Origin of the sequence: Emticicia sp. CRIBPO (assembly GCF_009905725.1) — a bacterium.
Lineage (GTDB): Bacteria > Bacteroidota > Bacteroidia > Cytophagales > Spirosomataceae > Leadbetterella.
The window spans coordinates 634,386-749,728 of record NZ_JAAAKV010000001.1 but is presented as its reverse complement, the minus strand read 5'-3'; the positions used below and the strand labels follow the sequence as shown (position 1 = coordinate 749,728).

111 protein-coding genes and 2 tRNA genes (2 of these 113 cut by a window edge) are annotated in these 115,343 nt (G+C 41.3%); 47 read left to right on the top strand and 66 right to left on the bottom strand.

Annotation, left to right across the window (positions count from 1 at the left end; genetic code table 11):
• Together GVN16_RS03370 and GVN16_RS03365 are read left to right on the top strand one after the other, a co-directional pair.
• A protein-coding gene (locus GVN16_RS03370) for a phage/plasmid primase, P4 family (protein ID WP_166562414.1) crosses the window boundary here: on the top strand, nucleotides 1–974 show its 3' portion. It extends 403 nt beyond the left edge of the window; the window shows 974 of its 1,377 coding nt (coding positions 404–1,377); the start codon falls outside the window, past its left edge; the stop codon is at nucleotides 972–974.
• A gap of 538 nt (nucleotides 975–1,512) precedes the next feature.
• Nucleotides 1,513–2,403: a hypothetical protein gene (locus GVN16_RS03365; protein WP_166562413.1), complete on the top strand. Its 891-nt coding sequence runs from the start codon at nucleotides 1,513–1,515 to the stop codon at nucleotides 2,401–2,403.
• Nucleotides 2,404–2,745: 342 nt separating this feature from the next.
• Here the strand turns inward: GVN16_RS03365 and GVN16_RS03360 are convergent, their stop codons facing one another.
• On the bottom strand, nucleotides 2,746–3,936 hold the full coding sequence (locus GVN16_RS03360; protein ID WP_166562412.1) for a hypothetical protein: 1,191 nt from the start codon (nucleotides 3,934–3,936) through the stop codon (nucleotides 2,746–2,748).
• Between the two features lie 56 nt (nucleotides 3,937–3,992).
• The gene (locus tag GVN16_RS03355; protein ID WP_166562411.1) at nucleotides 3,993–4,769 is read right to left on the bottom strand and encodes a hypothetical protein; all 777 of its coding nucleotides are present in this window, start codon (nucleotides 4,767–4,769) and stop codon (nucleotides 3,993–3,995) included.
• A gap of 136 nt (nucleotides 4,770–4,905) precedes the next feature.
• Between GVN16_RS03355 and GVN16_RS03350 the strand changes: the two genes are divergently transcribed.
• From GVN16_RS03350 to GVN16_RS03325, 6 genes are all read left to right on the top strand, one after another.
• Nucleotides 4,906–5,868 carry a hypothetical protein gene (locus GVN16_RS03350; protein ID WP_166562410.1) on the top strand — a complete coding sequence of 321 codons (963 nt, stop codon included), beginning with the start codon at nucleotides 4,906–4,908 and terminating at the stop codon, nucleotides 5,866–5,868.
• Between the two features lie 180 nt (nucleotides 5,869–6,048).
• Nucleotides 6,049–6,993 (top strand): hypothetical protein, encoded by a 945-nt coding sequence (locus GVN16_RS03345; RefSeq protein ID WP_166562409.1) that lies wholly within the window; start codon nucleotides 6,049–6,051, stop codon nucleotides 6,991–6,993.
• 20 nt (nucleotides 6,994–7,013) lie between these two features.
• A complete protein-coding gene (locus GVN16_RS03340; protein WP_166562408.1) occupies nucleotides 7,014–7,694 on the top strand; it encodes a DUF2971 domain-containing protein in 681 nt (226 codons plus the stop codon).
• A gap of 128 nt (nucleotides 7,695–7,822) precedes the next feature.
• On the top strand, nucleotides 7,823–8,521 hold the full coding sequence (locus tag GVN16_RS03335; RefSeq protein WP_166562407.1) for a hypothetical protein: 699 nt from the start codon (nucleotides 7,823–7,825) through the stop codon (nucleotides 8,519–8,521).
• A gap of 380 nt (nucleotides 8,522–8,901) precedes the next feature.
• Nucleotides 8,902–9,453 (top strand): hypothetical protein, encoded by a 552-nt coding sequence (locus GVN16_RS03330; protein WP_166562406.1) that lies wholly within the window; start codon nucleotides 8,902–8,904, stop codon nucleotides 9,451–9,453.
• 105 nt (nucleotides 9,454–9,558) lie between these two features.
• Nucleotides 9,559–10,110 (top strand): hypothetical protein, encoded by a 552-nt coding sequence (locus GVN16_RS03325; RefSeq protein WP_166562405.1) that lies wholly within the window; start codon nucleotides 9,559–9,561, stop codon nucleotides 10,108–10,110.
• A gap of 5 nt (nucleotides 10,111–10,115) precedes the next feature.
• On the opposite strand, the gene GVN16_RS03320 is transcribed toward GVN16_RS03325, so the two are convergent.
• Nucleotides 10,116–10,475: a helix-turn-helix domain-containing protein gene (locus GVN16_RS03320; RefSeq protein ID WP_166562404.1), complete on the bottom strand. Its 360-nt coding sequence runs from the start codon at nucleotides 10,473–10,475 to the stop codon at nucleotides 10,116–10,118.
• A gap of 148 nt (nucleotides 10,476–10,623) precedes the next feature.
• On the opposite strand from GVN16_RS03320, the gene GVN16_RS03315 reads away from it, so the two are divergent.
• The 3 genes from GVN16_RS03315 to GVN16_RS03305 all read left to right on the top strand — a co-directional run bounded on the left by GVN16_RS03315 (nucleotide 10,624) and on the right by GVN16_RS03305 (nucleotide 13,451).
• Nucleotides 10,624–11,103: a hypothetical protein gene (locus GVN16_RS03315; protein ID WP_166562403.1), complete on the top strand. Its 480-nt coding sequence runs from the start codon at nucleotides 10,624–10,626 to the stop codon at nucleotides 11,101–11,103.
• 927 nt (nucleotides 11,104–12,030) lie between these two features.
• Nucleotides 12,031–12,384: a hypothetical protein gene (locus GVN16_RS03310; RefSeq protein WP_166562402.1), complete on the top strand. Its 354-nt coding sequence runs from the start codon at nucleotides 12,031–12,033 to the stop codon at nucleotides 12,382–12,384.
• A gap of 95 nt (nucleotides 12,385–12,479) precedes the next feature.
• Nucleotides 12,480–13,451: a DUF3871 family protein gene (locus GVN16_RS03305; RefSeq protein ID WP_166562401.1), complete on the top strand. Its 972-nt coding sequence runs from the start codon at nucleotides 12,480–12,482 to the stop codon at nucleotides 13,449–13,451.
• Between the two features lie 310 nt (nucleotides 13,452–13,761).
• On the opposite strand, the gene GVN16_RS03300 is transcribed toward GVN16_RS03305, so the two are convergent.
• The 5 genes from GVN16_RS03300 to GVN16_RS03280 all read right to left on the bottom strand — a co-directional run bounded on the left by GVN16_RS03300 (nucleotide 13,762) and on the right by GVN16_RS03280 (nucleotide 17,153).
• Nucleotides 13,762–14,643 (bottom strand): hypothetical protein, encoded by an 882-nt coding sequence (locus GVN16_RS03300; RefSeq protein WP_166562400.1) that lies wholly within the window; start codon nucleotides 14,641–14,643, stop codon nucleotides 13,762–13,764.
• A gap of 131 nt (nucleotides 14,644–14,774) precedes the next feature.
• Nucleotides 14,775–14,848: transfer RNA gene (locus GVN16_RS03295), tRNA-Arg, on the bottom strand.
• A 60-nt stretch (nucleotides 14,849–14,908) separates the two neighbouring features.
• Nucleotides 14,909–15,214: an NADH-quinone oxidoreductase subunit NuoK gene (nuoK, locus tag GVN16_RS03290; RefSeq protein WP_166562399.1), complete on the bottom strand. Its 306-nt coding sequence runs from the start codon at nucleotides 15,212–15,214 to the stop codon at nucleotides 14,909–14,911.
• Nucleotides 15,207–15,731, bottom strand: coding sequence for an NADH-quinone oxidoreductase subunit J (locus GVN16_RS03285; RefSeq protein ID WP_166562398.1), 525 nt, complete (start codon nucleotides 15,729–15,731; stop codon nucleotides 15,207–15,209). The genes nuoK and GVN16_RS03285 overlap by 8 nt, the downstream gene beginning before the upstream one ends.
• 6 nt (nucleotides 15,732–15,737) lie before the next feature.
• Complete coding sequence (locus GVN16_RS03280; RefSeq protein WP_205748769.1) at nucleotides 15,738–17,153, bottom strand: 4Fe-4S binding protein; 1,416 nt, start codon at nucleotides 17,151–17,153, stop codon at nucleotides 15,738–15,740.
• A 268-nt stretch (nucleotides 17,154–17,421) separates the two neighbouring features.
• On the opposite strand from GVN16_RS03280, the gene GVN16_RS03275 reads away from it, so the two are divergent.
• Nucleotides 17,422–19,023: an NAD(P)/FAD-dependent oxidoreductase gene (locus tag GVN16_RS03275; RefSeq protein WP_166562396.1), complete on the top strand. Its 1,602-nt coding sequence runs from the start codon at nucleotides 17,422–17,424 to the stop codon at nucleotides 19,021–19,023.
• An 84-nt stretch (nucleotides 19,024–19,107) separates the two neighbouring features.
• Nucleotides 19,108–19,728 (top strand): CoA pyrophosphatase, encoded by a 621-nt coding sequence (locus GVN16_RS03270; protein WP_310587410.1) that lies wholly within the window; start codon nucleotides 19,108–19,110, stop codon nucleotides 19,726–19,728.
• Between the two features lie 5 nt (nucleotides 19,729–19,733).
• On the opposite strand, the gene GVN16_RS03265 is transcribed toward GVN16_RS03270, so the two are convergent.
• The 9 genes from GVN16_RS03265 to GVN16_RS03225 form a co-directional block, all read right to left on the bottom strand.
• On the bottom strand, nucleotides 19,734–20,186 hold the full coding sequence (locus GVN16_RS03265) for a DUF1440 domain-containing protein (RefSeq protein WP_166562394.1): 453 nt from the start codon (nucleotides 20,184–20,186) through the stop codon (nucleotides 19,734–19,736).
• A 90-nt stretch (nucleotides 20,187–20,276) separates the two neighbouring features.
• The gene (locus GVN16_RS03260; RefSeq protein WP_166562393.1) at nucleotides 20,277–21,158 is read right to left on the bottom strand and encodes a serine hydrolase; all 882 of its coding nucleotides are present in this window, start codon (nucleotides 21,156–21,158) and stop codon (nucleotides 20,277–20,279) included.
• 19 nt (nucleotides 21,159–21,177) lie between these two features.
• Nucleotides 21,178–22,593 (bottom strand): hypothetical protein, encoded by a 1,416-nt coding sequence (locus GVN16_RS03255; RefSeq protein WP_166562392.1) that lies wholly within the window; start codon nucleotides 22,591–22,593, stop codon nucleotides 21,178–21,180.
• Between the two features lie 176 nt (nucleotides 22,594–22,769).
• Nucleotides 22,770–23,177, bottom strand: a complete 408-nt coding sequence (locus tag GVN16_RS03250; RefSeq protein ID WP_166562391.1) for a DoxX family protein — start codon at nucleotides 23,175–23,177, stop codon at nucleotides 22,770–22,772.
• Nucleotides 23,178–23,183: 6 nt separating this feature from the next.
• Nucleotides 23,184–23,414 (bottom strand): DUF4834 family protein, encoded by a 231-nt coding sequence (locus GVN16_RS03245; protein ID WP_166562390.1) that lies wholly within the window; start codon nucleotides 23,412–23,414, stop codon nucleotides 23,184–23,186.
• A gap of 71 nt (nucleotides 23,415–23,485) precedes the next feature.
• Nucleotides 23,486–24,757, bottom strand: coding sequence for a TlpA disulfide reductase family protein (locus tag GVN16_RS03240; RefSeq protein WP_166562389.1), 1,272 nt, complete (start codon nucleotides 24,755–24,757; stop codon nucleotides 23,486–23,488).
• 194 nt (nucleotides 24,758–24,951) lie between these two features.
• Entirely contained in the window at nucleotides 24,952–27,795 is a 2,844-nt protein-coding gene (gene carB / locus GVN16_RS03235) for a carbamoyl-phosphate synthase large subunit (RefSeq protein WP_166562388.1), read from the bottom strand.
• Nucleotides 27,796–28,021: 226 nt separating this feature from the next.
• Nucleotides 28,022–29,596 carry an NFACT RNA binding domain-containing protein gene (locus tag GVN16_RS03230; RefSeq protein ID WP_166562387.1) on the bottom strand — a complete coding sequence of 525 codons (1,575 nt, stop codon included), beginning with the start codon at nucleotides 29,594–29,596 and terminating at the stop codon, nucleotides 28,022–28,024.
• A complete protein-coding gene (locus GVN16_RS03225) occupies nucleotides 29,586–30,515 on the bottom strand; it encodes a phosphatase (RefSeq protein WP_166562386.1) in 930 nt (309 codons plus the stop codon). The genes GVN16_RS03230 and GVN16_RS03225 overlap by 11 nt, the downstream gene beginning before the upstream one ends.
• Nucleotides 30,516–30,674: 159 nt before the next feature.
• On the opposite strand from GVN16_RS03225, the gene rpsU reads away from it, so the two are divergent.
• From rpsU to GVN16_RS03200, 5 genes are all read left to right on the top strand, one after another.
• A complete protein-coding gene (rpsU, locus tag GVN16_RS03220; RefSeq protein ID WP_166562385.1) occupies nucleotides 30,675–30,869 on the top strand; it encodes a 30S ribosomal protein S21 in 195 nt (64 codons plus the stop codon).
• Between the two features lie 40 nt (nucleotides 30,870–30,909).
• Nucleotides 30,910–31,809 carry a tyrosine-type recombinase/integrase gene (locus tag GVN16_RS03215; protein ID WP_229244010.1) on the top strand — a complete coding sequence of 300 codons (900 nt, stop codon included), beginning with the start codon at nucleotides 30,910–30,912 and terminating at the stop codon, nucleotides 31,807–31,809.
• A 64-nt stretch (nucleotides 31,810–31,873) separates the two neighbouring features.
• The gene (locus GVN16_RS03210; protein WP_166562384.1) at nucleotides 31,874–32,617 is read left to right on the top strand and encodes a hypothetical protein; all 744 of its coding nucleotides are present in this window, start codon (nucleotides 31,874–31,876) and stop codon (nucleotides 32,615–32,617) included.
• A 68-nt stretch (nucleotides 32,618–32,685) separates the two neighbouring features.
• Nucleotides 32,686–33,567 (top strand): PE-PGRS family protein, encoded by an 882-nt coding sequence (locus GVN16_RS03205; RefSeq protein ID WP_166562383.1) that lies wholly within the window; start codon nucleotides 32,686–32,688, stop codon nucleotides 33,565–33,567.
• A 101-nt stretch (nucleotides 33,568–33,668) separates the two neighbouring features.
• Entirely contained in the window at nucleotides 33,669–35,630 is a 1,962-nt protein-coding gene (locus tag GVN16_RS03200) for a M1 family metallopeptidase (RefSeq protein WP_166562382.1), read from the top strand.
• 49 nt (nucleotides 35,631–35,679) lie between these two features.
• Here the strand turns inward: GVN16_RS03200 and GVN16_RS03195 are convergent, their stop codons facing one another.
• Nucleotides 35,680–36,522 (bottom strand): transglutaminase-like domain-containing protein, encoded by an 843-nt coding sequence (locus GVN16_RS03195; RefSeq protein WP_166562381.1) that lies wholly within the window; start codon nucleotides 36,520–36,522, stop codon nucleotides 35,680–35,682.
• Between the two features lie 104 nt (nucleotides 36,523–36,626).
• Between GVN16_RS03195 and galE the strand changes: the two genes are divergently transcribed.
• The 3 genes from galE (at nucleotide 36,627) to rfbA (ending at nucleotide 39,658) form a co-directional block, all read left to right on the top strand.
• Entirely contained in the window at nucleotides 36,627–37,640 is a 1,014-nt protein-coding gene (galE, locus tag GVN16_RS03190) for a UDP-glucose 4-epimerase GalE (protein WP_166562380.1), read from the top strand.
• Nucleotides 37,641–37,659: 19 nt separating this feature from the next.
• Nucleotides 37,660–38,721, top strand: coding sequence for a dTDP-glucose 4,6-dehydratase (rfbB, locus tag GVN16_RS03185; protein WP_166562379.1), 1,062 nt, complete (start codon nucleotides 37,660–37,662; stop codon nucleotides 38,719–38,721).
• 76 nt (nucleotides 38,722–38,797) lie between these two features.
• Nucleotides 38,798–39,658 carry a glucose-1-phosphate thymidylyltransferase RfbA gene (gene rfbA, locus GVN16_RS03180; RefSeq protein ID WP_166562378.1) on the top strand — a complete coding sequence of 287 codons (861 nt, stop codon included), beginning with the start codon at nucleotides 38,798–38,800 and terminating at the stop codon, nucleotides 39,656–39,658.
• Between the two features lie 142 nt (nucleotides 39,659–39,800).
• Here rfbA and GVN16_RS03175 read toward each other — a convergent pair whose 3' ends face one another.
• Nucleotides 39,801–40,343, bottom strand: coding sequence for a nuclear transport factor 2 family protein (locus tag GVN16_RS03175; RefSeq protein ID WP_166562377.1), 543 nt, complete (start codon nucleotides 40,341–40,343; stop codon nucleotides 39,801–39,803).
• 146 nt (nucleotides 40,344–40,489) lie between these two features.
• On the opposite strand from GVN16_RS03175, the gene lysM reads away from it, so the two are divergent.
• A complete protein-coding gene (lysM, locus tag GVN16_RS03170; protein ID WP_166562376.1) occupies nucleotides 40,490–40,948 on the top strand; it encodes a peptidoglycan-binding protein LysM in 459 nt (152 codons plus the stop codon).
• Between the two features lie 61 nt (nucleotides 40,949–41,009).
• Here the strand turns inward: lysM and GVN16_RS03165 are convergent, their stop codons facing one another.
• Nucleotides 41,010–44,303 (bottom strand): PAS domain S-box protein, encoded by a 3,294-nt coding sequence (locus GVN16_RS03165; protein WP_166562375.1) that lies wholly within the window; start codon nucleotides 44,301–44,303, stop codon nucleotides 41,010–41,012.
• Between the two features lie 77 nt (nucleotides 44,304–44,380).
• Here GVN16_RS03165 and rsmA point away from each other — a divergent pair, with 77 nt between their 5' ends.
• Complete coding sequence (gene rsmA, locus GVN16_RS03160) at nucleotides 44,381–45,157, top strand: 16S rRNA (adenine(1518)-N(6)/adenine(1519)-N(6))-dimethyltransferase RsmA (RefSeq protein ID WP_166562374.1); 777 nt, start codon at nucleotides 44,381–44,383, stop codon at nucleotides 45,155–45,157.
• A 35-nt stretch (nucleotides 45,158–45,192) separates the two neighbouring features.
• Here rsmA and GVN16_RS03155 read toward each other — a convergent pair whose 3' ends face one another.
• From GVN16_RS03155 to GVN16_RS03110, 10 genes are all read right to left on the bottom strand, one after another.
• Entirely contained in the window at nucleotides 45,193–46,830 is a 1,638-nt protein-coding gene (locus GVN16_RS03155; protein ID WP_166562373.1) for a CTP synthase, read from the bottom strand.
• A gap of 115 nt (nucleotides 46,831–46,945) precedes the next feature.
• Nucleotides 46,946–47,761 carry a hypothetical protein gene (locus GVN16_RS03150; RefSeq protein ID WP_166562372.1) on the bottom strand — a complete coding sequence of 272 codons (816 nt, stop codon included), beginning with the start codon at nucleotides 47,759–47,761 and terminating at the stop codon, nucleotides 46,946–46,948.
• A 97-nt stretch (nucleotides 47,762–47,858) separates the two neighbouring features.
• Nucleotides 47,859–49,490 carry a chaperonin GroEL gene (gene groL, locus GVN16_RS03145; protein ID WP_166562371.1) on the bottom strand — a complete coding sequence of 544 codons (1,632 nt, stop codon included), beginning with the start codon at nucleotides 49,488–49,490 and terminating at the stop codon, nucleotides 47,859–47,861.
• A 68-nt stretch (nucleotides 49,491–49,558) separates the two neighbouring features.
• Complete coding sequence (groES, locus tag GVN16_RS03140; protein WP_166562370.1) at nucleotides 49,559–49,834, bottom strand: co-chaperone GroES; 276 nt, start codon at nucleotides 49,832–49,834, stop codon at nucleotides 49,559–49,561.
• A gap of 302 nt (nucleotides 49,835–50,136) precedes the next feature.
• Nucleotides 50,137–50,556: a DUF3052 family protein gene (locus GVN16_RS03135; RefSeq protein ID WP_166562369.1), complete on the bottom strand. Its 420-nt coding sequence runs from the start codon at nucleotides 50,554–50,556 to the stop codon at nucleotides 50,137–50,139.
• 621 nt (nucleotides 50,557–51,177) lie between these two features.
• Nucleotides 51,178–52,722 (bottom strand): serine hydrolase, encoded by a 1,545-nt coding sequence (locus GVN16_RS03130; RefSeq protein ID WP_166562368.1) that lies wholly within the window; start codon nucleotides 52,720–52,722, stop codon nucleotides 51,178–51,180.
• Nucleotides 52,723–52,746: 24 nt separating this feature from the next.
• Nucleotides 52,747–53,547 (bottom strand): tetratricopeptide repeat protein, encoded by an 801-nt coding sequence (locus tag GVN16_RS03125; protein ID WP_166562367.1) that lies wholly within the window; start codon nucleotides 53,545–53,547, stop codon nucleotides 52,747–52,749.
• A gap of 82 nt (nucleotides 53,548–53,629) precedes the next feature.
• On the bottom strand, nucleotides 53,630–54,958 hold the full coding sequence (gene chrA / locus GVN16_RS03120; protein WP_166562366.1) for a chromate efflux transporter: 1,329 nt from the start codon (nucleotides 54,956–54,958) through the stop codon (nucleotides 53,630–53,632).
• A 7-nt stretch (nucleotides 54,959–54,965) separates the two neighbouring features.
• Nucleotides 54,966–55,475 carry a hypothetical protein gene (locus tag GVN16_RS03115; protein ID WP_166562365.1) on the bottom strand — a complete coding sequence of 170 codons (510 nt, stop codon included), beginning with the start codon at nucleotides 55,473–55,475 and terminating at the stop codon, nucleotides 54,966–54,968.
• 81 nt (nucleotides 55,476–55,556) lie between these two features.
• Nucleotides 55,557–56,390 (bottom strand): chromate resistance protein ChrB domain-containing protein, encoded by an 834-nt coding sequence (locus GVN16_RS03110; RefSeq protein ID WP_166562364.1) that lies wholly within the window; start codon nucleotides 56,388–56,390, stop codon nucleotides 55,557–55,559.
• Between the two features lie 141 nt (nucleotides 56,391–56,531).
• Here GVN16_RS03110 and GVN16_RS03105 point away from each other — a divergent pair, with 141 nt between their 5' ends.
• The 10 genes from GVN16_RS03105 to GVN16_RS03060 all read left to right on the top strand — a co-directional run bounded on the left by GVN16_RS03105 (nucleotide 56,532) and on the right by GVN16_RS03060 (nucleotide 68,605).
• Complete coding sequence (locus tag GVN16_RS03105; RefSeq protein ID WP_166562363.1) at nucleotides 56,532–56,813, top strand: GNAT family N-acetyltransferase; 282 nt, start codon at nucleotides 56,532–56,534, stop codon at nucleotides 56,811–56,813.
• A gap of 11 nt (nucleotides 56,814–56,824) precedes the next feature.
• The gene (locus tag GVN16_RS03100) at nucleotides 56,825–57,412 is read left to right on the top strand and encodes a Crp/Fnr family transcriptional regulator (RefSeq protein ID WP_166562362.1); all 588 of its coding nucleotides are present in this window, start codon (nucleotides 56,825–56,827) and stop codon (nucleotides 57,410–57,412) included.
• Nucleotides 57,413–57,871: 459 nt separating this feature from the next.
• Nucleotides 57,872–58,066 (top strand): hypothetical protein, encoded by a 195-nt coding sequence (locus GVN16_RS03095; RefSeq protein ID WP_166562361.1) that lies wholly within the window; start codon nucleotides 57,872–57,874, stop codon nucleotides 58,064–58,066.
• Nucleotides 58,067–58,233: 167 nt separating this feature from the next.
• Complete coding sequence (locus GVN16_RS03090; protein WP_166562360.1) at nucleotides 58,234–58,428, top strand: hypothetical protein; 195 nt, start codon at nucleotides 58,234–58,236, stop codon at nucleotides 58,426–58,428.
• 381 nt (nucleotides 58,429–58,809) lie between these two features.
• Nucleotides 58,810–59,754, top strand: coding sequence for a hypothetical protein (locus GVN16_RS03085; RefSeq protein ID WP_166562359.1), 945 nt, complete (start codon nucleotides 58,810–58,812; stop codon nucleotides 59,752–59,754).
• Between the two features lie 337 nt (nucleotides 59,755–60,091).
• Nucleotides 60,092–61,402 carry a hypothetical protein gene (locus GVN16_RS03080; RefSeq protein ID WP_166562358.1) on the top strand — a complete coding sequence of 437 codons (1,311 nt, stop codon included), beginning with the start codon at nucleotides 60,092–60,094 and terminating at the stop codon, nucleotides 61,400–61,402.
• Between the two features lie 24 nt (nucleotides 61,403–61,426).
• Complete coding sequence (locus tag GVN16_RS03075) at nucleotides 61,427–62,863, top strand: hypothetical protein (RefSeq protein ID WP_166562357.1); 1,437 nt, start codon at nucleotides 61,427–61,429, stop codon at nucleotides 62,861–62,863.
• A 31-nt stretch (nucleotides 62,864–62,894) separates the two neighbouring features.
• Nucleotides 62,895–63,941, top strand: a complete 1,047-nt coding sequence (locus tag GVN16_RS03070; protein ID WP_166562356.1) for a T9SS type A sorting domain-containing protein — start codon at nucleotides 62,895–62,897, stop codon at nucleotides 63,939–63,941.
• 289 nt (nucleotides 63,942–64,230) lie between these two features.
• Nucleotides 64,231–67,524 (top strand): hypothetical protein, encoded by a 3,294-nt coding sequence (locus tag GVN16_RS03065; RefSeq protein ID WP_166562355.1) that lies wholly within the window; start codon nucleotides 64,231–64,233, stop codon nucleotides 67,522–67,524.
• 34 nt (nucleotides 67,525–67,558) lie between these two features.
• A complete protein-coding gene (locus tag GVN16_RS03060) occupies nucleotides 67,559–68,605 on the top strand; it encodes a T9SS type A sorting domain-containing protein (RefSeq protein WP_166562354.1) in 1,047 nt (348 codons plus the stop codon).
• 37 nt (nucleotides 68,606–68,642) lie between these two features.
• On the opposite strand, the gene GVN16_RS03055 is transcribed toward GVN16_RS03060, so the two are convergent.
• The 7 genes from GVN16_RS03055 to GVN16_RS03025 all read right to left on the bottom strand — a co-directional run bounded on the left by GVN16_RS03055 (nucleotide 68,643) and on the right by GVN16_RS03025 (nucleotide 73,750).
• Nucleotides 68,643–69,287 carry an alanyl-tRNA editing protein gene (locus tag GVN16_RS03055; protein ID WP_166562353.1) on the bottom strand — a complete coding sequence of 215 codons (645 nt, stop codon included), beginning with the start codon at nucleotides 69,285–69,287 and terminating at the stop codon, nucleotides 68,643–68,645.
• Between the two features lie 4 nt (nucleotides 69,288–69,291).
• Nucleotides 69,292–69,666 (bottom strand): VOC family protein, encoded by a 375-nt coding sequence (locus tag GVN16_RS03050; protein WP_166562352.1) that lies wholly within the window; start codon nucleotides 69,664–69,666, stop codon nucleotides 69,292–69,294.
• 35 nt (nucleotides 69,667–69,701) lie between these two features.
• Nucleotides 69,702–70,592: a cyclase family protein gene (locus GVN16_RS03045; RefSeq protein ID WP_166562351.1), complete on the bottom strand. Its 891-nt coding sequence runs from the start codon at nucleotides 70,590–70,592 to the stop codon at nucleotides 69,702–69,704.
• Nucleotides 70,585–71,352: a type I methionyl aminopeptidase gene (gene map, locus GVN16_RS03040; protein WP_166562350.1), complete on the bottom strand. Its 768-nt coding sequence runs from the start codon at nucleotides 71,350–71,352 to the stop codon at nucleotides 70,585–70,587. Before map ends, GVN16_RS03045 begins: the two co-directional genes overlap by 8 nt.
• 19 nt (nucleotides 71,353–71,371) lie before the next feature.
• Nucleotides 71,372–71,908, bottom strand: a complete 537-nt coding sequence (locus tag GVN16_RS03035; protein ID WP_166562349.1) for a DinB family protein — start codon at nucleotides 71,906–71,908, stop codon at nucleotides 71,372–71,374.
• Nucleotides 71,909–71,945: 37 nt separating this feature from the next.
• Nucleotides 71,946–72,905, bottom strand: coding sequence for a hypothetical protein (locus GVN16_RS03030; RefSeq protein ID WP_166562348.1), 960 nt, complete (start codon nucleotides 72,903–72,905; stop codon nucleotides 71,946–71,948).
• Between the two features lie 77 nt (nucleotides 72,906–72,982).
• Entirely contained in the window at nucleotides 72,983–73,750 is a 768-nt protein-coding gene (locus GVN16_RS03025; protein ID WP_166562347.1) for a helix-turn-helix domain-containing protein, read from the bottom strand.
• A gap of 166 nt (nucleotides 73,751–73,916) precedes the next feature.
• Between GVN16_RS03025 and GVN16_RS03020 the strand changes: the two genes are divergently transcribed.
• The 3 genes from GVN16_RS03020 to GVN16_RS03010 all read left to right on the top strand — a co-directional run bounded on the left by GVN16_RS03020 (nucleotide 73,917) and on the right by GVN16_RS03010 (nucleotide 75,532).
• Entirely contained in the window at nucleotides 73,917–74,687 is a 771-nt protein-coding gene (locus GVN16_RS03020; protein ID WP_166562346.1) for a MerR family transcriptional regulator, read from the top strand.
• Between the two features lie 175 nt (nucleotides 74,688–74,862).
• A complete protein-coding gene (locus GVN16_RS03015; protein WP_166562345.1) occupies nucleotides 74,863–75,342 on the top strand; it encodes a hypothetical protein in 480 nt (159 codons plus the stop codon).
• Nucleotides 75,332–75,532 (top strand): helix-turn-helix transcriptional regulator, encoded by a 201-nt coding sequence (locus tag GVN16_RS03010; protein ID WP_166562344.1) that lies wholly within the window; start codon nucleotides 75,332–75,334, stop codon nucleotides 75,530–75,532. The genes GVN16_RS03015 and GVN16_RS03010 overlap by 11 nt, the downstream gene beginning before the upstream one ends.
• A 4-nt stretch (nucleotides 75,533–75,536) precedes the next feature.
• On the opposite strand, the gene GVN16_RS03005 is transcribed toward GVN16_RS03010, so the two are convergent.
• The 6 genes from GVN16_RS03005 to GVN16_RS02980 form a co-directional block, all read right to left on the bottom strand.
• Nucleotides 75,537–75,860: a phosphoribosylpyrophosphate synthetase gene (locus tag GVN16_RS03005; RefSeq protein WP_166562343.1), complete on the bottom strand. Its 324-nt coding sequence runs from the start codon at nucleotides 75,858–75,860 to the stop codon at nucleotides 75,537–75,539.
• Between the two features lie 127 nt (nucleotides 75,861–75,987).
• Nucleotides 75,988–76,407 carry an OsmC family protein gene (locus GVN16_RS03000; protein WP_205748768.1) on the bottom strand — a complete coding sequence of 140 codons (420 nt, stop codon included), beginning with the start codon at nucleotides 76,405–76,407 and terminating at the stop codon, nucleotides 75,988–75,990.
• Nucleotides 76,408–76,528: 121 nt separating this feature from the next.
• Nucleotides 76,529–76,966, bottom strand: a complete 438-nt coding sequence (locus GVN16_RS02995) for a nuclear transport factor 2 family protein (protein WP_166562342.1) — start codon at nucleotides 76,964–76,966, stop codon at nucleotides 76,529–76,531.
• A gap of 127 nt (nucleotides 76,967–77,093) precedes the next feature.
• Entirely contained in the window at nucleotides 77,094–77,432 is a 339-nt protein-coding gene (locus GVN16_RS02990; RefSeq protein ID WP_166562341.1) for a LytTR family DNA-binding domain-containing protein, read from the bottom strand.
• Between the two features lie 104 nt (nucleotides 77,433–77,536).
• Nucleotides 77,537–77,830: a hypothetical protein gene (locus GVN16_RS02985; RefSeq protein ID WP_166562340.1), complete on the bottom strand. Its 294-nt coding sequence runs from the start codon at nucleotides 77,828–77,830 to the stop codon at nucleotides 77,537–77,539.
• A 245-nt stretch (nucleotides 77,831–78,075) separates the two neighbouring features.
• On the bottom strand, nucleotides 78,076–78,258 hold the full coding sequence (locus GVN16_RS02980; protein ID WP_166562339.1) for a hypothetical protein: 183 nt from the start codon (nucleotides 78,256–78,258) through the stop codon (nucleotides 78,076–78,078).
• Between the two features lie 214 nt (nucleotides 78,259–78,472).
• Between GVN16_RS02980 and GVN16_RS02975 the strand changes: the two genes are divergently transcribed.
• From GVN16_RS02975 to GVN16_RS02965, 3 genes are all read left to right on the top strand, one after another.
• The gene (locus GVN16_RS02975) at nucleotides 78,473–79,699 is read left to right on the top strand and encodes a hypothetical protein (RefSeq protein ID WP_166562338.1); all 1,227 of its coding nucleotides are present in this window, start codon (nucleotides 78,473–78,475) and stop codon (nucleotides 79,697–79,699) included.
• Nucleotides 79,700–79,864: 165 nt separating this feature from the next.
• Nucleotides 79,865–80,458: a sigma-70 family RNA polymerase sigma factor gene (locus GVN16_RS02970; protein WP_166562337.1), complete on the top strand. Its 594-nt coding sequence runs from the start codon at nucleotides 79,865–79,867 to the stop codon at nucleotides 80,456–80,458.
• A gap of 4 nt (nucleotides 80,459–80,462) precedes the next feature.
• Nucleotides 80,463–81,149: a tol-pal system YbgF family protein gene (locus GVN16_RS02965; protein ID WP_166562336.1), complete on the top strand. Its 687-nt coding sequence runs from the start codon at nucleotides 80,463–80,465 to the stop codon at nucleotides 81,147–81,149.
• Here the strand turns inward: GVN16_RS02965 and GVN16_RS02960 are convergent.
• From GVN16_RS02960 to GVN16_RS02940, 5 genes are all read right to left on the bottom strand, one after another.
• Nucleotides 81,126–83,915, bottom strand: a complete 2,790-nt coding sequence (locus GVN16_RS02960) for a CHAT domain-containing tetratricopeptide repeat protein (RefSeq protein ID WP_166562335.1) — start codon at nucleotides 83,913–83,915, stop codon at nucleotides 81,126–81,128. The two genes, GVN16_RS02965 and GVN16_RS02960, sit on opposite strands and share 24 nt — an antisense overlap.
• Nucleotides 83,916–84,354: 439 nt before the next feature.
• Complete coding sequence (locus GVN16_RS02955) at nucleotides 84,355–86,781, bottom strand: TonB-dependent receptor domain-containing protein (protein ID WP_166562334.1); 2,427 nt, start codon at nucleotides 86,779–86,781, stop codon at nucleotides 84,355–84,357.
• On the bottom strand, nucleotides 86,759–88,108 hold the full coding sequence (locus GVN16_RS02950) for an HTTM domain-containing protein (protein WP_166562333.1): 1,350 nt from the start codon (nucleotides 88,106–88,108) through the stop codon (nucleotides 86,759–86,761). Before GVN16_RS02950 ends, GVN16_RS02955 begins: the two co-directional genes overlap by 23 nt.
• Nucleotides 88,109–88,116: 8 nt before the next feature.
• A complete protein-coding gene (locus tag GVN16_RS02945) occupies nucleotides 88,117–89,262 on the bottom strand; it encodes an imelysin family protein (RefSeq protein WP_166562332.1) in 1,146 nt (381 codons plus the stop codon).
• Between the two features lie 76 nt (nucleotides 89,263–89,338).
• Nucleotides 89,339–90,499, bottom strand: coding sequence for a DUF4856 domain-containing protein (locus GVN16_RS02940; protein WP_166562331.1), 1,161 nt, complete (start codon nucleotides 90,497–90,499; stop codon nucleotides 89,339–89,341).
• A 310-nt stretch (nucleotides 90,500–90,809) separates the two neighbouring features.
• On the opposite strand from GVN16_RS02940, the gene GVN16_RS02935 reads away from it, so the two are divergent.
• Both GVN16_RS02935 and GVN16_RS02930 read left to right on the top strand, forming a co-directional pair.
• Entirely contained in the window at nucleotides 90,810–91,529 is a 720-nt protein-coding gene (locus GVN16_RS02935; RefSeq protein ID WP_310587409.1) for a polysaccharide deacetylase family protein, read from the top strand.
• Nucleotides 91,530–91,534: 5 nt separating this feature from the next.
• On the top strand, nucleotides 91,535–93,331 hold the full coding sequence (locus GVN16_RS02930) for a glycoside hydrolase family 9 protein (RefSeq protein WP_166562329.1): 1,797 nt from the start codon (nucleotides 91,535–91,537) through the stop codon (nucleotides 93,329–93,331).
• 4 nt (nucleotides 93,332–93,335) lie between these two features.
• Here the strand turns inward: GVN16_RS02930 and GVN16_RS02925 are convergent, their stop codons facing one another.
• The 10 genes from GVN16_RS02925 to GVN16_RS02885 form a co-directional block, all read right to left on the bottom strand.
• Complete coding sequence (locus GVN16_RS02925; protein ID WP_166562328.1) at nucleotides 93,336–93,929, bottom strand: 2'-5' RNA ligase family protein; 594 nt, start codon at nucleotides 93,927–93,929, stop codon at nucleotides 93,336–93,338.
• Between the two features lie 57 nt (nucleotides 93,930–93,986).
• Entirely contained in the window at nucleotides 93,987–94,319 is a 333-nt protein-coding gene (locus GVN16_RS02920; protein ID WP_166562327.1) for a hypothetical protein, read from the bottom strand.
• 103 nt (nucleotides 94,320–94,422) lie between these two features.
• Nucleotides 94,423–94,881: a GbsR/MarR family transcriptional regulator gene (locus tag GVN16_RS02915; RefSeq protein WP_166562326.1), complete on the bottom strand. Its 459-nt coding sequence runs from the start codon at nucleotides 94,879–94,881 to the stop codon at nucleotides 94,423–94,425.
• A gap of 112 nt (nucleotides 94,882–94,993) precedes the next feature.
• Entirely contained in the window at nucleotides 94,994–95,515 is a 522-nt protein-coding gene (locus GVN16_RS02910) for a DinB family protein (RefSeq protein ID WP_166562325.1), read from the bottom strand.
• A 69-nt stretch (nucleotides 95,516–95,584) separates the two neighbouring features.
• Nucleotides 95,585–96,157 (bottom strand): Crp/Fnr family transcriptional regulator, encoded by a 573-nt coding sequence (locus tag GVN16_RS02905; protein ID WP_166562324.1) that lies wholly within the window; start codon nucleotides 96,155–96,157, stop codon nucleotides 95,585–95,587.
• On the bottom strand, nucleotides 96,158–96,460 hold the full coding sequence (locus tag GVN16_RS02900) for a helix-turn-helix domain-containing protein (RefSeq protein ID WP_166562323.1): 303 nt from the start codon (nucleotides 96,458–96,460) through the stop codon (nucleotides 96,158–96,160).
• Nucleotides 96,444–96,653 (bottom strand): type II toxin-antitoxin system RelE/ParE family toxin, encoded by a 210-nt coding sequence (locus GVN16_RS02895; protein ID WP_255490208.1) that lies wholly within the window; start codon nucleotides 96,651–96,653, stop codon nucleotides 96,444–96,446. The genes GVN16_RS02900 and GVN16_RS02895 overlap by 17 nt, the downstream gene beginning before the upstream one ends.
• The gene (locus tag GVN16_RS26270) at nucleotides 96,598–96,831 is read right to left on the bottom strand and encodes a type II toxin-antitoxin system RelE/ParE family toxin (RefSeq protein WP_310587408.1); all 234 of its coding nucleotides are present in this window, start codon (nucleotides 96,829–96,831) and stop codon (nucleotides 96,598–96,600) included. The genes GVN16_RS02895 and GVN16_RS26270 overlap by 56 nt, the downstream gene beginning before the upstream one ends.
• Nucleotides 96,832–97,149: 318 nt before the next feature.
• Nucleotides 97,150–97,650: a transposase gene (locus GVN16_RS02890; RefSeq protein WP_166562322.1), complete on the bottom strand. Its 501-nt coding sequence runs from the start codon at nucleotides 97,648–97,650 to the stop codon at nucleotides 97,150–97,152.
• Nucleotides 97,631–98,116, bottom strand: a complete 486-nt coding sequence (locus tag GVN16_RS02885; protein ID WP_166562321.1) for a MarR family winged helix-turn-helix transcriptional regulator — start codon at nucleotides 98,114–98,116, stop codon at nucleotides 97,631–97,633. Before GVN16_RS02885 ends, GVN16_RS02890 begins: the two co-directional genes overlap by 20 nt.
• Before the next feature lie 404 nt (nucleotides 98,117–98,520).
• Between GVN16_RS02885 and GVN16_RS02880 the strand changes: the two genes are divergently transcribed.
• Entirely contained in the window at nucleotides 98,521–99,612 is a 1,092-nt protein-coding gene (locus tag GVN16_RS02880) for a cellulase family glycosylhydrolase (RefSeq protein WP_166562320.1), read from the top strand.
• A 235-nt stretch (nucleotides 99,613–99,847) separates the two neighbouring features.
• On the opposite strand, the gene GVN16_RS02875 is transcribed toward GVN16_RS02880, so the two are convergent.
• A tRNA-Thr gene (locus tag GVN16_RS02875) sits at nucleotides 99,848–99,920 on the bottom strand.
• Nucleotides 99,921–100,074: 154 nt separating this feature from the next.
• Entirely contained in the window at nucleotides 100,075–102,156 is a 2,082-nt protein-coding gene (locus GVN16_RS02870; RefSeq protein WP_166562319.1) for a DUF349 domain-containing protein, read from the bottom strand.
• Between the two features lie 78 nt (nucleotides 102,157–102,234).
• Between GVN16_RS02870 and pdxH the strand changes: the two genes are divergently transcribed.
• Complete coding sequence (pdxH, locus tag GVN16_RS02865) at nucleotides 102,235–102,879, top strand: pyridoxamine 5'-phosphate oxidase (protein WP_166562318.1); 645 nt, start codon at nucleotides 102,235–102,237, stop codon at nucleotides 102,877–102,879.
• Nucleotides 102,880–103,112: 233 nt separating this feature from the next.
• Here the strand turns inward: pdxH and GVN16_RS02860 are convergent, their stop codons facing one another.
• The 4 genes from GVN16_RS02860 to rlmN all read right to left on the bottom strand — a co-directional run bounded on the left by GVN16_RS02860 (nucleotide 103,113) and on the right by rlmN (nucleotide 107,529).
• A complete protein-coding gene (locus tag GVN16_RS02860; protein WP_166562317.1) occupies nucleotides 103,113–103,670 on the bottom strand; it encodes a hypothetical protein in 558 nt (185 codons plus the stop codon).
• A gap of 77 nt (nucleotides 103,671–103,747) precedes the next feature.
• Nucleotides 103,748–105,166, bottom strand: a complete 1,419-nt coding sequence (locus GVN16_RS02855) for an inorganic phosphate transporter (RefSeq protein WP_166562316.1) — start codon at nucleotides 105,164–105,166, stop codon at nucleotides 103,748–103,750.
• A 176-nt stretch (nucleotides 105,167–105,342) separates the two neighbouring features.
• Complete coding sequence (locus GVN16_RS02850) at nucleotides 105,343–106,416, bottom strand: hypothetical protein (protein ID WP_166562315.1); 1,074 nt, start codon at nucleotides 106,414–106,416, stop codon at nucleotides 105,343–105,345.
• Nucleotides 106,417–106,485: 69 nt separating this feature from the next.
• Complete coding sequence (gene rlmN / locus GVN16_RS02845) at nucleotides 106,486–107,529, bottom strand: 23S rRNA (adenine(2503)-C(2))-methyltransferase RlmN (protein WP_310587407.1); 1,044 nt, start codon at nucleotides 107,527–107,529, stop codon at nucleotides 106,486–106,488.
• Between the two features lie 156 nt (nucleotides 107,530–107,685).
• On the opposite strand from rlmN, the gene GVN16_RS02840 reads away from it, so the two are divergent.
• A complete protein-coding gene (locus GVN16_RS02840; RefSeq protein WP_166562314.1) occupies nucleotides 107,686–108,981 on the top strand; it encodes an aspartyl protease family protein in 1,296 nt (431 codons plus the stop codon).
• A gap of 112 nt (nucleotides 108,982–109,093) precedes the next feature.
• Here GVN16_RS02840 and GVN16_RS02835 read toward each other — a convergent pair whose 3' ends face one another.
• Nucleotides 109,094–109,645: a hypothetical protein gene (locus tag GVN16_RS02835; RefSeq protein ID WP_166562313.1), complete on the bottom strand. Its 552-nt coding sequence runs from the start codon at nucleotides 109,643–109,645 to the stop codon at nucleotides 109,094–109,096.
• A 499-nt stretch (nucleotides 109,646–110,144) separates the two neighbouring features.
• Here GVN16_RS02835 and GVN16_RS02830 point away from each other — a divergent pair, with 499 nt between their 5' ends.
• The 3 genes from GVN16_RS02830 (at nucleotide 110,145) to uvrB (ending at nucleotide 114,952) form a co-directional block, all read left to right on the top strand.
• Nucleotides 110,145–112,112, top strand: a complete 1,968-nt coding sequence (locus GVN16_RS02830) for a site-specific recombinase (RefSeq protein WP_166562312.1) — start codon at nucleotides 110,145–110,147, stop codon at nucleotides 112,110–112,112.
• On the top strand, nucleotides 112,102–112,740 hold the full coding sequence (locus GVN16_RS02825; protein WP_166562311.1) for a class I SAM-dependent methyltransferase: 639 nt from the start codon (nucleotides 112,102–112,104) through the stop codon (nucleotides 112,738–112,740). The genes GVN16_RS02830 and GVN16_RS02825 overlap by 11 nt, the downstream gene beginning before the upstream one ends.
• A 187-nt stretch (nucleotides 112,741–112,927) precedes the next feature.
• On the top strand, nucleotides 112,928–114,952 hold the full coding sequence (gene uvrB, locus GVN16_RS02820) for an excinuclease ABC subunit UvrB (RefSeq protein WP_166562310.1): 2,025 nt from the start codon (nucleotides 112,928–112,930) through the stop codon (nucleotides 114,950–114,952).
• Between the two features lie 55 nt (nucleotides 114,953–115,007).
• On the opposite strand, the gene GVN16_RS02815 is transcribed toward uvrB, so the two are convergent.
• On the bottom strand, nucleotides 115,008–115,343 hold the 3' end of the coding sequence (locus GVN16_RS02815) for a TolC family protein (protein ID WP_166562309.1). Its footprint extends 1,014 nt past the window's final position; 336 of the gene's 1,350 nt are visible here — the last part of the coding sequence; the start codon falls outside the window, past its right edge; its stop codon occupies nucleotides 115,008–115,010.

The window sequence follows — 115,343 nt, the reverse complement described above, 5'->3', positions numbered from 1 at the left end:
TACATTTTAAGAATGGGGATGTAGAATCTAAGCCTCATAAGAAAGAAGATTATTTAAAGTATTTGCTGCCGTATGGATATAACCCTAATGCTGAGACGCCAATCTTTAATAGTTTTATTAATAAGGTGCTGCCTGACACAACATTGCAGAATGTATTATTTGAATTCTTGGGCTCCGTTTTTATTGCTAATGATGAACTGAAGATGGAAAAGAGTCTGATTTTAGTCGGAAAGGGGTCAAATGGTAAAAGTGTTTTATATGAGATAGTTAAAGCTCTATTCGGGAAAATTAATGTAGGAAGCTTCTCTCTTGAAAACCTGACTGATACTAAAGGTTATTACAGAAGTAATTTGAATAAGATATTGCTGAACTATGCATCAGAGATTAATCAGAATTTTGAACCGGCTACTTTTAAGCAGTTGTCCAGTGGTGAGCCCATAGAGTATCGTCCGATTTATGATAAGCCTGGTATAATGGAAGATTATTGTAAGTTTGTTTTCAATACAAATTTCTTGCCTAATACTAAAGATTCTACTGAGTCATTTTTTAGAAGACTTCTAATTATTCCATTTGATGTTACGATTACTTCAGAAGAAAGAGATCCAAATTTACACACTAAGATCATCAAAGATGAGCTTCCCGGTGTACTTAATTATGTAATCCAAGGATATAAACGATTGTTTAGAAATAAGGACTTCAGTCCTTCTATTAAGATTAATCAGACTTTAGAAGATTATAGAAAAAAAGGAGATAATGTTAAGTATTTCATAGCTGAAAATTGTTATTTAAAATCTCAAACTGAAACCATCCTTAAAAAGAATATATTTAAAGATTATAAGTTTTTTTGTGGACAAAATGATTTGATTGCCCTTCCGGAACCGACCTTTGGAAGAAGGATAGAAGAATTAGGTTTTGCGAAAGTAATACTTTCAGGAAATGTGACGGCATATTACATGAGGTTGGATTTTGATTAATATCTACATTCTCAGACCAAAAATAGTTAGGTAAATTAGGTAATATTTTAAACAGATATAAATTCTATGTTCTTAATTATAGTTTATAAATATGCTTAACTTACCTAATTTCTATTACTTATCTTATTGTTTATTATATCTAATAGTAGATCCATTTCTGGACTAAGAAAGATATAGACTTAGAATTAGTAATTTTTTGAATCAATGAAGAAATGAAAAATTGAATTTAGTGCGGCTTTAATATATATTACCTTATTGTGAATCTTATTATGGGGTATATGCTTAACCATTGTGAATATACTTTTAATTCTTAAATTTGACTTGTATTATAGTATCATACTATTCCCATTTAAAAGAATTTCCTGACTTACAGTTTGATTAAAGTTATTAAAGATTAATCTTCATATTAAGTAATATTAAGTAGAATAGTTTTAAAAATGTTTCCTGACTTACAATTGAGACGAACTCATTGAAAAATAATATTATTAGTACACAGGATAAATCGTTAGAAATTTTGTAATTAAAAAACTAAAAAAATATGTCTAGAATCTGGGGGCTACTTATAGGGTTATTTTTGCTTGTGCCAGCGTGTATTTATTTTTATGATATCAGGTTTGATTTGGCAGAAGACCTTCAGGTGCATTTTGACCGCAATTTAAGAATAAAAGATAAAGGTACTGCATTAGGTACTTATGGAGATTATATAGGAGGAGTATATGGGACTATTCTTTCTCTCTTGACAGTATTATTTTTAATTTTCAACTATTTTTCTGAAAGGCGGAGGCATGAAGAAAATCTATTAGAGTTACAAACTAAGCACGAAATAAATCTTAAGGCTGAAGAGGCACGTCACACAGGTAGTATTAATATAAGTGTTAAACAATATGAGGAATCTGCAACAAGGGAAGCTTTGATGCAGAAACGTGAAAGAATAAAGGCCGAATATCTAAGAGTAATGGACATGTTATTCAGGCAAGTGGAACTAACACATAATCAAATTGATAATTTATTATTTGTTGATAATCAAAAGAATGCATATAAATCGGCTATAGAATATGGAAGAAAGTTCAATTTTAATCATTTACAGGATATATACATTGAAGATTTTGCCTATGAAAACTTAGTGATGAACTTTGATAGCATATATCATGCTTCATATTTTATAAATACGAGTGTGACTTTGATTGAAAATTCCCTTTCTAAAGCGTACATGGATGAAGCTCAAAGAAATGAACTACGTTTCATCCTCAAATCGAATTTAAAGAGTAAAGTGATTGGATTATACGAAGTATTAAAACCTAAGATGATATATTTTAAGAAAAGAATTGAGGGAAGGTGGAAAGACGACCCATTTGATCCTACAACCCACTTTGATGAATTTAAAGTAACCGCAAACTATTTTATAACAGATAATAAAATTAAATGGTGATGGTCAAAGTATAAAAATATATCTAAATAGGTAAGTTTAGATTAGTTAAAGAATTCTTTGGAGCATTTTATAATGGATTGAAAAAAATTTGATAATGAGTAGCCTTAATTATTTTCCTATTCATTTAAATAGGTTTTCTAGCAATCATTGTTTTATATTCTTTTCTAGAATTCTCCAGATTCTTTTTATGTTTGCTGCTTAGCTTTTCTTCCTTATTTAAAAGTTTTTTGACTATAGTGTCTCTTAGAGGTTCTGATCTATTCATTTTAGTATTATTATCTTTATTATTGGAAAAAATGTAAAACCGCTTAATTGTTGATAATAGAATATATTTATGTTAAGCTATTTATTGCTTATTTCGAGTTTTAGATAATCCGGAAGATCATTATACCATCTTATTATACTATAACATGCCTTATGCATAAATTTATTTAGTTGCTCAATTTCTTCATATTTACATTCTAGTCCGTTAGGATTGAAATTTGATTTTGCATGCACAATGGAGTTTCTTGTTGAATATAAGATTTTTCCTAAAGTATCAATAAGTACATCCAGTTTTTCATCTTTTATCCGATAGGTTAAGTTTTCATTTTTTAGTTGTTTAACTCTTATACTATTTGGTAAGTATTTATAAATATCCACAAGATCAAATGCTTTATTTATTAGGGGTTTAATCAGTTCTTTATCATTTAATCTAATGTCATATTCTTTAGCTATGCTAAATATGGATGATATGAAACCTGAATTTGGAGAAAATACTTCACTGGAGTTTAATTTTAGTTTCATCGATTTGTAAGCATCCATTCTTGATTGAATAGGACCGAAGTACTCAAAAATTTTATAGTAAGTTAGAAATCTTAAATCTGAACTAATATTCTGATTTGCACTTATGAAAAGATCCATAGCAGGATGATATTTTTCCAATTGTTTTGATTCTAGTAGATCATACCTTTTAACTGTTTCTTGAGTAGCTTCTTCGTCGTGTTTACTAAATCTGAAATTGCCAAAAGTAAAACTTAGCTCGTATAAATTAGAAAGTTCAAACATGTAAGACTTTATAAGTTCGATTTCTTGCCTATCATCTAGTTTGTATTGAGGATCATGGTAGTGTATTTCTAAAGCAAAATGATTAGAAAGAGGTGGGTGATTTTCATCAAAAAAGCCTTCAATAATGGCGGATAGACCAATTAGAAACGGATAAAAAATGATATTTATAGTTAACTTATTTTCAATTTTCTTTATAAATGCTCCAGTAACTGAAAGCCAATAAAAAGAGTCAAGACCACTTAAATGTACTATTCGTTGAGTGTACGAAGTAGTGGATACTTTATCATATATCTCTCCAGGTTTTAGTGAATCAATTTCCTTGATATAGCTAAGAAATTGGCCGAGGAAATAACTAATTTCTTCTTCTTCTCCGGGAAGCGTAATACATATTGTATCATCTTCTTTATCATAATAATATGATATACCATAACTTCCGAATTTTGTAGAAAAGTGTTGTAAGAATTTGTTGTCTTCATTTTCTTTCATAAATGAGTTTCGATTTTATATATCAAGCAATTTATTATTCATTTTGAATTCTGAGGCTATCTTCTATTGATTAATTCCTCCCATCTTTCACCATTGCATCTAAAACATACACCGTTTTGATAATAGTCGTATTTTGATATATAGCCTAGACCGTGACATTTTTTGCAGTTTGTGTAGTTTGCTATATTGTTTCCATATACGTCGAGTACTGGAGTTATTCCTTCTTTGTGTTTTATCTCATGGCAAAGCCAACATAAAGTAGACAAGCTTTCATCGGGGTATTCCCATGCAAGCGATCCTACTTTGTAATAATTATGATGGACCTGAAGACCGGTAATGAAATGCCAGTATCCTCTATTAATATTTCCACTATAGACTGAATCGTAAGTTTTTTCACTGAAAATCTTCTTAAGGTTTATCGAGAGTAATTTAAAAAAAAGGCTATTTTCCAGACATAAGGATAAGGTTGTGTATGACCCGTCAGTTACCTCAATATCACTGTCTTGAATTGATTTTAAAGCTATTACTCTTGTATGTACATCACTTTCCTGATAGAATCCAATATAGTTATTTCTGATGTCAAAATTAGATGAATTTGTATAGACTCTCTTTATAATGTTATTTTCAAGATCAAAAATATGAATAGAGTTTTGATATTTATACTTATTTTGAAGCGTGTTTTTATACATTATATCATTTCCTAGAATTATACCTTTAGAGAGAGTTGTATAAGTTTCATTTTTGCAATTTATACAACTAGAAAAATCTCTTTTAATGATGCGTTCTCTTTTTGCTAACCATTCTGGTTGATTTAATTGTTCTCTATAATTCATCGTCTAGGCATTAATAGTTAAAAGTATTAAATTTAAACTATTATGAATATACTTTTAATTTATTAATTTAACAGAGGAATAAATTGTTAAGTATTTTTAATATTATCTTGAGATAAAGCTTGATATAAATTTAATAATGTCAGACGTAGTAAACTGTAATTTCAATAATAAAAAAGAAATTAGAACAATGATAAGTGACGGAGTTTTAAATTGTTCAACTGAAAATAGCCTGGATAAGTTAATTGAAATGGGCTTTTCCCTTTCTGCCAATATTGCTTTAAATAAAGAAGGGGATAAAATTCTAATTGAATACGAAGGCAATAAAGAGTGCTCTAATATTCTATATGCTTTTATTGTTGAGGATTCTGATTCCAGTGCTGTAAGATATATTGGTCATTCAAGAAGATCTTTTGAAAATAGAATGTATGGATATCAGATAGGAAAGGGTTTTGCAGTAAACATGAGAGTTAACAGAGAAATGAAAACACAAATAAACCAAGGTAAAAACGTAAAGATATATAGCTTTCATAAGATTGTGGATGATTACTGTAATTTAAAAATTGATTTTGCCTCCGGATTAGAATATTCACTTATAAATTACTATTCTAATTATAATCATGACAATGGGTTAAAAACTCTTATTAATATTGAAGGGAATGTTTATTGTGATAAAGAGAAAAAGTCAGTTATGAGAACTAATAGTGAACAGATTGCTGAAGAAATTAATTATCTTGATAAAAAGGTTATTGAGGAAATCACCAGTGAAGGAGAGCCATTTAGGTATAAGCTGTGGGATACTTACTATAATAAGTCCTTTATTAACATACCAGTAGAGTTTGATGATTTATTTGGAGTGCATGGTGCAGAAGTGAAGATAGATTTCAGGGATGATGGCATTATTATTGAAAAGTTAATTGCAAAGATAGATAGAAAGGCAAATGATAGAAAGGGGGACTTCTCAGGGACTCCTAGGATATATATACCAATGAAGAGTGGGGGAAGATGGTTTATTGAATGGAAACAAAAGAATTTCAAGCCATTGGATCTAATTAAAGCTGAATTGTTAGGATTTAATCATATAATATTTAAAAAAGGGTAACTTTATAATATGATAGTTCAACTATCGGAGTTTCGACAGTCTGATATAGCTCTTTATTTTGTTTTAAAAATAGTATTAGGGTTCTATCAATGATTAAGTCGATTCAATCTATATTATAAATAAGAGAATGTAATCTTGCCTAACGGTTTAGACAATAAAATAAACCATTGTAAAGCAGTTATGAAAGACAAATATCAAGCACTCTACTTTAAAGTTTTTAATAGAAAACGCATTAGAGTTTGCTTATATCCGAATTGTAAAAAGAAAGCTATAAAATCACACAGTGTTTCTAACAAGAGGGGGCTTGATTTGATCTCTTTTAAACGACACGTGATGACCCTAAATTTAAAACATAATATTACTTCTAGAGATGTTTATTTTGAAAAAAAAGGAGTATTTGAGAGTTCCATTTTTTTAGGATTCTGTGATGATCATGATAGAGAAATCTTTGATCAGATTGATAATTTTGCTTTTGATTTATCAAACAACGAACAGTTGTTCTTATTTGCTTATAGGGCTTTTATGAAAAGTTACTATTTTCATTATGATAATTTAGAAACTGATAGCGAGTTGCTTATTTCTAATAAGATATTGGGGTTAGAGAAATTTGATCCACTAGGACCAGATTTGTTAGAATATACAAGGTCATATTATAGCTTCATGTATCGATATGAACTGAAATCTGAGTTTGATAATTTACTTGTAAATAAAGATTTTAGTGCACTTGAATATTCAGCTGTAGAAATAAATCATGACTCTCCTACAATTGCTCTAAGTGATTTTTTTTCTTTGAATTGTGAAGATCCTATTTTTAAAAATTCTTTTTTAGTTTTCAATATATTGCCTGTAAGTAAGAAGAAGTCTATTGCACTTTTCTCTTATAAGAAAGAAGACAGTGTCTATATTAAAGAATTTTTAGCAGATATTCTTGATGAGAATGATTCTATTATTAAGAATATTAGTTTGTCAAAGTTAATACTAGAAAACTGCGATAATTTTTTTTTAAATCCTGTATTTTACTCTAACTGGGGTTATTCTAAACAAAAGTTAGTTTTAGATTATATTGTAAGTTGTTCGAATAATGGTGGAGCTTTGTTTTCTAATGAATTTATACTGTTTAAATAGACAATTTAAATTATGAACAGGTGACTTTTTTTAAATACAAGAGTGCTGATAATATAGACTTTTTTGAAAGAGATGTTAAGAATTTGTATGAAAATACCATTTGGTTTTCAAACTTAGAATCCTTAAATGATCCATTTGAAGGGAAGTTAAGATTAGGGAAGTTTGATGATGATGATAGAGGTATTGGAGCTATTTTGAAGAAGAGCAATAGCAGCTTAGTAGATAGTATGGAAAACTATTTGAAAGGACTCGGTGTATTGAGTTTAACAGAAGACAATAGGAATTTAGTACTTTGGAGTCATTATGCGGATAATCATAGGGGGTATTGTATAGAGTATGGTCTAAATAAGGATGAGATTAAAGGGACTGACTTGGAGTCATTAAAAATAGAGTTGAAAAAAGTTGAATATTCTGACAGCCCTTTCTTACTTCAGGGATTTAGAGATATTGATTTTCTATTAAAAGTTAAGCATACTGATTGGGAATATGAAAGAGAACATAGGTTCATCTCTAATAAGGCTGGATTGCATAGAATACCGGAAAATTCGATTAAATCGATTTATCTAGGAGCCAATTGCAGTAGTTTTGTTGAAGAAAGATTATTGTGTCTATGCAAAGAGATCGGGATTGAATTATATAGGTGCTCTTTTAAAAGCCATTCTTATAACTTGGAGTTCACTAAAGTAAATATTCCATCTTAAACGATAATACAAATAGGAAAAATAAGATTCAATATGAATAATTCAATGATTGTTTGTTGTATTAATTGCTTGATACTTTCTTTTAATGAATACGTTAGTCTAGTGTTAAGTAAATGTATGATCTAATTATGAATCTAAATTCTAACAAAATAGCAATTTCTTCACTAATAGCCGGGATCTTTTTGATATTATTTCTACCATTGATAGTGACTAAGTGCTCAGTGCTTGCTTTTCCTGAAGGAAGTAATGAAATTGGAGATACAATAGGAGGGATAACATCTCCCATTGCAAGTATTATTGGCTCTATACTAATATATTTTTCCTTTAAGGAACAGCTAGAGGCAAATAAAATACAGAGAGAAGCTCTAAATAATCAGTTTGAAGTTGATTTCCTATTTAAACATGTGGATTATTTTTTAAATGAAGCTAGAAGAGCTGTATTAATTAAAGTAAATAATGAAGAGATTTTAGACTATATATGCGGATTAGAGGCTAATAAAGCTAATGTAAATTGGTTAGATGAAGAGAAAGTAGGGGGTATATTGCAATATTCAAGGCTTATCTCCTATTTAAATTCTACATTGATGTCAATAGAGGATTCTGGTTTGACTCAAAATGAGAAGTCTAAATTTTATTTAATAATTCGAAATGAAATATCTAGTCTTTACATCCTTAAGACTGCTTATCGATATAAGATACTATTGGAAAAAAGGCAAGAAATGTTTATTTCATTAAAATATAAAAGATTTATGGAAAAGGATGAAAGGCTAATAAATGAAGTAGATAGGATATTGAGTCTTATTGATGATGGGGAGAGTGTAAACTGAACTCTGCCGGTCTCAATCCAGTAGAACTAGAGTCTGAGGCTTTTTTTTAAATTTAAGCAATTTTTACGTATCCTTACCTGGAGAGTTGAAAATATAAGTATATGTCATTTCAATTAAGTAAATTTACAGGTATGCATAATAGTTATTTCTTGAGGTCTCTAAATAATAGACTATTCTGACCTATGAATCATTTTTTTAAAGAGCTTTTGATATTATTTGCTATCTTATTATTGGTTGTCTGCGTTATATCCTTGGTTGTAACAACGCAATCGTTGATAGATATAGCCAGAGTTAATTTTTATTATATTTTGTCGTATTTTGTATTATGTTTTATCTCCTATGTGCTAAACCTCCGTTTTAATAATTATTTCACAAAAATAATGTTTAATGTATCTGTTTTGCCATTAAAAGGAATTGCAATAATCATTTTTCTGTCCTATAAAATACTACTGTTATATGTGATCCCTTTTATGCATATAGCTATTTCTTTATTTATTCCAATAATACTTTATAGATTTGATGAGGGGATGAAAATAGCCAGGTTAAAGGATGAAACATGGGTTTATCTAATTTTATCATCCGGAGTAATAATCTCAATTGCATGTAGGAAACTAATTGTTGCTCTAATTAATAGATTTCATAATTCTGGAGAAGATATCAAAATTTTCGAAAATGAATTAACCAATTACATGTTATCAGAAGCGAATATTAAATTAATGATATACTTCTTTTATCTTGTTTATTTAATAGTATTTAATACATTGATCTTTCAAGGACGTAGCTATTTTTCGAATCCAAATATTGATAAAGCGATTTTACAATCATTTGTTACATTTATAGCATTTGAAAGGATCATTGTTAACTTAAAGGTTCTTGAATTTAGACCTTCTAAATTGTTGAAGTATTTAAAAGATTCACTGACAAATAATTAGATCAAATTTTTGCTGAAAATTGTAAGTAGCTATGAAGCCGGATGATTCAAGAAATTAATGGACGTTTCCATAGGTTTTTTATTATAAATTTATCACTATTTAGAGATGAAAAACATAGAAAAAGATACTTCTAATAGTTCATCATTTAGTTGGAAAACTTTTGTAATTCCAATAGTAACTTCTCTGTTGGTTGTTAGCTTTCAAAATATATTCGATTATTTTAAACGGGAAAATGATTATAGTTCGGAGATTTATAAAAGCAATATTGCTTTTCTGAATAAACTTAGATTTTTTACGGAGTATTATCACAAAACCTCAAAAACTTTTGTCAGGGTAGAGCATAGTTTAAGCACAGGAGATTCAACATTATTAATTTGTGAAGTTCCTATTTTTGTAGATGATTCTGTTTTATTCGAAAAAGTAAAAAAAGAGATCAGATACTTAGACGAAAATAGTAAATATATAGGAGGGGATATTTTGTACAATTTTGAGTTAATTAAAGCAATAATTGATGAAAATTTAATGCATTCTAATCAATTTAACGGCGATTTTAATAAACTTAATAAGTTAGATTGGTACGATAAAGACTATTACAATAAATGGGATAGTATACTGGTATTGACAAATAAATTGACTATTAAAGCATTAGAAAGATAACAGAATTATCTGTTTCCTATTTTTTCAATTAATCCTCTTAAATAAATAATCTCTTCTTTTTGTTGCTTGATTATTTGATCATAAAGTTCTTTCTCTTTATCAGAAATTCCCTGGTTAACTACATAGCCATTACCAGTCTGATTATGCATTACATTGAAAACTAGCTTTTCATTAAAGTTAATAATATCCTCTACTTTGATACCAAAGACTTCAGCAATCTTTTCTAACTTCTGATAGCTGATTTCTGTCTCATCCCTTTCTATTTTACCATATCCTGATTGAGACATCTCCAGTTTAGTTGCCATGTATTCCTGTGTGAAGTTCTTTAATTCTCTTATTTTCTTTAGTTTATCACCTACTAACATTGATCTTTATTTTAAAATGTTAAAGAAAGGCTCAAAGTAATAAATAAATCCTCACAGTTCTATTATCTGCAAAGGATTTTTAGGTGATGTATATACTTTTGTTTAAACATGTTTCGCTCATTTTTTTGTTAACATTTAATTTTTAAGCATGAAATACCAATTGATTATTAGCATAATTTTATGTTTTTCATTCTGCACAAGTTCTTTTGCTCAGGATAAGAAGATTGTGAATAGAATGGTAGTTCTAGGGTCTAAGTACAATGATGATAATAATTCTGACTACTATAGAGGTGGTAGTCATTTCTTAACATTATATATATATCAAGAAAACGTAGTGGTCTTTGCGAATGAGACTATTGTGTCTTCTGACACTCTTGCAAGCTATGGTCAAATTTTTGATTTCGAAGTGAAGAGAACAAAAGAACCGTTAAAATCGAATTACAGCTTTAAGTGGATGTATCGTAATACTTATGATGATATTAGGGGTACCGCTAGAGTGAGTTTGGATTTCATCTATAGTAAGAAGGGAATGTTATTTAAATGTATCATGGTTCTTGAAAATCTCGATAAGTATGAATATACTGGTTACGTTGAGGGTACTGCTGATATTTCAAGTTATTTTAAATAAGGTGTTTAATTGTACTTTAAATTTCAGCAAATATGTCAAAACGAAAAAAAATAATCATTCTACTGTTCATCGGTTTCATAGGAATGATGGTAATAGCATTATTGAAAAATCTTACAGAAGTCTCGGTTGTAGTGCCTAATTTACTCTTATTCATTCTGCTTAGTTTATTATGGAATATTTGGAAGTAGAGAAAATAAAATAGACTTATTAAGCTGATTATGGAGAATCTGAAAATAATTGAAACTGATCCATTAATATTATCTGCATTAAAGAAAATGGATTATTTAAATTCGGATCTTTTTAAAGCTAAAATAGCGTTAGTTGCTAGTGTAATGATAATTCCCTTTTTCTCACCTGCATGGCTGTTTTTTACTTTTGCTTATTATTCTAAGATCAAGTTCGATATCAATAAGCAGAAAAGAATTATTGAGAATAGGATTGTCGAAAAGAAGAGTTTTTATAATGTTATTAAACAAGACAATCAGAATCTTTAAGGCCTTTTCTGTAATTAACTAAAATCTAGTAAAATTAAAACTACTAGTTTTTAGTTAATTGCTTTAATCAGATTTTAGTAATTTCTTTCAAAGTACTTTTCAACAATGTTGCCGTAATATAGGGGTAAACGTTCTCGGGTAGAAATGTTTACATTCTCTATTTACACCCCACCTTGATTTTTTTTTAAACACGGGGATACGAAATACATCCCCCTCGAGGGTAGGTTAGTAAACCTATGCCCCCCTTGCCTTTAGGTCGCTGGTTACCCCTAGGTCTATAAAATATTAATCTTTAGAAGTGCGAACATATACTAATCATAGTTAATTTCATAAACTTTGTGTCGTTTAATTTTCTCACTTCTAAAGTTTAAATACTTATAGCTTAAGGTAGCTGGAACTCATTAATCAATTAAATATTTAAACTTTGTAAACAATGGTAACAGTAACAGGCTATCAGGAAAGAACTTCGAATGATGGTAAAATTTATTTTGCTCTAGAGCTTCAGTCAGATGAATTGGAATTTGTAGTATCTAAAAAGACCGGAAGGCATTATGCTACAGTCAGAAGGTGCTTTATGTCCTCTACATTCAATGAACATGTTTGTAAGGTGATGATTGGTAAAACCATTCAAGGTTCGGTCTCAAAAGTTGAATGTGAGGCTTATAGTTTTACTATTGAAGAAACTGGAGAGGAGATAACCAGGTATCACAGATATGAATATGCTCCCGTTGAAACACAGGATATGGAGCAAGTAATACAAGGGAGTAAGTCAGAAGTAGCTGTATAATTTTACTCAGTTGATTTTATTGTAAAGAGTGAGGCAACCTGCCTTGCTCTTTTTTGTGACCGCTAATCTAGTTTAAAACTTAAATTTTATTTATAATGAACTCAATTCTAATTAACAGTAGCAGGGTTAACACAGAGATGAAAGATTCGAATGGTCTTTCTTTTATTCAAGCAAATACTATTCCTATGTCCTACAGAGAATTAAGAGAGAATCACCTAATACCCGTTTTTGTCAAAGATAATGAACCTGTAATATCCCATATTGATTTTATTAATTCAACTATGGATATGGTACAGCAGTGTTATCACGGTGAAGTAATATTAAATCCATCTATAAGAGTGTCACATCCTATTAAAGGTAGAATCCCTGAAGCTAAAGATAAGCCGGCCAATGAGCTTCTGGATTTTGAGAAAACAATTTATTATGAAAGAATGGCTTTTATGATAGAGATACCTTCAATAAAGGAAACAATCGATGGTAATAACGTGTCACTAACAGTAGGTGGTGTAAAGAGTTATGCTTCAGATAACCTTCATAACAGGAAAGGTGTTGATGAACATTTTAAAATTTTTATAGGATTTCAGAATAAGGTATGTTGTAATCTATGTATTTGGTCTGATGGATATGTTGAAGATTTAAGAGTAAAAAATCTAGCTCAGTTAATGAATGGTGTTTATACAATGATTGTTAGTTTTAGCATTGATAATCAAATTAATTCGCTAAATAAGCTAAAAAGCTATTATTTAACTGATAATCAGTTTGCGAGTCTAATGGGAAGGACAAGGCTATACCACTATCTTTCATCAGGTCAAAAGAATAAGATCCCAGAATTGAGATTTGGAGATACACAGCTTGGTATGATAGCAAGAGACTATTATCACGATCAATCATTTTGCAGAGAGTCTGATGGTAGTATAAATCTATGGAAGGTGTATAATCTTTTCACGGGAGCTAATAAACAGTCATACATTGACACCTTCTTAAGCAGGGGAGTCAATGCATTCGAGTTCGTTGATAAGCTGGCGTACTCATTAGAGTCTAATGAATCAAATTGGTTTTTATCTTAATCATTTCATTCTATGAGCAGATATGAGCCACAAACTGTTATCGATCCTTTCTCTTTATTACTTATAAGTCACCGGGGTAAATTAAAGAGGGTATATTGCCCATTCAAGGTAAGATGTAGTACTCCATTTGGTGACCTTATAATGGATAAGGTTTATGTAGTTGAAATGGTTAAGAAGGATTTTGAGAGGTTGATCATTTATATCATTAGTGGAAGACCTTACCTTCATAATTATTTCGAAGTAGTTCTCTGAATTTTACTTTTTGTTGCCCACTTCTTTTGAGGTTATAAAATGAATGTGGTAATTTAACTTATTCAAATTTTGAATCTGGGATTATGTCAATAATAAAGGTAATCAAACTACTAGTTAAATTGAGGTATAGAGTTGATAATGATTTATTTATAAGCTCATGGTCTGAAAAATTTTCTATCTGACCATGTCTTACAGATCTATTAGCAATTGTAAACAAAGATTGATACAATTTGAGATAGTTATCAATAAAACCATCAAAATAACTAGGAATCAAATTGCTTTTTTTTAATTCTATAATTAATTCCCCATGGTTTGCCTTCTTTTTATTTAATAGTTTTTTTAGAAAACTTTCTAATGCATTTGAACAGAATAAAACAACCTGGTCGAATTGGTTTAAACTAAGACTTTCAATAGCTTTTAAATACTGACTATATGCACTTTCAAAATTACCGTTTCTTAATCCGTCCGCAGTTGAAATTAAAACAGAATTACCATAGTCAGATAGATTTATTAATTCGAATTTTGAATCGATGAAGATAAGATTTTGTTTTTCATTATTTAAGATACGGGTAATTTCTGTCGCTAATCTTTTTCTTTTGTTCTCATCACTTAAGGTGTCATTGAAAATTTCGACAGCATCAAAAAGATATTCTGGCTTACTTCCATAAATAATGAATTGTTCAAAATTATCTAGTAAAGGGTCTAGTTCACTTACATGATTAGAAGTGTCTTCAACACCATATATTTCTAATAAAAATTGATAGGAAAGGATTGAGTTAGATTCAATGTAATGAAAATTAGTTTCACTTGTTTTTTCCCAGGAGTCAGAAAATCTATTTATCAAATGATTGATTTTACGTCTTAATTCTGGGGTTACATTTAAGTTAATTTTATTTTTTTTCAGCCTTTCTTCCTGCCTTATTGAAAACGGGATTATCATAATGTATTTTAAGTTTAGAATAATGAATAGAGTTCGTACTAATTAAGGAAAGGAACTTGATGTTGTGCAAAATGTTGGGCATTTAAAAGTAAAAAGCACTTAACATTTCTGTTAAGTGCTTGGTTATCAAGTGACCGCGTTAGGATTCAAACCTAAAACCTTCTGATCCGTAGTCAGATGCTCTATTCAGTTGAGCTACGCAGCCATTTTCCCTGAATGGGAGTGCAAAGATAAGTTTTGATTTTGCAAATCCCAAAAACTTTTTTCAATTTTTTAAGGTGTCCAGCTTATCCGGATTGATATCTTTATAGTAAGCTTTGATTTTCAGGACGATAGCTAGACCCACAGATATTTCGGCTACGGCCACCAGCATCACAAAAATACTGAAAAGTTGTCCGCGTTCCGGTATCACGTCAAATTTACTGAAGGCCACAAAGTTAATATTGATCGCGTTGAGCATCAATTCCACGCCCATCAGCATCATGATCAGGTTTTTTTTGCTGACCACTACTGTAAACCCGATGCAAAGCAAACAGGCTGAAACTAAAAGATAAGGCGTCAGGTTATTCATTTCTGTTTGAATTTGAAAGATAAGTGGCCCCGATAAGGGCGGCCAGCAAAAGAACGGCTACAGCTTCGAGTATGAACACGTAATCAGTCATCAAAGCCAGTCCCAGGCTCTTTACATGGCTTATGTGCATGTCTTTGCCCGGTCTGATGTTAAAACTCAGCGAGGTGATAAAAAATAAAAGGATCATAAACAGGAACACACACAGGAGCATCGTGAAAATCTTGTTCTGGGATTCGACGTGCAAAGTACCCTTTTTGTCGTTGGAACTGCTTTTTTTATTGCTGAGTAAAATACCGAAGATGATCAGTACGAGTATCCCGCCGATGTAAATCATGATCTGGGATACGGCCACAAACTCGGCTCCGGCAAACACAAAAAGTCCTGAGACACCTAACAGAGACACCAGCAATCCGAATGCTGCATACAGCAGGTTGTCGGAGGCCAGTACATACAGGGCTCCGGCAATCGTCAGAAGGCAAAATAATCCGAATATGACTTGTGTAAAGGTTTCGATCATCAGGAATTATTTTTTAGGTTTCAGGGTAGGTCTGAAAGCGGCCTTTGGTTTTTCCGCTTCAGGTTGTTCTTCTTCTTTATTTTCTGTGGCGGGGGCTTCTTCAGCTGTTACCGCCGGTTTAAGTTTGGGTACAAATTTCGGGGCATCAGAAGTTTCCGGGGCTATTGTCTTTTCAACAGTCTCCGTTGTCTCAGGCTTGATTTTAGGGACAAATTTAGGAGCCGGGGCTGCTTCTGCCGTGTTTTCAACCGGTTCTGTTGCTTTCGGTTTTATTTTGGGCACGAACTTCGGAGCTGCTGAGATGGGTTGTTCATCGGTAACGGCGGCAGTTTCCGTGACAGGTTCTTTCGGTACTTCTACTTCGGCTACACCTGCCGAGGGTTTCAGTTTGGGCTGAAACTTCGGTGCAAATTTCGGAGCAACTTCAGGAGCTTTACTTTCCGGTGCCGGTGTATCCGTATTTTCTGAACTGGCCGCAGGCTTCAGTTTCGGCTGGAACTTCGGTACAAATTTTGGAGTTGTTTCTGTCGTTTCAGGTTCCGGGGTTATAGTTTCTGCTGCCGGTACGGAAGGTTTTATTTTCGGCTGAAACTTCGGTACAAACTTGGGAGCTGTTTCAGACGTTTCAGATTCCGGGGTTGCAGTTTCTGGAGCCGATTCAGCAGGTTTTATTTTCGGTTGGAACTTGGGTACAAACTTCGGAGCGGCTTCTGGGGTATCTTCCGCTGGGGCCTGCGAAACTTCCGGACTGGCTTTCGGCTTGAATTTCGGGGTGAATGCAGGTTTCGCTTCCTGGGCAGCAGGAACTTCTTCTGTTTCCGTTTTCGGTTCTGCCGGTTTCATGACCGGTTTAAATTTAGGAGCAAATCCGGCAGGTTTTTCGGCTTCTGCAGGGGCCGCAGCCGGTTTATTTTGTTTAGCCGCTTCTTTTTCGGCTACAAACTGATCATATAAATCCCTTTTCTCCTGGGCCTGCTCTTCCGTCAGGTTGGCAAAAGCAAAGTTCATCTGCGTAATGTCGATGACGCTGTAGTCGTATTCTGAGTTCATCGTCAGGCATTCTGTCGGGCAAACGGTGGTACAAAGACCGCAGAAGCAGCATTTGGCCATGTCAATGTCAAATTTGGCTGCATGTAATCTTACCGGCGAACCATCAGAAGCGTATCTGATCAGTTCAGGTGACTTGATGACTTCAATGTCGATACAATCTACCGGACAGATCTTGGCACATTTGTCGCAAACGATACAGTCGTCTATTTCACAATCGAGCTGATAGCGGCCATGGTCGGGTACAAGAAGGGTTTCATGAGGATACTGGAGCGTCACATGCCCGTCAGCCATCTTGAAATAATCAGGATGCTGGACATTGATAGGGCCTTTGGTTTTGCGGGCATCCCAGAGGTGTTTGAGCGTCAGGCTCATTCCCTTGGCTGTGGTTTTAATTCCTCTTCTTATGTTGGCAAAATACGACATACTGCAAATATACTTGGCTTTTGAGTTAAATCAATTAATTTTGCCTCAAGATCACGCTGAAGTTTTTTGGATTTAAAATACCCGGCGTTTTCTTTTATCTCGTCCAAAGGCTCTGTTTTCACAGGTAAATGACACGAATTAAGGTCAAAATAGTGAATTTAAGTACTTTAGCTTTTGGTCTAACACTGAAATTAAAGGATAAAAACCTTTCTGTATCATGAAAAAAACTGCTTCTGTAGCCCTCGATCCGGCGATTGCCCTGGACGATGAAAAACTCAGGGAATTTATTGCCGCCCAATACAAAATCCCGGCTGCATCTCAATGGGAGATCCGTAAACTGAGACAGTCCGTTGACGCCCGCAAAAAGAATGTCATCATCAATCTTGACCTGGAGATTTATATAGATGAAACGCCCGAACCGATCCAGGGGACGATCAGGGATTATCCGGATGTTTCAAAAAGCAAGCACCAGGTGGTGATTGCGGGGGCTGGTCCGGCAGGTTTGTTTGCCGCTTTACGATTGATAGAATTAGGTGTAAAACCCATTATACTGGAAAGAGGGAAAGACGTCCAGTCGAGAAGAAGAGACCTGGCGGCCATCAATAAAGACCACGTGGTGAACCCTGAATCCAATTATTGTTTCGGGGAAGGTGGGGCAGGGACTTATTCCGACGGGAAATTGTATACCCGCTCCAAGAAAAGGGGCGACATCCGCCGTGTACTGGAGATTCTCGTGGCTCACGGGTCGTCGGAACAAATCCTGGTAGACGCACATCCGCACATCGGCACTAACAAGCTTCCGGTAGTGGTGGCCAACCTGCGTAACCAGGTATTGAAATCAGGTGGAGAAGTGCATTTTGATACGAAAATCGTCGATTTTGTGATTCAGAATGGTGAAATGAAAGGTGTTATTACGGCCAATGGAAAAGAGTTCAGCGGCCTGGGGGTTATATTGGCTACGGGCCATTCTGCCCGTGATATATTTGAATTGCTGCATCAGAAGGCTATTTACCTGGAACCCAAGCCTTTTGCCATGGGTGTCAGGATTGAACACTCACAGGGTTTTGTAGATCAGTGTCAATACCACAGACCCGACCGTGGCTTGCTGCCTGCAGCTTCCTACAGCCTGGTGGCACAGACTCATTTCAAGGGAGTGCAAAGGGGGGTATTCAGCTTCTGCATGTGTCCGGGAGGCTTTATTGTGCCGTCCTCCACTGCTCCGGGAGAGCTGGTGGTCAATGGCATGTCACCTTCCAGGAGGGATTCTATTTATGCCAACTCAGGTGTGGTGGTGGCGATGAACGAGGTAGACTGGAAAGGCTACGAAAAATATGGGGCTCTGGCTGCCCTCGAGTTTCAGAAAGAGGTAGAGCAGAAAGCCTGGCGACTGATGTACGATCAGAAAAAAACAATAACAGATCAGGGTACAGACCTTCAGTATATGCCTGCTCAAAGGATAGGCGACTTTATCAAAGGCAAAATTTCTCCTCAGCTCAACGAGACTTCATATCAGCCCGGGCTGATCTCTATGGACATGATGGAAGTGCTTCCGTCCAATATCGGAATGCCCCTGAAAGATGGGATCATTGAGTTCGGTAAGAAAATGCAGGGCTATGCTTCCAACAACGGTCAGCTGATCGGTATTGAAAGCAGGACCTCATCACCGGTCAGGATTCCGAGAGATAAAGAGAACCTTGAGCATGTATCCACCAAGAGGCTTTATCCTTGCGGAGAAGGGGCCGGATATGCGGGAGGGATTGTGTCTGCTGCCATGGACGGAGAAAGGTGTGCCGAGGCCCTGGTGACAAAATATGTGTGATTTTAGCGGAATGCTATCTTAATGTTAAATTTTTTTCGGAAAATTTATTATATTGTGAGGCAAGACCTAAAACCATCAAATCCAGTGGATTTTAACCCGTTCATCTCAAAACTCAAGCAAAATCTGAAAGGACCTTTGCCCGGAAGGGACGCTCATCTCAAACTGATGAATGAAAACAGGTTCAGGTCAAAAATCCAGCCGAATGATTTTACCAGGAAAAGTGCTGTTTTAATCGTTTTTTACCCTTACCAGTCCGGTGTTTTTCTGCCGCTTATACTCAGACCTCCTTATGACGGCACACACGGTGGCCAGATGGCTTTTCCGGGTGGCAGAATGGAAGAAGAGGATGAGTCGCTTCACCGCACAGCCCTGAGGGAAGCACAGGAAGAAATAGGTATCAAGGCCATTGATGTGACGGTACTGGGAACGCTGACCCAGATATTTATCCCGCAAAGCAATTTCTGGGTTTTGCCCGTAGTCGGATACCTGGACTACCGCCCCGATTTTTTTCCTGATCCCCGTGAGGTTCAATCCATTGTTGAAGTGGACATCGATGATTTATTGACAGACAGCCATATCCAGACCCGCGAAATGAACATCCGTGGAATGAAATTTGATACACCCGGCTACGCCGTCAACGACCAATGGATATGGGGAGCTACGGCCATCATTACTTCCGAGCTGGTCGAATTGTTCAGGAAATAATCTGCTTAATCTTCTTTCTTCTCAAAAAAATGGTGGCTGAAATAAGAAACCGGTAAGCCGATACAAACAATCAGGATGGACATGTTGAGCAAGGCTCCGTGCAGGGTAAGTCCTGAGCGGCTGACATTGGTCAGCGGCAGCACCCCCAGGTTCATGATTACCCACACCAGTATACCAATGACGAATCCGCTCAGGATCCAGTTGGTTTTGACAGACGGCAGCAAAGGGTAAATGTAGAACCAGGAAGCCGTGAAGGCCAATGCAATAAGATAATGAAAGATAAGCCCTGCTATGATCATTTCAGGACCGCCCGCAAAAGCCTCAGGGCCAAAAACACCGCTGGCAATAAACTTAAGGGTTCCGGCGTAATTCATCTTGCCCAGGATAATGATAGCGGCCAGGATATCGAGGGTGCCGGCAATCAGCCCCGCTTTAAAAATGGGTTTTAAGAAGTTCATAATGAGTAGGTTGTTTTAACGAAATTACTAAATTCCGATCAGATAATACCAGTCATTACACGAAAAAATGAAAGGGGTAATTGAGGTCGGTTACTTCACAAAATCATAGAGAAGAGCCGAAACATCCGCCAGCATCGCCACACCCTTATCCTTGTCTTTCAGATTTTTAGAAAGCAATACCAGTACATATTTGCGGCCGTCGGGCAGGAAAACAATGCCGGAGTCGTGCTGCACGCCCGTGATGGAGCCGGTTTTATGGGCTACTTTTACGCCTGCCGGAAGTCTGGCCGGGATGATCTCATTAAATTTCTGGTCTGAAAGGACCTTGATCATTTCTTCTGAAGAGCGTTTGCTGACCGCTTTTTTGAGAGCAATCTGTTCAAAGATCAGCATCAGGTCATAAGCCGTGGTGGTGTTATTCATTTTAAGCTGAAAAGCTTTGTCATCTTCCACACCTCTCAGTACCTGAATGTCTTTTGCTCCCATCTTACGCATCGTTTCATTGGCTTTTCTGGCATCCACCAGGTCGATAAGGATGTTGGTGGCCAGGTTACTGCTGACAATGATCATCTGGTAGGTAAGGTCGTAGATGGTCATTTTCTGACCTATTTTCTTATAAAGTCCGTCGGCACTGTCGTCGGAAATGTCCAGGCTGAATGGACTGCCGTCCACAATGCTTTTAAATTCGTTTTTGACAACGATCGAATCGGTCAGTTTGAATTTCCCTTCTCCGGCCTGTTTGTAAACTTCTATCATGACCGGCGTTTTCATCGTACTGGCGGCATGAAAGGTCTCTTTCTCACGGATCAGCAGGGTGGCCCCGGTCTGCAGGTCTTTAAAAGCCAGTCCGAAATCACCTTCCACACTTTTAAACCGGCTTTCTATCTCTTTCCTGAGTTGTTCCATGGTTGTTTTCTGAGCAAAAACCGACATTTGAATAAAGCAAAACAGACAAAGGAATGAAGTTTTCATGAGCCGGGATAATTAAGGGTCATCGGTAAAACTTTTTCAGGTGCAACACCGGAATAATGCAAAAACTGACGAAAATGGAGATCAGGTTTTTAGTGACATCAAAAGCCATAAGTTCTAAAGGAAAAACGGTTCCCGTAAGGGGGACACACTTAAATCCGATATATACCAGGGCAATGATCTGAAAGAAAAACAGCAACTGCGAAGCCCTTAAGCTAAAATAAGAACAAATAAAGATCACCCCACCCAGGCCTGGTAACAACAGGAACTGGAAGAAAGCGGCCTGTGAAACCTCGCTGTCATTTAAAGGCACACTCTTATAAAAGAACCAGTAGGTGTAAGCGATCAATATGAACTGAATACCGGTCCATTTAAGAAAAACAATCAGTTTGGCTTGGTTGATGCCTTTGTTTTCAGCCCTGAAATTCTGCATAACGTTGGGTTTCGGAGCCACGAGCAACAAGAAAAGAGCGATATTGTCCAGGATCGGTAAAAGGGCGAGGGCATATACTGCAAGAGGAAATGTTTTTCCGGGCACAAGTTGCTCACTCAGGAATTTACGGAAATAAACCACACAGAAGATCAGCAGAAAAACACTGCCGGAAAGGTAAATAGCCTGGGCAATTTTATTCTGCAGCAAGGGGAGGTTATTGACTCCTAAAACAATGATCGTAATGGAAGCGATCAGGTAATAGATAATGGTTTTGAAAGCTATAAAACCCGCAAATGCAAATGGCTTTGAATAGGCGTTCTTGATGTTGAAACTGCTCTTGAAAATATTTTTGGGAAGACCTCCGCGGATAAGTCTGTACAATTCAAAAAACAGGATAAACTGAACAAAGAAAAGAAAAGTGCGGGCCACTACAGCCAGTAAATCAAAACTGAAGCCGAAAGGATAGCCTGAAGAAATCTCATTCAGGTTCAGTTTTAGGGTCAGCCAGTCTATTTTCGGAATATTGCTGATGGCCAGTAAACTGAAATTGGAAATGAACTGGTGTCCCAGGTCTATGTTCGCCATCGGAATAATGGCCGTGAATAACAAGGCAAGAGAAATGACAGGCTTTTTGAGGTTTAATGCCCCGAAAAGATAAAACGGAATGGCAAAAGCCAGGCTTTTTATAATGAGATTGTCATTGTCGAGTTTTAGCAATACGCCCGGATAGAATCCCAGCCCGCCGGTAAGTATCACCGAGACAAAGAGGCTGATAAAGGCACTTTTGAAATCTTTCAGGATTTTGCCGACAGCGGTCCAGAATAAACCGTTGATAAGCAATGTTTTGACCAGGTTGAAGAAACCGGCATTCATCGGGGTCATGTCCGGAACATCCAGCTTGATATAAAGAAACGATGAAATGGCATTAACGAATAAGAAAAGTAGTGTTGAAATAATAATCCAATGGGATTTGCTTAAATAGAAATTGGAATTTTCTGAATTCATAGCAACTTAAAATAGATGGTAAGTGAATGGTTGTTCCTCCGTGTGAAAAAAATGACTCCTCCGCAAACTTACTATTTTTATGCCGTTTTATGAAAAATATCCGGTTTTCAATCCGCCCTTTTTTTAAAGAGTGGATTTGCCAGGCATCGGGAAATAGTTAAAGTCCTGATTATAAATTACTGTTTGAAAAGCTTATAGTCGAGGGAGAATTTTCCGGGTCCTGTCAGGAATAAACTGACGTAAGGGATCAGGAAGCTGATGCCGTGTTCTTTATCCGCAAAAGGGTCATTGCCATGGACAATAAAAATCACGACAATCATGGTAAAGATCAGGAATATCAGGGCAGGTTTGGTAAATAAGCCCAACAGAAGCAGGACCGAGCAGAAGAATTCTGCAAAAGCGGTCATGACCAGCGAAAGGCCCTCGCCCATGCCAATGGGATCTGCAAAAGAAAAATCACCGTTAAGGATTTTCTCGAATTTGGGATAACCGTGCGTGATCATCAGAACCGATGTGCCGACGCGTAATACAAGAGCAGCAAGATCCGGAGAAACCGGGAAGATTTTATTATATTTTTTAAGCATGTAAGATCAGTCTTTTACTTCTTCATAATCAACGTATTGTCCACCTTTAGGATGTTGATTCTTGGCGTTGTCAGGAATATAATCTACTTTGATTTCACCTTCTTTGCGGGTGGTTTGTTTTTCATAGCGTTTTTGCTCTTTCACCATCTGTCTTCCAACGATCAACCAGAACAAGAACCTCCTTACCTGCGGCACGAAGATCAGGACAAGAAGAAAAATAAAAATATATTTGAACATCTGAATTGTTTTTTTGAGGATAACAAAAAAGTCAGCCCGTTTGATTCATAAATTTTTCAAAAATAATCACTTTATTTAGCCAGATCAAGTAATTCCGTAATCGTTTCGGGATTACTGGGCCTGTTGGCATCCGGCTTTACTATAACGCCGTTTTTATCGATAATCATATAACGGGGTATTCCGGTGATCCTGTATTGCTGAACCACCTCAGAGGCAAACCCTCCCATGGAATGACCATTCTCAAACTCATCCAATTCAAGGCTTTTGACTGCTTTTTTCCAGGCTTCCGGGTCATCGTCAATAGAAATATAAAGGAAAACGATGTTTTTCTTTTCTTTTTCAGAAAGCGACTCATGCATTTTTTTTGAGAAAGGGAATTCCCTTCTGCATGGCCCGCACCAGCTGGCCCAGAAGTCAACATAGACTACTTTGCCTTTGTACTTGCTGAAGTCGAAGCTCTTGGAGGCCAGGTCTACCAGCGGGGGGTAGGCAGACTTTGATTTAGGGGCCTTGGCTGTAGTGACCGCCTTCGCTTTGTCCGCTTCTTCTTTTTTGAGTATTTCTTCTACAAAACCGTTTTTAAACTGAGCCCTGACGCTCTGATTGTCGATCTGACTGATGACATAACGGGCAGACGAGGAGCTGATCCGGTCTTTGTTGGATTCCAGCAGCATCGCCAGGTAGAAATCAAGCGGGTCACCCTTGAGGTGTTTCTGGGCATATTCGGCTTTGTTGGTCATGGCCTCCACCATGTCGGAGTATTTTCTGAAACCTCTTTCTTCAGAGTTGAAGTAAGTGACAGCCAGAGGCAACAGTTTTCTGAAACTTTTGGAAACCAGCAGGTTATCGTCTTTTATGTCTTCAAATTTAAAGTTCTTCACCATCACTGACGGCAAAGAAACCAGCCGGGTCAGTTTAGGGTCACTGTTGCTTCTGATGATCGGGTAAGCAAACACCAGGTGCCAATAATTGTATTTGACCTCATTTTCAAGAAAGGTATAGAGGGAAGGGCTAATCGTTGCTTTATCTTTTTTCAACAGGGCCAGCTGAGCATTCCTGACATCAAAAAGCTCCATTTCCCATTCATCCACATTCTTTTCCATCAGGGTTTTGTATTGCTTTTCACTGTCAAAAAAAGAGCCGTAGGTTTTTGAAAAACTATTCAGAAAAGCCTGGTTGCCGGGTTCTGCCAGGATTTTTTCCAGCTCTGCTGATTTATTGAAATTGTATCCAAGGTATAATTCCGCCGAATCCGGTAAAAAAAGAGCTTTAAAGTCATCCGTCTGCCCGAAAGACATCAGGCTGCTGAATATTGTCAATATAAGTAGGAACGCTTTTTTCATTAAATGACCCGTTTGTTAAAGATATGTATCAGAGAACGAAAATAATTAAAATTTCTTTATCTCTGACGGATTTTATTTCAGGACAAATATGATGTCGGACGGGTGAAATAAACAAAACCCGAAACCCCGGAGAAATCATCAGATATTGTGAAACATAAAGGCGTAAAAAAAGGCCCTCGAAGGGCCTTTTTTTGTTATCTCGATAAGTACAGATTCCTTTCTGAGTAAATATTGAGGAAGAAATCGTCTGTCAGGTCATCTATGAAGTAAATGCCTTCTCCGGTTGATTTCATCTCAGGTCCGAGTTCTTTGTTGACATTCGGGAATTTATTGAATGAGAACACCGGGATTTTGATCGCATACCCTTTTTTCACAGGTTTGAAATCAAAGTCTTTTACCTTTTTAGCACCCAGCATTACCTTGGTAGCATAATTGACGTAAGGTTCCTGGTAAGCTTTACAGATGAACGGAACCGTTCTTGAAGCTCTCGGATTGGCCTCGATCACATATACTTTTTCATCCTTGATGGCAAACTGTATGTTGATCAAGCCTTTGGTTGCCAGTCCTATAGCAATTTTCTTGGTATATTCTTCTATCTGTCTGATCACATTTTCACTGAGGTCAAAAGCCGGAAGCAAGGCGTAGGAGTCACCTGAGTGAATTCCGGCAGGCTCAATGTGCTCCATGATCCCGATGATGTACGCATCTTCGCCGTCACAGATGGCATCGGCTTCGGCTTCAATTGCATTTTCCAGGAAGTGATCCAGGAGGATGTTGTTATCCGGAATATCATTCAGGATCTTAACCACGTGTTGTTCAAGTTCCGTTTCGTTGATCACGATTTTCATGCTCTGACCACCCAAGACATAGCTCGGACGCACCAGAAGCGGGAAACCAAGTTCTTTCGAAACCTCCACGGCACGGTCGGCAGTTCTTACCGTATCAAAAGGAGGATAAGGAATCCCCATTTCTACCAGTTTCTCAGAGAAACGTCCGCGGTCTTCGGCAAGGTCAAGGGCTTCGTAAGAAGTACCGATGATTTTGATGCCGTATTTTGTGAATTTCTCAGCCATTTTAAGGGCTGTTTGTCCACCCAGCTGAACGATGACACCTTCCGGTTTTTCATGCTGGATGATGTCATAAACATGCTCCCAGAATACCGGTTCGAAGTAAAGTTTATCTGAAATATCCGGGTCGGTTGAGACCGTCTCAGGGTTACAGTTGACCATAATGGTCTCATAACCACATTCTTTGGCAGCCAGTACACCGTGAACACACGAGTAATCAAATTCAATCCCCTGACCGATACGGTTAGGTCCTGAACCCAGCACAAGGATTTTCTTCTTGTCTGAAACCACCGATTCATTGTCAGGTTTTTCCTGGGTGGCATTGAAAGTAGAGTAGTAGTAAGGTGTTTTGGCTTCAAACTCTGCTGAACAGGTATCCACACATTTGTAAACCCTTTTGATACCCATGTCGTGTCTTTTAGTAAACACTTCACTTTCAAGGCACTTAAGCAGGTGAGCCACCTGTCTGTCGGCATATCCCTTTTGTTTGGCTTCGAGCATCAGCTCATAAGGGATAGTTTCCAGTTTATATTTTTCGATTTCATGCTCCAGCTGAATCATTTCTTCAATCTGGTGCAGGAACCACTTGTCTATTTTCGTTAATTTCTGGATCGTATTGAACGAAAGTCCAGCTTTAAAGGCGTCGTAAACATGGAACAACCTGTCCCAAGAAGGATTGGCAAGGCTGTATTTCAGTTTTTCCTGGTCTTTAAGCTCTCTGCCGTCAGCACCCAGACCATTACGTTTGATCTCAAGCGACTGGCATGCTTTCTGAAGGGCTTCCTGGAAGTTCTTTCCGATACCCATCGTTTCACCGACAGATTTCATGGTCAGGCCAAGTCTTCTGTCCGATCCCGGGAATTTATCAAAGTTCCAGCGGGGGATTTTCACGATCACATAATCAATGGCCGGCTCAAAGAAAGCAGAAGTGCTTCCGGTGATCGGGTTGATCAGTTCATCAAGATTATATCCGATCGCCATTTTAGAGGCGATTTTCGCAATCGGGTAACCGGTGGCTTTGGAGGCCAGGGCCGAAGAACGGCTCACACGCGGGTTGATCTCGATGGCAATGATGTCGTCGTTTTCAGGATTGAGTGAGAACTGTACGTTACATCCACCCGCAAACTGACCGATTCCGTTCATCATTTTGATCGACATATCCCTCATTTTCTGATAGATCGTATCAGGAAGGGTCATGGCCGGAGCTACCGTGATGGAGTCGCCGGTATGCACGCCCATCGGGTCAAAGTTTTCGATGGTACAGATGATCGCAATGTTCTGATTGTTATCCCTGAGCAATTCAAGTTCGTATTCTTTCCAACCCATGATGGATTGTTCGATCAGCACTTCATGTACAGGTGAGGCATGCAAACCGTGATTCAGGGCCTTGTCAAAATCCTCAGGGGCGTTGACAAATCCACCTCCCGTACCACCTAAGGTATAAGAAGGCCTGATTACGAGCGGGAAGCCGATTTCCTGTGCAATTTCTTTTCCTTCCAAAAATGATCTGGCCGTACGTCCTTTGCAGACGCCCACACCTAATTCAATCATTTTTTTACGGAACAACTCACGATCTTCGGTCGTTTCTATCGCTTTGATATCGACACCGATGATCTGAACATTGTATTTCTTCCAAATACCGGCTTTGTCGCAGTCTATGGCCAGATTGAGTGCGGTTTGTCCACCCATGGTAGGTAAAACAGCGTCAATCGGGCGACCTAAGGCCTGATGTTTTTCAAGAATTTCAATGATTGACTTTTTTTCAAGTGGCTTAAGGTAGACGTGGTCAGCATTCATCGGATCGGTCATGATAGTGGCCGGATTCGAATTAATTAATGCGACTTCAATACCTTCTTCTCTTAAAGATCGGGCGGCCTGGGATCCGGAATAGTCAAATTCACACGCCTGTCCGATGATGATGGGTCCTGATCCGATAATTAGAACCGATTTTAGACTAGAATTTTTTGGCATTTTTGCGAAGCAGTTTCGATTTATGTATCGAAGCACAAAGTTAATATAAGAAAGTCAGAATTGAAGAATTTATTTTCCTTTTTGGGTGAATAAAAAGCCATTTCTGCAATATCCGGTCATTAAACAGGACTATTCTGTTGTTTTTATTCTGAAGAATAATTTATCCGAAATGGAGAAATTTTATGAATCAGAGCTTAATTCTGTACGATTTTTAATTTTTTGCCGCTTACTGACCTGTATTTCCCGGGTTAAAAGGCTCAGCCATGATCACTGTTTCCTTTTCTACAATCACCTGGCCGTCAGGAAGTCCTTTGGCTTTGCGGACGAATTTTTTCGGGGTAACAATTACGGGTACAAACTGCTCATTTTTACGTTTTGAAAACCAGGCTGCCAGTCCGCCGGCTTTTTCGATGACATGCTCAGGTATTTTTTTTCCGCTCTGATTCTTGATGATCACGTGTGAGCCGGCACAGTCCCTGGCGTGCAGCCAGAGGTCTTCTTTATGGGCATATTGCTGGGTGAGTACATCATTGTTTTTGGCATTTTTTCCCACCAGTATCTCGAAACCATCTTCGACAAATCTCTTAAAAGGAAAAGAGACTTCCGTTTTACTATTTCTGGCCGATTCCTGCTCATTTGATTTCGAAAAAGCCCTGAGCTCACGGATATTTTCTGTTTCAGAGATTTTTGCAATCGCCTCCTCAATTTTCAGCAGCCTTTCTTCTTTCAGCAGGATATTCTCCTCGGCTTTGTCCCATTCTATCTTCTCATTTTTGGCTTTCCTGTAATATTGTTCTGCATTTTTCTGGGCTGAGAGCTCCTTTTTTAACCTGATCTCAATTTCCTGGTCCCGGTAAAAATCATGAAGTGTCACTTTTTCGGCTTCAGGGTCAATATTCTGAAGGTTGGCCATGAGGATATGCCCCACTTCTTCATTTTTAACGGCATTCTGAAGCTTATCTAACCGCTCATAGCTGTCTTTCAGATAAGCCTCGGTTTGCCTTTTCTCTTTTGACAGCTGGTTCAGTAGGGAAGTCTTTTCCGTAGCCAGTGAAATGGTCTTCTGGTAAAAGATATAAAAGTAATTCAGAGCCTCGATGGGTGCATCAAACGTTTTTTCGGGAACACCCGCGGGGAAAAGTGATAAAACAGGTTTGTGGTCCAGGGTAGCTATATAATAGGAAGGGTGTTCCAGTTCACGAAGCACCTGCTGTATGATCTCCCATTTCTGTTCATCGGTTTCCGCGTTTCCGGTTTTGAACCGCTGTTTTACTTCCTGGTGGATGAGCTTGCCGAAAGTATAAAACATCTTTTCGGGCTGTGCATTTACTTCCTTAAATCTTTCCAGGCTGAAATCGGAGTTCCTGTTCAGCCCATCCAGCTTTAGGTCCATATCTGTAGCCAGCTGATTGTTAAACAATGCCACAACGTCCTGCCCCTGGAACAATATGATGTTTGGCCGGTTTCCGAAAAACTTAAAAACCAGGGTGTAATCACTTTCCAGGTTAAACCTTAGAGCCCTTTCATTTTCAAAAACTGCCACTGATAAGACCTTCAACCCTGTAATTTCAGGCCAGAGGTCAACGCTGTTTTTTCGGGCCCGCCCAAAAACATCTGAAACATATAAACAGGAAAACTGGGGTGTAACCGGGCATCTCAGGTAAATTTCCTGATCAGGCCGGGCAAATCCCAGCACCAGTTCGTCCTTGTCCTGGCTGAAGACAGCGGCCACCTCAAAACCGGCAAACCGTTTGTCAAGGGCAGGAGCAAGGTGTTTTAAAAAATGATAATTAACGGGCATGATTTTCAAGGATACTTTGCAAAGCTCCTTCTTTTAAAGCGTAGTTGGATATTTTTATTTGTTCAATGCCGTAATTCTGAATCACAAACCTGATCAGGCATACTGCCACCACGATCATTTCGACACGGAGTTCGATCATTCCCGGTATGGCCATCCTGGTAGCTCTGTCTGAAAACACCAGCGACTCATACGCTTTCCAGAATTCCTGAACAGGGTAGTCAAAACCAATGGTTTCAGCCGGCGGGAAATTGCCGGTCAGCTGATGATAGTACATGTCATTGAGGGTGTCAAAAGAACCTGAAGAACCGATCAGTACTTTCGGATGGTATTGGTGAATGGCGTTGGCAAGTGGAAGTAATTGTTCATTCAGATAATCATTCAACCTGGAAATATCACTCTGCGGGATCGGGTCCTTTTTCATAAACTTTTCAATAAGCCGCTGTCCGCCGATTTCGAAACTCCTTTTCCAGAGTATTTTCTCTTCGTCACAGATGATCAGTTCCACACTGCCTCCTCCGATATCTATAATAAGCGAATTCTCTGAGATATTAACGGCCTGGCTTACCCCTTTATAAATGAGATCCGCCTCTTCGTTGCCGTCTATTACCGTGATGTCAATGTCAAGCTCCTGCTTAACCAGGCTGATGAATTCTTCTTTGTTCTCTGCATTCCGGATGGCACTGGTGCCAAAGGCATAGACCTGATCAGACTCCAGTCCATACTCATCGATTTTTTCTCTGAAGACACGAAGCACAGTCATGGCCCTTTGAATAGCTTCCGGCGTGATAACATTCTGGTTAATACCTCCTTTGCCGATTTTCGCAGGTATCGAAACCTTGAAAAGCTCGGTTCCGCCGGCAGATTCAACGATCAGAAGATGGAAAGTATTCGTGCCAAGGTCGATGATGGCGAGTTTCATATCTCAGTTTTTTATGCAAAAATGAATGATTTTGCCTCCAGAATAAAATTAATTCATAAAAAAGAGCTCATTTTTAATTTTATTTCCTGAAAAGTTATCAACTAATCTGCTGATTTTATTTATCTTTGCAACCCGATTAAATGGAAGGAGGTGTAAATTATGCTACATATTCAAATTAAGGATAACGAATCAATCGATAAGGCTCTTAAGCGTTTTAAGAAGAAGTTCGAGAAAACAGGTGTTTTGCGTCAGCTAAGATCTCGTCAGGCATTCCAGAAGAAATCTGTAACGCGTAGATTTGAGGTTATTCATGCGGCCTACAAGCAGAAAACATACGGTCATATCGACGAATAGTCTTTTGACATGTTAATATTATCGACCAATTTTGGTATTTTTGAATTCATTTCAAATAATTCCGGAATTGGTCGATTTGTTTTTAAACTATATCCAGTACGAAAAAAGGCTGAGCCCGCACACCGTAAAGGCTTATGAGAATGACATGGCCCAGTTTACCAGGTTTATGGAAAATGATTTTCCGGAAACTGAAATTTACCTGGCGGATTTCAAAATGATCAGGGGCTGGATCGTCAACCTGTCAGAAAGCAAAATCGAAAACAGGAGTATTAACCGCAAAATAGCCACACTCAGGGCTTTCTACAATTTCCTGATCAGCAAAAAGAAGCTGGAAACTGACCCCACCCAAAAGATAAAATCTTTAAAAACGCCTAAGAAACTCCCGGTCTATGTGGAAGAAAAGCCCATTGAAATGCTTTTTGACAAAGTCGACTTCGGGATAGATTTTCATGGACTAAGGGATAAGCTGATACTTGAGATATTGTATGGTACCGGAATGCGTCTTTCGGAGCTGATCGGCATAAAAATCAATGATGTGGACGGGCAGAAGATACAGGTGCTGGGAAAAAGAAACAAATACCGGATCATCCCCTTGTCGAACACAGTCATTACTTTGATTGACCAGTACCTGGAGTTCCGGAAAAGGGAATTTTCAATTCCCGGCGAATACCTTTTCCTGACGGATAAAGGTGAGCCGCTTTACCCGGTTTTTGTCCAGAGAAAAGTGAAGTATTATCTTGAACTGGTGACGACCATCCACAAAAAATCGCCACACGTCATGAGGCATTCATTTGCCACTCACCTGCTCAACAGGGGAGCGGACCTGAATGCCATCAAAGAGCTACTCGGACATTCAAGCCTGGTCGCCACCCAGATTTACACCCATAACTCCATCGACCAGCTCAAGGAAATTCATAAAAAGGCCCATCCGAAGGCCTGAAGCACTTTCTCTTTACTTTGTAATAAAATAAGCCTCCTCTCCATCCTTTGAATTTTGTCCAATTTTGGACATTTTTTTGTTTTATGTATTTGTAGATTTGTCTGTTGAAACTATTTGGAAAATAATGGGTAATCACATGCAACTCTTAAAACTTCATTTAAGCTTGAAAAGATCTTTTTTGCTCAGAAGAACCATTTGCTTTATTTTTTTTATATTCTTTTACTTCTCTTCTATTATAAACTTAAGTGCTCAATGGGCATTTAGATTGGATCCTTTAAATTTTGCCTTTCAGAACTATAATCTTGGTCTGGAACATAGGGAGGGGAGAAACATCATCGGGGTTGATGTATCGTATCTCAATAAAGGCTGGGTTTGGCAAACGGAGACCCCTGGGTATGCCAAAGCAGGTGGTTTTCGGGTAAATATGGATTATAAAATAAGCTCGGGAAAAATATCGTGGATATATGCAGGAGTAATGCTGAGGATAGAAAAACTCTATTTTGGTGATTTATCTCACTGGCAGGCATCCTATAATTATACCAGGAATGATCAACGTTTCATTGTGGCAGGAAAGTTGGGCTTCAAAATAGGAAAAGGTCCTTTTAAAGTAGATTTTGGTATTGGTCCCGGCCTTAGATTTCTAAAAAGAAGGGAACGGCTGTTAGGTATTTATTACTACCCATCTGAAATAACAAAGGAAGAATTTACCGTTAATCTGATGAGAAATCTCTGGCATAATTCTGACAGGTTTGTCCCAAAGATCATTCCGGTACTTCATTTGCAAACTACGCTGAGGATAGGGAGATAGATTTGGAAATAAAATCTCATACCTCTTTAATAACACCTTCTGATTTTAAAACACATTAAAACAGACTTATGAAAAAGAAAATTTTCAAGAATGGGGTTCTTCTGTTACTATTTTTATTCAGTTCCTGTGATAAAATAAAAATATTTAAAAAGAATAGTATCCCGCAGTATACCAATAATCCTGAGGCCTTTTTTATTTCTGATACAAGTCTTAAAGAAATTTCCGGGATTTGTGAAAGTTATAATCTAACGGATCATCTTTGGATACATGAAGATGGCCCGAATATAAATGAAATAAAACTAATAGATAAAAAGGGAGTTTTAAGTGGAAAACTTAAACTTCCTTTTTCTTTCCGCGATGTGGAAGACATTGCCATAGGCTCAGGTCCTCTCGAAGGTAAAAATTATATATACCTTGCAGATACCGGAGATAACAATATGGTATATAATGAATATACCATTTACAGATTTCAGGAACCTGAGGCCCCGGAAAGTGAATTGTCGGATAAACAAATTGAATTTATAAAATTTACTTATCCTGATGGGAGTCATGATACTGAGTGCATACTATTGGACCCCGTAACGAATGATATTTACCTGGTAACCAAAAGAGAAGCAAAAGTAGGCTTGTACAAGCTTGCATACCCTCAGGATACCCGTAATGCACAAAAGGCAACATTTGTACAACAAATCCCCCTGACTTATATCACAAGTGGGGGCATTTCATCTGACGGAAACCAGATTGCATTAATGTCTTACACGGCGATATTCGTATGGAACAGAAAACAAGAAGAAACAATAAGTCAGACTCTTTTAAAGGATTATACTTTTTTGCCTTACATCTTTTTACCGCAGGGGGAGGCTTTTTGTTTTACTAAGGATACAGATGGTTATTATACTTCCGGAGAGTCAGCAAAACCAAAGTTTGATTTTTATAAAAGGAAGAAGTGATTATTAAAGAGTAATAAAAATTGAGGTGCACGCCCTAAAAACGTTCTGATTTACGTTGTTAAAATCTATATTTGCATTTTACATCAATAAATCAAAACTAAATGAGAGCAAAGTTTTTAGTGATCCTTACTTTCTTTTCTTACCAGGTTTTTGCCCAGGAAACCGGGAAATTCAATAACCTGGATGCCTTTAACCCGATGTTTAATTACCAGACTTCGACTGCCTACAGAAGTGCTTCCGGAAATCCCGGCCCGATGTACTGGCAAAACTCTGCCGATTACAAAATCAATGCTACCCTGGACGAAGCGAATAACCGTGTTTTTGGAGATGTCCAGATTACTTATACCAACAATTCGCCCGATCAGCTTTCGTTTATCTGGCTTCAACTGGACCAGAATCAGTTCAACGACAATTCAAGAGGGGGCAAAACCACGCCTGTGCAGCAGGGACGATATGGTAACAAAGGCTTCATGGGTGGATATGAAATCAAAAATGTAAAAGCCGAGAAAAAAGGAGCTGCCAAAAAAGGAAAGGCAAATCAGACTTCCGTTTACAGTGCCCACATCATCGACGATACCCGCATGCAGGTGCGTCTGAGCGAGCCGGTCAATAAAGGAGAAAAAGTAGTCATCAGCCTTGAGTTCGGATTTGATATTCCGGCTTATGGTTCCGACAGGATGGGTAAGCTGACCACTCAGAATGGTATTGTGTATGAACTAGCCCAATGGTATCCGAGGGTGTGTGTCTATGACGACGTGGAGGGCTGGAATGTGCTGCCTTACCTGGGAGCCGGTGAGTTTTATCTTGAATATGGTGACTTTGAATATAATGTAACCGTGCCTTTTGATCATATTGTGGCAGGTTCAGGCGAATTGATCAATCCATCGGAAGTTTTGACCAAAAAACAGATCGAAAGATTGGCTGCTGCAGCCAAATCTGAGAAAACAGTCGTGATCAGAACGGCTGAAGAGATCAAAGACCCGGCTTCAAGACCTAAGACATCAGGTATGCTGACCTGGAAATTTAAATGTAACAACAGCCGCGACGTAGCCTTTACTACTTCCAGGTCTTTTATCTGGGATGCTTCTGCCATTAATCTGCCAAGTGGCAAACCTTGCCTGGCACAATCTGTTTATCCTGTTGAAAGTGCCGGAAACGATGCCTGGGGAAGGTCAACAGAATATGTGAAGGGCTGTATTGAGTTTTATTCTTCTTATTTATATGAATATCCCTATCCCGTAGCTACCAATGTGGCGGGTATTGTGGGTGGAATGGAGTACCCGGGTATTGTTTTCTGCAGTTCAAGAAGCAAGGGAGCGGGACTCTGGGGAGTAACCGACCATGAGTTCGGACATATCTGGTTCCCGATGATCGTGGGTAGCGACGAAAGGAAGTTTCCGTGGATGGATGAAGGATTCAATACCTTTATTAATGGTTTGTCTACCAAACATTTCAACAACGGAGAATATTACAGGAAAGGAAATGCACAGCAACTGGCCCCGTTCTTTCACAGAGGCACGCCGATCATGACCCGTCCGGACGTGGTAGCGGCATCTGAACTCGGAACCCTGGCTTACCGTAAACCAGGTTACGGCCTGACGATGCTCAGAGAAGTGGTATTGGGTGAAGATCGCTTTGATTATGCCCTGAGAGAATACATCAAAAGATGGGCATTTAAACACCCGACTCCTTTTGATTTCTTTCATACGATTGAAGACGCCGGTGGAGAAGACCTGGGCTGGTTCTGGAAATCATGGATATACAATGACTGGAAAATCGACCAGGGTGTGAAAGAGGTGAGGTATGTAGGAAATGATGCTGCTAAAGGAGCCTTGATCACTGTCGAAAACCTGGAACAAATGCCGATGCCCGTAAAACTGAAAATCAAAGAAAGTAATGGTACAGAGAGTGTTGTTGACCTGCCTGTGGAAATCTGGCAGAAAGGGCCGTCATGGACATTCTCTTATCCTTCGAAATCTGAAATTACTGAGATCGTGATAGACCCTGAGCTGGTTTTGCCTGACACCAATCTGAAAAATAATACCTGGACGCCGAAAAAGTAATCTTCGGCATGTCAGTAAAAAAAGGACTTCCTTACGGGAAGTCCTTTTTTTATTCTTCTTCTTTGAGGCCGTCAAGCAGGATATTGACCTCTTTTGATTTCTGATTATCTGAGTTTTTGGTAAAGGAGACGACCAGGTTCACCAGTGTCCTTTTGATGATTTCGAGGTTGGAGCAAGGCTCATAAAACATGGGCTGAGGGGCAATGTTCATTTGCTTCAGATAGCTGTCTATGTCCTTTTTGGAAAATATAAGTCCTTTGTTGAAAACGTTGATGTAAAACTGGGTGCTTTTGCTTTCATAAGTCAGGATAAACAAACTCGGCAGGTTAACGCCAAACACCGGCAGGTTGAGTTTCTGGGCTACCAGCAGATAAATGCTGCACAAAGAAATCGGGTTGCCACGTTTCAGCTCCAGCACCTGGTTGACCATCGAGTTGGAAGGAGAATGAAAGTTTTTGGTGTTGGGAGAGAATTTGTATTTATCGAAAAACACCTGGTTGAGGATCCTGATATTGTCTTCAGGATGGGTTTCGTCCCGCATCTGAAGCCACACTTCAAAATATATTTTGTTGATTTCCTGTTTCAGATTGTCGAGACTCAGCTCGGGATATTGGTAGGTGGCAATGAGCCAGAGGCCTTCGAGCAGATCCTGGGCTCCGTCTTTTTTCCACTTTTTGAGTTTCGAAAGTAAATTGTTGTATTGAAGATCATGGATCAGCTCTTCAATTTTCTTTTGTAAAATGGGGTCAAACCCGCTTTCTTCCCATTGTTTTTCCAGAAAAGGTATTATATCGTCACCCAAAGCCCTGATCTGGTTTTCGACATGTGCCGATACCTCATTATCGCTGTCGTCAAGCAGCGATACCAATGCTTTTAGCTCACTAGAATTCATAGACTTTTGTTTTCTGAACGTAATAATAATAACTTAGATTTATTAGTCAAACAAAATTTTTAAAACTTTAATCAAAATGGTACTTTTGTTAAAAAAACAGATTCATGAAAATTCTTGTAACAGGAGGGGCGGGTTTTATTGGCTCACATACGGTTGTTGAATTATTAAACGCAGGATTTTCTCCTGTTATTATTGATGATTTAAGTAACTCAAAAAAGTCGGTTTTACAGGGCCTAAAAAACATTACCGGTATCGATCTGCCTTTCTATGAAGGAGATTGTAATGACCGTGATCTTTTGAAAAAAGTAATCAGTGCTGAAGGCATCGAGGGCGTTATTCATTTTGCGGCTTACAAGGCTGTGGGAGAGTCCGTTGATCAGCCTTTGAAATATTACCGCAACAACGTCGGTTCACTGGTGACGCTTCTTGAGGTGCTGTCTGAGTTAAAAATCAAAAACCTGGTGTTCTCCTCTTCATGTACAGTTTACGGTCAGCCTGACATCGTACCTGTTTCAGAATCAACCCCACGCAAGCCTGCAGAATCGCCTTATGGCAACACCAAAACCATCGGTGAGGATATCCTGAGAGACACCATTAAATCTGGTGCTGCTCTGAGTATTATTTCACTGAGGTATTTCAATCCCATCGGAGCACACCCGAGTGCGGAGATCGGTGAGTTACCAACCGGCGTTCCTAATAATCTTGTTCCATACATCACCCAAACCGCCATCGGCATCAGGAAAAAGCTCACGGTTTTCGGAAATGACTACAATACCAAAGACGGAAGTAACGTCCGTGATTTTATTCATGTAGTAGATTTGGCGAAAGCACACGTCTCGGCACTGAATTTGCTTAAGAAAAGTGAAGCTCCTTTTTATGATGTCTTTAACGTTGGCACAGGAACCGGAAATTCTGTTCTTGAAATCATCGAAACTTTCGAAAAAGTCAATGATCTTAAACTCAATTATGAGATCGGACCAAGAAGAAGCGGGGATGTGGAGCAAATTTACGGCAACGTCGACAAAGCCAGGGATATCATGGGATGGCAAGTGGAGAAGACACTGGACGACAGTTTGAGAGATGCCTGGGCTTGGGAAAAGAAAATCAATAACAAGTAAAAATTATAAATTCCTAGTAATGTCTTCAAAAAGAACTTTGTTAATAACAGGCGGAGCCGGATTTATCGGTTCACACGTAGTAAGACTATTTGTCAATAAGTATCCTGACTACGCCATTGTCAATCTGGATAACCTTACTTACGCCGGAAATCTTGAGAATCTTAAAGATATTGATACCCTTCCTAATTATACCTTTGAGAAGGGAGATATCACCGATGCCTTATATATAGATGAGCTGTTTCAGAAGTATCAGTTTGACGGGGTCATCCACCTTGCCGCTGAATCACATGTAGACAGGTCGATCACCGATCCTATGGCTTTTGTCATGACCAACGTCATCGGAACAGTCAATCTGCTCAATTCAGCCCGTAAGCTATGGGCCGGTAATTTTGAAGGCAAGCGTTTCTACCATGTTTCGACCGACGAAGTATATGGTGAACTGCATGATCCGAAGGAGTTTTTTGTCGAAACCACGAAATACGACCCGAGATCTCCTTATTCTGCTTCAAAAGCGAGTTCAGATCACTTTGTGAGGGCTTATAACAATACTTACAAACTTCCGGTAGTCATTTCCAACTGTTCAAACAATTACGGACCGAATCATTTTCCTGAGAAGCTGATTCCCCTGATGATCAATAACATCAAAAACAACAAGCCGCTTCCGGTTTATGGCAAGGGTGAAAATGTGAGGGACTGGTTGTATGTGCTGGACCACGCCAGGGCAATAGATGTTATTTTCCACAATGGTGCAAATGGTGAAACTTACAACATCGGAGGCAACAACGAATGGAAGAACATTGACCTTGTATTGTTGCTTTGTGGTATTATGGACGCTAAACTGGGTCGTGAGGCTGGAGAGTCTGAGAAACTGATCACCTACGTGACAGACAGGGCAGGTCATGACCTTCGTTATGCGATTGATGCAGGTAAACTGATGTCGGAACTGGGCTGGGCACCTTCGGTTACTTTTGAAGTAGGTCTGGACAGGACAGTACAGTGGTACCTTGACAACTGGAGCTGGATTGAAAACATCACCAACGGTGATTATCAGAATTATTACAGTAAAATGTACGGAGCCTGAGGGTTCAAATAATAAGTTCAGAATAAGTGGATTGCCTTATTCATTTATTCGCTCATTCATTCATTGATAATTAACTATGAAAGGAATTATTCTGGCCGGAGGTAGCGGCACGCGTCTTCACCCTTTGACATTGGCTGTCAGCAAGCAGCTCATGCCGGTGTATGATAAACCGATGATTTATTACCCTCTTTCTATATTGCTGTTGTCAGGCATTAAAGAGGTACTGATCATCTCTACCCCACATGATTTACCTCATTTTAAAAAGCTTTTGGGCGACGGCAGCCAGATTGGTTGCGAGTTCCATTATGCTGAACAACCAAGTCCGGACGGACTGGCACAGGCCTTCATCATCGGCGAAGAGTTCATCGGAACCGACAGTGTAGCACTTGTGTTGGGTGACAATATCTTTTACGGCAGCGGATTGAGCAAGTTGTTGCAATCCTGTGCTGACCCTGAGGGCGGAATAGTATTCGCCTACCCGGTCCATGACCCCGAAAGATATGGAGTGGTGGAATTCGACAAGGATTTTAATGCCGTTTCGATCGAGGAAAAACCTGAGGTTCCCAAGAGCAATTACGCTGTACCCGGATTATATTTTTATGATAATCGGGTCGTTGAAATTGCCAAAAACATCAAACCTTCACCAAGAGGAGAACTGGAGATAACAGACATCAACAGGGTTTATCTTGAAAAAGGTGAGCTGAAAGTAGGGGTAATGAACAGAGGAACAGCCTGGCTTGATACAGGAACATTTGCGTCACTGATGCAGGCCGGACAGTTTGTGCAGGTGATAGAAGAACGTCAGGGTCTTAAAATCGGCTGTATTGAAGAAGTAGCTTACCGCATGGGTTACATTACGGCTGAGAAACTGGAAGAGATAGCCAAGCCGCTTGTTAAGTCCGGCTACGGCCAATACCTGCTGAATCAGCTGAAGTAAGGATGTTTTTTATAAGATAAAAGAAATAGAGGCTCAAAAGGCCTCTTTTTTGTTTTCCTGATATGTTAAGGGAATTAAAAAGAAAAACGCCATCCGGGAATCGGATGACGCTTTATAATATTTTAAATGATACTTCCGGTTCTTACCATCCGTCATCAGTTGCCGGTTTTTTAGGTTTGGCTGCTGAGGGTGGGGGTGGTGTTTTTCCGCCTTTGGCTGTTGTTTTTGTAGCCACTGTCGGTGCAGGAGAAGAAGACGTTATATTTTCTTCTTTTTCAATTCTTGAAAACACACGGCTGGCGATTTTCCATTCGCCGCCCACTTTAAGTAAGTTAAGTAAGTCAACTATTTTCGAAGTCGGGTATTCTGTCTCTGTTACGGCTGTTGCGGCAGTGCCGGCATATGACCATGAAACAATCTTGGTAGTTCTTTCCATCTTCTGACCCGGCTTTATTTTAGAAGCAAGAGCATCTACTGTCATACCGGTTACACCTGATTTTCCAATTGATTTCTGAATGGCATCAGGAAGAAAAGCTCCTTTAAATCTTTCTACTTCGCCGTTGGTTCCTCCTTCAAGGTAGTCGTTAACTGTGTCTATGATCAGCTGGTCGTCGGACTGGGCAATTGAATTGAAACAAACGGAAAACAGTAGAGCTGCTACAAGTTTGTATCTGATTATTTTCATGATGAGAATTAGTTGAAATTTATTGCAAGTTAAACGATAAATTTATTTAATTATTTTTTGTGACTTATTTTTTTATTTAGAGTCTTAATATTGAAAAATAAATATATTTTTGTGTCACTTTAAATTCTAAAACCAAAAAAGTAATTATGGGACTAGTTTCGTTCTTCCAGGGAGTAGGTGAAAAATTGTTCGGCGGATCTGAAAAAGAAGCTGCTGAAAAAACACCTGAATTGAAAGCATCTGCACTTTTGGCACACGTTCAAAAGCTTGGATTGCCTTTCAAAAAATTAACCGTTAAAGTATCAGGCGATACAGTAACCCTTGACGGCGAGGTAACAAGCCAGGAGGATGCTGAGAAGCTTTTGCTTGCGGTGGGTAATGTAGAAGGAGTTAAGGCGGTAGACAACCAGCTGGATGTCATCGAACCTAAGCCTGAAGCAAGATACCACACCGTTGAAAAAGGTGACTGGTTGTCTAAGATTGCTCAGACTTACTACGGAGATCCACAGAAATTCAATGTAATCTTTGAAGCAAACAAACCAATGTTGTCAGACCCTGATAAGATCTACCCAGGTCAGGTTTTGAGGATCCCACATCTGGACTAATTCCTCAACAAAAGAATTTAAAAAGGAGCCGCCAGGCTCCTTTTTTTGTTTGTTAAGTTTATCAGAGATTTTTATATCCCTTTTTGAATATTTCAAATTCTTCTTCGAGCACTTTGATCTTCGCTTCAAAGTTTTCCAGATTGCCTGTTTTAGCCGGTACCTCTATGTCTTTCGTCACTTCATGGATCCGCATCAGTCCGATGGTACCTGAGTTACCTTTTAATGTATGCAGTTCTCGCTGGATCATCTTGACATCATTGGTTTCAAAGGCGGCTTTTGTATTGGCGATCTGTTCGGTAGCCTCCAGTTCAAAGTCTTCAAAGACCGAGATCAGCATTTCCTGACCTACCATTTCTTTCAGGCTGTTGATCACCTCCTCATCAAAAACCGGGATATCGTCCGGCATGGTGTATCCTGATGAGTGTCCGGGAAGTGCAGCTGGAAGGGTTTCTACCTCTCTGGCTTGTCCGGCGTCTGATTTTTTCAACACCAGTTCTTCCACTTTCCTCACCAGGATATTGGCCCGGATAGGTTTTGAGACATAGTCATCAAGTCCTTTGGAAAGAAAGTTCTCACGGTCATTCTGCATGGAATAGGCCGTCATGGCCACTACTTTGGGCAGTATGTCCCCAAACATTTCCTTGAGTTTCTGGGTGGTTTCTATCCCGTCCATTTCAGGCATCTGGATGTCCATCAGGATCAGATCAAAGTCATGATTGGCCGTGAATATTTCGATCGCGGATTTTCCGGAATCAGCGGTGGTGACCGTACAACTGGCCTTGAGCAATATTTCAGAGGCGACTTTGCGGTTGATGGCGTTGTCGTCTACCAGCAATATTTTAGGGCTGTATTCAGAAAAATAATTGGTCAGGGTTATTTCCGTATTGGCAGTGATAGATTTCGTAATGTCTTCCGGTTTGGCTTCTTCGGCTTCAAACGTAAACCAGAAAGTGCTGCCTTGTCCTTCTTTGGAGAACAGGCCCATGTCTCCGTTCATCTTTTTACATAGTTCCCTTGAAATGACAAGCCCCAGACCTGTGCCGCCAAATGATTTTTTGGTTGAAATATCTACCTGCTGGAATGAATTGAAAAGCAGTTTCTGGTTGCTTTCCGAGATACCGATACCGTTGTCGATCACCTCTACACGTATGGTGTGGAGGTGATCGGCGTTTTTCTCAGTACTGATTTTGATGAGTATTTTTCCGTTTTCTGTAAATTTAATGGCATTCGAAGTCAGATTGGACAAAATCTGCAGCAATCTGATCTGATCCCCGATCAGGAATCTCGGGACTTCTTCACCTATTTCGTAACAAAGTTCATTTTCCTTCTCTATCGCTTTTTGTTTGAAAAGGGCCACAAGGTTGTCAAGGATGTCTTTCAGGTCAAGCGGAGACTTGTTCAGCTCCATTTTACCGGCCTCTATCTTCGAAAGGTCCAGGATGTCGTTCAGGATCGTTAAGAGGGTCTGTGACGACTTTTTGATGGTCTGGACATAGTCTTTCTGATCAGTCCTGAGAGGTGTTTCATTTAAAACATCGATCATTCCGATGATTCCGTTCATCGGTGTCCTGATTTCATGGCTCATGTTGGCCAGGAACTGCTCCTTGATCTTCAATGAGTACTCTGCATCATCTTTGGCCAGTTTAAGTTCTTCAGCTCCCTTTTTCAACTCGGAAATATCGCGGGCCACACCCTCCACTTCAATCGGAATGCCCTTGCGGTCTTTGACCATACGGATGTTGAGCATGAACTGCCTGAGTTCACCGTCCTTCCTTTTTACATTGACCTCAAAATTGGTGATGCTTCCCGTTTTTAACAGTGATTTGATGTCCTGAGAGCTGTTCTGGGCGTTCTCAAAAAACTTATCTACTTTCTTGCCCAATACTTCATTCAATGAGTACCCGGTGTGTTTGAGCACCGAAGGGGAGATCATCGTGACATTTCCGGCCAGGTCTGTCCGGTAATAGATATCAATAAAGGATTCAATGATGTTCCTGAATTTTTCCTCACTTTTCTGGATCGACAATACAGCGATTTTCTTTTCCGTGATGTTTCTCGCAATACCTGAAACCTCCTCAATGTCTCCTTTTTCTGACGACAGGATAGGGTTGAGGTAAAATTCATACCAGTCGTTTCCTCCGTCGATGGAACCCCAGTGCATTTCGAAATACTGCGGTTCTCCTTCAAAGGCTTTGGTGTACCTTTCTCTGAGCGAGGGGCGGTCTTCTGAAGAAATGAGTTTCCAGCTGAGTTTTTCCACACTGGCACCGATCTGCGGCGGAACGCCCAGCTGGTTATTGATCAGATCATAATAGTTTTTGTTGAACGAACTCAGCTGACGCTTTTTGGTGACGGTCCAGATAAAGTGGGAGCTACTGTCAAAAAGGGCATTTAAGCGGGCAGTCTGAAGTAAAAGATTTTCTTCTGATTTCTTTCTGGACAGGGCCAGGGCTACCTGACCTGATACGAATTCAAGCAACTCAAGGTCGCGGCTGTTGAATTTGTTTTCGTCTGAATAGGACTTGATGCCGATTACCCCGGTGGTTTTGTCGTTAACCCTGAGCGGCACCATCATCTGGACTGCCGGGAGCACAGAGCCGTAAATGAATATTTTTTCATTCACCATCAATGCTTCCAGGTCTGCTTTGTTAAGCATCAGGGGCTTGTTTTGCACCATGGAATACTCTATCAGTCCGTTTCCGAGTTTTCTCCTGATATAACTCTGGTCTTTTTCGTAGTACTCATCTACGTGATACGGGAAGTAGATAGACCCGTCTTCCGGCTCATAAACGGCCACGAAGAAATTATTGGCAAAGATATTTTTCTGAAGTTCAAGGTGCACCTGCTTTAAAAATTCCTGCAGGTTCGGGGTGTTCAGGTTACTCTGAGCTATGGAGTAATAAAGATTCTGTGCTCTTTCGGCTCGTCTTCTCTGCGAAATGTCCTTAAGAAGACAACGGAACGAAACCGGTTCGCCTTTGACATAACGGCAGTTGACATCCCCCAGTAAATAGACCCTTTTTTTCTCTTTGCTGCGGATCACCATCTGGAATTCCTGATTGGAGACACCGTTTCTGACTTCGTCCAGACCCGTCAATACCTCTTCTTCATACTGCGGGTGAAGGATGTCCCGGATGTTGAATTGAAGCAACTCAGCGTCGTTATAGCCTGTCGTTTCTTTAAAAGCATTGTTGGCAAACAGGAAATCGCCGCTGGTGGATAATAAAATGATGATTTCAGAAGTGTGGTCAACGAAGTCCTGTAGCAATTCAAAGCCTTCGGCATTGATTTCAGACTTTATTTTAACGGCAGTCTGGGTTGGATTTTTCTCTTGGGTTTTGGTATTTTCTATCATAGTAATTCACAAATGAGTCTAAAAGTAATAATAAAACCGTACTTTTGAAATGGAATAGAACAGTTAAAAATAAAAGGATGGAAAAAGTAAAAGCAAAAAAACATTTAGGGCAGCATTTTTTAAAAGACCTGGATGCGGCCCGTAGAATCGTCAATTTGCTTAAGGATCACCAGCAGTATGACAAGGTGCTGGAAATTGGTCCGGGTATGGGTGTTTTGACCCAGTACCTATTAGAATCAAATGATTATCAGACCTTTGTTGTTGAAATAGACCGTGAGTCCGTGGATTACCTTCAAAAGAACTTCCCGGCATTGGGCGACCGTATATTTTCTGAAGATTTCCTGAGAATGGATCTTTATAAAACACTTGGGCTGCACGAAAATGAGAAAATAGCCATCATCGGTAATTTTCCTTATAATATCTCGTCCCAGATTTTCTTCAAGGTGCTGGAAGACAAGAACTTTGTGTCGGAAGTGGTTTGTATGCTGCAGAAAGAAGTGGCACAGAGAATTGCCTCAGGGCCAGGTAACAAGGATTACGGGATATTGAGTGTGCTATTGCAGGCTTTCTATACGATTGAGTACGATTTTACGGTTTTGCCGGATGCTTTTATCCCGCCGCCGAAAGTAGATTCAGGAGTGATCAGGCTGGTGAGAAACAATACGGTGAGCCTGTCATGTGACGAAAAGAAGTTCAAGACGGTGGTGAAAGCCGGGTTTAACCAGAGAAGAAAAAAACTGAGCAATGCCCTGAAACCTTTGGGAGTTACTTTCGAACATCCGCTGCTGGATAAGCGGGCTGAGCAGCTTCGCTACCAGGATTTTATAGAATTAACGCATTTGATTTTTCCATAAAAGCAGAAAGGCCCGGATCACATCCGGGCCTTTTCTTATTTTTTAGCTGCTGAGTAATCAACAGCGGCTTTGACGAAGTTGACAAATATCGGATGCGGCTGCATGACCGTACTTTTCAGTTCAGGGTGAAACTGCACCCCGATGAAAAACGGATGGTTATGTAACTCGATGATTTCAACCAGGCCATTTTCAGGGTTAATGCCTGAGAAGGTCAGTCCTTTATCTTCAAAATCCTTTTTGTATTTATTGTTAAACTCCCATCTGTGACGGTGACGTTCAGAGATTTTTGATTTTCCGTAAATCTTTTTAGCCAGTGATTTGTCGGCCAGTTTACAGTTATAAGCACCAAGACGCATGGTTCCGCCTTTGTTTTCCACATTCAGCTGGTCTTGCATCAGGTCGATGACCGGGTATTCGGTGTCTTTTACCATTTCGGTAGAGTGGGCATTTTCCCAGCCCAGTACGTTTCTGGCATATTCAATAACAGCCATCTGCATACCAAGACAGATACCGAAGAACGGGATCTTGTTTTCACGCACATACCTTACAGCGTCGATCTTCCCGGCAATACCTCTTTCTCCGAAACCCGGTGCTACCAATACGCCGTCAAGGTCTTTCATTCTTTCAGCGACATTCTCCACAGTAAGTGACTCGGAATGGATCCATTCAATGTTGACTTTGCATTCATTTTCCGCTCCGGCATGAACAAAGGATTCCACGATGGACTTGTAGGCATCTTTCAGTTCCACATACTTACCAATCAGACCAATTGTGACGGTCTTATTCGGGTTTTTCTGTTTAGAAAGGAAGTTTTCCCACTTTTCCATGTCGGCATCCTTGTCGTTATAAATGTCAAGCATGTATAAGGCTCTCTGGTCCAGCTTTTCCTTTTTCATGAGCAGGGGCACCTCGTAGATGGTCTGTGCGTCCATGGCTTCAATGACTGAATTGACTTCTACGTTACAGAAAAGGGCGATTTTCCTTCTGATGTCCTGAGGCAGCGGGTGCTCGGTACGGCAAACGATAATATCTGGCTGTAAGCCTGATTCCTGAAGTTGTTTAACCGAGTGCTGGGTTGGTTTGGTTTTTAATTCCTCCGCAGATTTAAGATAAGGCACCAATGTCAAATGTATGGTCAACATGGTTTTTTCGCCTAAATCCCATTTCAGTTGCCTGACAGCCTCTAAAAACGGAAGAGATTCTATATCACCAACACAACCACCGATTTCGGTGATGACGATGTCGTACTTACCTGATTCACCCACCAAAAGGATATTTCTTTTGATTTCATCTGTGATATGAGGGATAACCTGCACGGTTTTGCCCAGAAAGTCACCTCTGCGTTCTTTACTCAATACGTTGTAGTAAATCCTTCCGGTAGTGACGTTGTTAGCCTGAGAAGTCCGTACATTAAGGAATCTTTCGTAGTGGCCAAGGTCCAGGTCGGTTTCGGCTCCGTCATCCGTTACATAGCATTCGCCGTGTTCGTAAGGATTTAAGGTACCCGGATCTACATTTAAGTAAGGATCCAACTTCTGGATGGTTACTGAAAGCCCTCTTGATTGTAATAATTTAGCGAGTGATGAGGCAATGATTCCTTTCCCGAGGGATGAGGTTACACCTCCCGTAACGAAGATGTATTTTGTTTTTTTGTTATTCCCGTTCAAAGACATGGAGCAATTGATTGTTTTGATTACGGGATACAAAGTTACAGATTTTTGTTCAGAACCAAACCAAAGAAATGTCTTTAAAAATGAGAAAGTTTATAATCGCTTAGTTATCAATTTTTTATTTTTTACATAGATAGGTAAAATATTCAGAGAGACTTGTGATCTTGTTATTGACCGTCCTGGTGATCTCCGACTTAACGGGATACCCGTATTCGTTATACTGATAAGTGTAGCTGAGGGCTATGGTGGTGTTGCCGCTTTTCATCCTGGCGGTCTTTACATTGTTCTGATTGAGGAAGTAAGAAAGGTTGTTTCCGCCGGTAAGCACAGAATAAACCATAAAGTAACTTAAAACCTGGCCGATCTGCTGGTTTTTATACGGGGCTGATTTCTCATCAAAAGCGGTATTTTCAAGAATCGTCTGCCACTGGCCGTCCAGGTAGGCACTCAGGGTTTGCAGGTTGCCTTTAGCGTCATAATTAAAGCGGGTGTCTACCATGTCGTCAAAAATCGGTAGGCCCAGCTTCATAGACTCTATGCGGTTGCTGGCGTTGTAGGTAAGGGTAGTGGCATGTGAAAAAGGTTTGTTCTGCCCGTCTTTCCCATCAAAGACAACCTTGTTGAGTAGTTTTTTTGCATCATAGAAGAATGTGACCGAATAGCTTTTGTCCCTGGAGTTGATGCCTTTTCTGAGGACACCGCCCTCGTAAATAAACGTGTCAAAATCGTTAAAGCCGTTGATGTTGACCATCGTTGCTTCGTCATAGATAAAATCATACCTGATGCCTTCAGAGCGGCCGTTGGAGGTAATAGAGCAGGTAGCTTTAACTTCAACGGGTTCTTCTTCACCCACCACGATCTGTTTTTTCTTGCAGCTGAAGGAAACGAACAGCATGAATGCCAGCCCTGTTGTATTTAGTAATTTTAAACTCATATCTCACTCGTGATGTAGATGAGATACAATGCAAAAATTGTGCTAAAAAAAATGCCCGCTCGTCGGAGCAGGCATTTTTTATCTGAATAGAAGGGAATTACATCATTCCACCCATTCCTCCGCCACCATGCATGTGAGGGGCGTCAGCTTTTTCTTCAGGAATATCAGAAACAACAGCTTCGGTAGTCAATAACAGACCAGCGATAGAAGCAGCGTTTTCAAGGGCAAGACGGGTAACTTTAGTCGGATCGATGATACCGGCAGCCACCATGTCTTCGTATTTGTCGTCACGGGCGTTATAACCGTAAGCACCTTTACCGCTTTTCACTTCCTGAACTACCACAGATCCTTCAGCACCGGCGTTAGAAACAATCGTTCTCAATGGAGATTCGATAGCCTGTCTGATGATCGCGATACCTGTTTTTTCGTCAGCGTTGTATGCTTCAAGGCCATCAAGGGCAGCCTGAGCACGGATAAGAGCAACACCACCACCTGCAACGATACCTTCTTCAACAGCGGCACGTGTAGCGTGAAGTGCGTCATCAACGCGGTCTTTTTTCTCTTTCATTTCAACTTCAGTAGCAGCACCGATATAAATGATCGCTACACCACCTGAAAGCTTAGCCAGTCTTTCCTGAAGTTTTTCACGGTCATAATCAGAAGTAGTAGATTCGATCTGAGCTTTGATCTGGTTTACTCTTCCTTTGATGCCTTCCTGGTTGCCTTCACCGTTGATCAAAGTAGTATTGTCTTTGTCAACAAGGGCTTTCTCACACTGACCCAACATAGAGATGTCAGCATTTTCAAGTTTGAAACCTCTTTCTTCAGAGATTACAGTACCACCTGTAAGGATGGCGATGTCTTCCAGCATGGCTTTACGACGGTCACCGAAACCTGGAGCTTTAACAGCACAGATTTTCAGGGCACCACGGATTTTGTTGACTACAAGTGTAGCAAGAGCTTCTCCGTCAACGTCTTCAGCGATGATCAGCAAAGGACGGCCTGTTTGTGCCACCTGCTCCAATACCGGAAGAAGTTCTTTCATAGAAGAAACTTTTTTCTCAGAGATAAGGATGAACGGTCTGTCCAGTTCAGCTTCCATTTTCTCAGCGTTGGTCACGAAGTAAGCCGAAAGGTAACCTCTGTCAAACTGCATACCTTCCACAGTTTTAACTTCAGTTTCAGTACCACGGGCTTCTTCTACAGTGATTACACCTTCTTTACCTACTTTGTCCATGGCATCAGCAATCATCTGGCCGATTTCAAGGTCATTGTTGGCAGAGATAGAAGCCACCTGGGTGATTTCTTTAGAAGTAGTGATTGATTTGGATTGAGCGTGAAGGTCTTTCACGATAGCAGAAACTGCTTTCTCAATACCTCTTTTCAAATCCATCGGATTGGCACCGGCGGCTACGTTTTTAGCACCGATAGTGTAGATAGCCTGGGCTAAAACAGTCGCAGTGGTAGTACCGTCACCGGCAGCATCTGCAGTTTTAGAAGCTACTTCTTTTACTAACTGAGCACCCATGTTTTCGATAGGATCGCTTAGTTCAATTTCTTTAGCTACAGTAACACCATCTTTAGTGATAGCTGGTGATCCGAATTTTTTATCGATGATTACATTTCTTCCTTTAGGTCCTAATGTTACTTTAACAGCATTCGCCAAAGTATCGATACCTCTCTTCAGTTTGTCTCTTGCGTCGGTATCAAAATGAATTTGTTTTGCCATGATTTTATTAATGTTTATCTTTTTATAATTAAATAGAATTTTCCGGGAACGGCGTTCCCTTTACAAATTTAAACGATAGCGTAGATGTCCGATTCTCTCATGATAAGATACTCTTTTCCATCAACAGAAAGCTCTGTTCCTGAGTATTTGCCATACAATACAGAATCCCCAACTTTAACAGTTAAAGGCTCATCTTTTTTACCAGGTCCTACGGCTACAACCACACCTTTCTGAGGTTTTTCTTTCGCTGTGTCCGGGATGATGATTCCAAAAGCTGTTTTTTCTTCAGCAGGTGCCGATTCTACCAACACTCTGTCTGCCAAAGGCTTTACATTTACTGACATAATAATATCTAATTTTTAAAGATTGATTAATTTTAACTAATAACCGCTATGAACAATGATATTGCCAAACGGCCACAAAGGTACATATTCCTGACATTTTTTCAGCTTTTACTGACAAAATTCATTAATTATTAATGTGTCCGGAAATTTTTTGTCAGTATGTCTGCACAATCCCGGGCTGAAGGTGAGAAAGGCCGCAGGTGTTTTATCTGAGTGACAGGGTTTTGGGAAGCGGGTCTGACAGTTCCGGCGGGCTGTCATAATGGCATAGTTAGGACACCAGATTACTTTGAACAGTCATATTAATGGCCGGTTGTCCGGTCCTTCACCCTGATTACCAGTTTAAGCCCGGACCAGGTGTCGTCAACGGCACAGACTTTGACATCCACCAGGCCGTTTTGCAGGGCCAGGTTCCTGATGATGTCTTCGGTGATGTCGGTCGGCACTTTGGATGCCTTTTTCGGCCAGGAAATCCAGATCATGCCTTCCTGAACGATTTCGTTTTTTAAGCTGAGGATATCATTTTCCAGTTTCCTGGCCTCTTTCGTAAAGTAATGGATAAAGTTTTTTCCCGTTTCCGGGTCGTTACTTTCCTCCACTTCAGGAAAATCCTCAAAGAGATCGGGATAATAGTCAGGGGCATTGACAATCTTTATGATATATCCTGCTTTGATGCCCAGTTTTTTAGCCAGGGGTGTTCCTGAATATCCTGTTGTTTTCATTGGGGTGTTTATGCTCCGGGTGCTAATTATATTTCGTCAGGTCTTGTCATGACTTGGTTTATATTCGTCCTGGTTATTTTGACAGCATTTCGGGATACGCAGGATTTGGTTGTCAAAGCACTGAATTACGTTGCTCAAACTGCGATTTACGTTAGCCCAATTACAAGTTACGGTGCTTGAACTGCGAGTTACGTTGGCCCAACTACAAGTTACGTTGCTTGAACTGTGAGTTACGTTAGCCCAACTACAAGTTACGTTGCTTGAACTGCGATTTACGTTAGCCCAATTACAAGTTACGGTGCTTGAACTGCGAGTTACGTTGGCCCAACTACAAATTACGTTGCTTGAACTGTGAGTTACGTTAGCCCAACTGCAAGTTACATTGCTTGAACTGCGATTTACGTTAGCCCAATTACAAGTTACGTTGCTTCAACTGTCAGTTACGTTGGCCCAATTGCAAATAACGTTGCTCTGACTGCGAGTTACGTTAGCCCAATTGTAAATTACGTTGCTTGAACTGTCAGTTACGTTAGTTCAACTACAAACTACGTTACTCAAACTGCAAGTTACGCTGGCCTAACTACAAATTACGATGCCCTATACAAATCTGACCAAAGGTTTTTATTTCCGCTCAAAATTCAGGTCCTGGAAATCAAAGCTGAAATCGGTCAGAGGAGAGATCGACTGCATTTTGATACTGTTGGCTTTGCCGTCGCTGTCGAGGCCGAACATCACGTAAGCATCGGCATCAAAACTTCTTTCCGTCCATTTGACAATATAAGTGTTGCCTTTGTAGGGGAACAGCTCGCCTTCGAGCAGGAATGACCTTTTGGACTGAAACCACAATTTGCCGTTTTTGTTGCTGACCTCCACATCGCCGAACCATGGGTCTGTATAAGTGCCGAGGATGAAGCTGTTGTCAGCTTTGGCTGATTTGTTTTTCTGTTCTGCTTCTATTTTTGTCCAGATTTCAGTGGTGATCTTTTTTGCATCGGCTTCATTTTTTACCAGTCTATCGTGGTATTCCTTGATCCTGTCGAGGCCTTTGATACCCAGGTAACTGTCTTTGATGGTGTTGGTCACGGAGTTAAATGCCGCTCCGGCCTGCTGGTTAGTGAACACAATGATGCCGAGCTGAAGTTCGGGCAGCAGGGTCACCTGGGTTACTATACCTGCCAGCCCGCCGGTATGCGTGGCTTGTTTGTATCCTTTGACATCGCTCAGAAACCATCCGAGGCCGTATCCCGAAAAATGGGTGTTGTAAACAGAAGTACCTCTCACCGGGATAATGGTTTGTAACGTCCACATTTCGTCGCTGGCCTGCTGGCTGAATAGTCTCTGATTATCGCCGTATTTACCCTGGTTCATCTGGGTGATGATCCACTTGCTCATGTCGCTGACATTGCTGTAAATACCCCCGGCCGAGTTGGCCACTTCGCTCCAGTCTCTCCTGATCACTTTTACCTTGCCGTCGACCGGGGCATGGGGATCAATTACATTAGATTTATCCTTCAGCCTTTTGAATGAGGCGGCGGTCTTGTTCATCTGCAGTGGCTTCAGGATCCTGGTTTCAATGAATTCTTCCCAGCTGATCCCGGAAATTCTTTTGACGACTTCTCCCGCTACTATATATAAGAGGTTATCGTAATCATATTTGGTTCTGAAACCTGAAACAGGTTTGAGGTACCTCAGGTTATGTATGATGTCTTTCGAGGTAAAATTATTGGAATCAGGCCAGAACATGAGGTCACCGGCACCCAGCCCCAGCCCGCTGCGGTGGGTGAGAAGGTCTCTAACGGTGAATTCTTCCGTCACATAAGGGTTATACATCCTGAATTCAGGGATCACGTCCGTCACTTTGGTGTCCCAGGTGAGTTTCTTTTCGTCGATCAGCATACCCAGAGCGGCTGAAGTAAATGCTTTTGAGTTGGAAGCAATGCCGAAAAGTGTATTTTCATCCACTTTCTTACCGGTTTTTAAAGAGCTGACTCCGTAGCCTTTGGAATGGATCACTTTGCCATCCTTGACCACAGCCACGGCTATTCCGGGTACATCAAAGGTGGTCAGTGTTTTTTCTACCAGGGCGTCAATTTCGGCAGAGCTGATCTGGGCAAAAGCCGGATGAATAAGAATAAGGCAAAGGAAGGTAAGAAAATTCTTTTTCATGAGATGAAGGTTTGTCTGTTGGGTTTATAAAGGTTTTTCTGATTTTATTTTGAAGGTTTCGCCCTCTTTGTCGTTGCCCATCAGGTAATAAATATCACTGATGCTTTTATAAATTTTCGGCAGGTCTTTGGGTGTTGGTCCGGTTTGTTTCAGCCTGATTTTCATCGCACTCTGATAAGACTCGAGGGCACCCTGATACATCTTGTTTTCGAGGAATGATTTCCCTAAATTTACATAAGACTGAACAAGTTCTGTTCCGTCTTCTCCGAAGAGTTCTCTACGTATTCTCAGGGCTTCGCTATGATTTTCAATGGCTTTGTCTATCTGGCCGTCATTGAAATAAACGTTACCGATATTTCCGTAGCTTGTGGCTACGTCTGCATTTATTTTTCCGGATTTAGACAGGCGGATATCCAGGGCTTTGTGGTGCACGGACAGTGATTTTTCATACTCTTTTCTGGCATTGAAAACGACACCGAGGGCAACAAATGTGGAGGCCAGGGTCAGGTTGTTTTTATCCAGGTGCTTTTGCCCGGTTTTCAAGGCCAGGTTCAGGTCTGTCAGGGCCGGGTCATATTTATCCTGGCGGGTCAGCAGGGCACCTGATTGGTTCAGGCTGTTGACCGCCTTTTCGTAAGACCTGACAGCAAGGAAACCTTTAGCCGCTTTTTGAAAAAGCAATACGGAACTATCTGCCGACCCCGCTGCACGTAGTGCCGCAGCCCGGTCAAAGAGTAAGTCCGGGTTTATATTTTGAGCGATTAAGGGCCCGCTGAAGGTTAGGGGGAAGACCAGGAAAGCAATAACACTTATCTTTATTTTCATGTTTGATAGCTTTTTGAAATATGACTAACTGTCAGAAAATAAAGATAAGCCTTAGTCTTCTTATTTAAAAAAGAAAACCGGATTAATGCCTCACAAAATAATACAGCAGCCCGGCTGCGGCACTGATGCCGATCCAGACGATCATGTTTATCTTAAACCTGTAAAGTGCTATGAAAGAAATGATGATCCAGAAGATAGCAGGGTAGTTGGGTGTGAAATTCCCTGGACTAAAAGCTACGGCTTTGGCCAGGTAGATGCTCAGGTTCAGCACCACACCGAATACCGAAGCAGTAATAAGGTTCAGTATTTCTTTGAGGCGGGCATTTTCACGCGTTTTCTCAATGAAAGGGGCTCCTATCAAAATAAAAGCAAAACTCGGCAGGAAGGTGTAAAAAGTGGTCGTCAGCAACCCTACGGTGCCCATCAGCAGGGAATTCCCGAAATGATGATAGCCTGCCATAAAACCAACAAAAGCCAGTACCATGATCAGGGGGCCGGGGGTGGTTTCGCCCAGGGCCAGCCCGTCGATCATCTGGGTGCTGCTCAGCCAGTGAAATTTTTCGACACTGACCTGGGCCACATAAGGCAGAACGGCATACGCCCCGCCGAAAGTCACTAAAGCTGATTTGGTGAAAAACAAAGTGAGTTTCTGCCAGAAATCAAATTTCAGATGGGTGAAATAAAATAAAACCAGTGGAACAGCCCATATCAGGATGTAAACCGAAACCTGTCTGAATATGGTTCTGAAATCCAACGGCCCGGTATCTCTGATGGTGAATTTGTTGAGATAATAGGATGCTTCATCCTCCTCTGTTTTTTTGGAAGACTGCCCCCCTGTACTTAAGCTTTCCGGATAGAAATATCGGAGTAAGATGCCGATGATTATCGTTGAAATGATGATCAGCGGAAAAGGAAGGTTGAACTGGAAAATACTGATAAAAGACAGGATGGCAATGACATAATGAACCGGCCCGAGCAATGACTTTTTACCGATTTTGATCAGGGCCAGCAGTATGATAGCCACGACGGCGGGTTTCAGGCCTTCAAATAAACCCATTACAGCGGGAACATTGCCCCAGTAAACATATACAAGACTTGATCCCAGCAATATAAAGACGGAAGGAAGGATAAAAAATAATCCTGCGGCGATGCCTCCCTTGACGCCATGCAACAGCCAGCCCAGGTACGTGGCCAGTTGCTGGGCTTCCGGCCCGGGTAAAATCATGCAGTAGTTAAGGGCATGAAGAAACCGGCCGTCGCTGATCCATTTTTTCTGAACTACTAGGTATTCGTGCATGATCGAGATTTGCCCGGCGGGCCCTCCGAAGCTGATGAAACCGAGTTTAAACCAGAATCTCAGGGCTTCGCTGAACCCCGGTTTTGAAACGGGCAGGTGTTCTTTCTTTTGCATGTTTTTCTTAAAAAGCTATCCCGAACTGAAAACCGAAAGTAAAGCTGGCAGGTTTATCATTCCCAAACCTGACAGGCAGCGGAATGGCTACGAAATAACTGCTGTTTGTATTTTTCTTCACCACTTTATTGAAAACCGGGGTAAAACCGTATCGGCCGGTGGTTTCGAAGGCCGCCCTTCCGGCAAAAGTAAATCCTTTGCCCATATTCAGCAAGATGCCCGGATGGAAAAGCAGGTGACTCATTTTGCTGCTGCCGTTTTCAGCCCTGACGAACGGCACCATCTCAAAGCTCAGTCCTGTTTTGGCTGTTTTCCAGAGATTGATTCCCACCGGCATTCCGACCACATAATGCCCGTCAAAATTAGCTGAAGTGCCGCTTTTGTCGAATGTGACAATCGGGTGGATGATGCCCACGTATCCGGCCATTCTCGGATAAGTCACCGTATTGTTTTGAGAAAAAGCCGGCTTTGCGGCGGATAAAAGACATAAAAGAGTAAGCAGGTAATATCTGTTCATGAAAGGTTTATTTAATCTGAACGCGAAAATAGACCTCTGCCCTGTGACGGAATAGTACAAAAATTACCTTTTGTATCCTGTTTACTTTTTTCTGAGAGATGAAGGGTTTTTGCCGGTATGTTTTTTGAAAATCCTGTTAAAATGACTCTGATCTGAAAACCCGGTCAGGTAAGCGATTTCTGTCAGGCTGTAAGAGGTGGTTTCTATAAGGTGAATGGCTTTCTCGATCCTGATTTTACGGATATACTCACCAAAGTTGAGGTTGTCAAAATGTTTGGAGAATTCCCTGGACAAATAAGAAGGATTGATCTGTAATTCATTAGAGATGTCCTTAAGGTCAAACACGAAATTATCGTCTATCTGATCCTGGATCATTTCTTTCAGTTCCCTGGCCCATTGAGGCGTCTTTTTTTCGGTTTTTTCAGTCTCCTGCAGCTTGCTGTAAACCTGCCTGAGCAGATTTTCAAAAGGAGAACTCTGCAGGTGTTTTTGCTGATAAAGGTGGGTCGCCCAGCTGTAAAGGGCGTCATACAAGACAAAGCCTGTCTCCAGGAGCTGGTAGTCGTCTTTGATGTTAAAAGCTAAGCCGGCGGAAAGGGCCCATAGCCCGGCTGATTCCGGGGCAAGGTCGTGGCGGTCGGTATCTGCCCCGCGGATGATCGGAGCCATTATTTTCACCGCAGGATCTTCTATCCGGTATTTTCTGACAAAATAATCAAAGGTGCATTCCTGCTCATAGTGGGTAAACTCGACACCCGGAATGTCATATGGAGTGGCGTCCTCCTCAAGGGCTTTGCTGATGACGAGGTCAAAGGGGACATAAAGGAATTCTGCTTCCTGGTCAATAAATTTACGGATAAGCCATGGGCAGGCCAGGCGGTCAATCTTCGGTCTTTCTCTGGTAATCCACTTCATTTCGGCAAGGCTTTTATAAGCTGGGGCTAATTTAAAACTTATTGTCTGACAAATTGACGTTCAGCCTCCACTTAGTTTGAAATTAAAGCCTGGATAAAGAAATAAACTTTATATTTGTTATTATAAACATCAACTGAAAATATGGAACTCAAACACAGTCATGATCACAAAAAAGGCGTATTTTATTTAGAAGAAAACGGGGAAAGAATGGCAGAAATGACCTATGTCTATTCCGGAGAAACCCGCTTCATTATTGACCACACCGAGGTATTTCCTGCTCATGAAGGCAAAGGCCTCGGAAAACTGCTGGTGAAAGCCGCCGTGGAATATGCCAGGGAACATAAATTTAAGATACTACCGCTCTGCCCTTATGCCAAAAGTGTTTTTGATAAAACCCCTGACTACAGCGACGTATTATTTTAACCGATACTGATATGACAGAAATTGAATTGCTGGGCTATGCTTTCAAGGAGTTTGCCGGTATGGATGAAGAACATTTCAGGCTTTCTGAACCGTATTGGCTGAAAAAACAATATGGCAAAGGAGAGTTTTATAATGAATACAAGAATGTCTGCAAACACATGGGGTTCATTCTTGATGGTGTTTTCAGGACTTATTACGTTAATGACGAGAGCGGCGAGGAAAAGAATGTCTTTTTCTTTTCCAATCACCAGATCATTGTTTCCTATAAAAGTTTCCTGAATCAGACTCCGTGCAATTACTACACCGAATCGATGAGTGATTCTTCCATTCTTTATATCCACATCAACCACCTTTTTGAATTGTACAAGAAATCACATCAGTGGGAGAGGTTTGGCCGGCTGGTGGCTGAGAAGGCTTTCAATATGGCGATGACCCGCACCGAAGATTTTATGTTTTTACCTCCGGAACAGCGATACCTTGATTTGCTGGAGCAGCACCCGGATATTTTTAACAAGGTTCCGCTTTATCACATTGCCTCTTACCTAGGCATTCAGGGCCCCTCATTGAGCAGAATCCGGAAAAGAATGATGAGCAGATGAGCCGGAATGACTGATGATCTGCCCTTAATCAGGCTATTTAAAAATACATAAACCCGGAGTTCCGGGTTTTTTCATTCCGGCTAGTTTCACATTAAAATTTTAAGAGATTTGATTATTTTTTTAAGATTTCCTGAAAATGAAGTGACCGCTTGAGGGTTTTTGCGTCAAATAAATGATTCTTGCTCTTATGCTAGTGGCAAGATTTAAAAATTGTGTGGATTTAGTGACCGGAAAGGCTGGGGGTTTACCCCAGTCCTTTTTTATTTTTCAGCTCATGGTTACAGAGAACAATTACAGGATAAATAAATGAGAAAAAAGTCCGAAAAACCAGGGTAGATTACCCTGGTTTTTTTGGTTTAGATGAAAGATGATGAGTAAACAACCTGATTTATGTGACCTTTTTGTGAGGTGTACGTCTAAATAAGGGACTGATTCTTAAAAAATTAAAAGAATATCAAGATGACCAAGGTAACCTTAAAAGTAAATTATGAAAAGCCCGTGTTGATCAGATACGGAAAGGTGATCAATGCTACCCGCACTCCAGGCACACCTGCTTTTTTTAATTCGGTTTTCTTTCCCGGTGACTTAGTCCAGGGAAGCAGTGGAGGCGGGGGCGGCAGTTCCGGAGGCGGAGGTGGCGATCCCGGAGGGTGATTAAAAATGATCAAGTGATAAAATTGGAAATGCCAGGGTTACTTACCCTGGTTTTTTTGTTTCAGACCCTTTCGGGCAGATTGTGTCAAAAAAACATTTTTCCTTATGTGACCTTGTTGATTTGCTGCCGTCTAAATACAAAAAAAAGGTTATCAAAAAATATCAAAATGATGAATGTAACCCCAAAACTAAATTATGAAACGCCTGTACTGGTCAGGTACGGCAAAGTGATAAAAGCCACCCGCTCTTCGGGCACACGGGCTTTTTTTAATTCAGCTTTCTTTCCCGGCGACCTTGTCCAGGGGAGCAGCGGCGGCGGAAGCGGAGGTTCGGGAGGCCCTGGCGGTGACCCGGGTGGCTAAGTAAATGTCATAGCCTGTCCATTTTCTCCCGGATAATACCACATAAACACGGTTTTTTAAACAACGGAGTATATACAACAAAATCAAAAAGCAAATGAATGACTCGCAAAAAAAAGTAAATTATCAAAGGCCTGTTCTCATAAAATACGGGACTGTGATAAAAGCCACACGATCTGTAAACACCTCCGCCTTTTTTAACCAGGCGTTCTTTCCCGGCGACTTAATACAGGGAAGCGGCGGTGGTGGTGGTGGTGGCGATAATTAAGATCAATGGGTGCGGTTGTATTGAAATTATATGACCGCACTTTTTCAAATGAGCTGTGAAACGATTAACTACCAACGGGTAATGAAGATATTGAGTAAAAATAAAACAGAATGAGCATGAATTATTATAAAGTTTTTGACCTGGTCATTGAAACACCTTTTTGCCTTGCAGAAATAGACAGATATGAAACATCCGGACATCCGGACATCCGGATCACTGAAGAAGCTTTTATCCTGCCGGAAATGATGCAGATAAAGAACATTTTCAGGATGAACCTCAATCCTGATTTCGGCGGAGAATCACATGACGCTTTTTTCGGCTGGGGGCCATACGGAGCGTTCAGGATCAGGGAAGGCCATACGATTACATTTGACAGGAAAGCCTCAGAAAGCGACTTGCTGCAACATTTTCTTTTAACAGAGCCCCTGACTTACGCCCTGCACCAGCGGGGCTATTATTTGCTGCATGCCAGTGCCGTGGTATTGCCTTCGGGCGAAGCCTGCATTTTTTTTGGGGAGCCCGGAGCCGGAAAATCCACCACCATGGCTACATTTTTAAAGCAAGGGTGTGAGTTCCTGTCGGATGACCTCGTAGCCATCACCTTTGATCAGGATAACCGGCCCTTTGTGCTGCCTTCTTTCCCGAATATTAAACTTACACAAGGGGCTATTGAGGCTTTGGATTTTGATACGACTCATGCCAAACCTATTTTCAGGAAAGCCTCGAAATTTGCCATTAACATGGATGGGAAGTTTCACAATCATCCCGCTCCCTTAAAATACATATTTTCTCTGGTCAATGACAATGAAAAGACTTTCCAGGTAAATAAAATAAGCGGAATCATGAGTCATTGGCAATCACTTCGGCATTTTCCGCTTCCGATGATGGTGCTGGAGGGCGATGGTCTTAAAAAACGTTTTGTAGAAGGGACTTATATCCAGAAGGCTTCAGAGTCTTTTGAAATCATCAGGAACAATAATAATTTTTCTGAAATCAAAGACTTTGTGGCTTCATTGGTGCGTCAGCACCAGATGCCTGCCCTTGACGCTGTACAGGTGTAATTTTTAAGAAGAATCGTTTCTGTAGTACGGAATATTTTGAAGTTGGTTGTTAAACTTAAATGACTAAAACCGGATGATGCTATTCAGCCGGTTTTTTTATGTTCATCCTCAGTAAGATTACCCGGTGACTTTTAATTATTTCTGCTATTTCTGAAAAAAAAATATTTTCATTAAAATGGCTATTTTGCTACATTCTGTAGCCTTTTTCGTGCTAAATGCCTTTTTCAAGGCTTTACCTGCCCCCCAAGCCGTTAAAAATTATGTGACCGGATTCTTAAAAAGAAGTCTAAACAAGGAAATATAAAAAAATTCTAAAACGAACAACCAAAAAGTAAAAGTGAAGAAAAAAATCTTATTTCCCCTGTTAGTGCTTGTAGCCGGGATGGCTTCCGCACAGACGAAAATTAAGGACGGGACGGTCGCCGGTCCTGTAACTCCCAATGCCGCCGCCATATTGGAGCTGGAAAGCAACAATAAAGGTTTGTTGCTGTCAAAGGTTGAGTTGACAAATACTACGACCTGGGGACTGGCGGGTAGCCAGGTTTCAGGAATGCTGGTGTACAATACCCTGGCCACCATCACAGGTACAAATCCCGCCTATCCCGTACTATCAGGAGGGGTGGGCGTTTATTACTGGGACGGAACAGGCTGGGTTGGGGTGAAAAGCGGGACTGCTGCCGCTTCAACCGAACCCTGGTTTGACCAGGCCACCAATGCCGGAGCCACCGCCAATACCCAGAATATTTATCAGTTGGGTAATGTAGGGGTGAAAACAAACACACCTTTAACGTCTCTGGATGTTCGTGGGCCGGTCAGAGCAGGTAATCCCCATCTTACCGGAGCCATCGGGAATAACTCATTTGCGACAGGCTCACTGAATATCGCCAGCGGCGAATCTTCAGCTGCTTTCGGAGGTGAAACAGTGGCCAGTGCCTTGCATGCCACGGCTTTTGGTTTTCAAAGTACAGCCAGCGGACGCCTTTCCACCACTTTCGGATCTAATAACCTGGCCCAGGGTAGCAGGGCATTTGCTGCGGGAACACTTAACAAGGCCCTGGGAGATTACGCCGTTGTTTTCGGAGGAGGAAATGAAGTAAGGGGTTTTCACGCAGCTTCATTCGGGGTTAACAATATAAATGAGTCCAACTTTGAATTTGTAGCCGGAACCAACAACCTTTTTACGACCGGTCAATCGAGTCTTTTCCAGATCGGTAACGCCAATCCCAACACACCGGCGGTTCGCTCTAACGCTGTTTCCGTGATGAAAGACGGGAAAGTGGGGGTAGGGACCCACACCGTTGCACCGAACAGTACCTTCCAGGTTTTCGGTTCGATAAGTGCCAATGTCAGAGTCATTACGGCAGGAGGAGCACTGGCTGAAGACGATTACACGGTTATTTCAAGGGCTACATCTGCCATTACACTCACTTTGCCGGATCCTGCTACCTGTAAGGGAAGGGTGTACTACATTATCAACAACGGGAGCCAGCCGATTACCACTTCGTTATCATTCGAAGTGTCGACAGGAAATACCCAGAACACCATACCGGTGGCCGGGGTGGGGATAGGCTTTCCTACGCCCAATTTTGGAAACAAGTATCTGTTGCAAAGTGACGGAACTACGTGGGTACTGATAAGTCTGGGTTAAAAATCCTTTTAACTGGAAAAAATTATGACAAAAAATAAACAATGGATATGTTGTTCCGGTCTCGTTTTGCTATTGGGGATACTGGGCTTTAAGGCCTCTGCACAAGCCCCCGGCAGCAGCTATGTTGACAACGGATCGCATATTATTAATACAGGGACCACGGAACTGGTGTATTCCGAAAAAGCATATTTCGGGCCGAATGCCGTATGGGAGATCAACGGTGTACTTGAGATATATAGTAAGGAGGTTTTTATTTCTCCTGCAGCTACTTTTACGGGTTCGGGAAAGATCGTCTTTTTTAATCCTGCGTTAGTGGGAGGGGCAGATAACCCAACGCTGCTGGATGGGAACAACGGCTCTTTTATAGATGTAGCTATTGAACTCCGCAATGAGAAGAATCTTATTCTGACTGATCTTGCTGACCCGGGATTTGGTACCACCAATCCTGCAGGAGCATTAGCTGCTTCAGTGAACATCGGCAAAAAACTTGATCTGGCTGTCGATAACGCTGATGTTATCCTGAATGGATTTGACCTTGTTTTTGATACTGATGCGGTCATTGACGGTTACAGACCGGAAAGAAAGGTGGTGACAGGCAACTCGATTGCAGGGCATATGGTGAAAAACGGTATGAGCGGGGCCTTTGTTTTTCCATTGGGAATTAATGAGACCGATTATAACCCTGCTGAAGTAACTGCTGCCGGCGGGAATGTCCACGCCAGCCTGCAGGACAATACTGCCAGTGCATCAAATGAATCTCTGATAGCCAAAGGAATAGACAGGACCTGGCACCTGTATGCCGACGCCGACGTAGCGGCTACCGTTAACCTGCAGCATGATCTGGCTACGGAAATTACAGGTTTTTCATCCGCCTTTAAACATTATGTGACGAGGTTTCTGGGAGCATCATGGGAATCAAACGCTGGGGCTTTAGGGGCTGTCGGTACACTTACCACGGGGACTTCGCCTGTTGCGGGAAGTTCAATGAGAAATCTGGGTACCACTATTCCAGGTCTGAGTACTGATACGAAAACGTATTTTACGAAAGCCGGTCTGATACAGGACCTGAAGCCAACGCTGACGGTTATCCCTTCGTCTTTTGTCGGAGCGGCTCCGATATCGATTACCCTGACCATTAAAGTGATAGAAGTGAGTAATGTTCCTACAGATGGTACTACCATTACAGTACGCCTGAAAACAGGATCTGATTATGTGCTTGGAATTTCATCCGGAACGGTGGTTAATGGCTGGACATATGCCGGGGTAGTCGGGGCTAATCATGTTTTTACCTCCAATATGATTCTTCAGAATAATTCTTCTCAATTTGATTTACCGGCTACTTTTAATTTAGCAGGAGGGACGGGTGTCTATCTTTTTTCAGTAGCGATAGCATCGGGCTCAGGGGGAGAGGTTAGAAATTCCAATAACTCCGACCAGGAGCAGGTGTCTTTTAATCCTTAACCGGTATTCAACTTTTTTAAATGTTTAAAATATGAAAAAAATCTTTGTACTATTATTCATAATAACCGGAAGTCCGCAACTGTTTGCCCAGCATGACCCTGATGTGACAGGCTCAATGGTTTTTGGTTCGGTAGCCCCTACAGGATCTCCTTATCTGAATGGAGAAGCAGTGAGTTTTAATATTTCAGCAGGCTCGTCTATTGAAGACTTAGACTGGCCCGCCCCTGGTGGACAGCCATTTGTGATCACCATAAACACAACCAGGATTGTCAACCTGTCGGTTTCAGTTTCTCCGGGGTTTACCAACTATTTTGCGGCACCGGTTATCACTGATTTAGGGGGAAATTCCTATACCATAGTTCTGACCCAAATGATGACGATTCCGGAAGGGTCGTATACTGAGTTCCTTATCAGCGGCCTGGCAACAGGTCCGGATGGAGCGACTATCGGATACCAGGCCAACGGAAATCCCGGGGGATATGACAATACGGGGCCGGGTACAGATTCGCCGAGGTTTTACGGAGCCATCACCGGAGCATTACCGGTATCGTTGCTTGATTTCAATGTAAAGGCGGAGGCAAAAGTAGCCCAGCTGAAATGGTCTACTTCAGAAGAAAGTAACAGCGACCACTTCCAGGTTCAGCACAGTCTTGATGCTAAAAACTGGGTTACCAAGGGTGTTGTCAATGCTGCGGGAGACAGTAAAGTAGTCATGAACTACGGTTTTTCTGATGCAGAGGTGGCGAATGGGAACAATTATTACCGTTTAAAAGCGGTAGACAAAGACGGCAGTTTTAACATCAGTAAGGCCAGAAGTGTGTTTTTTGAAGATATTCCTGAAGTGAGCTTTGAGCTTTTCCCTAATCCGGCGGTAGATAAGTTTATGATCAAAGCTCCTGACTGGAGTAAGGTCAGGGCAGTGTCTATTTCAAATTCCGGTGGAAGAGAAGTTTACCGCTCGGCAGGTAAACCCAATGCTGAAATAAGCGTGGGGAACCTGCCATACGGAATATACACGGTTAAAATAGTCTATGTGAACCAGACGGAAGTAATTAAACGGCTGGCGATACAGAATTAAGAAATATAAAACCTGCATGGTAAAGGTTGTCCGGAAGTTTTCCGGGCAACCTTTTTTGTTTTCTGATGACCGGTTTCCGGCTGCCTGAATCTGGCTTTGGTACCCCTTAATAATTTTTTGCGAACTATTTTTTCCGTCGCAGTGACTTTAGCTGAGACCGTCCGTCACAAAGGGAAAGTGCATAAACGTTTATTCTTACATATATGGATGAAGTGACCAGGTGCCGGGTAAAGTCACAGCTTATGCATTTTGTTCCTTGGGAAATTTTTTAACTTAAAATTTAAGAATTATGAAAAAATCGGACTGTTTTTTTCTCTTGAGAGGCATTTTTTGTTTCTTTTTGAATGTCTCGTTTTTTTATGTCCAGGGGCAAAACGGCTCACCTTGTTATTCTCCGGTAACGGGAGAAGGCAAGGCATTTTCTCCTGTAAGCGGTGGTGTGTTGTCCGGTTCTTTTGTTAATAACGGCTCCAACCTTATAGACGGGAACACCACAAATTATGCTGTTTTCGGAAGTCTGGCAGGGGTCCTTAACGGAAGCGGGGTTTCTGTCAGGGATATAAGGCCGGGTTTTCAGTATCCCGGCGGGTATGCTGCGGGGTATGTGGTCGAAATTCCGGCGGGTCTTCTTTCTGCGGATGTTTTAAACGGAATGGTGGTACAGACTTTCCTGGACGGAACACTCCAGGAGTCTTATAATGGTTCAGGTTCTCTGCTTAGTGTGCAGTTGCTGGGAGGTGCCAGTAGCGGCCGGATATTTATCAATTTCAAGACCAGCAACAGCAAGCCTTTTGATGAGATCCGCCTGGTTTCAGCCGGAGTGGTTTCAGTACTGGAAAATCTCAGGATCTATTATGCCATGGCATTTGATCCCAATTGCGGGATAGCTGAAAACAACACGGTCTGTGACGATGTTATTGCTGGTTCAGGCACTTCGGTAGCTATCGGAGGAGGTCTGATACAATCGCTGAACGGCCTGGCAAATGCTGAGAGGGTAATTGACGGTGATAAATCAAACTATGCTTTATATTCCCCCGGACTGATCGGCAGCAGCTTACTGGGTTCTCCGTATGTGGCGGTTAAAGACGAGAGTGTCATTTATCCTGCCGGTCACAAAGCCGGTTTTGTTATCGGGTCTAATTCTTCCGGTCTAATTTCACTGAGTCTTCTTGACGGAGCTAAGATAGAAACCTATCTGCATGGCATAAAACAGGACGAAGAGACACTCAACAATAGTAGCGGAACAGGTTTGTTAAGTTTCAGTTTACTGGGATCTTCGGCCAATGGAAAACAGAAACTGGGCATCACGACCACATTGCCGTTTAACGAAGTCAGGATTGTATTTCCTTCTGTTTTAGACGCGTCGTTGTCGGCTTTAAGGATTTATTATGCGTTTGAAGAACCGGCTACAGGTTGTTCTGATTGTACCACAGCACTGACTACTGCCGCCGCCCAGCCTTATACCGGAGAGCTGGTGTCCAGAGACCGGGATCCGGGTCTTTTTACGGTCTACAATACCACAGGCATATATGGAGTTACATTGGGTACTTTGACGAACACCGGCAACGTAACGAACGCCAGCCTTACTGATTTTGCTCATTTCAGCGTATTAACGGGATTGCTTAGCGGTGGTGGCAGAGTCACCGTCAAAAGAACAGGCGGAGTTGACTATCCTGCCGGCACAGTAGCGGGTTTTGCGATAAAAAGCGGAAGCAGCCTGATCAGTGCAGGTTTATTGAGCGGAATTACGATCAGGTTATATAAGGATGATGCCCAGAATCCAGTACAACAATTTACAGGAGCGTCTCTGGCCAGCGGGAATCTGCTAAGCGGCTCGGGTGGGATAACTTTTGTGGGCGGAAAATCTTCGGTGGCTTTTGATGAGATTGAGATTGATGTCAACCTGGGCCTTGTTTCTGCCGGATTGCCATTGACTTATGATATTTATTACGCTTACGTTCAGTTGGATACAGATGGAGATGGCGTGCCGGACTGCCTGGATGTATGTGCCTCCGGAAATGACAACCTGGATGCGGATGGTGACGGTGTCCCGGATTGTAACGATACCTGTAACGAGTCCAACGGAAAATCAGCTTATATCGATACCGACGGAGACGGCCTGAAAAATGCCTGTGACCCTGATTCTGACAATGACGGTATCCCTGACAATACAGAAGGTATTAACACAGACACCGACGGTGACGGCATTTTCAATTACCTGGATCTCGACAGCGATAATGACGGGATCACGGATCTGTATGAATCCGGGGTTAATGTAAGTAGCCACGACGCCGACCACAATGGTGTATTGGACACTCCGAACCCACTTTCAACGACCACTCCCAAAGATACTGACGGTGATCTGATTCCTGACTATCTGGATCTGGACAGCGATAATGACAGCATCACAGACCTGAGAGAAAACGGTGTAGCCGGTGTTCAGGATGCAGACAATGATGGGGTAGTGGATGGTACTGATGCCGATCGTGACGGTATCAGAGACAGTGCCGATACGCAGGATAGTGTATTTGGCTCACCAAGTCTTGTTTCTTCAAGAGATACTGATGGCGATGGCATCGCTGATTTCAGAGACCTGGATACGGACAATGACGGAATTACGGATCTGAAAGAAAACGGATTGCCGGGAGTAACAGATGCAGACGCTGACGGTGTGGTGGACGGACCCGATGCAGATGGTGACGGTATCCGTGACAGTGCCGATACGAATGATGGTGTTTTCGGTTCCCCTGACCTGCCCGCTTCTAAAGATACCGATGGAGACAATAAGCCCGATTACAGGGACCTTGACAGCGACAATGACAGCATTTCAGATTTAAGGGAGAGCGGTTTAACCGGATACGCGGACACGGATAACAACGGGGAAGTAGATGGCTCTGACAGTGACCAGGACGGCATCATGGACAGTGTGGATACCAATGACGGGGTATTCGGCTCTCCGGGACAGCCATCGCCCAAAGATACCGATAATGACAGCACGCCTGATTACAATGATCTTGACAGTGATGGAGATGGCATGAAAGACATCGTTGAAAACGGAAAAGGTGGTTTGGATTCCAATGCTGACGGGGTTGTGGATGGCCTTGTTGATTCCAATGATGATGACGGGATTGCGGATGCTGTGGATATCGAGCCTAATGGGTTTGGAGGTTTGGGAGCCATTCCTGACCTGGTTCCCAGCCTTACGGTGATTCCTTCTTCTCTGGCAGGTTCGTCTTCGATTCCTATTAATTTAAGAATAAGGGTAATAGAGATAAATGATGCCCCTACAGACGGCTCACTGATAACTGTCAGGTTAAAATCAGGAGCGGATTGGATTGTAGGCTTAAGCCCGGGAGATGTGGTGAATGGATGGACTTACACAGGTCTATCAGGAGCAAATCATCTATTTACTTCAAACATGATCCTGGTTAATCAGAATTCGACTTTCAATGTACCAGCTACATTTTATATGGGGGGCACTCACGGACAATATGTATTTACAGTCTCTATTGCATCGGGCTCCGGCGGTGAGCAGCGGATTTCTAATAATGCAGACCAGGAAACTGTTTCTTATAACCCATAATTCAAACAGACATTAAACTTAAACGAATAAATCAATGAAAAAGATTCTGGTAATAATTTTTATGCATACGGCTTTTTTTACATTCGGTCAGGATCCGAATGTTACTGCCTCGGGTCTAACCGGCACTGTAGTACCTACAAATACTCCTTTTTTCAATGGAGAAACGGTAAGTTTTAGTGTTGAGGCGGGTACTTCAGTTGGAAGCCTAAACTGGCCGGCTCCTGGTGGTACTCCCTTTGAAGTAGAGATCGTCACAACGCGGATTTATGATCCTCAGATAGTTGTTACAGGCCTCCCTGCCAATTATTTTACCTATTCTATAAATCAGGTCAGTACCACAAACCCACTGACCTATCAGATCACCATTATTCAGAATCAGGCCATTCCTGAAGGCTCGTACACCCGTTTTACGATCACAGGGGTAGTTTCTGGTTTCAACGGACAATCGATCGGATACCAGGTGAACGGAAGTGCGGGAGGATATCTGAGTACAAATACCGGTACCGACAGCCCGTCTTCTTACGGGGATGTTGATGGTACATTACCCGTGTCCCTGATAGATTTTACAGCCAAAGCAGAAGGCCAGGTAGCCCATTTAAAGTGGTCTACCTCAGAGGAAAGCAACAGTGATCATTTCCAGGTTCAGCATAGTCTGGACGCTAAAAACTGGGTAACGAAGGGTATTGTCAGCTCTTCCGGTGAGAGTAAGACCGTGAAGCACTACAGTTTTTCAGATGCGGAGGTAGCCAACGGTCACAATTATTACCGATTAAAATCAGTAGACAAAGACGGCAGCTTCACGATCAGCAAGTCAAGAAGTGTGTTTTTTGAGGATATCCCTGAAGTGAATTTTGAGGTTTTCCCCAACCCTGCTACAGATAGGTTTACGATCAAGACGCCCGACTGGAATAAGGTCAAAGCCGTATCCATTGTCAATCTGAACGGGCGTGAAGTTTACCGTTCCGGAAGTAAACCGAATCCTGAAATCAGTGTCGGGAATTTGCCCTACGGCATTTACACCGTTAAAATCATCTATGCAAACCAGTCTGCTGTAGTAAAGAGGCTGGCAATTCAAAAATAGTGCAAAGGCGGCTGCCCGGTACTTTTGGGCGGCCGCCTTATTCTGTTAAATAAATCTCAATTCTTTCCCTGTTTTGACCCAGGTTGACCCTCTTGAGTTTCAGGGGACCGATTTCTCCGGTTCGCCTGATGTGTGTACCTCCGCAAGCCACCTGTCCGAATCCTTCAATTCTCCAGTATCTTCTCTGGGCCGCCTCATCGCTGAAAGCACTTTCTACAGGAAGGTCCAAAGCAATAAGTTCGCGGGCTTTTTCATTGAGAAGCGGAAACATTTCCGAGATATTTTTATCCCGGACAAAATCTATCCTTGCTTTATCAAAGGTTATATTGGCTCCTGTTTTTTCCGGTCTTCCGAAGTTCTGATATACCAGTTCGAGGATGATTTCTGCAGCAAAATGCAGTTTCATGATTCTATACCTTTTATCCCAGTCAATCTGAATCAAAACTCCCTGGCCGGTTTCGAGGCCATGGTCTGGTTCCAGGGTGTAAAAAATCTCTTTATCATGCTTTTCTGCTTTAATAATCTTCAGTCCGTTGAGAGTGCCCTCATCCGATTGCTGTCCCCCGGAAAAAGCGTAGGCGATGGTAGATTCGAGCGTGACCGTGTCACCTGAAACACCAGTAATGATGGTACTCAGTTCAGTGAGGTAAGGGTTATCCCAGAATAATTTTTTAACCGGCATAAAATTACTTTTTTCCTTCAACAATAAACCACTGGTTCCCGAAAGCATCCTCAAAGCCGGCAGTATACCCGTACTCTTTCTGATTGGGCTTGTCCAGGCTTTTTGCTCCGTTAATTAATGCTTTTTCGTAGGTTTCGTCCACTTTTTCAATATAGACAAACATGGCAGCCGGTTTTTCTGCCCAGTTTTCGCTGGCTTCACCGAACATGACCACGCCGTCGCTGATCCGGATTTCTCCGTGCATTATTCTTCCGTCCTGGTCCTCCACCCATTCCTGGGTAGTGGCATTAAAGACGGAGCCGCAGAATTCTGCAAATGCCCTGGCCTCTCTGATGATCAGATAAGGCATCACAGGAAGATATTGAGAAGGAATTTTCATGACAAAAGGTATTTTAATTGACAATTAATTCATTTTTATCTTTTCACTTTGGCAAAAGCCCTAACCGGGAATGTGCCTGCCCCTTTAAATTTCGGAGGTACAGCACTGAAAGTAAAGCCTTCAGAAGGCAATAGTTCGAGATGGCATAGGTGTTCTACAATTAAAATTTCTGCTCCGAGTAATGTCGTATGCACCGGCCTGCTTTTGCCTGTGGTATTGTCTATGTTGTGGGAATCTATACCCACGAGCTGTACGTGACAGTCTCTCAGGTATTCTGCCGCCTCTTCGGTCAGTGACGGGTGATTTTCGTAATAAAGCGGGGTATTCCAGTGAACATCCCAACCGGTGTGGATCAAGACCGCTTTGTTCCTGATTTCTACATTTTTCAGGTGGTCTGCTGTGATACTCAGGGTTTCTGAAAAGGGGATCCTGATCACCACGGCATCCAGATCCGCAAACCTTTCCAGGCTGACTTCTGAAAGGTCTTTACCGTCTTCAAATCTATGAAAAGGACAATCAATATAAGTCCCTGTATTGGTCACCATCTCAATTTTTCCTATCTGGAACTCTGTTCCTTCTTCATAGAACTGCCTGGAATTTTCGCGGCTCAGGTAATCGCAAATCACCGGGGCGGGCAATCCTTTATAGGTAACCAGGCCGTTTTCAATGGTATGGCTCAGGTCAACCAGGAGATTACTGCCTTTTTCAGGCTGGTAAGGTTTTCTTTTATGAGGTTCTGTCAGGATTTCCTTATTCAGGATCCTGGTTTCGCCTACCATCAGAAGTCGCATATCCGTCACCAGGTAATCAGCCAGTGCTTTTTCGCCGATGTCATCACCTTCAATATCCAGACGGAAATCTTCGCCTTTCAGACTACCTCCGTTGGTGAAAAATATTTCAAAATCAAACTTTACTCTTTTAGTCATTCCATATTCCGTTTGACGCTGTGAGGATGATAGGTTGTCCGTCTGTTACTACGATGGTGTGTTCGTGTTGTGCCACATGCCCTCCGTGGTTCCCGAGAAGGGTCCATCCGTCATTCTGTTCCACCGCGTAGCTTGACCTGGTGGAAATAAAAGTTTCAATGGCCACAACTGAGTTCTTTTTAAATCTCTGATGGTTGTATTTGTCATAGCAATTCAGAATATCGGAGGGTTCTTCATGCAGACTTCTCCCGATACCATGCCCTGCCAGGTTTTTGATGACTTTATAACCTGATTTTCTGGCTTCCGTTTCGATCAGTTTGCCGATCTCAGAGATTTTTACCCCACCCTTGATCCTGCTGATGGCTTTTTTGAGAATTTCCTTTGAAGCATCAACCAATGGCTGGTGATGATTGCTGTCGTCTCCCAATACAAATGAACCACCGTTGTCACCCCAGAAACCATTAAGTTCGGCAGACACGTCAATGTTGATGAGGTCACCGGCCTTAAGGATTTTTGAAGCGGAGGGAATGCCATGTGCCACTTCGTTGTTGACACTGATGCAAGTCCAGCCCGGGAAGCCATAAGTCAGTTTTGGGGCTGATTTTGCTCCGTATTCTTCCAGTATTCCGGCCCCGAACTCATCCAGTTCAAGTGTGCTCATGCCTGGTCTGGCGTGTTCTCTCATTTTCTTTAAGGTGGTTCCAACGGCCTCACTGACCTTTTTCATTCCGGCAAGTTCTGCCTCTGACGTAATTGACATGTAATATTCTTTTTTTTTACTAACGATTTTTACGGCCCTCTAAGTTCTTTAAAGTAAGAATCTGGTGATGTTCTACATGATAAATGGTAAAATACATCATTTCTCTGAGGGTAAGTTTTCCTAAAAGCGGGTGTGTGGCGATTATGAGATCAAGCTGCTCTTCAGAATAACTACCGAGCTGCTTCACCAGGCTGTTCACAGTTTTCTTCAGTTTGCCGGTTAATTTTTCTTTCGCAGAGAGTTCAACGGGTTGAGGTAAAAACCTGCTGCCGGCCTTATACCCCGTTTCGAGTTTCATTTTATACCTGGCTACAAGGCTGTCGTAATCCCTCGAAGGGCGGTTAGCTTCGCCGAAATATGCTTTGAGAAGCCATTTAGGTAAACTTAAGGCCAGTTTCAGCGGCAATACCGAACGGTAAATATGCTCCAGTTGCTGTCCGCTTGTCCATTTGCTTTCAGGGGCAAACATAAAATCCTCATCACTGAAACCGCTGATCAGGGTGGCGAATCTTTCGTGGTTTTCGATCAGACGGGAGTTAATTTCTTGTTTCGTCATTTTGGGTCGGGGTAAATACAAATCTGTAAAATTCTTATTACTGTTTTTCAAGAACCCAGAGATCGTTGCTGTAAACAAACTCAGGATGGTTAATGTCGTTGCCTCCGAATTTACCACCGGTCATGTAGATCTTGCCATGATGCACACAAGCCGCAATACCCCCGCGGTGGCTCCACGGAGCGTCCATGCCTGTCCAGGTTTTGCCGTCTTCACTCATCAGCACCTGGCTGGTAAACTGCCCGTTGCGGGTACACCCCAGCAGCCAGATTTTGTTGTCAAACGCCAGGGCTGTATATCCGAAGAGGGTTTGCCCCTTGACGATCTCAGGGCTTACTTTGACCCAGTTTAAACCGTCTGTCGAGCTCCATACGTCATTGTTGAGCATAAAAACCTTATCATTCAGGATCACAAACTGACTCCCTGACCTTTTGCCAAAAGGAAGATTGTCTTTTTGTCTGACCCACCTGATCCCGTCTTCAGAGTTCCAGATATCAGCGTAAGCTGTTTTAGCGTCTTCTCCTCCTATAAGCCACAGTTTGCCTCTGAACTCAAACGGATGATAAAAGAAACGGTCGGGCAGGTTGCTTTTTGTGGCGATCGTTTTCCACTTTTGCATATCCGCCGATCGATAGATTTCAGGTTTAAAGGTGAATTTTTCGATATTGCCGTTGAAATGACCCAGTCCGTAAATGGAATGGTTGAATGATACATAATCCAGGAAAGCCAGGTTATTTATGGCATTAGGCAGGGTCGATTTTTTCCAGTTTCTGGTATCCGTCGAAAACCAGTTGCCATCCTGATGAAAAACCCAGAGGGTATCCTGCCGGCTGAACATCTGGAAATTGTAATTTTTTTTCCATGGACCCTCTTCAAAGATTTTCCTCCAGGCATAATTTTGCTGCTTTGGGGCTGAGAGGGTAATCTCTTTTTTTTCAGAATGCCTGACAGAGCAGGCACTCCATACCCAAATGAGCGGAATGATAAAGTAATGAATCATGGCTGTAAATTGATTTAATTGACTGATTTACAGAAAGGTATTCAAATTTAGTATTTTGATTTTAAATAAAATAGCGATTATTCTTTTAGCCTGAAGAAGTTCTCCGGCGTTTCCCCGGTAAAAGATTTGAAGTCCCTGATAAAGTGTGATTGATCAAAATACCCGGCTTCGTATCCTTTTTCCGTCAGGGTTCCGATGTTCTGAGGATTTTTGACTATCGTATTTAACCTTACCAATGAAGCAAATTTTTTAGGAGAAGCTCCCACCACTTTCCTGAACCTCTTTTCTAAGGGACTTTGACTGGTATTCAGTTTTTCGGCCAATTCATGAATTCTGATCGTACCTTTGGATTGATAAATCAACTCGAGAGCTGATAAAACGAGCTGATCTTTAGGAAGGATTTTCAGACGTGAAATGAGGAAATGCTCTACGAGATCAATTCTTTCCTTGTCGGAATTAACAGATGAAAGCCGGTCTTCCAACACATCCAGTATTGATTTATTGATAAAATGATCAAGCGAAAGGCTTTCTGAAAATAACTCATGCAAGGGCTCTTCAAAGAAAGCCGACGCCCCGGTCTCCCTGAAATACACAAGGACGGTTCCGGTGCCGGCTGTGTTTTTGAATATCCTGTAACTATCTGTGAGTCCTGTAATACCGGCAGTACTCAGCAATGTTTCCCGGTCATCCGCGACAAAAGACAAGCGGCCTTTGTATTGAATTCCCATGACCAGCGAAGTGTCAGGTAAAACCTTATAAGTCTGATGATCTGATGATTCGGAGATCGCCAGAAACCTGATATAAGGTTCTAATATTTCACAAGGCAGATAAGTCTGAAACTTCATGCGTTTTCGGAAGAATGCTTATTCAAATGTAGTATTTTTTGCGGGAAAGCGTAATGAAATGGCGTCTTAAAAGAAGAAACGGATGATTTTGTGAAAAAAAAATAAAAAAACACTTGACTCTGACCTTAGGTCATGGTTTAGATTTGTGCTATCCAATGATAAAAGCATGAAGAACTATTCAGTTAAAAAACTGTCCGCACTGGCAGGGGTGAGTATCAGGACCTTACATATTTATGATCAGACAGGCTTGCTGAAGCCGGTGTTCCGTACCGAAGCCGGGTACAGGATGTATGGCGAAAAGGAATTGCTCAGGCTACAGCAAATCCTTTTCTACAAAGAGCTTGATTTTTCGTTGCAGGAGATTTGCAATATCCTCGATGATCCTGATTTTGACCTGATACAGGCCCTGGAAGGTCATAAGCGGGCTCTTTATGCCAGAAAACAAAGGATCGATACTTTGTTGGAAACTTTGGATAAAACGATTATTAAACTTAAAGAAAACAAAATCATGAATCATGAGGAATTATATGAAGGTCTGCCGAAAGAAAAAGCGGAAGCCTACAGAAACGAAGCCATTGAAAAGTGGGGCAGTGAAAAAGTGGAGCATTCTGAAAAAACGTTAAAAAAGATGGGTAAAGAAGGCTTAAAAGCACTGGTTAAAGAAAGTGAAGCAATCAGGGAGGCATTGGCCTCGCTGATACATCACAATCCGGAAGGTGCTGAGGTACAGTTCCAGATAGAGCGTCATTATCAGAATATCAGGAAATTCTGGGGAACAGCCGGCTCTTCTGATGCTCAGGCAGAAGCCTATGCAGGCCTGGGACAGCTTTATGTCGATGATCCGAGGTATACAGAAGTGAATGGTCAGACCAATCCGGAATTTGCCTTGTTTATGAGCAAAGCCATGCGTTTTTTTGCTGATACCCGGCTGAAATAAAAAAAGTGCCTTTCTGACGAAGCCACCGGTAGATAAAACCGGTGGCTTTTTTATTTGTGGATATAATTTAGTTAGAAATATTTTACATAAAGTAATATATTTATTACAAATAGTAAAAATTATTTGTCTTTATGTAAAATAAACTTTACATTTGATCAAAAAAACAATTAAAGCTATGTCAAACAAATTATTATTGCCTAACCAATACAAAATAGTGGGATGGTGTCTGCTCGTTCCGTCACTCATTGCCGGGATCGTCTTATCGGTCCTCGGATATGAATATGACGGTATCAAATTCAATACATTTGCTATTTTTAACGGAGCCTTATTTGAGGAAGATTTCTTTTTCACCGTTTTTAAGACCGATATGACGAACACCATTATCGGTTCCTTGTTTATCATCGGCGGACTTCTGGTGGGATTCTCGAGAGAGAAAAAAGAAGATGAGTTTATTGCCAATATCAGGCTGTCTTCTTTGCTTTGGGCCGTTTTTGTTAATTATATCCTGTTACTTTTTTCTTTTATGTTTGTGTACGGAACCGCCTTTTTCAATGTCATGATCTACAACATGTTTACGGTATTGATCATTTTTATCGGGCGTTTTAATTATTTGTTATATAAAGCTTCTAAATCAGCAGAATCCGATGAAAAATAGCATAAAAGTAGAAAGGGCCATTCACGGCCTGACCCAGGAGGAACTCGCCCAGAAAGTGTCTGTAAGCCGCCAGACGATCAATGCGATGGAAGCCAATAAATATGTGCCTTCCACAGTATTGGCCCTTAAGATCGGAAGGGTGTTTAACAAACCGGTAGAAGCTATTTTTACCCTGGAAGAAGGAGATTGAGAAATCAGATATGCTTAAACAGGTGCTGGACAATTTTAGAAGTGTCGCTGTCTGAATAAGCCCCGAACGCATTGACTATGGTGCCTTTTACTTGATGGCTTTCTGAAGAAATGGCAAAAACAATCATTTCGTCAGCAGGATCGGTAAGGCCCTCAAACCTGTGGATTTCGTCAATTTTAAATTCATCAGGCGAAAGACTGAGGGAAGCTTGATGGCATATAAGACATTCTCCGTCTTCATGGACACTCAAATCTGTACTGTAACCTCTTTTGGCCAGATCGTTAACGGCTTCGCTGACAGTATCGTAGTTTTTTTGCTTACTTTCCATGGGATTTTTATTTATGATTTGAATTTACCGCATTTAATTCAAAAATGAAAGCATTTGAAAAATGGTAATAAAAAAATAAGGTTTCCGTTTATCGCGGAAACCTTATTCTGATGTTTTCATGAATTACTTACGCAACCAGGGTGGCTTCGTAAGTAATTTCAGTATTCAAAACCTTTGAAATCGGGCAGTCATTTTTAGCTACCAGAACCAGTTCATCAAATTTCTCCTGGCTGATGCCCGGCACTTTGGCACTTACGGTCAGGTGAGCAGATGATATGGCTCCTTTTTCAAGATCCAGGGTGATGACACATTTGGTATCAATATTTTCTGCGGTGAATCCGGCACCATTGAATTCAAAACTGAGTTTCATACTGAAGCATCCTGCATGGGCTGCTGCAATTAATTCTTCAGGATTCGTACCGATACCTTCGGCAAAGCGGCTTCCGAAAGAATACTGAGTTTGGTTTAAAACTGTACTTTGTGAAGTAAGTGTTCCCTTTCCTTCTTTGCCTGTTCCCTGCCAGTTGGCTGTTGCAAATCGTTTCATAAGAATTGTTTTTAATTGAAGATTGATATACAAATATACGCTATTCTTTAACCTTAATACTCCGGATCGGGTTCAAAAATTTTATTTAATAATATGAAGCCGTTTCTTATTCCGGGCACGATTATTTATGCGGAGTGGAATGCATCAGCCTGATTTTCCAGAGACCGTCTTCTTTGACAAATACAATACTTTCCATCCATTTTCTGACGGATGTTTTACCCTTTGAAAAGATTTCTGCCTGGTTGTAATAACTCGTCCAGGCAATTTTTCCTTTGACTACCGTCTCGATAAATTGCAGGGTATTAACCCTTTTATAATCGTCCGGTCTTTTAACAGACGTAAACCTGGCAAGGGTATCCAGGTTCCAGACCTGCCCGTTTTCAATAATTTTAATATCTGAAGTAGAGTATTTTTTGATTTTCTGAAAATCAGAATCAGAAAGACCTTCGAAAAATTCAACGGCACTGTGTTCGGCCTTTTCTTTTTCTGCGAGGTGTTTTTTCTGAGCTGTAAGATTAAAAAAGGAAAATAGAAGAGTGAAAAGGAGAAATGGTTTCATTGTCTGTTTTATTAAATTTCCTTAAAATTAAAACAGCGGGCGTAATAAACAGACAAGCTGTGAGGTTAATAATAAAAAAAGTTAAGCCGGCAGACTTAACTTCATGATAAAAATATTTTAAATCATATCACTCTTCTTCGAAAATAGACGCTCTGTACTTTTCAGCTACCTGAAAACCTTTGTTTCCGATGAATAAAGTATATTTAACAATAGAATCAACATAATTGAGATTAACAGCAACATTTTCCGATACCCTTACGAACTCTTGGTCGTTTTCCAGTTGTTTCATAAACTCACTGAAACGTGTCAGCTCCTGAAAAGTGCCTTTAATAGTATGAATGACCGCAGAGTTATCTACAGAATCAATATACTGAATGTTCTCTTTCCGCAGCTTTTTACTGCGATGATTGTTAGTTATGAAAATAACTTCTGAGAGGTTTTCTTTTAGTATTAGTTCCAGAGTCATAATGAGAGTGATTTTAAGTAAGAAGATACGGTTTACTTACTTAATGCAGTTTCTGAACTAAAAGGTTAGTGCGGGGAATATTTTTTTTAATTTTTTTTATGGGCTTATTCTTTTTGCTCATTTGGCCCTTTTCTCTTTTTCAGGGGGCTTTGGTATCTCTCGTGATTTTTGTTGCTCATCATGAGGGCAAAGTCAAAGAATACCCTGAGTAAAACTGGGACAATAAAAAGGATAAGCAGTCCGACCCATATCATCAGGTTGCCGAAAGGGTCAATGAATCCTTCGATGATCAGGAATAAAGAAAAACAGATGACCAGTCCTAAGCTCAGGTAATAGGAAAGTATAATGTATACCGTTTTCATGGGCTTTCGCCCCAAAGAGACTAAGTTCTTCAACATGGGGTGTTGTTTTGTTTGATTGCTGATTCAGTACTGGCCGTTCAGAATACTTGCGTTTTATCAGTTCCTGGCGTGCTTTTGTTAAATAGAGGTCCTGTTTGGCCTCTTTATCTAAACGGTTCTGATACTACATTCTCTTTTTCCGGGAAAAGGTTAGTTTAAGGTTTAACAATAACCTTTTGAGTTGTTTTTTGAATAAAGGAATCAGTCCCGATTTAATCAGGACCGGGACTGATCCCGATTGATTAGGTAGTGGGAGGTGGTTTTGGTCGATCATCTTTCGGTGGATCATCATCTGCGAATGTATCCGGTTTGTTTTGAGGAGACATGTCATTTTTCTCGCAAGAATAGAGGATAGATGTGCCTGAAATAAGCAAGAGCAGAAAGCCCAGTTTGGCAAGTCGGACAGGTTTTTCGATCGTTTTCATTTTTTACTTTAATTTTTGATTCTTGACCAAAAATTCGAGTCAAAAAATAAAGGGTAAAATGAATGGAGATCGATACAGTCCGGTTTTGACCGAAACTTGAAATTGAGGATTTAAAATATTGATATTGAAACATTTATACTCTTGATGCGAGAAAAAATAATCCATCTGAATCGGATAAAATCGCTTTACGATCTCGTATAAACCTAACGAAAATATGACGAAGAGAAACAAAGGAATCGAGCTCAGCCCGGAAATGATCAGATACGTTTGGGGAGAACTTTTGACAAAATTTGAAAAGCATATCGGGACCTGTACTCCCGGGTATTTCAGGGAAAAACCGGAAGAATTCTGGAAGGACCAGGGGCTGAGGAAAAATTTCATAAAAGACCTGGAAGAAAAAACCACCCATAAGGTTTCAAAGATTGTGCTCATCAGGTATGAGGAGGATGAAATCACTGAAGATTACATCAACAATCATTTCGTAAAAAGAACACATTCCAAATTTCAGCCAGGGTACCTGGATCGTTTTGCCTTTTATTTAACTCAGGGCAAAACCAAATACTGGAACGATTACCTCAAAGCAGTGGAGGGAATCGTTCCGGTTACGCCGGATAAACCTGACCATCTGATTCTGCCGGGTTTGAAAAAACTGGAAGGCTATTGGGTAGGGTTAAATAAAAATGTCAAAGAAGGCCGCTACGTGAAATGCAGGTACAGGATCTGGCAGGAAGGTAATGTAATGAAAGTCGAACGGGAAGGCTTCAATAATGAGGTCTGTTTCCAGGGGCAGGTCATCATGCAGGATGATGCTTCTTTCGCTTTCCTGCTTCACGGAAAAGAAAGAAAAGGTTTTAAACACCTGGTGGCCAACGGCGGTAATCCTGAGCCGGAAACTCTGAAATGTGTAGGCACAGCCATGAGTACCGAATACCACCGGCAGGTGATCGTAAAGGAATTTTTGTATAAAGTGCCGCATGTTTTTGCCATCAACACGGCGGAGGTCATTAAGTTTGAGAATCTTCAGCAACATCTGATGGCTGATTTCGGGGAGGAGGATGTTTCAGGTTTGCTGGGTGAAATCCTGGATTTTCTTGGTGAAAAGGAAACATCGGTATTTCCAATTGAGGACTTGAGTCTCATTAAATCCTATCACCTGGAAAAAATCAAGAATGAGGCTTCAAACGCGGGCGTGTCGGTTATAAAAGATGAGTCACTTAACGGGGCATTGTTGCACCTTGATAATGAGGAGGAGGCTATCGTTCCGCTTCAGCAAAAGAAAATACTCAGGTTCTATCAGGATAAAAAAGAGAACGTAGAGAAAGGCATCCGGATTGGAAGGGAGATTTATGAAGATTATATTTTTATGAAATTTCTGAACATAAAACTGAATCTGCAGCTGAACCTGCTTTTTAATTTCAAAATGAAATTTTTGAAAAGATAATCATAAAGCGATTTGTAACCCGGGTTTTGTGTAATGTCAGCTTATTTTAAGTTATTTTTGTGGAGGAGGTAATGAAAGATTTCATTTTTTTCGAGATATTTTTTAAAACTCACTAACCTTTTATGTCCATACGCAGATTAATACAATAAACCTTATAGAAATAAAGTGCGTAATTATTCAGATAAAGAAATAGTTGAATTGCTGAGGTCTGAAAACAGCCGTGAAAGAAACCAGGCTTGCGGGATTTTGGAAGATAAATTTAAGCGGAGAGTGTTAGCCTGGACCAGAAATCAAAAGGGAGGACTTGACGGAGAAGATATTTTTCAATCAGCGATACTGGAATTCATCCTGGCAGTTCAGTCTCACAGGTACGAGCCTCAGGAAGGGGTAAATATGTATTCATACTTTTATCTGATTATGAGAAGCGTCTGGATCAAAAGTTCACCTTTTAACTTAAATAAATCAGGGGACATAGAATGGTATAATCTTATTCCCACAGAGGAAAGACAACAAAATCCTGAAGAAGTTGTAGATTATGAATTAAAAAGAGAAACTTTTCTCGGAGCTATTGAGTCACTGGATGTTTTAGAGAAGAATATGATTAAAGCGATTTTTATTCATGACCGCAGATTGGTAGATATTGTGGAGGAATATAATCTTAAAAATTATAATAACGCCAAGCAAAAGCTATTGTCAGTACGGAAAAAACTCAGTGTGCTCTTCGGAAATACACAATTATTCGGAATCAAAAATGACTAAGACGATGAACCAATCAGAAGAATACACAGAATTGTTTCTCAGGAAAATTAAGAATTTAACCTCCACTGAGGAAAATGAAATGATCATGAAATTATTATCGGAAGATCCTGCATTGATGAAAGAATTTGAAGAGTTGAAGGTAATGGCCGAAGCCATAAAGCTTTATGAATATCAGAAAGAGGCGGAGGCATATTTCAGAAAGCCGGTTGTCAGGAAGATAAATGTTTTTATGTGGCAAACTTTAAGCAGGGCGGCCGTTTTTATTTTGCTAATCGGTGGGTCTTTTATAGCCTACCTGACTTTTTCGGGTAATTATTTGCCGGGCATTAACGCAGACGCCGGAGTGGTAAGGTCGACCAACAGTGAATTTAAGCCCTCTCCCAATATTTTATCCAGACAGGAAGTGGCCTTTGAAAAATTTGTTTTGGGACAAGGTTACTTTTCTTCAAAAGACTTTCCTAAGGCCATTCAGTTATTCGAAGAAGCTATCAAGACGCCTGACCTGAGGAATCAGGTGAAGGAGGCCCTGGAATGGCACCTTTGCATTGCCTATCTTTCGAATAATCAAACTGAAAAGGCCGACTACTGGATGACTGAAATAGAAAAAATCAGTGAGCCCAAATACCAGATTTCATGGGTTAATAAGCTGAAGGTAAAATGGCAGATATTAATTAAAAAAACGTTTTCTTGAGCGGATACCATAAACAATACTCCCGCTGAGAATAACCACCATCAGGCCATACATCACATATCTGAGAATAACCGGCCAGATGATCAGAGGCGAAACATCCCCGATAATTTGCAGGTGTGCCCAGTAATACGGAGGGTCATTCCTGAGCCCCGTTTCCGTTTCCAGGTATTCAAGCTTGGCCAATCTTAAAGCCACATCTTTTCTTTCTCCCCGCATCAGATGTTTGTAAAATAAACTGACCAGTACGGCCATACTTTCATCGTGCACCTCCCATAGGCTCCCTACTACAGACGGACACCCGCCGATAGAAAAAGCCTTGGCAATAGATAATACCCCACTACCTTTCATTTTCTTTCCTGCATTAGATTCACAGGCCCCCAGTATCACCAGGGGCGTTTTAAAGTCGAGATACTGTATTTCGTTGGCATATAACTTATAATTGTCATTGGCCGGAAAGAAGTTCAGATAGGGTTCTCCGTTGTTCTCAGACGCATGAGTGGCGATCAGAATGACCCTATCCTTCAATTCACTTATGGTTTTAACAAAAGTCTGTTTCGTTGATTTTTCGTTGATGATGGATTGCCCTTTTATACCGTTAATTTCTTTGATGGTGGAAGGCAGAATCGTCAGATTCTGTATATTGATGTCACTGCTGTTTTTGGTTTTGCTACCAAACGGAGCAAAAGAAAGCCAGTTCTGGTCCGCTCTTGAAAACTTGTTTTTGATTTTATCATTATAGTTAAGAGCCGAGTTCAGATAGGAGATATTGTATTTTTTGATCAGGTAGTCATTTGATTTTTCATGAGGCACCAGGATGTCAAAACTCAGTTCGATCATTTCATTGTCGGGATTAATGATCAGGTTGTCAATGCCTTTAAGATCAGCTTCAAAGGGCTTGATCAGGATGTTATAAAAGTAAGCAGCACTCTTTCTGGCTTTGAAGCCCGAGTAGGGGCCGGGGTTGGTTGTTAAGGCTGTTTTTAAGAGATTTTTGTTGAATTTAAATTCTTCTGGGTGGATGGGGATTTTCTTTAAGGCAATTTTATTTTTTTTTGTAAGAGTAGCATAAATATAATTTCCTATAATGCTGTAATTAAGGTATAAGGATTTTGAATTCAATTTTTTCTGAAAAGAATTAAGATTAGAATAATTCTCTGATTTGAAAGATTCCACATAAGAACGGTTAACAATACTCAGTTTTTCTAAAATCTGATTAACTTTTAATTCATAGGTTTTAATAGCTTCTTTATCCTTGTCTTTCGAACCTTTTAAATACGCTAAATATATTTGATTGGCTTTTAGTTTCGTAATGAGACTATCTGATCCAGAATTTCTATAAGAATTCTGTAAAGCTAAATTGTCAGATAAAATAATAGATTTACTTTCTTCCATTATTTTAAATCCATAATCTAGATAGTTTTTCAGCTTAGTTTTTTCATAAAGTAGAAAACTCAATTCTATTAGTTTTTCATATTTATTATAAAATGAATGAGAGAATAAAGCTCTAGAATCTAAGGTTTCGTGGCTTTGTCTTATTTTTTTTCCAATGGCGATTGATAATTTTTGAGTATTGAATGCAAGTTCAAGATATTTTATTTCCTTTTCCTTCGAATAAAGTAGGGTCAAGATTTCAACTTTTGTTACTAGAATATTTAGAATACCTATCGAGGTGTACATAGATGAAATATTTGTTGGATTGTTTAGATCACCTATGGTACTATCTTTTGTAATCTCTATTAATGCTCTTTGAACATACTTTAATGCGTTAAAGTAATCTCCTTTTAAGACTTCGATATGAGATAGACCAATTAATGCTTGATGGTTTAAGTTAAGATAATAAAACCCACTACTCATATTTTTTGCTAGTATCTTTTTAAACAAAAACTCAGATTTAATAGTGTTTTTATTCTCCAAGGATATATTTGCCTTTAGAAGTTCTATTTGTTCTATGAGTTGAATTGCTTTCCTTTGAGGCAGGTTTACTAAAGCTATTTCTTTTGATTTATTGAGGTAAGTTAATGAGTTAGAATATTCCTTTAATTCATAATAAGATTCACCAACACTAAAGTACATATTTGCTAAATGGATATCTTTTATTGTTTTACCTTTTATATTGTAAACATTGAATGCTTTTTGATATAGTTCAATAGCTTTTATATGATTTTTTTTATTAATAAGAATTCCACAGAGATTATGAAGAATTAATGCATAATCACTTTTAATTTCTAATTTCTCTGCCAACGAAAGTGCTTTTTCATAATACTGTGTAGCTCTATCAAGATCACCCAAGCTATGCCATAGACTACCTTGGTTGGAATAATGAAATGTTACATAAAGTAAAATTTGATACTCTAATTCAGGATGCTCATGGAAAATTTGATTTGCTATTTCATAATGAGCAAAAGAAGCTTTTAAGTCGTAGAGACTTCTAAAGCAAGGAGCAGCAGCAGAATGAAGTTTAAATTCCGTGGAATCGTTGGATATTTTATTTTGTTTAAGAATCTTCAGTCCGTTAAGACATTGATCAGTTGCTTTCTGGTAGTCACCTTTACCAAATAACGCCCCGCTTAAGTCCACACAAATATTTGCTTGCCATAACAAGTTATTTTCCTTTTTTGCCTGATCGAAAGCTTTCTGGTAAAGTATTAATGCTTCATCATTAGATACCTTTGCTGCTTTATTCCCCTTCTGCCACAAACGAACAATCGACTCCTGTGCAAACCCCGTGCGTGAAAGAAATAAAATAAGGAAGAAAAGGTTTCTCATTTTTGGGTTATTAAATGGCCACTCGCAGACAAAAATATCTTTTTTTCTGAACAAATCAAGCTTTAAACGGCTTCAAGTTCATGAAATAAAAACTCAGAAAAAGGACGGGTGAAATACAGCAGATGCAGGGCAGATATTTATAGATTGCAGTTCAGCCAATTAACCTTGACGCATTTTATATGAACCGAGGACGGAATATAAAAGAAAAAGCTCCCGAAAAATTCGAGAGCTTTTATCTAACCCCTAAAATAAACCACTATTTTAAGTCTTTATGCGTGCACCAAACTACATATCTAATATTAATACATTAATAACGTAAAACCCCCACCAAAAAATTGCATTTATACTAAAATAATTATTTAACGTGGTGTTATGTTAAGATTTTAACATTATTTCGACCTTCCTGAGGCTAAATGCTGGCCTGAAATTCATTTTTCTGTTAAATTTTGAACTGAAGGCTGGCATAAAACCCGCGTCCGTCGGAGGGCAATATGCCGGGGCCGGGATAGCCGGTGGCCCTGCGTGTAAAATACATGCGGTTAGCCAGGTTATTGACACTGGCCTCCAGTCTGAAATATTTTTTGAAATCATAAGACAAACTCACATCCATGATGGTGTAGGCGGGAATGCGGCCAACCACACCGGTTAAGCCTCCGTCGGTGGCATTGGTGGCCTCGGTAAACTGCTCTGAGAGATGAGAAAGCTGATAAGAGCCTTTCCATCTCTTGTATGAGATTCTTAGGCCGGTCTTTAAATTGGTGGCAGGTACAAATTCCACTTGTTTTCCGACCACCCCGGCAATCTCACTTTCCTTGTATTTTGAATGGATATACGCGAAGTTGATAAAGATCACACCGCTCAGGTCATCGCTTTTAGGATAAAGCATCTTCAGGAAATCTGCTTCAGCATAGGATTCAATCCCCATGATAACTGCCCGGCCTATGTTGCCGCGTTTTCTTAACACCCTGTTGCTTTCATCATAAAACTGTACTTCCCCGATCCTGTTGTTATAATTGAGGTAAAAAGTACTGATATCAAAATTGTATAAGGTTGTCTGGGTACTTCTGATACCGATGTCTGCAGATTGTCCTTTTTCATCTTTCATATTGGGGTCTATCACCGACGACGGATTGGATATCCGCATGTCACTGAAGGTGATGGAGCGGTAATTCTGAGATAAATTGGCGTAAATATCTGTCTGAGTACCAGGTTTGTAACTTAAACCCAGACCTCCCAAAACAAACTGCCTTTCGTTGGTCCTGCGTTCGTTGGTTTTGGTTATATTGATAATGTTTCCGGCCAGATCTCTTGAAATAGTGCCGTAATAGCCTTCAGCAGTAGTGAAAATGTATTCATAGCGGATACCCGGAGTAATGGAAAATTTATCATGAACATAGAAAATATTCTCCAGGAAAAGAGAGCTGTTGCGGTTCGGGAATTCGTAATCATGGGTAATGAAACGCTCGTCAGCTATAAAATTGAAATCTGCATCTTTGCCTTTGCTTCCTGATCCCTGCACACTGTGATTGTACCCATGATAATAACGGTTGCCCACCAGCAAAACAGAGAGCATTTTGCCCAGGTAATACCTTTTGAGATAACGGGCTTCGGCTCCCCAGTTAAGAAAGTCTCCTTTGATCAGGTCTCTTTCGCTGTTATCATCAATCGTGGCTACGCGGTTTGGTCTGAATCCCAGTGAATAGCGATTGGCCAGTAAGCTGAATACCCTCAGGTTGAAGTCATTTTTTTCGTTAAAATGATGGTCGAAATGCAGGGCCAGCATGTTCCAGTTCACATTAAACCAGTTGCGTTCACGGTTACTCTGGCGGGGATCTGCTGCGAACATGGCATCCGAAAGCCCTCCCGGTTGTTGGGCCAGATAATCCATGTGGGTGTAATCAATTCCGATTTTTGTCTTTTCTGAGATCTGATAATCAACGTCGAAGAAAGCGTTCAGATTGTTAAAATGGGAATTGGGACGCCATCCGTTACCCTTTTTATATTGTACAAAAGTGTAATAACTCAGTTTGCCCACAGTGCCTCCGAGGCTGGTAAAGCCATTGTAGAACCCGAAAGAACCGGCACTCTGGCGGGCAGTCAGTTCGATCTTTTTGTTTTCAGGAGCTTTTTTCATGACAAAATTCAGCAGACCTCCGAATTGCGTTCCATATTGCAAAGAAGCCGCACCTCTTACAATCTGGATTCTTCCCAGGGCCTCTACAGGCGGGGTGTAATAGCTTTCAGGATAACCTAGAGCGTCAGCACTGATGTCATAGCCGTTTTGCCTGACATTGAAGTTGGCCGTACGGTTAGGGTCAAGCCCGCGGCCGCCGATGCCGAGTTGTAATCCCGCTCCCTCATTTTCATAAATATTGAGTCCGGCCACTTTGGCAAAAACCTGGCGGGCATTATTGGTGGCCATATTTACCGTCAGTTTTTCGGGCAAAATAACTTCAGTTTTCTTGCCTTCATAGATCCCCATGCTTTCCACGCCCCGCATACGGGTGAAGCCGAAATCAGACTGTTTGTCTCTGACAATCACTTCATTGAGGACTTCGTCATATCCGTCCAGGAAGATATTCAAGGTAATGTCCTTGTCATGGATTTTAACAGTTTGCTGGCTTATTTTATATTCAGGATGGGTGATGTATAGCTGATAAACGCCTGATTTTAAACCTGAAAAGCTGAATGAGCCGTTTTCGTCAGTCAGTGCAGTAGTCTGGTCGTTGTCGAGATAGACAGTGCAGGCCGCCACCGGGCTGTTATTTTTACGGACCAGCAACTGGCCGGATATCTTGTATTGAGCCAGGGAGCTTGTTAAAAAGAAGCAGAAAATGAGGCTGTTAAAAACCTTTAATTTCATCATGAAAAGGAGTTATCCAGTTTTTATGTTTAAATGACTCTTTCTGAACAGACAAATTGGTTTCAGGTAAAACCAGCGGTTTGCCCAAACGTCCGTTAAGTGTCACATAGGAATCAACATAGACTTCAGGATCTTCGAATTTTCTTTCCGAATAATAATCCCTGAGTATATGAGCGTATTGTAATATCATATCAGGTTGGGTAGACATCATTTTTTCCTGAAGGGTGGTCAGGAATTCACTATTATTGACTACCACACTTTTGCCGGTTTTGTCCTTGACCGTAAACTGGGCATATCCTGCTTTCTCCATCAGCATCACCCGCCATGAAAAGCGATAGCCTTCTTCAGTCCAGAATAATTCACCCGGATACAAAAGAAACCGCAAAGGTAAGGCTAACTGGACGATAAAAAATGTCAGAAAAATATATTGGGTGATTATTTGTGTATTTTTTGAATACTGACAAACTGCTGACGAATGCGTAAATTCCATCGGAAGCTTAAACAGTCCGGAAACAATATCAACGATTTTCTGATGAAATGCTCCTGAGAAGAAGATCAGGGCAGTCACGATCATGATATAAGGAAACATCCCGATAGGGAATAAAACGGCCGTGAGTCCGTGAAAAATGACTACCGCCATAAAAGCCGGGAGCCTGGTTTTTTTCATGAACAATAGAAAAGGTATGCTGAGATCATAGAGGCATCCCAGCCAGCTGAAGGCATACCAGACCCATTCATGGTTAAATAAAGAACCGATAACAGGCATGTCATTTCTGGCAGGCAGCCAGATTCTGAGGGGCAGGGCATGTACTAACCAGTCACTGTTGATTTTGGCCAGTCCTGCAAAAAAGTACAAGATAAAAACAAAAACCTTGAGAACGTCAATAGTCCATCGTGGAATCAGACCGGCAAGCAGTTCTTTCTTCCGGTAGGCATCCACAGAAAAATAAACATTTGCAGGTAAAAATATCAGCAGAAAACTGATCAGGCTGATGAAGTAATAATGATTGAGGTAAGTGGATTTGTCGATCAGTTCAATGTAAGTGAAACTGATAAAAAGAGTGGTAGCTGCCGTTCTGTAAAACCAGCCGGCAGCTACCATTAAGGCCGAAACGGCCGCTATGGCAAATAGTAAATAAGTATATGCTCCTAATGACCTTACAAATTCGAATCCGAAAAACGGAAAGAAATACTTCGGCGTAATATACAGGTCGGTAATCCAGCCTTTGACCCAGAAGCGTGCCAGCCCGGCAAAAATCATCAGGCCAAAGCCCATTCTGAAAACTGCCAGGGGTGCTGCTGATACTGTTTTAGAGAAATATCCTTTCATGTCCCGGATCAGTCTCCGTCGTTATCTGTGTAAGTGATGGTGATACTCATGGCAGAAGTCATATCCACCTTAAGCATTCTTACAGCCTTTTGCATTTCGTTATATACGTCCTTCATTTTCTGGTTGTTGTTTTTGACTTCATCAGAAAGGTTAGGGCTAAGACTCTCCAGTTTGAGTTTACTGGCTGCAAACTGTGTATTGATGATTTCTGACAAAAGTTTTCCGGTGCTGCTGTCTTTGGCTCCCAGGGCATTAAGGTATGTTTTGAAAGACGGGCCTTCTTCTCCTGATTTGCTGCTTTTTCCGTTAAAGAAATCTATGGCCGCCTGATGTGCATTTTTAGCAAGGTCCAGGGATATGTTTTTCTGATAATAAGCTTCTACTTTATCAGCTGCAGGGACGCCGTTCAGCATGGCTCCAGAAGGAATACCGAATTTGCCCGAGCGGATATATCTTTCATAATGCAAAACATAGGCATTGATCATCAGGGAGGTAGAGGAACCGATGTCCAGTCCTGTTTTATTGATAAAGGTATCTTTGTACGAACCCTGCCACTCGTTCATGACTTTTCCTAACAGTGTGCTCATTCTTCCGACCAGCCTCTTGACAGAAGCAGTTCTTTTGGCCCCTTCCGCAGGTGCTGTATAAAAAGCCACTACGGCCTGATCTGTGGCCCCTACACCAAACAAAAGATAATCCAGGGCAGGGAAACCTTGCCTGGCATAAGAGTCCGGCGTGTCAAGATTAGAATTGGGATCAGCGAAGTCACCCGTAATCCCTGCAACATTAGCCGGATAAATATTGAAGAAATTCCTGATGGTATATTTTTCTCCCGGACCAAATTCAAACAGTTCGACTTTCTGCCATTCCAGGTAAGCCTCTGTGTAGGCGGTCCGCAGTTCTGTAAGCGTAGTAAGGTCGGGTTTTGCTGTAAAAGCGTCTGATTTGGTTGCCATGACATCAAATTTTACTTTAAATGCGGCATAAGAAGGGAGAATAATGTTGTCGGTAATGTTGGTAAGAATGGCTTTGCGGTCTTTCCCTTCATCTACCGGATCAGGGTCTTTTTCATCGGTACTACCGCTACCGCAGGCCCACAGAAGCATGGTCAGGATACCAATGCCAAAACTTTTTTTCAGGTCAAAAAACTTCATATTTGAAAATGATAAATGGACTGACAGTATTTTTTGCTGTCAGTCCACTGGTTTAAAAAACTAATCTGCTCTCAGATTATAATTTAAATTTTGTTGCGATTGCTTCACTGGCTGCGTTGATTTTATCGTTGGTCAGATCCCAGAAACCACCAGGTGAACCAACTAAACCTACAAGAATAGCATCAGAAAATGCTGCATCTGCTCCGTTTAATTTACAGAAACGAAGGGAATAGATAAATCCAAGTCCTTCGCCGATAGCGTGGGCACGGGCGGCATCAGTAGTACCTGATTTCCATTTTCCAAGATATCCCAGAGCTGCAGCTGCTATAGCTTTTTCAGATTCTGTACGGATAAATGTGGCCTGTGTTTTCACTTCAGTAAGGTCGTTGTTGACAATGGCCGCACGTCCTTTTACAAATGCCAGGTGCATTTTTGGATAGGCCGGTTTGTTATATTCCCAAAGGTATGAACCCAGGAATGACTCAGCTGTCCCTCTCACTGCGTCAGTAGATTTGTCCAGGTAAACCGGGCTCAATGTAAGCATACCATATGCCTCGTCCCAGTTTTGTTCCAGTTGGGTATAATTTTTTCCTGCAACCAGTTTTTTATTCTCGGCGGTAAGTCCTTTGTCCAGCAGTACATTACCGATGTAGTCCAACTGAAGAGCACCGATCAGGGATTTCTGGATGATCTGGGCGATTTCAATCCCTTTGCCGTCTACAAGATAAGTTCCGAGTTTACCAGGAGTGTTTTTAGCAGCGTTGGCAGAATGCGACTGGCTTACCAGACCCATTTCTCCGAATACAGCTTCAAGTCTTGCCCTGTCTACGTCAGCATCAGCAGTTGATTTTGACGAAGAAGTAACGTTTTTCAACTGAACACCCGAAGTGTTAAGGTCAGCCCCCTTGATATTCAGAGTCGGGACGTCCACAAACGGATTGCCTGAGTTGGCGTACATGTTTTTCATTACTGCAACGTCCAGTATTTTGCTTTCCCTCACTGCACCGCCTAAATAATAATTCAGAGCCTGGAACATTCTGTAACGGCTGTTTCCTGCTTTAAAATCTACAGTAGTGTCACCTTTGGCATCAACAAAAAGTTTTTTGTAAGGGGTGGTGGCTGTAACAAGCGAGTAATCAATTTTGGTACGAAGATCCGGTTCTGCTGTCTCCTCTGAGCAAGAGAAAAGGGTGAAGGTTGCAAGGGCGGCAAACAGAATCGATTTTGACTTAAACATTGTTTTCGATATTTTAAACGTTAAATGATTATTATTTAGACTAAGTCTAATTATGGCGGGACAAACGTAGAACTTTTTTTTCTGGTGAGCAAATATTTTTTGAATTAAATTACAGAACGGGAAGATGAACTTTTAAGGCAGGAGGGGCAAAATGCTGTGCATTTTGAGCCATTACGCGACCATCCGGAATAAGGTTGCGTCTGAAGTTCATTTTTTGATTATTTTTGATGAAATCAGATAAGTAAAGTAAAAATCGATGAAATTTCCTCCGTGTTTGCGGGCCTTTTGCCTTGTTGTTTTACTGTTATGGGTGAATATTTCCCGGGCTCAGCACACTTTGATCCATGGTGGAACAGTGAGGGGTGACCTGGGAAAAAGGGAGATTGCTCTTGTTTTTACGGGGCATGAATTTGCGGAAGGGGGAGAAGTGATTCTTAGAACACTGAGGAGTGAAAAAGTAAAGGCTTCTTTCTTTTTTACGGGAGAATTTTATCGCAATCCTTCTTTTGAGGCACTGATCAGGATGCTGAAGACGGAGAAGCATTACCTCGGAGCTCACTCTGATAAACACCTTCTTTACTGTGACTGGGTCAAAAGAGACAGTCTGCTTGTTTCCGGATCTGAGTTTCTCAGAGACCTGAAGGCTAACTATCACGAAATGAAGAAGTTTGACATTACTAAGAAAGAAGCCCTTTATTTTTTGCCGCCCTTTGAGTGGTATAATGACAGCATCAGCTTTTGGACAGGCCAGGAGGGATTGAAGTTGATTAATTTTACATCCGGAACCCGGTCAAATGCAGATTATACCACCCCGGATATGAAAAATTACAGAAGCAGCCGGGAAATCTATAAGAGCATTACAGATTATGAAATCAAAGATAAAAACGGCCTGAACGGATTTATTTTGTTGGTTCACATAGGCGTTAGCCCGGCAAGGACCGATAAGTTCTATCAATATTTGGAGCCGTTGATCAAAGAACTTAAAGCCAAAAACTATACTTTTGTCAGAATAGACCAATTACTCCGCTGAATTTTATGCCGACAGTTATTTTACACTTCATTTTGTTGTTTTTTCAGGCAGAGCCTGTCATTTCAGAAGACCAGACCATTCATTTCCGGTTTAACCAGATGGGATATTTCCCGGAAGAAAGAAAAGTAGGGGTCATTTTCTCGAAAAGCCCTGTAGATGAAAATTTCCGTGTAATCAGTAAAACAGGTGGCCAGACAAGGTTTGAGATAAAACCCCGGAAGGTAACCAACGGCAATTGGGGGACTTTTGACTATTACTACGAGTTGGATTTTACAGCCTTAAAGACGAATGGTGAGTATTATCTTCAGGCTGAGAAATCAGGGCAAAAATCTCCGGAATTCAGGATCGCTTCCGACGCATTTTCAGATCACCAGGAAACGCTCCTGGCTTTTATGCGTCAGCAACGTTGCGGTTATAATCCGACGTTGAACGTTTATTGTCATCAGAAAGACGGGATGAGTTATTACGGTCCGATGAAAGACAGCACTTTTGTGGATGTCAGCGGGGGATGGCACGACGCCGGCGATCAGCTTAAATATTTGATTACAAGTAGTTATGCCACCGCACACATGCTGATGACTTATGAATTATATCCTGATAAGTTCAAAGATAATTTCAATGCTCTTGGCCAGCCGGGCAGCAACGGTATCCCGGATGTGCTGGACGAAGCTAAATGGGGTCTTGACTGGATCTTTAAAATGCATCCTGAACCAGATCAGCTGCTGCACCAGGTAGCCGACGACCGTGATCACAAAGGATTTAAAATGCCTGATAACGATAATTCTGATTATGGATGGGGTGCCAACAGCTACCGGGCGGCGTATTTTGCCAACGGACAGCCTCAGGGCCTGAGAAAATATAAAAGCATGGCAACAGGCCTGGCTAATCTGGCGGGAAGATGTGCGGCTGCTATGGCTATTGCCTCAAGAATCTGGGAAAAAGACCTGAAAGATCCCGTTTTCGCTGCGAAATGCCGTAAGGCGGCCCTCACATTGTATGCACTGGGCAGAGCGAAAGAAGGCTATCAGCAGGGAAACTCCGTACTGGCTCCGTATCGTTACAATGAAGACACCTGGGCTGATGATATGGAATGGGGGGCTGCTGAAATCTACAAAATTACCCGTCAGACTGAATACCTCGATCAGGCCAAAACCTATGCTCTGCAAAGCAATACTGCCGATTCATGGACCGTCAGAGATACTGCGGATCATTACAGGCTTTATCCCTTTATCAACATGGGGCATTATGTTTTACACGGCCTGGTAGATAAAAAGTTTAAAAAGAAACTCGAAGGATATTACCTCGATGGGATTAAGTATACGCTCAGAAGAGGACAGGCTAATCCTTTTAAAATCGGTGTGCCGTTTATATGGTGTTCCAATAATCTCGCGACAAGCCTTGTTGCCCAGATGATTTTGTACAGGAAGATGAGCGGGGATACACAATATGATGATTTTATGCTGACTCAACGCGACTGGCTTTTCGGACGGAATCCATGGGGAACCACCATGTTCAGCGGAATACCCGAAGGAGGGGAGTTTCCGAGAGAAGTACACACCAGTTTGTATGCCTTAAAGAAACTGGAAATACCCGGAGGCCTGGTCGACGGCCCGGTGTATGCTTCTATCTATAAGAATCTGATCGGCATCCGTCTTGATTATCCGGATGAGTTTGCCGAATTCCAGAATAATTTTGTGACTTATCACGATGACCTGGGAGACTACAGCACAAATGAACCTACCATGGATGGCACGGCGGGAGCTTTACTGATGATGACCCATTGGGGCACTAAGGCTAAGTAATCATTTAGTCAGTAGGCCACAGACTTAATTGCGGTGAACTGAAGCCCGATGGATCTGTCCCTTTCAACGGAAAAGTCCGGATGATGAAATATTGTCCGTTCCTGTCTAGTTTCCTGAGATGGATGGCATTGCAGTTGAACTGTAACCCCGAAAATCCGGCTTTAGCCAGTTTGCTGGCGATTTGCAGCTTCTCCTGGTCGAGTTCCTTGGCAATGGTAATGTGAGGGTCATTGCTGGGGCCTTTTTTTAACGGAAAGTTTTTGTTGAATAACCTCATCAGTTTTTCGAGGTGCTTTTTTGATTCTTTTTCAGGAGACAAACACAAAGCCCCGGACGACGGATAGGCAGATAGGGAGTCGAACGATACGCTGAATGGCGTTATCTGCTCACAGAAACTCTTCGCATATCTTTCAATCACCTGTAGTTTTCTTTCATGTGCTCCGAAGCCATTAAAAGTAATGTGGCCCTGTGAATTGCGGCTGGAAAACCATCCGATTTCTTTGAACAGGTTTTTTTTGTGTCCTGAAACCGCCATGTCCGCTTCAGGAGGAAGGCAGATGGCGAAGGAGAATACCGGAGAATCGTTTTCTTGTGTCATGATATATTTAATTTTAATAGGTATGATGTACTCTGCCGAATGGCCCTTATCCGGGCTTTATTTTTCTTTAAATACGTTTTTGTCCCACCCCCTGAAATCATAGTATCTGCTCTTGGGTTCTCCGGTCCAGCCGTTTATGCCTTTCTTTTGAGGAAGGTAATAACCATGGATGTAAAGAAGAGGAATGATCAGGCATCCCAGGGTGATCATTGCTGCAGACCTCCCTGCATAGGTCGAAATCAGGCATGTGATGACCAGAAACAGTATAAACTTGCCGACTCTCCGCCATTTTGGTGTTTGTTCCTCAAAATGACCGAAAACCATATTTCCGATAGCGAAAATGACGCTTACAACCGCTATTTCAAACCAGAGCGAATCAGTTGCCCACATAATGATCTGATTTATTTTTTAAGCTTCTTACCAATAAAAAAATGCTTAGTCCGGCCGCAGGGAAAATGCCAGCTGGTCCAATACATGATCATATTCCGTGTTTTCATCCTGTTTTTTTCAGACTTTTCCATTTCTCTTTCAGTTTTGGCAGCTCTTCCTCTAAAAAGTCATAAAATTGAATAACTTCTGAAATGTTTTTATGCTTGGCACTTTCTTTATCTTTATGAAGCTCATTGCCACGCATAAAAATCTGTTTAACATATTCCGTTGCATCCAGTTTGCTGTCAATGAGTGAAAAAACATTCTCATTGGAAAACTTATAATAAGATTTGCGGTCGCCGGTTACCATGAACTTTTCGATCAGTTTTTGCTTCAGTAAAAAGTTGATATTTCCGCTGATAGACCCTTTGCTGGCCTGTAACTGGATAACTATGTCATCAAAACTGACCTTTTCTTCATCCGTCGCCATCAGAAGTCCCAATATCCTTCCTGACATTTTCGCCAACCCAAATCGCTCATAAAAGAGCCCCACATCCTCTATGTATTTTTCTAATGCTGTCATGTAATCCATTGATCCTGACAAATATACAATAAGTTCAATATAAAATGAACTAAATGAACAAATGTTTTAGAAATATTTTTAATCCATACTTTTTTGCATGTTTTTTTCTCTGTTAAGCCCTTTTTAAACCAAAATCGAAGCGTTTGCCGAGAATCCGGGTCAGGATGCCTATCTGCCCGCAATGGTACATGGTGTGTTTGATGTTCCAGTCTAAAGCTTCTCCTTTCGTGCGAGCAATAGGGTGGGGAACAGGCGTAGGCTCCAGGGGTTTTTCCAGTTCTTTTTCATCCAGGGATTCAATGATGGACAGGGATTTCTGCTGCATCAGTTGCAGGTGGCTGAGTAGGTCTGAAGCAGTGATTTTTCCGGCAGCCTCCCGGGGTTTGCCGTTGGTGAAAAGGTCGCTGTATAGCTTCATGGGCATCTGCTGAAGAATGTCCATCTGGTGTCCTTTAATAACCATGATGGTATGATAATAAAAGCTGACGATGAGGTGGCCGGTTTGCCAGCTGATACTGGATTCGACAATTTCCGGAATTTCCTCCCATTTTTCCATCGGAGCAGAGTTGACGAGTTTATTCACCCATTCGTAGGCATCTTTTGTTTGTTTCAGAAGTATATCGATCTGGTTCATTTGTTTTTTTGATTTATGAAGCAAATCTATGGAAGGGAAATTATCTGGTGGTTGACCTGGATCAATAAATTAATGATCACTGATTTTTTTACGGATCCTGCTGATGGTTTCCGGTTTTAAATTCAGATAAGAAGCAATGAGGTATTGAGGCAGGCGTTGGGTTAAATCTGGCCTCTGTCTGATGAGTTTCATGTATCTTTCTTCGGCTGAGTCGAGCAGCAAGGAGCTTATTCTTTCATGAGCTCTGATAAACAACTTTTCATTCATCAAGCCGCTCATACGGGCAATAAAAGGATGTTCAGCTGCCAGTTCATTCAGTTGTTCTCTTGAAACTACGTGAAGAATAGTGTCTTCAAGGCATCTGATTTCTTTGGTCGATGGCGTGTGAGTCAGAAAGCTGTAGTAATTTGTGATAAAGCTGTTTTCGAAAGCAAATTCGTCGATGATCTCGTTTCCGTCTTTTTGATAGACACACAGCATGAGTCCTTTTTCAATTAAGCCCACTTTATGGCAGACTTTCCCTTCTTCGACAAACACTTCTTTTTTCTTCATTTCGATCCTGACAAAGGCCGAAAGGAAGGTGTCAGCTTCTTCTTCTGTGAGATTAAATAGAGAGATGAGGGTTTGTCTGATTGCTTCCATTTATAGTTTAATAGAAAGGTGTAAATGCCCTTCTAACCCCAGTTCCACTATTTTCTTTAAGGTGGATATTCTGACCTCCTTTATGTTGTTCTCAATTTTTGAAATGTAAGATTTTGTAGTTCCTGCTTTTTCGGCTAATTCTTCCTGGGTTAGTCCTCTTTCGAGCCTTGCTTCATGAATCATGGCCCCGATTTTAAAATTTTCATATCCCGCATCAAGTTTATCCCTTTTTTTTGTGCCGGGTTTGCCATAATGCTGGTCTTTGAATTCCTGAAGTGTTATTGTATTATTTTTTTTGTTCATGACTTTTTACTTTCCTGAGTTTTACTATTTCTTTTTCGTATTCATCTTTTATTTTTAATGCTTTTTCGATTTCTTTTTTAGGTGTTTTTTGATCCTTTTTTTGAAACCCGTTCGCTAATACAATCAATTTGCCATGGTCAAAAAAAACAAAATATTCGAAATACATCGCTTCCAAATTGTATTCTGATCTCAAATAAGCCGTTTGTGCCTTCGATGTGTTTTAAATAACTTTGAGGTATTTTGGGGAGCTCTTCGATCAGTTCTAATGTCCAGATGATTTTCTCTTTTATGTTTTCACGTTGTTTTATGAAGAACTCTTTGAAATAGTCCTTATAAAATATTATTTTCCGTTGTTTGGTTTCTCCGTTCACGAAGTAAAGGTATAAATAGTTGCACTAAAGTGCAACTATTTTGAATATTTTTTCAATTATCAATTCTCTCCTCAAAAGCCGGAATATGTCCGTCCGGGTTGGACAAATAGCAGGCTTTGTAGCCCCAGTTTCTGTCTTCGACGGGGCTTACCAGTTTGGATCCGGCGGTCAGGGCGTTGTCAAACTCAATCTGTATGTTGTCTATGTAAAAATATAATTCGCATCCCGGAATGCTGTTCCCTGTTTCCGGATGTGGTGTTTTATGATATAGTGCTTAGCTGTCTCATTTCCTCAAACGGGTCCGTCTGAATCCTGGTATTATTTCAATTTCAATAACTTAAACAGCAAAGGAATAAGGCCTATAGAAACTGCTATAAATACACCCACTCTGATGTAATTCAGTGTTTTCCACAGCGAAACTCTTTTCATCAGTTCTACGCCTGAGGATGCACTGTTGGCTATTTTTTGAAACTCAATGATGTTAGGGGCAAAGTAGGCCAGCGTCCATACCCTGACCGCGAAGTGTATCGCGAAAAGGATCAGCAGCCAGTTTCTGGCAAAATCAATCTTCCAGCAAAATGCAATGGCGATGATAAAAGTGACTTCATGAAGAGAGTGTATAACAATCCAGAATGTTTTCAGGTCAAGGCCATAAGGATTTTTAAATAATTGAAATGAGTCAGGAGGTGATGAAGTCCATTTAGGGACAATCACGGCAGTTTCAAACACCTGGGCACCGTTCATCAGGAAATAGATGAGAATGGTAATGAAAAGCCAGGTTTCGGCTCTTGACAGGTAATTAGCGGTTATCGTGTTCATGGGCTTTATTCAGATTTTTGGTTACGTCTTTCATAATCAGCATGGCTGACTGCATATATTTTTCAATAATTTCCCTCTCCTGCTCACTCAGGCTGGAAATCAGGCTGACCATTTTGGTTTGGAGTTCTCTGAATGGTTCGCCGACCAGCTTCATGGCGTTTTGGATGTCCGGCACAATAATGATTTTTCTGCGATCGTCTTTGTCGAATTCCCTGCGGGCCAGCTGTTTCTTTTCCAGTCGGTCTATGAGGCCCGTAACGGCCCCTGTGGTCAATCCTGTCAGCCTGGACAACTCTCCGGCTGTCATGGCACCGTTTTGGATCATGATGCCCAGGTATTTGTGGTCCGTTCCGGATAGTCCGGCCTTCCTTGCAATGGCTTCATGCATCAGGATAGTGACGTCCGAAAATTGCCGCCCCATTTCGGTGACGGTTTGAATCTGCTGCTGATCTGAAGAACCGGACATTGGAAAAAATATAATTTAGATTCTAAATATCTTAGTTACAAAGATAAATAATTGATTGAAATTAAAAAAGGAATAGTAAATGAATTGTCCGTATTGCATGAAGAAATATGGTAAGGCTCGTGAAATTTTCATTTTGTCTGCTTTTTGTTTGGTTTTTATGCCAAATCCCGTGATATTTTCTTCATTTGTGCAAACACTTGCAAATTCTCGAAAATGTCTTCAGGATAAGGTTTGTTTAACTTTATGAAGAATTCTTTTAAAAAATTTCACTTTTACAATAAAATAAGTATTCAACAAGGAAGTGGTTTCTTCTACATTTGTTTCGATTTACACGTTTTTTGCTCTGTTGTTCATGGGATAAAAACGGGGAGATCAATATTGTAAAACCAAAATAACCTTATTAAATGATGACAGTAAAAATTTTCCGTTCTGCACTTGTACTTGTTTTAACCCTTATTGTAACGGTTTCCGTTGCACAAACCTCAAAGAAGCCGGAGCCTAAAGGTAAAATCTGGTCGGTAGAAAAGGCAAATGCCTGGTATGCTGAGCATAAATGGATGACCGGAGCCAATTTTATACCAAGCAGTGCCATCAATCAACTGGAAATGTGGCAGGCAGAAACTTTTGATCCCCAAACTATCGACCGGGAGCTGGGGTATGCGGAAGGGATTGGCTTTAATACCATGCGGGTTTTTTTACACAGTGTTGCTTACGCGGCTGATCCGAAAGGATTTAAATCAAGGGTGAGTGAATACCTGAAGATAGCTGACAAACATCATATTCAGACTATTTTCGTTTTTTTTGACGACTGCTGGAATCCCGACCCTAAAGCCGGAAAACAACCTGTGCCGAAAACTGGCATTCATAATTCAGGTTGGGCACAGGATCCGGGTGTAGATGAAGTGAAAGACGAAAAGCAGTTTGCTTCACTGGAAGTTTACGTCAAAGATATATTGAATACTTTTGCCCACGACAAACGCATACTGCTGTGGGACTTGTATAATGAGCCGGGTAATACAAAAAAAGGTGACAAGTCTCTTAACCTGGTAAAAAAGGTATTCAGTTGGGGAAGGGACGTGAGTCCTGATCAGCCTTTGAGTGTAGGTCTATGGGCATGGAATCTGGAAAAATTAAACGCTTTTCAGGCTCTTAATTCGGATATCATTACTTATCATGATTATTCTGATGAAGTGTCTCATGAAAAGACCATCCAGTTGCTTAAAAGTCACGGACGTCCGCTTATATGCACCGAATACATGGCCCGTACCCGCGGCAGTAATTTTTCGAATATCATGCCTCTGCTGAAGAAACAAAATGTAGGTGCCATCAACTGGGGTCTGGTAGCGGGTAAAACCAACACCATTTACGCCTGGAACAACCCGATGCCGGACGGAGCTGAGCCTAAAGACTGGTTTCATGACATCTTCAGAAAAGACGGAACGGTTTACAGGGAAGAGGAAGTGAATCTCATAAAGAGTTTAACGAAGGAGAAATAAAGTGTTTTGAGGGCTGCCTGTTGGTCAGTGCGGTGATGGTAAACATTTATCCTGGATTATATTCTACGCATTTGGTTTCATTAGTATTTAAAATGAATGAAACCAAGATCAAAGTCTCCATTAAGTTTTTAGTGGAGACTTTTTTTGCCTGATCGCGGGTTTGTTCATTGATCCTTTGTGAGCGGAATATTTAAAAACAGGCACAAAAAAAAGAGTCACATTTCTGTGACTCTTGAGCCTCCTATCGGGATCGAACCAATGACCTACTGATTACAAATCAGTTGCTCTACCAGCTGAGCTAAGGAGGCGTTCCTTATTTTGGTGGTGCAAAATTAGGCCTCAGAATTACACGATGCAAGCGTTTTTGAAAATATTTTTTAACTTTTTTTCTGCCTGCCTGAGCCTTTTTGCAAGGATTACGTACTCTCCGCTGATAATCAGGAGAGTACGTATCCGTTAATTTTATGAAGCCTCGATAATTAATTTCAGCTTGTTGCCCAGTTCTTTTAATTCAACTTCGGCTTTGCTGATTTTTTGTTCATACTCGGCTTTGAACTTGTCTGCATTTTTAGAATTGCCAAAGAATTCGATGTTGTTTTTCAACAAAGCAATTTCGTCTTCCAGTCCTTTTATCTTACGGCGAAGGTCGTTTTCCTGTTTGTCCAGGTTTTTAGAACCGCCACCTGATTTCAATACCACTTCGACTTCGTTTTGAAGCATCAGTTTTTCTTTTTCAGATTTGTTCAGACTGGTGCTGGCTTTCACGAACTCGTTGATGGCCGCTACAAACCTTGACTGAATATTCTGCATGTCTTTACGCGGCACAAAACCGATGGCAGCAAAAGCTTTTTTGTATTCTGTCAGTTTCGAAAGGTCTGCTTCTCCTTTTTTGGTCAGTTTTTCAATTTCGTCACAGATATCCTGTTTTTTCTTCAGGTTAACGGCGTACTCATTGTCCTGATCCTTGCTCTCCGTTCTCTTGGCTTCGAAATACTTGTCGCAAGAGGCTTTAAAGCGGTTGTATAAAGAGTCTTTGTATTTCTCAGGTACATGACCGATGGTTTTCCACTTTTTCTGAAGATCAATGATCTTGTTGGTATTGGCTGCCGAAGTGTCGTTGCTGGCCAGTATTTCGTCCACCTGGATACAAAGGGCTTCTTTAGCTTTGAAATTCTGAACCCTCTGAGCTTCCAGTTTCGAGAAGAACTCCGTTTTGTGCTTAAAGAACTGCTTCAGATAGGCCCAGAAGTCTTTACTGATCTCTTTGGCACGATCTCTCGGCATCGGGCCTTTGATCGCGTTCCACTGGTCCTGAATGGCCATTACTTCTTTGGTCCTGGCATTCCATTCATTGATGCTGTCGCTTTTGAATTCTGTGAAAGGCTTCAGGTTTTCCAGCAGACGTGCTTTGGCTCCGAATATTTCTTCAGACAGCTGCTTGTTTTCAGTGTTCAGTTCGCGTTTTTTCTCATAAATAACGTCGAATGAGCTCTTCAGCCTGGTCCAGAGTGCTTCCTGCTCATCTCTGATGCCCGGACCGATCTGCTTGTATTCATTCAGCAGGTCGTTGGCTCTTTTCAAAACAGAATTGGTCAGGTCTTCGGTTTTCAGCTTTTCAGCGATGGCCTCGATTTTAGCCACCACAACGGCTTTGTTTTCTATATTTTTCTTACGATCAAGGTCTTTCAGTTCGTTCTGGATGCTTCTGATATCGAAATACCTGTCAACCAGGGCATTATAAGCCGACCATAAAGTTCCGTTATGCGGAGAATTTACGTTTCCGGCGGCTTTCCAGTCAGATTGTACCTGTTTGAAAGCTTCCCAGTTGTCTTTTACATGAACCCCCTTGTCTTCAATGTCTACAATTTCGCGGAGTTTTTGCAGAAGTTTGGTTTTGATCTCGAAATAATCTTCTCTTTGCTGCTCTAATTTATGGAAGAATGACTGTTTTTTATCTCTGATCTGAATGAGGAGCGATTCGAAACGAATAGAAAAGTTGTCATTTTTGAACTCGAAGCCTTCTTCGGAGCCATTTTCAGCGACATACGCTTTTTTGGCTTCGTTCTTCTCGTTCTGGTGCAATTCTTCATACAAGGGCTTGATCTCCTTCAGAACCGAATCAATATTCTTCAGGTCGGAGATACTCAGTTCCCTTGAACTCAGTGATGCCAGCATCTTTTCTGCAAGGTTCACGAAATCCTTTTTGGCAAAGGAACCGAAGTCTTCGTGAAAATCTGTTTCTACACTTTCAACTTCGATTTCGTGGATTTCGTTTTCGTCCCGTATTTCTTCTGAAACCGGACTTTCTACAGCTTTTTCTTCGTTTTTGATCTCAATCATTTTTTCTTCGCTTTTTTCATTTGATATTTGTCCACTTAAATCTTCTTTTGGTGTGTCATTACCGGATGCTACTGCAGTGGAAGGTGCATCTTCACTATCAAAATTTGGGTTTAAAGAAATAGATTGTCCCGAAACATTCGTTTCGTCACCGCTTTCATTAATGTCGGTGTTGTTTTCAGTCAAGTCTAAGTTCGGCTCAGTCATTCGAGATTATTTTGTTAGCAAAAAAGATCTTGCAAATTTAACAATTATACGCAAAAAACTACCAAAAGGTTGTTAATTATGAATAAAGCTTCCGTCGCTGATCTCAGGATCAATTATGTTACTAACGAATTACTGGAAAAAAATGTTTTCAACGATCCGGTCCGGCAATTCGAAATTTGGTTCAAAGATGCTAAAGATTCCGGAATTAGAGAACCCAATGCCATGGTTTTGTCGACCATTGAGGATAATAAGCCGTCATCAAGGGTGGTTTTGTTGAAAGGCTTCGATTCAGAAGGCTTCGTTTTCTATACTAATTATCTGAGTGATAAGGGAATTCAGATGGCCGAGACTCCGTTTGTGAGTCTGAATTTTTTCTGGGACATCCTCGAAAGGCAGGTGAGGGTTGAGGGAACGGTAGAAAAAGTCAGTGAAAAAGATTCCGATGAATATTACTGGTCAAGACCCCGGGGAAGCCAGATCGGTGCCTGGGTGAGCAACCAGAGTTCGGTGGTCGAAACCCGCGAAGTGCTGCAGGAAAAGCTGGACTATTTTGAAGCCAAGTTCAAGGATATGGAAGTGATTCCGCGTCCGCCGCATTGGGGTGGTTACCTGGTGAGACCAGAGAAGATAGAGTTCTGGCAGGGAAGGCCTAACAGGCTGCACGACAGGTTGCTGTTCAGCCATGACGGGGCCGCCTGGAAAATTGAGAGGTTGAGTCCTTGATGGGAATGTTGAGTGATTGAGTGAATGAATGCCTGCCCGGCCTGAGCTTTGCTCGGACGGGAATGATTGGATGAGTGATTGCCTGCCTGGTCTGAGTTTTGCTCGGGCGGGAGTGATTTGGATGGCATAGCTTGGGTAAAGGCGTGGCATACAATGTCTGTTCCAGGTATTTTCGATAAAAGCAAAGCCCGTGACCTTGGTCGCGGGCTTTGCTTTTTATGCGATGTCATGTTTTACAACAACTTAAATGAATTGAGGCTTTCGGTTACGAATGGCAGGAAGTACTCATATTTAGGCGTTTCGGCAGCGAAAGTAACAATATATACCTTCGCATTTTTGACATAGTAATATTGTCTCCAGGTCTGGAAATACCCGCTTTTTTCGCCGCTGTAGACCATCATCCAGGCATTGGGTTTGATTTTCTTTTTTTCATGTACCTTAAACCCTTTAACCACTGAGGGTAAGTATTTTCTGGAGTATTCCACATACTGCTCTACGGTGTAGTTTTTAGAAGGCAGGGGCTGATAAACGATGTTGATGTTTTCCGTGAATTTATCGAAAGTGGCTGAAAGCGTATCGGCCTGGGAAAGTAAGCTGCAGTCAGTTTCTATACAACCTTCCTTGATTTTCCATTTGGCGGGAATATTGATCTGGTAGGCCAGTTTCTTCAGAACAGGGGCAGGAACGGCCTTCACCGTGTCTTTGACTGCAGTCGTCGTGTCTTTTGTGATTTGAGCGGATGAAACCAGGCTAATAAGAAATAGTGAACCGGCTAAGAGGTATTTGATCATCAGATGATTGGTTTAAGAATCGTCCCGGAATGTTATCACTCCGGGACGAAATTTATATTAATCCTCTAAAATAATGACTATCCCATTATCCACCTAAAGAATAAAAATAAAATTGCAGATAAAATTACCGAAACCGGTAGGGTAAGTACCCAGGCAATCCCGATGTTCCTGATGGTATTAGCCTGTAGGTTCTTGATCCCTTTTGAAGCGACCATAGAACCGGCAATACCTGACGATAAGGTATGTGTTGTACTCACCGGCAGACCGAATCCTGAGGCCAGACCGATAGTGGCAGCGGCAACCAGCTCGGCAGAAGCTCCCTGAGCATAGGTAAGGTGGGTCTTCCCGATTTTCTCACCTACAGTGACCACAATTCTTTTCCATCCGATCATGGTACCTAAGCCCAGCGAAAGAGAGATCATCAGGATTACCCAGAAAGGAGCAAAGTCAGTTGCTTTCCTGATCCCTTTTTCTTCTTTTGTAGCTAAGGCATCCAGTGTATTTCTGTCCTCCTGGCTGATTTTTACGGTCTCATCAGAAGAAATCTTTTTAACGTCGCTTGAGATTTTAAGGATGGCACTTCTCACATGAAGTTTGGAAATAGTGTCGGAGGCAGTTCCGTTAACAGAAGGCTGCAGGTAAACAATACTTTCTTTGATGTCAGTGATCAGGTTCTTTTCTGCCACACCCAGGCCGACGGTATCAATTTTATAAACGATCTGCTCAATTCTGGCAAGATCAGGTTTGATTTTCGGAAGATCTTTGGATGAAGTGATCGCAAAGTAAGAAGGCAATACTCCGATCAGGATCAGCATCACGAGCCCGATTCCTTTTTGTCCGTCGTTTTTGCCGTGAAAGAAACTCACGAGCGTACAGGTGGCAATCAGGATTCCCCTGATCCACACCGGTGGTTCCTGGTTCTTCTTTGGCTCTGAGAAAATCTCAGTTCTCATTTTCCTGTTCACTGTTCTTCTCAGAACGAACATCAGTACCACAGCCATGGTAAAACCAAGGAGAGGGGCGAGGAAAAGGCCGGTAAAGACACTTTTGGCTTTGTCCCAGTTGACGGCCGTTACCCCCATGGTATTTTCAGGAAGCAGGGCATATCCTAATCCAACACCCAGGATGGCACCGATCAGGGTATGGGAACTGGAAGAAGGCAAGCCGAAATACCATGTGCCGAAGTTCCAGATGATGGCACTGGTCAGCATGGCCATGACCATGGCTATGCTGTGATAGACGTTCTGGTCAATGAGCAGTTCGACGGGCAGCAGGTTGACAATACTCATTCCGACCCCCACACCACCGGTGATAACACCGAGGAAATTCCAGACACCTGACCAGATAACTGCCTGGGTAGGTTTCAGTGAGTTGGTATAAATAACTGTGGCTACCGCGTTGGCTGTATCGTGAAAACCATTGATAAATTCAAAACAACATGCCGCTAAAAGGGCTATAAAGAGAAGAATAAAGACGTCCGATTCAAGACCAAACATATATTTTGGGGTTTAATATTTCTTAAAACTCATTCATATTGGCGGTGCAAATATCGCACAATAATTTTTCAGGAGGATTAAAATACGAACAATCCAATATTATCAAATTGTTAAATTGAATCTTCGTGCTCACATTTCCTTTTAATTTCTAACCTTAGGATCGAGGTATAGTGCGATCAAAACATAGCTTGCCCTCTTACAGGTCTTTTGAAAATAAAGTCTTTATCCTTAGAATACTCATATATCGAATTTAAATAATCAATAATATTGCCTTCTTGCGGAATTGTTATGCTGTAAAACTCATCGAATATATTAAAAGAAACATGATTTTCGGTTATTGCAGTACATATTTTCAAAACTTGATCAAGCGTTTCGAGTTCATTGAAGTTGCTTTCAGTTGTACCTTTTCCGAATAGATGTTCAAGATTCGAATTATATTCATGGACTATTCTCCTAACTATAGCATAAATTCTAGTTATTGGGTGTGGATATTTCCATTCAGAAATATAAAATCCTATATTGTTTTTCATCTTGGACTGAATGATCAAAGCAAATAGAATAGCTATTGCTGCTACGGACAAACATAAAACATAGTTAACTCTCTGACGAAGGTCAGTTCTTTTTTGTAATGGTATTATATATAGCTGATGAATATGGTCCAATAACATATAAACGGCAAACTCATCTGCATTTAGCTCAATCGCATGTCTTTGTTGGTCAAATTTCGCTGGGTCATCTGTAGATAAACACAATCCATCTTTGTTAAATACTGATAGGTTTTGTAAATGATATAAATGACATTTTTCATGAAAAAATATAAACTTATTAACAACTTCTTTTAGTATTTGTTTAACATTAAAGGGGGCATTAATTGTGTGTAAATTGCATTCAAAACCAAGATACCTTCCGTGGTCGGCGATAAGGAAATCCCATGCCTCAATAAGACTATAAATTTCTTCTATTAACGGTTTGTTTATTCTAACAAAAAGAGGACTAGGCCCTAATTTCCATGCTTTGGGTGAATTGTTCTTGTCTGAAAAATAAACCTTTAAATCTGGATGATTCCAAAGGTTTGTAAAGTTGTTGAGATCAATATGACAGAATTGAAAATATTCGACAAAGAGATTTTTGTGATTTACGGATGAGGATAAATCTTTCGATATGGATACTTTTTCATCTTCATCCAAGAAAGGGAGAATGCCTACTACATTTTTTGAATAAATCTCGCGTATTGATTCTTCGGTAAACATATAAAAAGTTATATAAATGACTTACCCCTATAGGCCTAAAAATTAGCTACCAAGACGGCTTTTCTTTAGTCAGTTTTCCTTGATGGCCAGCTGTCCGCAGGCAGCATCAATGTCTTTTCCGCGGCTCCTTCTGATGTTGACGGTCACGTTATGGTCTTCCAGGAATTTAGCGAATTTATCTATCGCTTCAGGGTCGGCGTTGACGTAATTAGCTTCGGCAATAGGGTTATATTCAATGATATTGACCTTTGACGGTATCCTTTTACAGAATTCCCAAAGCTCTTTGGCGTCCTGCAGGGTATCATTAAATCCGTGGAAAACGATGTATTCAAACGTAATTTTATTCCCGGTTTTTTTGTAGAAGTAATTCAGGGCCGATGAAAGGTTTTTGAGCGTATTGGACTCATTGATCGGCATGATCTGGTTTCTTTTGATGTCATTGGCGGCATGCAGCGACAGGGCCAGGTTGAATTTCACTTCATCGTCTCCCAGTTTCCTGATCATTTTGGCGATTCCGGCGGTCGAAACGGTGATCCTTTTCGGCGACCAGTTCAACCCGGCAGGCGAAGTGATGTAGTCGACCGACTCAAGTACGCTCTGATAATTAAGCAGGGGCTCGCCCATGCCCATATAGACAATATTGGTAAGCGGTGCCTGGTAATATTCCTCTGCCTGTTTTTTGATCAGGACCACCTGGTCATATATTTCAGCGGCGTCCAGGTTACGCTCCCGGTTCATGTATCCGGTAGCACAGAATTTACAGGTAAGCGAGCAGCCGACCTGCGAAGAAACACAGGCGGTCATCCGGTCGTCGGTAGGAATGAGGACGCCTTCTACAAGGTGCCCGTCGTGAAGCCTGAAACCGGACTTTATGGTCCTGTCGCTGCTGATCTGTTGTTTATCTATTTTAACCGGAAGTATATTGAAATCTGCCTTGAGTTCTTCCCTCACCTGAAGCGAGAGATTGGTCATCTGATCAAAGTCGGTTGCTGATTTTTGCCAGAGCCATTCCCATATTTGTTTGGCCCTGAAGGAAGGCTGCTTATGTTCTGACAACCAGTTTTTCAACTGATCCAAGCTTATCTTCCTGATATCTGTTTTTGTGTTGCTCACCTTATAAAGAATATTTCAGATACAAAATTCGTCATTTATGGCCGGAACTCAAATTTTTTATAAATTTAGATGAAATATCTAAAACTAATCACGGAAAAGTTTGGTTTTTCTGATAAATAATTGTATATTTCATGTAAAAGTTATACTTACGAAGTCATGAATCCCTATCTGAAGATATTTGTAGTCAGTGTGACGCTTACAGTCACCTGTTTGTTGTCTTCGTCCGGGCAACAGGTTCCGAAAAGAAATCCCGTACAGGATTCTTTCGGATTCAATTTTAAGAACAAACGGCAGAAGACAGCCAAGTTTCCCTTTGACCTCTTTTCCAACCTTATTGTGGTAAAGGTCAAGATAGATAATTCCGACACCCTTAATTTTATCCTGGATACAGGGGTGAGTTCTATCATTATTACGGACCCGGTCATCGCCGAAAAAATGAACCTGAAATATGTCAGGCAGGTGAAGATCAGCGGGGCTGGCGAAGGCGATGCCCTGACAGCGGGTGTGTCTATCAACCATACCGTTGAAATGGGTGATATCAAGGCGTTTAAACAGAATCTTGTTGTGCTTGACGAAGACATATTGCGGCTTTCGGAATACATGGGGATTCCGGTACACGGTATTTTCGGTCATGACCTTTTTGAAAGGTTTGTGATCACGATGGACTTCGGCTCCAAGAACCTGTTCTTTTATGAGCCTGCAAAATTCAAGTTTAACTCCAAGATGGGAGAGAAATACCCGATTGTGGTGACCCAGTCCAAACCTTATATGGACGCCATCGGAATGGTGCAGAATGACAAGGATGTGCCGCTCAGGCTGGTGATTGATACCGGGGCCGGGCACGCATTGCTGCTGAACACCAATACTAACAGTACAGAGCATAGTGCGGTGCAGCTGCCCGACAAGGTCATCAGGGCTAACCTGGGGAGGGGGCTTAATGGCAGCATCAACGGGCATATCGGGAGGGTAAACAAGGTGACGATGGGTAAATATCACTTTAATGACGTACTGGCCTCGTTTCCTGACAGCATTTCGTTCAGCATGAAATTTCAGAGTACAGATGATAACCGTCAGGGGAGTGTGGGAGGTGAGTTTCTCAGGAGATTTAAGGTGACCATGAATTATCATTTGGGTTATATTGCTTTCAAACCGCTGAAAAACAAGTTTAACGAATCTTTTGAGCACGACATGAGCGGGATAGAGGTAAGGGCGAAGGGAGACGGTCTGAAAACCTATATGATTACCTACGTTGTGCCGGGCTCACAGGCCCAGATGGCGGGGATTATGGAAGGAGATGAAATTATTTTTCTTAATAATGTAAATACCAAAGACCTTACTATCAATGATATTTTTAAAATATTGTCGAAAAAAGAAGGAAAAGAAATTGAGATGTTTTTACGCAGAAATGGCCAGCTTAAATTTGCCTATTTCAGATTGAAAAGGGTGATTTAAAATCCGGTTTACAGGATTTGCATTCCTCGAAAGGAAATGCCCGGGTCTGATGGGGGTGAAGATGAAAACTAATGAGAAGTGCCTGGAAGGAAACGACCAGGCACTTTTTTGGTTATTTCCTGATGCCTTTGATGGCCCAGGCTATGAGCCCGGTCAGGAAGAGCAGTATCGTAATGCCTGTAAATGTCCATTTCATCAGCCCGGCACCGGAAGCCAGCTGAGCGGCCAGGTCTGCCCTGGCCGGGAAAACAGTCAGCATTCTGACGATACCGGCGTTTTCGATGAAATCAAAAAGAGCACAAAATAGGGGCAAAAAGTTCAGTTTATAAATCCATTGTCCCGGACTGAAGGCCTTTTTAAAGATAAAGCTGACCAGTAAGGTAAATGCAATGCTGTAAATGATCGGGTAAATGACATCGATGATGATTTCACCCAGCAGGTAGGATTTACGTCCTTCAGCTCCGTAAGAATCAATGATCTCATAACCCCGGTCGGGAGTAAAGCCTACAGAAAGATCCATGAGGCCTTTGGTGCGTTCGGGGTCGAAAGAATCCTGGAGTCTGGGTAAAACAACGGCTGAGATGAGCATTTGCAGGATGACAAAAATAAGGACATTGCGTCCCGTAGCGTTTCTGTAAAAGAAACCTGAGGTTCGGTTGAACATAGTTTTAATGGCTTTAAAGGGTTCGGGAAATTATTCCGTTGGTAAATATACTTAATTGTGGAGAAAGGAGAAAGGAGGAAAGGAGAAAGGAGGAAAGGAAAAAGATGAAAGGAGAAAGCTCCGGCGGTTTGCGAAAAAGGGGCGATATTTTTCAGGGCCTTGGTTATCAGTTTTTTAGCCGTCATTTTTATTTCTTAAGACTTGAATAAGTCGTCACGGAGTTGAGCGGCCTTCAGGCCTTTCTCTCTTTTTATTTGTTCAGACCTTAAGGGTTTATTTGGTCAGGTCTTCAGGCCTGTGTCCATTGGATTATTCATGAATCTTTCTTTAAGTATTCATTAAATATTGTCCGGATAAGCCGGTTTGAAGGTTTGTGATTTGTTATTCCGGGCATTTTTCTTTAAACTGGCATATATTTGTCATCCGGCTACTGATCTGAATTTGTCTTCTGAGCTGCTTGTTGCTTAATTAAGCCATGTATTTTAATAACACTGATTCTATGTTTTTACCAAGAATAGATTTTTTAAAGAATTTGATTGAGATATTGAGAATTTCGATGAAATCGCCGGAGAAAACAGATGCCGGTCGTTTCAGGGAGATAGTAGTTGATGAACGTGAAAATGAACTTTTGGCAGAACAGATTTTCTCTATCGTGCATCAGAAAAAATTTGTCAGCCTACTTTCAGAATCCGGTTTTGGGGACAATGTCGGGATTTTTTCAGAGGCTTTTTCCAAACTGTCCTATAAGTTGCTGCCGCCTGTCAGTGAAGACGATGAGCTGGTGACCGACCTCAATTTCTACTTCAATAAAAAAGATGATTACAAATGGGTCCGGGAAATCCCGGATGAAGAGTGGGCTCAGTTTTTTACTTCTTTAAAGTGGCCGGACCTTCCGGTTCAGGAGAAATACATTGAAAAGGAAATTCTGAATACCATTGTGGTGCTGGCCCAGAAAATTGCCTCGATCGGCATTGAAAGGGAAGTAATCTCGAAAATCCCTCATCTGGATGATCTTGATTCTCCGTTTCTGGGTTTGAACAGGGAAGTAACCATGTACGTTGAAAAACTGCTTCACCAACCTGAAATCGAAACTGCAGCCAGGGAAAACGACTATAAGCACATCCTGGTGATGCTGGGACAATGCAGAAACCAGATGGGATATCTTTACAAACACAAGGACCATTTCGGTATATCCCTGAGGATGACGCTGATGATACGCAAACTGGAAAATTACCTGACCAGGATTCGCGACCTGATCGAATGGATCGAAGCTCCGGACACGAACGGCCGGGCCCTGATCTCAGCCAAAATACTGAAAGAAGTGGTGTACACACAAAACACCAAATACAGTCTGAGAAAGCACTTTTCTACCAATCTTCAGTTTTTATCCTTCAAAATCGTTGAAAATACTTCAAAAACCGGGGAGCATTATATCGCTACCAACCAAAAGGAATACTGGAAACTCTTCAGGATGGCCCTGGGCGGGGGAGTGGTGGTGGCTTTTCTCTGTTGCTTTAAATCCCGGATAGCCCTTCAGCACTTTCCCTTGTTTTGGGAGGCATTTTTCTACAGTCTGAATTATTCGGTTGGTTTTATACTTATTCACGTGCTTCATTTTACCTTAGCCACCAAACAGCCGGCCATGACGGCCTCGACGATAGCCGCAAGCCTGAGTAATAATGGTGAGAACCCGGACTGGCTGAGCCAGTCGACCAAACTGCTGACGCGTCAGATACGGAGCCAGTTTATTTCTTTGCTCGGCAATGCCCTCATTGCTTTCCCGGTGGCCTATTTTCTGGACTGGGTCTATTTTTACGCCAACGGAAGGCATATTGTAAACGCGGAAAAAGCTTTGAAAATGATCAATGACCTCAATCCTACAGAGAGTTATGCCTTGTTTCATGCGGGTATTGCGGGTATTTACCTGATGGTTTCCGGCCTGATCTCGGGATATTATGAGAACAAATGGATTTACAATAAAATGTATCCCAGGATTGTGGGAAATAAAACGCTTATCAGCATTTTCGGTAAAAGAAAGCTTGAAAAAGCCGGGGTTTATCTTGAAAATAACATCGGCGGCTTAACCGGAAATTTCTTTCTAGGGTTGTTTCTGGGTTGTACGGCGGCCATTGGCTTTACATTGGGCTTGCCCCTGGATATTCGTCACGTCACGTTTGCTTCCGGTAATTTCGGCATAGCGGTGGCGAGTCTTGAACATGAAGTATCAACTTATTTTTGGGTCAATTCCCTGGTGGGTATTGCCCTGATCGGGCTGGTGAATGTGATCGTCAGTTTCGGGCTTTCCATCATGATCGCTTTAAATTCGAGAAATACGGGTTTTGCAGAAATCAAGCAGTTGTTTTCAAAACTTTTCGGCCAGTTTTTTCAGAATGGAGGCACTTTCTTTTACCCGGTAGGCGATCTCAAAAAAAGCGGGAAACAAAAGCCGCAGACGGATGGAGAATAAATACATACCGGCTTTGAAATATCATTTCCTGACCCCTTATTATGACCGGGTGATCAGGTGGCTGATGCCCGAAAGCCTGGTAAAACGAAAGGTAATTGACCTGTTAAACCTGAAAGATAATGAGCATGTACTGGATTTCGGATGCGGAACGGGGACATTGCTTGAGATTTTGTCGTCAACAAACCCGGAAGTAAAAGCATACGGGTATGATGTAGACCCTGTAATTTTAGAAATAGCCCGGAAGAAAAACCTGGGAAATTCACAACTCATTCTTGGAGCCGGAGAAAGGTTACCTTTTCCGGATCATTATTTTGACAAAGTAGCCTCCAGCTGGGTTTTTCATCATCTTGACAAGGCACAAAAGCAACAGGGCTTCAGCGAGTTGTACAGGATTCTGAAGCCGGGAGGACTGATGATCATCGCGGACTGGGGCAAACCTGCAAATTTCCTGATGCGGTTTTTGTTTTTCCTGGTCCAGCTCGTGGATAATTTTCACACTACTTCTGATAATGTGGCCGGGAAACTGCCGGATTATATCACTGAAGCAGGTTTCTGGCCGGTGGAAATGGTGGGTTATAAAAATACCTTGTTCGGGACATTGGTGTTTTATGAAGGGAGAAAGGAATAAGGAGGAAAGAAGTACGTAAAGGAAAAAGCCTGCCCCCGGCCTGACCTTCAGGCCGGCCGAAGCCCCCCACGTTCTTTGCTCCGGCCTTCAGGCCGGAGGACCTGATGCTCAAAAAAATAGCTTTCATACCAAAACAAATTAATCCTGGCAATTTGTTGTTAGATTTGTAAACAGAAAAACTTCTCACATGTCATTTAAGCTAATTTCAGATTATAAGCCTACCGGAGATCAACCTCAGGCTATTGAGCAGTTGATTCATGCGATTGAAGCAGGGGAACGGTCCAATGTATTGCTCGGGGTAACGGGTTCGGGAAAGACATTTACGGTCGCGAACGTAATACAGAAACTGGACAGACCGGTGCTGATCCTGAGTCACAACAAAACCCTGGCGGCCCAGCTTTACGGGGAATTCAAACAGTTTTTTCCTGAAAACGCCATTGAGTACTTCATTTCTTACTATGATTACTATCAGCCGGAAGCCTTCATTGCTTCTACGAATACTTATATAGAAAAAGACCTGATGATCAATCAGGAAATAGATAAACTGAGGCTTTCGACGGTGGCGGCTTTGATGTCGGGCCGGAGAGACGTGATTGTGGTGGCCTCTGTTTCCTGTATTTACGGTGCGGGAAATCCCAATGAATTCAAACAAAGCATCATCAAAGCTGCGGTGGGAGAGACCGTCAGCAGGAATCAGTTTCTGTACAAGCTTGTTTCTATTTTATATTCCAGGACAGAAGTGGAATTTAACCGCGGGACATTCCGGGTGAAGGGTGATACCGTAGATATTTATCCCGGCTCTGCCGATTTTGCTTACCGGATCGTATTCTGGGGCGATGAGATTGAAGAAATCCAGAAAATAGAACCTCAATCGGGTAAAAAAATCAGTTCGGAGAGCAAAATCGTTATTTTCCCGGCCAACCTGTTTGTAACCGGGAAAGACGTCATGTTTGAAGCCATGAAAGAAATCCAGGATGACATGGTAGCCCAGATCCGGTATTTTGAAAGTGAAGGAAAATTGATAGAAGCCCAGCGGATCCAGGAAAGAACCGAGTTTGACCTGGAAATGATGCGTGAGCTGGGCTATTGTTCGGGTATAGAAAATTATTCGCGGTATTTTGATAAACGCCAGCCGGGACAGCGTCCTTTCTGTCTGCTCGATTATTTCCAGGACGATTTCCTCCTGGTGGTAGACGAAAGCCATGTCAGCATGCCGCAGATCAGGGCCATGTATGGCGGTGACCGCTCCCGTAAATCAGCTTTGGTGGAGTATGGTTTCCGTTTGCCTTCGGCGATGGACAACCGCCCGCTGACTTTTGCTGAATTTGAAGAAATGACCCCACAGACCATTTTTGTGAGTGCGACGCCTTCCGATTATGAAATCAGGCTGGCAGAAGGAGTGGTGGTAGAGCAGATTATCCGTCCGACTGGTCTGCTTGATCCTGAGATTGATGTACGGCCAAGTCTGAACCAGATAGACGATCTGCTGGAAGAAATCAATGACCGCATCAAGAAAAATGAAAGGGTGCTGGTGACTACCCTGACCAAGCGTATGGCAGAAGAACTCAGTAAATACCTGGACAGGGTCGGTATCAAGGGAAGGTACATTCACTCGGAAGTCAAGACGATGGAAAGGGTGGAGATTCTGAGGGAACTGAGGTTAGGGGTTATAGATGTATTGGTAGGGGTCAATTTGCTGAGAGAAGGACTTGATTTACCGGAGGTGTCATTAGTAGCCATCATGGACGCTGATAAAGAAGGTTTCCTGAGGGATATCCGTTCGCTGATACAAACCATCGGACGTGCTGCCAGGAACGAGAACGGTAAAGTGATCATGTATGCCGACCGGATCACGGGCTCCATGGAAAAAGCCATTGACGAAACCAACCGGAGAAGGGTTATCCAGATAGCCTATAATGAGGAGCATGGCATTACCCCGAAAACCATTCTCAAAAGCAAGGAGGCCATCATGGAACAAACTTCCGTGGCTGATTTTAAACCGACTACCAAGGGCTATTATGTGGAACCGGAAACCCCGAGAATTGCGGCGGATCCTGTGGTGGCTTACATGAGCAAGCCTCAGCTGGAGAAATTAATGAAAGAAACGAAGAGCAAGATGGAGCAGGCAGCGAAAGAACTTGACTTCCTGCAAGCCGCCAGGTTCAGGGATGAAATGAAACAACTGAAAGATAAAATTGAAGAGCTGGTTTAATACCTCTGTTTGAATGAAAAGTCCGGAATGTATTGCTGCATTCCGGACTTTTTTGTTATTCTCCTGTCAGCATTTTGAGGTCCGAAAGGGAAAGACGGAAATTCAGCTGGGCTGAAAGCAGGTCAGATTCGGCTTTGGCTATCAGTGCTTTGGTGTTCAGAATGTCCGTTTCAATATTCAGACCCGCTTCTTTTTTGTCATTTTGAAGTTTTAATTCTTCTTTCCTGTAATCCAGGGCTTTTTGAGCCACACTGATCAGCTCTGTGGCATGGGCCAGTTTTCTGTACGTTTTATCTATGCTGCTATTTACCTGGTCTTTGGTGTAGTCTGCGTTTTCGCGGGCTTGCTGCAGGTTCAACTGCCTTTGTTTCAATACTTCTTTATTGGAAAA

Bases quoted from the DNA above. Each gene is read 5' to 3' on its own strand.
- GVN16_RS03365 (WP_166562413.1), top strand. From the start codon at position 1,513: ATGTCTAGAATCTGGGGGCTACTTATAGGGTTATTTTTGCTTGTGCCA.
- GVN16_RS03360 (WP_166562412.1), bottom strand. From the start codon at position 3,936: ATGAAAGAAAATGAAGACAACAAATTCTTACAACACTTTTCTACAAAA.
- GVN16_RS03355 (WP_166562411.1), bottom strand. From the start codon at position 4,769: ATGAATTATAGAGAACAATTAAATCAACCAGAATGGTTAGCAAAAAGA.
- GVN16_RS03350 (WP_166562410.1), top strand. From the start codon at position 4,906: ATGTCAGACGTAGTAAACTGTAATTTCAATAATAAAAAAGAAATTAGA.
- GVN16_RS03345 (WP_166562409.1), top strand. From the start codon at position 6,049: ATGAAAGACAAATATCAAGCACTCTACTTTAAAGTTTTTAATAGAAAA.
- GVN16_RS03335 (WP_166562407.1), top strand. From the start codon at position 7,823: ATGAATCTAAATTCTAACAAAATAGCAATTTCTTCACTAATAGCCGGG.
- GVN16_RS03330 (WP_166562406.1), top strand. From the start codon at position 8,902: ATGTTTAATGTATCTGTTTTGCCATTAAAAGGAATTGCAATAATCATT.
- GVN16_RS03325 (WP_166562405.1), top strand. From the start codon at position 9,559: ATGAAAAACATAGAAAAAGATACTTCTAATAGTTCATCATTTAGTTGG.
- GVN16_RS03320 (WP_166562404.1), bottom strand. From the start codon at position 10,475: ATGTTAGTAGGTGATAAACTAAAGAAAATAAGAGAATTAAAGAACTTC.
- GVN16_RS03315 (WP_166562403.1), top strand. From the start codon at position 10,624: ATGAAATACCAATTGATTATTAGCATAATTTTATGTTTTTCATTCTGC.
- GVN16_RS03310 (WP_166562402.1), top strand. From the start codon at position 12,031: ATGGTAACAGTAACAGGCTATCAGGAAAGAACTTCGAATGATGGTAAA.
- GVN16_RS03305 (WP_166562401.1), top strand. From the start codon at position 12,480: ATGAACTCAATTCTAATTAACAGTAGCAGGGTTAACACAGAGATGAAA.
- GVN16_RS03300 (WP_166562400.1), bottom strand. From the start codon at position 14,643: ATGATAATCCCGTTTTCAATAAGGCAGGAAGAAAGGCTGAAAAAAAAT.
- nuoK (WP_166562399.1), bottom strand. From the start codon at position 15,214: ATGAATAACCTGACGCCTTATCTTTTAGTTTCAGCCTGTTTGCTTTGC.
- GVN16_RS03285 (WP_166562398.1), bottom strand. From the start codon at position 15,731: ATGATCGAAACCTTTACACAAGTCATATTCGGATTATTTTGCCTTCTG.
- GVN16_RS03280 (WP_205748769.1), bottom strand. From the start codon at position 17,153: ATGAGCCTGACGCTCAAACACCTCTGGGATGCCCGCAAAACCAAAGGC.
- GVN16_RS03275 (WP_166562396.1), top strand. From the start codon at position 17,422: ATGAAAAAAACTGCTTCTGTAGCCCTCGATCCGGCGATTGCCCTGGAC.
- GVN16_RS03265 (WP_166562394.1), bottom strand. From the start codon at position 20,186: ATGAACTTCTTAAAACCCATTTTTAAAGCGGGGCTGATTGCCGGCACC.
- GVN16_RS03260 (WP_166562393.1), bottom strand. From the start codon at position 21,158: ATGAAAACTTCATTCCTTTGTCTGTTTTGCTTTATTCAAATGTCGGTT.
- GVN16_RS03255 (WP_166562392.1), bottom strand. From the start codon at position 22,593: ATGAATTCAGAAAATTCCAATTTCTATTTAAGCAAATCCCATTGGATT.
- GVN16_RS03250 (WP_166562391.1), bottom strand. From the start codon at position 23,177: ATGCTTAAAAAATATAATAAAATCTTCCCGGTTTCTCCGGATCTTGCT.
- GVN16_RS03245 (WP_166562390.1), bottom strand. From the start codon at position 23,414: ATGTTCAAATATATTTTTATTTTTCTTCTTGTCCTGATCTTCGTGCCG.
- GVN16_RS03240 (WP_166562389.1), bottom strand. From the start codon at position 24,757: ATGAAAAAAGCGTTCCTACTTATATTGACAATATTCAGCAGCCTGATG.
- carB (WP_166562388.1), bottom strand. From the start codon at position 27,795: ATGCCAAAAAATTCTAGTCTAAAATCGGTTCTAATTATCGGATCAGGA.
- GVN16_RS03230 (WP_166562387.1), bottom strand. From the start codon at position 29,596: ATGCCCGTTAATTATCATTTTTTAAAACACCTTGCTCCTGCCCTTGAC.
- GVN16_RS03225 (WP_166562386.1), bottom strand. From the start codon at position 30,515: ATGAAACTCGCCATCATCGACCTTGGCACGAATACTTTCCATCTTCTG.
- rpsU (WP_166562385.1), top strand. From the start codon at position 30,675: ATGCTACATATTCAAATTAAGGATAACGAATCAATCGATAAGGCTCTT.
- GVN16_RS03205 (WP_166562383.1), top strand. From the start codon at position 32,686: ATGAAAAAGAAAATTTTCAAGAATGGGGTTCTTCTGTTACTATTTTTA.
- GVN16_RS03200 (WP_166562382.1), top strand. From the start codon at position 33,669: ATGAGAGCAAAGTTTTTAGTGATCCTTACTTTCTTTTCTTACCAGGTT.
- GVN16_RS03195 (WP_166562381.1), bottom strand. From the start codon at position 36,522: ATGAATTCTAGTGAGCTAAAAGCATTGGTATCGCTGCTTGACGACAGC.
- galE (WP_166562380.1), top strand. From the start codon at position 36,627: ATGAAAATTCTTGTAACAGGAGGGGCGGGTTTTATTGGCTCACATACG.
- rfbB (WP_166562379.1), top strand. From the start codon at position 37,660: ATGTCTTCAAAAAGAACTTTGTTAATAACAGGCGGAGCCGGATTTATC.
- rfbA (WP_166562378.1), top strand. From the start codon at position 38,798: ATGAAAGGAATTATTCTGGCCGGAGGTAGCGGCACGCGTCTTCACCCT.
- GVN16_RS03175 (WP_166562377.1), bottom strand. From the start codon at position 40,343: ATGAAAATAATCAGATACAAACTTGTAGCAGCTCTACTGTTTTCCGTT.
- lysM (WP_166562376.1), top strand. From the start codon at position 40,490: ATGGGACTAGTTTCGTTCTTCCAGGGAGTAGGTGAAAAATTGTTCGGC.
- GVN16_RS03165 (WP_166562375.1), bottom strand. From the start codon at position 44,303: ATGATAGAAAATACCAAAACCCAAGAGAAAAATCCAACCCAGACTGCC.
- rsmA (WP_166562374.1), top strand. From the start codon at position 44,381: ATGGAAAAAGTAAAAGCAAAAAAACATTTAGGGCAGCATTTTTTAAAA.
- GVN16_RS03155 (WP_166562373.1), bottom strand. From the start codon at position 46,830: ATGTCTTTGAACGGGAATAACAAAAAAACAAAATACATCTTCGTTACG.
- GVN16_RS03150 (WP_166562372.1), bottom strand. From the start codon at position 47,761: ATGAGTTTAAAATTACTAAATACAACAGGGCTGGCATTCATGCTGTTC.
- groL (WP_166562371.1), bottom strand. From the start codon at position 49,490: ATGGCAAAACAAATTCATTTTGATACCGACGCAAGAGACAAACTGAAG.
- groES (WP_166562370.1), bottom strand. From the start codon at position 49,834: ATGTCAGTAAATGTAAAGCCTTTGGCAGACAGAGTGTTGGTAGAATCG.
- GVN16_RS03135 (WP_166562369.1), bottom strand. From the start codon at position 50,556: ATGAAAACAACAGGATATTCAGGAACACCCCTGGCTAAAAAACTGGGC.
- GVN16_RS03130 (WP_166562368.1), bottom strand. From the start codon at position 52,722: ATGAAAAAGAATTTTCTTACCTTCCTTTGCCTTATTCTTATTCATCCG.
- GVN16_RS03125 (WP_166562367.1), bottom strand. From the start codon at position 53,547: ATGAAAATAAAGATAAGTGTTATTGCTTTCCTGGTCTTCCCCCTAACC.
- chrA (WP_166562366.1), bottom strand. From the start codon at position 54,958: ATGCAAAAGAAAGAACACCTGCCCGTTTCAAAACCGGGGTTCAGCGAA.
- GVN16_RS03115 (WP_166562365.1), bottom strand. From the start codon at position 55,475: ATGAACAGATATTACCTGCTTACTCTTTTATGTCTTTTATCCGCCGCA.
- GVN16_RS03110 (WP_166562364.1), bottom strand. From the start codon at position 56,390: ATGAAGTGGATTACCAGAGAAAGACCGAAGATTGACCGCCTGGCCTGC.
- GVN16_RS03105 (WP_166562363.1), top strand. From the start codon at position 56,532: ATGGAACTCAAACACAGTCATGATCACAAAAAAGGCGTATTTTATTTA.
- GVN16_RS03100 (WP_166562362.1), top strand. From the start codon at position 56,825: ATGACAGAAATTGAATTGCTGGGCTATGCTTTCAAGGAGTTTGCCGGT.
- GVN16_RS03095 (WP_166562361.1), top strand. From the start codon at position 57,872: ATGACCAAGGTAACCTTAAAAGTAAATTATGAAAAGCCCGTGTTGATC.
- GVN16_RS03090 (WP_166562360.1), top strand. From the start codon at position 58,234: ATGATGAATGTAACCCCAAAACTAAATTATGAAACGCCTGTACTGGTC.
- GVN16_RS03085 (WP_166562359.1), top strand. From the start codon at position 58,810: ATGAATTATTATAAAGTTTTTGACCTGGTCATTGAAACACCTTTTTGC.
- GVN16_RS03075 (WP_166562357.1), top strand. From the start codon at position 61,427: ATGACAAAAAATAAACAATGGATATGTTGTTCCGGTCTCGTTTTGCTA.
- GVN16_RS03070 (WP_166562356.1), top strand. From the start codon at position 62,895: ATGAAAAAAATCTTTGTACTATTATTCATAATAACCGGAAGTCCGCAA.
- GVN16_RS03065 (WP_166562355.1), top strand. From the start codon at position 64,231: ATGAAAAAATCGGACTGTTTTTTTCTCTTGAGAGGCATTTTTTGTTTC.
- GVN16_RS03060 (WP_166562354.1), top strand. From the start codon at position 67,559: ATGAAAAAGATTCTGGTAATAATTTTTATGCATACGGCTTTTTTTACA.
- GVN16_RS03055 (WP_166562353.1), bottom strand. From the start codon at position 69,287: ATGCCGGTTAAAAAATTATTCTGGGATAACCCTTACCTCACTGAACTG.
- GVN16_RS03050 (WP_166562352.1), bottom strand. From the start codon at position 69,666: ATGAAAATTCCTTCTCAATATCTTCCTGTGATGCCTTATCTGATCATC.
- GVN16_RS03045 (WP_166562351.1), bottom strand. From the start codon at position 70,592: ATGACTAAAAGAGTAAAGTTTGATTTTGAAATATTTTTCACCAACGGA.
- map (WP_166562350.1), bottom strand. From the start codon at position 71,352: ATGTCAATTACGTCAGAGGCAGAACTTGCCGGAATGAAAAAGGTCAGT.
- GVN16_RS03035 (WP_166562349.1), bottom strand. From the start codon at position 71,908: ATGACGAAACAAGAAATTAACTCCCGTCTGATCGAAAACCACGAAAGA.
- GVN16_RS03030 (WP_166562348.1), bottom strand. From the start codon at position 72,905: ATGATTCATTACTTTATCATTCCGCTCATTTGGGTATGGAGTGCCTGC.
- GVN16_RS03025 (WP_166562347.1), bottom strand. From the start codon at position 73,750: ATGAAGTTTCAGACTTATCTGCCTTGTGAAATATTAGAACCTTATATC.
- GVN16_RS03020 (WP_166562346.1), top strand. From the start codon at position 73,917: ATGAAGAACTATTCAGTTAAAAAACTGTCCGCACTGGCAGGGGTGAGT.
- GVN16_RS03015 (WP_166562345.1), top strand. From the start codon at position 74,863: ATGTCAAACAAATTATTATTGCCTAACCAATACAAAATAGTGGGATGG.
- GVN16_RS03010 (WP_166562344.1), top strand. From the start codon at position 75,332: ATGAAAAATAGCATAAAAGTAGAAAGGGCCATTCACGGCCTGACCCAG.
- GVN16_RS03005 (WP_166562343.1), bottom strand. From the start codon at position 75,860: ATGGAAAGTAAGCAAAAAAACTACGATACTGTCAGCGAAGCCGTTAAC.
- GVN16_RS03000 (WP_205748768.1), bottom strand. From the start codon at position 76,407: ATGAAACGATTTGCAACAGCCAACTGGCAGGGAACAGGCAAAGAAGGA.
- GVN16_RS02995 (WP_166562342.1), bottom strand. From the start codon at position 76,966: ATGAAACCATTTCTCCTTTTCACTCTTCTATTTTCCTTTTTTAATCTT.
- GVN16_RS02990 (WP_166562341.1), bottom strand. From the start codon at position 77,432: ATGACTCTGGAACTAATACTAAAAGAAAACCTCTCAGAAGTTATTTTC.
- GVN16_RS02985 (WP_166562340.1), bottom strand. From the start codon at position 77,830: ATGTTGAAGAACTTAGTCTCTTTGGGGCGAAAGCCCATGAAAACGGTA.
- GVN16_RS02980 (WP_166562339.1), bottom strand. From the start codon at position 78,258: ATGAAAACGATCGAAAAACCTGTCCGACTTGCCAAACTGGGCTTTCTG.
- GVN16_RS02975 (WP_166562338.1), top strand. From the start codon at position 78,473: ATGACGAAGAGAAACAAAGGAATCGAGCTCAGCCCGGAAATGATCAGA.
- GVN16_RS02965 (WP_166562336.1), top strand. From the start codon at position 80,463: ATGAACCAATCAGAAGAATACACAGAATTGTTTCTCAGGAAAATTAAG.
- GVN16_RS02960 (WP_166562335.1), bottom strand. From the start codon at position 83,915: ATGAGAAACCTTTTCTTCCTTATTTTATTTCTTTCACGCACGGGGTTT.
- GVN16_RS02955 (WP_166562334.1), bottom strand. From the start codon at position 86,781: ATGATGAAATTAAAGGTTTTTAACAGCCTCATTTTCTGCTTCTTTTTA.
- GVN16_RS02950 (WP_166562333.1), bottom strand. From the start codon at position 88,108: ATGAAAGGATATTTCTCTAAAACAGTATCAGCAGCACCCCTGGCAGTT.
- GVN16_RS02945 (WP_166562332.1), bottom strand. From the start codon at position 89,262: ATGAAGTTTTTTGACCTGAAAAAAAGTTTTGGCATTGGTATCCTGACC.
- GVN16_RS02940 (WP_166562331.1), bottom strand. From the start codon at position 90,499: ATGTTTAAGTCAAAATCGATTCTGTTTGCCGCCCTTGCAACCTTCACC.
- GVN16_RS02930 (WP_166562329.1), top strand. From the start codon at position 91,535: ATGCCGACAGTTATTTTACACTTCATTTTGTTGTTTTTTCAGGCAGAG.
- GVN16_RS02925 (WP_166562328.1), bottom strand. From the start codon at position 93,929: ATGACACAAGAAAACGATTCTCCGGTATTCTCCTTCGCCATCTGCCTT.
- GVN16_RS02920 (WP_166562327.1), bottom strand. From the start codon at position 94,319: ATGTGGGCAACTGATTCGCTCTGGTTTGAAATAGCGGTTGTAAGCGTC.
- GVN16_RS02915 (WP_166562326.1), bottom strand. From the start codon at position 94,881: ATGACAGCATTAGAAAAATACATAGAGGATGTGGGGCTCTTTTATGAG.
- GVN16_RS02910 (WP_166562325.1), bottom strand. From the start codon at position 95,515: ATGAACCAGATCGATATACTTCTGAAACAAACAAAAGATGCCTACGAA.
- GVN16_RS02905 (WP_166562324.1), bottom strand. From the start codon at position 96,157: ATGGAAGCAATCAGACAAACCCTCATCTCTCTATTTAATCTCACAGAA.
- GVN16_RS02900 (WP_166562323.1), bottom strand. From the start codon at position 96,460: ATGAACAAAAAAAATAATACAATAACACTTCAGGAATTCAAAGACCAG.
- GVN16_RS02890 (WP_166562322.1), bottom strand. From the start codon at position 97,650: ATGAACACGATAACCGCTAATTACCTGTCAAGAGCCGAAACCTGGCTT.
- GVN16_RS02885 (WP_166562321.1), bottom strand. From the start codon at position 98,116: ATGTCCGGTTCTTCAGATCAGCAGCAGATTCAAACCGTCACCGAAATG.
- GVN16_RS02880 (WP_166562320.1), top strand. From the start codon at position 98,521: ATGATGACAGTAAAAATTTTCCGTTCTGCACTTGTACTTGTTTTAACC.
- GVN16_RS02870 (WP_166562319.1), bottom strand. From the start codon at position 102,156: ATGACTGAGCCGAACTTAGACTTGACTGAAAACAACACCGACATTAAT.
- pdxH (WP_166562318.1), top strand. From the start codon at position 102,235: ATGAATAAAGCTTCCGTCGCTGATCTCAGGATCAATTATGTTACTAAC.
- GVN16_RS02860 (WP_166562317.1), bottom strand. From the start codon at position 103,670: ATGATCAAATACCTCTTAGCCGGTTCACTATTTCTTATTAGCCTGGTT.
- GVN16_RS02855 (WP_166562316.1), bottom strand. From the start codon at position 105,166: ATGTTTGGTCTTGAATCGGACGTCTTTATTCTTCTCTTTATAGCCCTT.
- GVN16_RS02850 (WP_166562315.1), bottom strand. From the start codon at position 106,416: ATGTTTACCGAAGAATCAATACGCGAGATTTATTCAAAAAATGTAGTA.
- GVN16_RS02840 (WP_166562314.1), top strand. From the start codon at position 107,686: ATGAATCCCTATCTGAAGATATTTGTAGTCAGTGTGACGCTTACAGTC.
- GVN16_RS02835 (WP_166562313.1), bottom strand. From the start codon at position 109,645: ATGTTCAACCGAACCTCAGGTTTCTTTTACAGAAACGCTACGGGACGC.
- GVN16_RS02830 (WP_166562312.1), top strand. From the start codon at position 110,145: ATGTTTTTACCAAGAATAGATTTTTTAAAGAATTTGATTGAGATATTG.
- GVN16_RS02825 (WP_166562311.1), top strand. From the start codon at position 112,102: ATGGAGAATAAATACATACCGGCTTTGAAATATCATTTCCTGACCCCT.
- uvrB (WP_166562310.1), top strand. From the start codon at position 112,928: ATGTCATTTAAGCTAATTTCAGATTATAAGCCTACCGGAGATCAACCT.